Consider the following 92,543-nt stretch of genomic DNA (forward strand, 5'->3'; position numbering starts at 1 on the left):
GTCACTAGGCTTGATAAGGGCGATTCCCGTAGTTGAGGCACTACTTAGGGAGTTGCTCAGGCGTGAGGTCATAATCAAAGGCCACTCAGCACCGCGCTGCGTGGGCGCTGGCATGTGTAGGGATTTTGATTAGGCGTAAACCTACCGAGCACATCTTTATTAATTACTATCGAGCGCATTTAGTTGGTCATGATTGAGAAGCCACTGGTTAGGGTTGGTGATGAGTACGTAATGGCTAGGCTCTACGAGGCCGTGGTTGACTGCGTACTGGCGGTTGAGTTATTCGAAATGGGGATTACCAGGAATGCCGCTGGTAAGGCGTTTAGTGCCGTTAAGGCGTTAATGAGTGCATTAATCATTAAGTACGGCGATAAACTAAGCCAATTAGCTAGGGATGATAAGGAGAGGGCTTGGCTCGTGAAGAAGGCCCACGTGGTACCAACACACTCAATGAAGACCCTGGCTCTCTACCTCAAGAGTGTTGGCGTGGACCTTGGCAATACCGTTGACAAGGCCCTGAATCTACACGCATATCAATACAACGGGTTCGAACCTGGCTTCAGCCATATGATAGGATTGAGCCTGTCATTGAGGATATTAATGAGGTGGTCACGGCAATACCAAGGCTAATAGAGCAGTACTTCCCTGAGAAGTACGGCGAATTAACGAGTCTGATTAAGCAGGTTAGGGATATAGAGGTGCGAAGGGGGTGATTGAGGAATTTGATACCACTACTTGGTAAGTATAAGTAATGAACGCCATACCCACAACGAAACTATGCCCAGGCGCTGATCGTGAGGGCGCTTCGTGGGGAATATTTAAGTAATGATTAATGTTAGGTAGTTATGTGTCTTCGTTTAGGTATTCCGAGGTCTACAAAATAGTCTACCCAAGGAGGCATGAGGGTATTTATAAGAATCGTGGTGATAATCCCTGGGTATCAATAAGGATTAGGCAGGGTGTTGGGCGTGACCCAAGTAAGTGGTTCTCGAACCAGCTGAGGGTTATTGCCGAGGTGAGTAGTAGGTACGGTGATGGTAGGGCAATGCTCGGGACTAGGGGCGACATTGAGATTTTCAAGGTTGACTTCAGGTTGTTCGATGAGGTCGTGGCTAGGCTCAGGGAGGTCGGTCTGGACCCGAGGGATTCCTGCGGTAACTCTGTTAGGAACCCAATACCATGCACATCCCAATTCTGCCCATATGCTCACATCAACGCTGAGGCACTATCGACCTTCATAGGCGATTACTTCAGGTATAGGAGTGAGTATGAGTACCCATCGCTACCGCATAGGATTAAGATATCAATATCGGCCTGCGAGAGAGCCTGCGCAGCGCCCGTGGCCCAGGACATAGGCATTGTGGCTAAACCCAACGGTAAGTTCGACGTATACCTTGGCGGTGGGATTGGTGAACACGCCTTCAGTGCTAAGCTCGCATTCACGGACGTGAATGCCGAGGACCTACTGCCAATATGCATTGGCGTTGCCGAGGTCTTCAGGAGGTCGGGCGAGAGGAGGGGGTTTAAGTGGGTTGTTAAGTTGCGTGGGCTTGATAAGGTTAAGGAGGAGGTAATGGCGATAGCCAGGGAAGTCAAGCCAAAACTACCGAAGCCGCCTGACCTAAGCCCTAAGCTCATTAAATCGAGGATTGCCGTAATTAAATACCCAACAGGCTGGGTAAGTGCCGATGAGCTGGTTCAACTGGCGGACGTGGCTGAGAAGTATGGATTCGGCTACGTACTACTATTCAATAACCAGAGCGTCTATATACCGATTCGTGAAAACGTTGATAGGATCGCCGAATTGGGTAATTACGAGATTAGAGATCCAGGGCCTATCTATCCCGAGGGCCCAATAACCGTCGCGTGCCTTGGGAATGAACTATGCCCACCAGGCTCATAGACACGACAGGGCTTGGCCGTAAGATACACGTACACTTAAGCAAGCTTAATGAGCCGATCATAGTCAGCGTCAGCGGATGTACACATAACTGTGCAATAACGTGGGTCTCAGACATCGGTCTTGAGCCATTTGGTTCCAGGACTAGGATATTAATAACCGTGGGTGGTTCATCAACGGCATTAGGCTTAGTCATAGGCACTGTTGACCCAGGTGATGCGGAGCTTGCGGTGCAGGTGCTTCTTGATATGTATAGGAAGTCGGGTATTCATGGTGTTAGGGATTTCGTAACTAGGGTTGGTCTTGATGCCGTTAGGAATGAGTTGGCCAAATACGTACCGTCATTTAAGCCGCCTGATAAGGACATTAGCATTGTCTTCGGCCCTGACTGAGCCTGGAGGAATATGCTTTAAAGGCATAGGCCTGCCTAGTTATCACTGGTTTATGATTCTTGAGGACTTACCTGCCTGTCCACCGCCATTATCTGGGCGTGGGCTTCAATAATGTATGGCGACTTCATGAGGAGGATGAACCACTCACGGTTAACTTCCTAAGGATGTTCTACGCATCAATAATACTACTAATCCGGCGTTAGTCCTAGGTTAACTATGGCGCCGTGTGGGGCTCCCTGAGCGGCTTGCTCTCGCTTGTCGTTGGTGACTCACTGTACCTATTCTCAATAAATTACTCGGGGGTCTCGATAGCGGCCCCAGTCTCTTACACCTACATACCGCTGACTGTGTTATTCGCGGTATTCCTCGGCGAACCACTAACGACACCTAAGATACTCGCGAGCATACTACTGATACCGGGCGTCTACCTACTATCCCGTGGCGGTAGCTCCAGGAGGGAGCTCAAGGGCCTATTCCTTGGGCTCGGCGCAGCCATCGCCTGGGCCGTTGGCCAAACAATGATTAAGGTCGCCGACATGGCCGGGCTCAACCCAATATCCATAGCCTTCACTAGGGTTATCACAGCCGGCGTTGCGCTATTCATTATTAATCGTCTCATGGGAAACGATATAACCAGGGCCATTAGGGTAACCATGCGCAGTTACCTACCGGTAGTCGCCGTGCTCGACCTGGGACTCGGCGTCGCATTATTCGCCTTCTCAATGGACTTAATAGGCCTTGGCCTAACCGTCATAATCACGGGCACTATGCCCCTAATCGCCCAGGTAATGTCAAGCCTAATGGGTAAGGAGAGGTTCAGCGTCATTAAGTTCATAGGCGCATTAATAATCGTGACGGCCATAGTAACAGCATTCATTTAATTTAATAGAACTATGAATAATTTATTAAATTAATTCACCGATGTTCATTGTTATATTTGGAAACTTTTTTTATTAGTTCCTTATCGTCAGTTACTAATTTAGTATTAAGTTTCATCGCTGAGTATACGTATGCTGCGTCATAATACGTAATATTCATTTTTCTAGCTAAGTTAACTACGTCGTTGTTTAAACCTATTGATACGATATTCATTAAGCTAAGGGCTCCATTAAATGCCTTAATTAGCGGCTCTATGTTTATTATTGATGATTTACTAATTTTCCACAGATAATTACCAATCTCGTAGTATACCAAGTCAATGGTGTATTGTCCCCTTAAGATATCAAATGCCTTATTAGGTTCTAATTCAATTAGCCTTATAATGGCGCTTGCATCAAATACGAGGCTCATCTCGATTCACGATCCTCACGTATACTTCTCGCGGCAAAATCCTCGCCATATATCTTACTAACTTTTCTAAGTTCCTTGGATGCTTCATTAAATAATGCTATCAATTCCTCCTTCTCTCTACGCATGACCTCCTCCTCAAGGCATTACGTAAAAACTCGGATACGTTAATCCCATACGCTCTAGCCTTCTCAAGCACCTCCCTCCTGACCTTAGTCGATACTGTAACCCAACCACCCATCATTACAATGTTATAGGTGCCTACTTATAAACATTACTCCATTATAATGGTAGTAATTAATTGAATGGCGCCTTAAATGAAGTAAGGTAACGAGTAATTAAGCTACGCATTTACAATAAACATAGCCTATTGTTTCGGAAATAAGTACTCCGCAAACATCGTAAATATGTGCTAAGTTATCTTAATTTTCTTCTTAACGATATAGTACTAAATAAGAGTATGGTTAATCAATTACCCTGGAGGGATGCAGAGGAGTATAGGAGGGACAGACTCCTCGAGGCTAAGTATGAGTCTGAGTTGGCGCTTAGGTTCCTCGAGGCTGGGCTCTACAGGAATGCCGCGGGCAAGGCATTCCAGGCTTGGAAGGCCCTGTTGGCAGCCCTCGCCGTTAATTACAGCGAGGAGTTGGCGAAGAGGTTCAGGGGCATCAGGAGGACTAGGGATGGTAGGAGGGTTAGCCTTGCGGATTTCATAATCGCCTTCATGCCCACGGGCTACATGCTTGCCGTGGCCAAGGTCCTCGAGCAATTAACCAGGAAACCCCTCACTGACCTAACGAACACCGCAATAAACCTACACGAGTTCCAGTACAACGGACTTGACGAGACCGGCGTATACAGTAGGTACCCGGACCTGGACTTCGTGATTGATGACATTAAGAGACTCATTAACTCAATTCAACAATTCCTAACATCAACCTGAGGTTTACCTATTCCCGGCCCTGTTAATGGGATTGAAGGGGAAAATAGGTAATTTTAACGCGGGATACCCATGATTATCCTTGTTACGACGTTTTGGCAGGCTTGCCCGTTATCCCGTACTTCTGCGCCCACTCCTCAAACACCTTCTGCTCCTCAGGCGTCAACTCATGGCTGAACCTAAACCACCCATCTTTTTTACGGGCTGTCTCTGGGGATTCGGGGGTCTTCCATATGCAGTTCACTGGGCATACAGGTATGCAGGAGAAGTCATCATAACACAGGTCCCATATTAACCTAGCCTTACCATTCTCATCAAGCTCCCAGGCCTGGTATGGGCACACGCTAACGCAGGCACCACAGCCAATGCAGATGTCCTGGTCATCAATGACCCTTATGTACTTCCTTAATTCCTCAACAGGCTTTCTCTGCGCCATACAGGTCTTAGTGGGATTAATTCCTCATGTTAATACACCTTCCCATTGAGACCGCCTACATAAAATTGCATGTGGCAGTCTCAATAATTTATTCGGCACCTCTGCGAGGAGTTGCATTTCTATTGTATATGGCTTATTAATTCCGGGTTTTTGACAGTGTCAGTGTTTTAATAATTACGTTATATAGTTTAGGGTTGGTCTTATGGATGGGCTTACGAGTAAGGATTTGGCTGTCCTCATGCACCTGAAGAGGGCTAATGTGGATTATGGGAAGTCCATAGCAATAAACACGGGGATACCACTTGAGGAGGTTCTTCAAATACTCGATAAGCTAGAGGCCATGGGACTCATTGAGAGGGTTAGGAGTGGTAAGACGCTTAAGAGGAGTGTCGCCCGCTTCAAGCTTAGTAATGAGGTTCGTAAGCACCACGTTTATTACAAGCTATCCAGGCGCGGTGAGTTACTGGTCAGGAGCTCAGGAGGAGTGGCAGGGCCCAGGGAGCCTAAGCGGTACGTTGGGTATTGGCTAGTGATGATATTATCCTCCTACCACCCTCGATCAACGCCGCAATGTCCTGCCTAACCATGTCAAGGTCAATGTAGCGGCTCAGTAAGCCCTCCCTGTCAAGCCCATTGTACTGGAATTCATGCAGGTCTAGTGCCAACTCCGTCAGCAGCACCACGTCACTGCCGTATTTACGGCTTAGGAGCGTGGCCACCTTCTTCATGCGTGTCGTGGGCATAATGGCTATTACGTAATCAACAGCCTCAACCCTAACCCTCTCCCTAAGCCTAACAAGGCCCCTGAACTCGCTCACCAATTCACTGCGTGAGTTGGCCGCCAAGACTGCTAGGACGGCCTTCCAACCCTGGAATGCCCTGCCAGCGGCGTTCCTGTACAGTCCGTTCTTTAGGAATTCCTCTGCCAGTTCGAATTCATAGAGTGCCTCCTTAGTCCTAGCCTCAACGTACTTATCAATGTCCCTCCAGGGATGTACAATGGGCTCCTCCATCTACGGCCTAAAAACGCTTTACGGCTATAAATGCTTTATCCATGGTTACTGGCAAGGGTTTATCTAATCCCGAGCCTCACTCAGTCGATGGTTGAGTACGCACTTAAGCCCATTGGTTATGTCGAGGTTGGCTTCCCAAGGCCCGGCGAGCCGGAGAGGGATAGGTACGCCACTAGGTATGACTTCATCGGCGTTGTCAGGGTCTATGATGAGTACGTGGATGGATTAATGGGCCTTGAGGAGTACTCCCACGTAATACTCATCTACGTATTCCACGAGCAGAGGGAGGTCAGGCTTAGGGTTAGGTTGAAGGGAACGGATAAGGAAGTTGGTATTTTCGCTACGAGATATCCACTGAGGCCCAACCCAATTGGTTTATCAGTGCTGGAGCTCGTTAAGGTTGAACCGCCAAGGCTGTGGTTGAGGGGTCTCGATGCCTGGACAGGGACTCCCGTACTAGATATCAAGCCCTATGACTACTACGACGTAGTTAAGAGGCCAAGGGTCCCGAGGGAGTTTGAGGAGGAGTGGCTCAAAAACTACGTGGAGAAGGGATATAATCAAAGAGCCCCCTGGATGTCCGTGCCCGTGATACCCTAAGGATTATTAATCCTTATATCGATTATTTTTTTCAGGATGGGTCACGTTTGGGTTAGTGCGAGGATTGGTAATGTTGACCTTAGTAGGGTTGTTGAGGTTAGGGCGCTGGTCGATACTGGGGCTACTTTGACGGTTATACCGCGGTCGCTGGCTAATGAGCTTGGTCTAGCGGTCACGGGTAAGTCCAGGGTTGAGACTGGGGCTGGGATTATTGAGGTTGATAGGTCCAGGGCCTGGGTTGAGATTGAGGGTAGGGGTGAGGTCGTCCCAGTGCTTGTCTCTGACATAATTGATAAGGTCTTGATTGGCGTAACCACGCTTGAGGTCCTCGGGCTCGAGGTTGACCCAGTGACTGGTAGGTTAAGGGAGATGAGGTTACTACTTTATTGAGAGAACCTGCCTTTGTCGTGGGTCGTAATAAGGCTTTATTAACTAGTATTGACTTTAATTCTTAGGTAATATGCTCTCTGAGCAGGTTGGTAAGCCCTGGAGGGATCTTAAGGCGTATGTTGAGGCTAGGAGGGCTGAGGCCTTGGCTGAGGCTAGGTTGGCGATTAGGCTGTTGGTTGAGGGTTATACGAGGAATGCCGCTGGTAAGGCCTTTCAATCATTCAAATCCCTATTGGCTGCATTGGCTGGTGAGAGGAGGGAGGAATTACGTGATAAGATTCAGAATATTGATAGGGTGATAGCCTATATGCCGACATCCATGATTCGTGAAGTAGGTAAATTGCTTGGCCTTGAGAGGGAGGCGGCAATTGCCCTGGCGCTTCATCAGTATCAATATAATGGTGCCGACCCTGAGGGTGTCATGAGTATCTACACATCAAGCTGAGGCTGTGAAGGACATATGCGCCTTACTTAATAGTGTAGCTGAGGTATTGAGTGATGAATCGCTTAAGCAGGAGCTTAATAATACGTGTGGGTCTGTGTAGTTTTTGAATTTTTGAAAATTAAGTATTTTTATTTAAGGTGCATTATCATGCTTAGCTGACCATTGGCACCTCCTCCGGCGCAACCTCATCAGGCATGAACCTGTTAGTCAATACGTGGCCCTTCCTCAGGTGCTCGAGGGCTTCATTTAAGTCAAATATTGGCTGCTTACAGTCTATGCAGTATACCCAGCCGAAGGTTGAGAGAGTCTCCCTTAACCGATCCTCAGAATTCTTAGTAAAATGCTATATCTGGCGCCCTCCTCCTTCGTGACTACACGACCCTTAAGATAGCCAAACCACATGTGAATTCCATGCGGTATGAATTCCTCCTCACCCTCATTCATCAGTTATATTAATAATTCTGTGGTGTTTAAGTTTTTATTAAGATAGTTTTCAATGCTTATAGATCTATTTCATAAATTATTAATAAGTAATTGCTTAATATATGGTTATTATTCAGTGATTAATGGTGAGTTCTCAGTAAGATATTCTAAATTATTTATGTCAATTTAAAATAATTAATAGTTTACAATCCTATTCTAACTGGTGCCTAAGGGATGCTTTTTATACAAGTCCCTGATTAACTCCGTGATAGGTATGGTGCATGTAATGGGTGATTCGTATGAATGAGTTGAGGTACATAATTGGCGGTCCTCAGGGTGGTGGTTTAGAGACTACGTCCGAGATCCTCTCATGGGCCTTTGCGAGGTCTGGCTATGGTATTATTTCTGATAGGGAGTACTTCTCGAATATTAAGGGTAGGCATAGTTATGTTCACGCCACTGTGTCGGCTACGGAGTTGCTAAGCACCTCAATTATCCAGTTGACATTGTGGCTGCGATGGACGCGGAGACTGTGTTCACGCACTTCAATGATCTTAGGATGGTGGCTACCTAATCTATAATAGTGATGATGACTCGGTTAATTACGCCAGTATACCAAGCATGGAGAGGGAGTTGAGGGAGAGGTTGAGTGAGCAGTTTAAGCAGCTTGGGCTCGATGGTACGGTTAAGTCCATGGTTAAGTACCTGCAGGGTAGTAGGAATGTGCGTGTTGTTGCCCTAAGCTTTAAGGAATTGCTCATGGAGATTCAGAAGCGCGAGGGCGTAGTACCATCGCAGGCATCGAGGTACATAAGCACGATACTCGTGGGCGCGTTGCCGCAATAACGGGGATTAGCGAGGATAGCCTCGACTATAGTCTCAGGAGGAGGTTTACCAGGGAGGATGTTTACAGGCATAATAGGGCAATGGCGAATATAGTCATTGACCTGGTCAGAAGCCAATTCGGTACCGAACTAAAGCTGGATCCGCCGAGGATCGGCGTTAAGAGCGTGCTCGTGGCCAGCGGTAATGACGCGATAGCCATGGCCAAGGTCGTGGCTGGGGTTAGGTTCCAGGCCTACTACCCAATAACGCCGGCCGCCGACGAGAGCTTCACGCTTGAGGAGTACGAGACAATAGGCGGTGAGGGTTCGATAATAGTCTTCCAGACGGAGGATGAGCTTGCCGCGATAAACGCTGCAATAGGCGCTGCCTTGACCGGGGTCAGGAGTTCCGTAGCAACTAGTGGGCCAGGCTTTGACCTAATGGTTGAGGGCCTTGGCTGGGCTGGGCATAATGAGGTGCCCGTGGTCGTAACCTACTACCAGAGAGGCGGCCCAAGCACTGGTCAACCAACCAGGGGCGGCCAGAGCGACTTATTATCATCAGTCTTTGCATCCCACGGTGAGTACCCAAGGATTGTATTGGCATCTGGTGACCATGAGGAGGCGTTCTACGATGCCATTGACGCGTTTAATTATGCCGAGACCTACCAGGTACCGGTGATACACCTAGTCGATAAGTTCCTAGCCAACACAATAGCCACAATACCACTGCCAAACCTGGACAACGTAAGGATAACCAGGGGCGTGCTGGCGTCCAAGGGTCTCAGGGAGTATAAGAGGTTTGACCTGTCAAGCCCCATATCCCCAAGGGCATTCCTTGGTGATTACGTGATGTGGTACACGGGCGATGAGCATGATGAGTACGGACACATAAATGAGGATCCAATAAACAGGGTTAGATGATGGATAAGAGGATGAGGAAATTGGACATAATAGATAGGGAAATACCCGAGGAGAGGAGGTATTCATACTTCGGTCCAGAGAGACCTGACGTGTTATTGGTTGGCTGGGGCTTCGTGAAGGGCGTGGCGGTTAAGGCAGTTGAGGAGCTGAATGAGGAGGGCACAAGGGCTGGTTATTACCACATTAGGATGTTCATACCATTCCCAAGAAACTCACTGACTAAGATCGCCAATGAGGTTGGTGCCGATAAGCTCGTCGCCGTGGAGCACAACTACATGGCCCAGGCCTCGAAGCTCGCGGCCATGAACACGGGGATCATGATTGGGAAGTCGATTGTTAAGTACACGGGGAGGCCCATGTACGTGCACGAGCTCGTTAATGCCGTTAAGAATGTGTTGAAGGGTAGTACGAGGGAGGTGGTGAGCTATGGAGCGTAAGATAAAGCTAACAATAAATGATTACAAGACCAATGTCTGGGTTGATTGGTGCCCTGGATGCGGTAACTACGGAATACTCTCAGCCATGTACCAGGCCTTCGCAGAGTTGCAGCTGGAGCCCGAGAAGACGGTGGTGGTCTCTGGAATAGGGTGTTCAGGGAAGACCCCGCACTTCATAAACGTGACGGGAGTACACACGTTACACGGCAGGGCACTACCCTACGCCGAGGGCATTAAGCTGGCTAACCCAGATTTAACCGTGGTCGTTAATGTGGGTGATGGTGACCTACTGGGTATTGGGGCTGCCCACTTCGTGGCCCTGGGCAGGAGGAATGTGGATTTAGTGGTAATAATGCATGACAACACGGTCTACGGCTTAACCAAGGGCCAGGCAAGCCCAACACTGGCTAGGAACCTGCAGTCTAAGGCCCTGCCCAAGCCCAACATACAGGACGCGGTTAACCCAATAGGCTCGCAATAGCCGCCGGTTACACGTTCATAGCCAGGGGCTACGCGGCCAGGGTCCAGCACCTAAAGGAGTTGATTAAGAAGGCTATTCAGCACAAGGCTCGGCCTTCATTGACGTGCTACAGCCCTGCGTCACTTATGACAACATACACACCTACGACTACTACAATAAGAGGGTTTACGACCTGCAGGAGGAAGGTTGGGACCCAGTGGTTAAGAGTCCTGAGGAGTTGCCGCAGAAGGCTGCTCAGGCATTGGCTAAGTCTTACGAGGGTGATGGTAGGATACCAATAGGCATATTCTTAATCAACCCGTACGTGCCGACCTTCGAGGATAGGTATGCACAGAGGTTACCTAGTTATCTTAAGGTGCCGCCGGCGAGGGAGTCCATTGAGGTTGGTGGAAGGCCCGTGATAACTACGGATAAGTTTAAGGAGATCTTTAGGAAGTACGTGATGGAGTTTTAGGCAGTTGCCGTTTTAATTTCTTAAATTCAAAATGGTGTCCGCAATCTTTATATTTAACTGGCTATGTTAATGATTCAATGTCATTATACTACGATTTAGTACCCACTGGGATTCCAGGGCTTGACGAGACACTTGGCGGTGGACTGATTAGGGGTAGGACATACCTGATCAGTGGTGAGACGGGTACTGGCAAGACGCTACTCTCGCTATCATTCCTGATAAATGGAATTTACAAATATGGTGAGCCTGGCATTTACGTCTCGGTTGATGAGACTTATGACCAATTAATGAATGGCATTAGGAGGTTTGGCTGGGACCTTGAGGCGCTTAGGGAGCAGGGTTACCTGGAGGTCCTCATACCTGAGATGGACATTATTGAGAAGATTAGGGAGAAGGACCCAATATCCATAGCCAAGTCCCTGGTCTACACAATAGCCGACTACGCAAAATCCCTGGAAGCCCAGAGGCTGGTGATTGACCCAATAGCGCCACTGGTCACGCTTGAGAAGGATGTCCAGGTTCTTAGGGAGTACATAAGGGCGTTGGTCATGGGTATTGAGAGGGAGGTTGGTGTAACTACAATAATAACCACGGAAATACCCACAGGGGCCAGGGTGATTTCGAGGTACGGAGTTGAGGAGTTCCTGGCAGCCGGCGTTTTTATCATGGGGCTAGCCCAGACAACGGAGGGTGACTTTAAGAGGTACCTATTCATTAGGAAGATGAGGTGGCAGGCGGTACAACCGACAATACTCGAGGTCGAGATACAGCCAAAGGTCGGCATTGTAGTCAAAGGGCCTCTTAAGGATGTCCACATACCATTCTACGCATTGATGATATAAGGATATTTATTTTCACCAAAGATTTTTGGAAATATTGCTTTTTAATTGGCTACGTTTATTCTTCGATGATTTCATATGCAACATGTAAGCATTCATATTTAATTTATTGCTTTTCGATTTTTAATGCAATGAAAGCACTAGTGTGGACAGCTATTAAACGAGTGGAAATTAGAGAGGTTGAAAAGCCAAGGCCTGGCCCTGGTTGGGTCCTTCTTAAAGTGAGGTATAGCGGTATATGTGGCTCTGATGTATCTGGTTTCCTAGGGCTGAATGAGTTACGTAAGCCACCACTAATAATGGGTCATGAATTTACTGGCGTTGTTGAGGATGTGGGTCCCAACGTTCCTAAGGATATTGTTGGTAAATTATTTGCCGTGAACCCAATAGTTGGTTGTGGCCACTGTAGATATTGTAAGATGGGCCTTAAGAACCTGTGCATTGAGAGGAAGATAATCGGCATTGATTACCCAGGTGCCTATGCGGAGTACGTGTTGGCGCCATATGATAATTTATATCCAGTTAGCGATCCAGCGAGGGGCGCATTAGCAGAGCCATTGGCGACTTCGCTAAGGGCAGTTCGATTATCAGGTGCTTCCCTCGGTGATTCAGTGCTAGTTCTTGGGGCGGGTCCTGTTGGTGCCTTTGCAATAAAGCTTCTGTCAGCCAGTGGTATTAGGGATTTAGCCGTTGTTGAGATAAATAGAAATAGGCTTGAGTGGGCCCGTAAATTCGGAGCAACAAGACTCATTGAGAGGAGTAGTGATGAGGTATTGAAAGAAATTAAGGAGTTATACCCAGAGGGTGTTGATGTTGTAATTGATGCCGTAGGGTCTGAAGCCACGAGACGATTAGCCATAAACGCTGTACGTAGAGGTGGTAGGGTAGTATTCGTCGGCTTACATGACAATGAGGTTAAAATACCAGGTAATGTCATTGTTAGGAATGAGATTGAGATAAAGGGCTCCTTCTCATATACCGATGAAGACTTTAGAAGGGCTGTGAACTTACTGGAGCAGGGGCTTCTCGATCCACGTGAGGTTGGGTCGATGTTAGGCCGCTCGAGCGCGGTCAGGAGTCCTTTGAGGAATTAGCAGGAACATCCACGAAATACATCAAAATAATGCTCACACCAGGTGAATAAGTATGGGTGAGACTGAGATTTTTAAGATTAAGGATGTCAGGGCCTACGTTGTTAAGGGTGGCGGTGCTGATTATCACGACCAATCAGCCAATCACTGGATACTTGGCTACATAGCAACGCCGATATCCATATATCCAGAGCACAGCTAGTAGGGCATCATGGGGCTTAAACGTACTTGGATCGCTTATTGTCGAGGTTGAGGATTCGAGAGGCGAGGTTGGTTTTGGCGTAAGCACCGGTGGTTACCCCGCGGCTTGGATAGTGGAGAATCACCTAAAGAGATTCGTCGTTGGTAAGTACGTCGGTGAGATAGAGAAGACCTGGGATCAGATGTTTAGGGCCACGATATTCTACGGCAGGAGAGGGCTTGTTATGAATGCGATATCTGCTGTTGACCTTGCCTCTGGGATTTGACGGGTAAAGCTAGGGGCCTACCGGTATATGACTTGCTTGGTGGCCCTGTTAGGGATGAGATCGTGTTCTACGCAACGGGTCCTAGACCTGATGTGGCAAAGAAGAAGGGGTTTATTGGTGGTAAATTACCGCTTAAACATGGGCCTGGTGATGGTATTGAGGGATTGAAGGAGAATGTAAGGATATTTAAGGAGTGGAGGGAACAGCTTGGCGATGATTTCTTATTAATGTACGATTGCTGGATGAGCCTTGACTTGCCATACGCGATGAGGCTCGTAAGTGAGTTGAAGCCCTATGGTCTCTATTGGATTGAAGAACCGTTTATGCCAGACGACTACTGGTCTTACGGTGCCCTCGCCCAGCTATTGCCACCAACATTACTAGCCAGCGGTGAGCATGAATCAACACTTCACGGATTTAGAATGCTCCTTGAGGTTGGTAAGGTCAATGTTATCCAACCAGACATAACCTGGGTTGGTGGTATAACGCCCATGATAAAGATATCCGCCCTTGCTGAGGCATATGGCGCCTACGTGATACCCCATGGCTCAAGCGTGTATGGTTATCACTTCATAATAACTAGGGTCAATAGCCCATTTGCTGAGTATCTCGTTGTATCTCCAGACGCCACGGAGATAGTCCCTCAATTCAGCCCATTATTACTCGATGAGCCAGTGCCGGAGAATGGAAAGATAAGGCTTAGCAGAAAGCCTGGTTTTGGTGTTGAACTTAATAGAAAACTTGAATTAGTTAGGATTAGATAATCCACTGTCTATACCTATTCAGGTTTTCTGGATCATAGGCAGGTATTACGTATTTACTAATGCTTCTTAAGTACTCATAGGCGTTCAGGCACTCATAAATGTCCTCAGCAATGCCTATGGGCACATTCTCGGTTATATTCCTCATCGTGAATGCCGCATCTGTGTAGCTAATGATTCCATCCTTAGTCTCAAGTATGATGGCCATGGAACTCCTGTGGTGGCAGCCCGTCCACTTAACCCTGACCCCGGGAACTACGGTGTCCTCATCATTTAGAAGGGCAATCCTATTCCAAGCCTCCTCAAATAAGTACTCCCTGACATATCTGTAGGTAAATATCTCTGTTTAGGAAGGGTGATGGTCTTGGATTAACCACATCCTCAAACCAACCCCTCCTTGAGAAATAGATCTTAGCCCTCTTAAATAGGTCTATGTTGCCCACGGTATAGTCCTGCACAGGCGTTATCACAACGTGAGAAATATCGTCAGGCTTCAAACCAAGTCTCTTAAGAACATTCTCCATTTTCTCATCCTCATTAACCGTGAAACGGCATCTATCACTACCAGCCCACTCCCTAAGGAATTTATTCCTAAGCGTTAAATCCCTAACAAGGCCTGTACCAACGAGTACGTACCCATCATCCGTATCTATAATTAATGAGTAAAATGAAAGCCTAACCCACTTGTCAAACCATTGCATCCAATAAACCTCAGGCCCAGGAACTTCACCGTGATCCCCCACTTTGGCAAGCCAAAAGTGTCTAATGCCCATGCATCATCACCTAGGGTGTTATTACGAACCTACCTAATACCTTACCCTCAGCCAACTTATTTAAGGCATTATTGACAGCGTTCTCGTCAAGGGATACCTTCTCTATATAGGATTTAATCCCATGTTCCTTAACAAACTTCACCATCTCCTCCATCTCACTTATAGAGCCATAGTTGCTACCAATGACCACGTATTGCCAGACCGTGGTCTCAAACACGGGTATTGGGTATGACTTACCCTCCATGCCGACAAGTACGACCGCACCACTAGGCTCTAATAAAGGTATCATCTTGGCTGACTCCTCATTACCCACGAAATCGAGCATTACCGAAGCCCCATCAGGACTTAGATCTTTAATTATCTTATTAACCTCGCTTGGGTGTACAGCATAATGCGCGCCTAACTCCACGGCCCACTTAAGCTTATTATCACTTCTAGAAACAGCTATTATCTTTACGTAAGGCGCTAAATGCCTTAAGAATTGTATAGCGTAAGACGCCAATCCACCAACGCCATACACTATCACTGATGAGTCAGGCCTCAGGTAAGGCAGTGCCTTCTTCACGGCAGAGTATGAAGTCAACCCTGCATCAGCTAATGGCGCCGCCTCTACAGGGTCAATATCAATCTTAACTAAGTACCTATAATTAGGCACGTATAAGTACTCGGCATACCCACCGTAATAATACGATTGACCCGGAATAGCATGCCCTCTACACTGCATGCACTTGTCTATACGGCAATACTTACAGTTTAAGTCAGCCCATATGGCATATACGAGGACTTTATCACCAGGGTTCAACCCCTTAACCCTCTTACCAACAGCTTCGACAACACCTGCATTCTCATGCCCAAGAACAAAAGGAGTCCTAAATCCCTCTCTAGGTTCTTCACCCTTCCACAGCCTTATATCTGTCTTACACATGCCAGCACCAACTATCCTTATAAGCACGGCCTCATCATCACCAGGTTCGGGCACGTCGATATAACCCAGCCTTAATGGCTTACCGAACTCCCGAAGTATTAATGCCCTACTCCTCACAGTTGAGGGATTAAAAATAAATTTATAAGCCATGATTACAACATGTTGAATATAAATTATTAAAGAAACATAAGTGGATAAGTAAAAAGAATATTTAATTTTTAATAATGATTTTAATATTATGGATTAATCATGGAACTTTACCTCCATAGAAGTCTTTCAAAACTTCCTCTAACGACTTACCCTGCGATTTGGGTCCAAATAAGTAGCCTATTATTATGTTCAGTATGAAGAATGCCGTAGCAACCGCAGCAATAGCCTTATACCCAATTATTGCTATCAGGTCGGTACTACCAAGCTCCATACACCCAGGGCAAACCTCATCCAGGACCACGCAAAGCCCTGAGCGCTATTCCTAACCTCGGTTGGGAACAACTCTGTGGACCAAACCCTGGTTTGGGGCCAAAGCCACATACCATGCCCGAACCCAAAGCCTATTACATTAAATAATGCAACCCATAATATACTGAATGGCAGGAATATCGGTACCGCAAACGATGCTGCACATATAGCGGCAGCTACAGCATACATTACGTTCCTATTAAGCCTATCAGATAATGGCATATAAACAGCGACTACGCCTATTATTGCTGTGATGAACCACAATATTTGGCCTACGTAAGCCATGGTGGTGGTTGTAAATCCAATATCCTTAAAGAAGTAAGGCAGGAAGAAACCAAATGTTCCTGCAGGTACACCCCAGAATATGTAGATCGGTATTATAAAGGCCAATCCCTTCTTATACTTAAAGATATCACTCCATTTATACTTGTATTGAGGTTGTGTACTCTGAGAAGCATTTGCTTGAGGTGCTGCCTGTTCACCAGCAAGTTGTTTTAACGCCTCCTGAACTACGGTAGCTTTGCCAGCTACTAATGCCCACCTTGGCGACTCTGTTAAGCCTCTTCTAAGGAACCAGGTTATGATAGCCACAGCAGCTAATACGCCAAACACTACTCTGAAGGTTAACGCACCATAGGGTTCAAAGGCTATACCCAGTAAGAGCATGACTATAGGTCCTATATACCAAAAGACGTTAGTGAAGGCCATTAAAAATCCTCTCTTATACTTCGGCGCATACTCCGCTATTAATGACCATGATGTGGGCACATCAAGGCCAACAGTAATACCAACAATGATATACCCTATTAGGAGCATTATATAATTAACGGCGGCCGCATTATTACTGTGCCCACGAAATATGCAAGTAAGTCATACATGTAGATCGTTTTCCTACCATATTTATCACCTAATGGACCAGCTATTATAGCTCCAACAAATGCTGCGAATGCGTTAGGACTAAACGCGGCTATAATGCCTAATAGAAGAGATGTTAAGTGGAACGTTGAAACCCAGTATATCGTTGATACGGCACCAGCGACTATTGCACCTGCATCTAGGAAATCACCCATTGCGGCTAAGACAGTCCATCTATAGTGAGCCAGGGTTACTCTCGCCTCATCGAAACGCCTTATTACATCCCACGAGCTCATACGGCATTCAATAAGATTATTTACAATATAAAATATCTATGCAATAAGTTGCATAGTGATTCAATAACTGTAATAATTATGTAAAATGAAAGGAAAACTTAATAATTAGGATCATGGACTATAAGTGACTGTGAAGGTAATTAATTATTTCGGAGTAAGAAATCTTACATTATTAGACTTGGTTTATGTCCATGAGGTTGATTGGACGGCAAATATTACGGATTTTGACTGGTCCTATAGGGTTACTCAGACTGGTTTTGATTATTCTAAGGGTGAGGTTATTGAGATTGCAACGTTACGTATTGGTCGTAAGGATAATTTAAGGCATGTGCTTAATTCATTACGTAGGCATAACATTGATATTATATATTCCATGAGTATAAATCCTGGTTATCCTAAGTATGTTAAGGTTATTGTTAAAGGTAGTATTGATTTATCTACGCGCTTCCTGGCTCAGGAACTTGGTCTTCTTGAGATTTATGCTTATTACATCAATGGTGTTGAGCATTGGGGTTTCCTTGCCTTTGATCGTGAATCTATTGATCAATTCCTGAAGCAAATAGCTAATTACGGTAAAGTCATTAATGCAAGTCTTAAGGCCTTAAGGGTTGAGGATTTAATAACGGCTAATGCTCGAGACTTGATGTTTTTCTAAACCCAAGTGAGCATAAAATACTTAGGTATGCCTTTGAACGTGGATTCTTTAATATACCACGATCAGTCAGTATGGAAGAACTATCAAGAGAGCTTGGACTTTCGAAGTCTACGGTAGATCGTTATTTACGATCATCACTAAGCAAAATACTTAGAACCATAATAAGGAAGGATAGTATGAACCAGAACTGACCAAAATTATTTATCTATTTCTTTTACCCTCAATGAATTCCACGAGCCATTGATAAGCCACGTCTGGTGGTGCATGGACTGGCGGGTTCTTAAAAGCCCATGCCGATAGGCTAATTAGTGGCCCGCCAATCTCCCTATCCATTGCCAGCTTCACGGTCCTGACGATGTCAATCATCATACCTGCATTGTTGAACGGATCGTAGACCTCCAGGTCAACCCTTATCCTGATTGGCACGTTTGCGAACCCCCTCGCCTCAATTAGCATGTGCGCTATCTTCCTACTGCCGAGGAACTTAATGTAGCTACTGGCGATATGTAGGCATCGAAGTCCTCGCCCTCAGCCATCCTCTTCACAGCCTCCGTCTTAGTCCTCTCCTTCTGCCCCTTCCTGTACATTAGGTTTAGGAAGTCCGGTGTACCACCAACGTTTAGTTGGTACGTACCCTCGATCCTAACACCCCTCAGTGCCAGTAGCCTAATTATCGTCTTATGGAGTACAGTGGCCCCAAGCTGGTTCTGAACATCATCCCCAGCAAGCGGTAGTTTAGCCCTCTCGAACCTTTCCTGCCACTCCTTCGAGGTAGCTATTACCGAAGGCATTGCATTGACAAATGCGGTGCCACTCCTCAGGGCTGCCTCGGCATATGCCTCACTGGCCCTTTGGGCTCCTGTTGGTAGGTAGTTAATGAGTATGTGTGCATTAGTGCTCTCCAACTCCCTAACAACATCCTCGACGGAGCCTTCCACGACCGGTATGAAGGTATTCCTCAACTGCTCAGCGACACCATCAAGTAGTGGTCCAGCCCTAACGATTACGCCCAACTTACCAACATCAACAACCCTAAGTGCGTTATTCGGCTCAGTGAATATCGCCTCACCAAGGTCCTTACCAACCTTGCGTGAGTCAACGTCGAAGGCTGCGACGACCCTTATATCTCTTGGCTCGTACGGCCCAACATGCTGGAAGGCAAGGCCCACGCTCTGGCTCGACCTCGCAGTACTTGAGCCCCTGGATGAAGGCCGACGCTGTATTGCCCACGCCGGCTATTGCCACGTTAATGCTCGACTTCATTGCCACCTAATATTAACAGCTATTAATAAAGGTTTCCTTCAATCAATTTACCTACCCCTCAACACCGCGCCCAATATCAGGAGTATTATACCGACTATTACGAGGCCAATACTAACGAGTGTGGATAACACTAAGGGGAGTAATGAGCCTACGTTAATGGTTCCATACGTGTAATAAACAACCACATTCTCACTATAATTATTCATTAGCAATAATTTACTAGGACCCGTTTCGTATGTAAACCACAACGTACTGCTCCTCAATACCCTTAGTCTTCAGTTGACCTGGGCTGGATACCACCTGCAGGGGCTTTCCCAAGGTATCATTATAAATCACCATCACGGCAACACTTGTATTGGGTATACTTACCATTATTGATGAGCCTGGTGCGATCATTGATTCATTACGCACCCCAGTCACTAGTGACGCCACGCTACTGGTAATGCTTGAGCTTAAGTATATACCTATGAGAAATATTGCAATCCCGAGAACTATCAGTACGCCACCTACTATCAATAATCCCCTCCTCATTGATTTCAATGCTTGAATGAATTATTTAAGTAATTCTCACTCTAATGGTTTAGGGTTCATTATGTTCGTGGCTATCGAGGGCATAGATGGCGTTGGTAAGTCGACGGTAATATCCATGCTGAGGAGGAGACTGGAGGATAGTGGGTATAAGGTGCACGTCACCGCAGAGCCCAGTCAATCACCAATTGGCAGGTTAATTAGGGATTGGCTCCTCAAGCCTGGCTCAAACGTGCTCATCCATCCATTTACGCCCTGCTCTTCGTGGCTGATAGGGTTCAGCATTATTATGGCGAGGTGAAGCCCATGCTTGATATTGGTTACGTGGTAATTACTGAGCGTTACATGGAGTCCACGCTGGCTTACCAGGGCGCGATGAGTTTGCCCCAGGAATGGTTGATGGAGCTTCACAAGTTCGTGCCCATGCCCGACCTAACCATAATCCTCGATGCGCCGGTTGATACTGTGATTAATAGGTTAAGTAGTAGGCGTGTGCTTGAGGTCTTTGAGGTTGATAGGGAGTTCCTCGTTAGGTTAGGGAGATACTCCTAAGGCGTGCGTCAATGTATAATTACCCGGTTGTTAATGCCGATAGGGATTTGGAGCTCGTCGTTGGTGATGTTTATGGATTAATAATTAATGCATTGAGGAGGGTAGCTTAAATAGGCGTAAATTATTCTAATCCCGTTATGTCTGTTAAGATGATTGACATAACGACTAAGGAGCCAGTCTATAGGGAGGCTGTGGCGACGGGCTTTTTAAAGGTCGATGAGGACACAATGAGTGAGTTGATGAAAGTTGGGGTTAGTGGTCTTGGTAATGCCGCAGCCATAGCCAAGGTAACTGCCATCAACGCCACAAAGACCGCCTGGAAGTACATACCACTACTCCATCCGGTCCCAATAACCTATATAGAGGCCAGGGTGCGCTATGAGAAGGATGGAATTAGGATGGCGGTGCTGGCTAGGACAAAGGCGCAGACCGGGGTCGAGATGGACGCCCTCTTCGGTCTATTCACTGGATTGCTAGCGGCGTGGAATACGATTAAGGGCTGTAGTAGGACGTGCACGCCTGAGTGGGTTACGAACTTCATGGGTAAGCAGGTACAGACCTGCGGCTCTAGCCGTGTCGATGGTATGCTCGACATTAGGGTTGTTAGTAAGGTTAAGTCTGAGGATGGGGTGAGTCTGTCGTTGAGCGATTTCGAGGATAACACGGGCGGTGCTCCGGTGGTTACCATGTTTGACGTGACCACGGAACCCACGTACTACGGCGAGGCATCGGCTAAGGGCTTCATAAGGCTTAGGGAGGGCACTATTGAGCTGATTAGGCAGGGTAAGGTTGAGAAGGGCGACGTAATCACCGTCGCCAAGGCAGCCTCCATAATGGCAACCAAGAAGACCTGGGAGGTGCTACCCCTCGTACACCTCAACTACATAACCTACGTCAATGCTGATGTCAAGGTTGTTGAGGATGGAGTCGAGATCTCCGTGGATACACGCAACGTGTCAAACACGGGCTCGGCGATGGAGACTGTGTTCGCAGTCGGTGTTGGCTTATTGACTGTTTGGGATATGGTTAAGAAGTATGAAAAGGATGAGAGAGGTCAATACCCATACACCATGATTAGGGAGATTAAGGTATTGAAGGCACTTAAGACACCTGCGGTTTAGGCATAGACCTCGGCGATCACCTTCTCAACCTCCTCAACATCCTTAACCGTATCCACGGACTTCCAATAAACATCCCTATAAATAACGCCCCTAATCCTCCTCTCATTCGCTAACTTGGGGAATGCAGTTACCTCAATATCGCCCTTATCGCAGGTACTTGAAGATGTCCCTTGTGAAGGCGTAGACACCTGCGTTAATTAGGTAATCAAGTAGTGGCTTCTCCCTGAACTCCGTTATGAAGCCTCATGGTCAACATGGACAATTCCATACGGGCTCCTCATGGGGACTAGGGCTATTGTTGAGATAACGTTACCACCCAACTGCTCTATTAGCGGCTTGATAGATAGGTTCGTTATTATATCGCCATTGAGCACTATGAAGACCTCATCCTCGAGGAACTTCATCGCATTCTTAATGGCACCGCCCGTGCCCAGGGGCTCCTCCTCAACGCTGTAAAACAGCCTAACTCCGAACTTAGACCCATCACCCATTACCTCGAAGACCTTGGTCCTCAGGTAACCAACGGCTAGGACTATGTCCTTAATACCCTGCTTACTAAGCCACTCAACCTGCCACTGTAGTATTGGTTTACCACCAACCTCAATGAGTGGTTTTGGTCTGTCCGATGTTAGTGGTTGGAGTCTCTTACCGAAGCCTCCAGCCAGGATTAATGCCCTAACCATTAATTGGGAGATTAAGTAAGCCTATTAATGTATTAACATCATAAACCTGAATTTAAAGTTAAATTTATTAACTTAAACTCTGGGTTTAAGGGGCATATGATCGAGAAGGCATTGGAATTGCTTAGACAGGGTAGGGTAATATTCATACATGACTCGGAGGATAGGGAGAATGAGGTTGATGCCGTGATAAGGCTGACTTCGTGACCCCATCAACAATTGCCTGGATGAGGAAGAATGCCGGCGGCTTAATATGCTTCGTAACCGAGGACTCAGTAGGTAAACAGCTAGGCCTTGACTTCATGAGCGATTTACTACGTAAGGTGGGCTTTAACGGACTCGTTAAGAGGCCTGGCTATGGTGATGACCCCGCATTCTCAATATACGTTAATCACGTGAAGACAGCAACGGGTATTAGGGATAGGGATAGAGCATTAACGATTACGAGGCTTGCGGATGTCGTTAAGATGGTTAATGAGGGTAGAGCGTTGGACGCCCGCAAAATCTTTTATGATGAGTTTTACGCGCCGGGTCACGTACCAATACTATTGGGCAGGGTCGGGCGTAGGTTTGGGCATACTGAGTTATCATTAATTCTTTCAAGGATGGCAGGAATACCGCCGGCGCTTGTGATTGTTGAGATGCTTAGTGATGATGGTGGGGCATTAAGCAAGGATACTGTTAACAAAATAGCCAGTGAATTAGGCACGGCGCTTATTAGTGGTAGTGAGATAGTTAGTGAGGCTAGGAGGCGTGGTATTATTTAAGTGAATATAAATAAATAGTATTCTATGTAATTGAATAATCGTATTAACTCACGTATTATTAATATACATCCTGCCTTGATATTGTTTAACCAGGACTTGTCATAATTATCATAAAATTTTATATTAGTAAAGGATTTATGTGAGATTTAGCGTATTGAGACCGATATATTCGTCCGTTGCATTTCCAAGCGATGTTTTTAAATACTCCCGAATCAACGAATTTATTGACCGGTATGGTCTCGCTTGAGGATCTGGCTAAGAGGGAGTATGAGGTTGAGGGTAGGAAGTTGAGGCCTACGAAGGTTTGGAAGGTTCAGCCTAAGGGTAGGAAGGGCTTCGTAATGGCACTCTTCAAAACACCAGACGGAAAAACCGTGAGAAAAGTAATCGCCAAAGTAGACGAACAAGGAAACATAATAACCTAAGCACTTAGCGCCATTAAATCAAACTCGTAAAATCAAATTACCTTTTTCTCTTTATTTCTCTTGAATTTCTTAATAAGGACTATGAATTGCTGGTTAGTATTTGTTGAGGATTGCTCAAGACCATGCAATTGCTTAAGTGAGCACCCATTGATATTAAGTTCAAATCCTGGCATTGCGAGGGTGATTACGTTATCATCGTGGATAAAGAGATGAGGACTCCCTGCTGCATCGCGGTGATTAATAATGTTAAGTCTTCCAAGATTAATGGGGAGTTAAGAGTGTATGCCTATCTAAAGGATTGCGATATTCCAATTGGGGATCTTATGAATAGGATTATGAAGGTTATAAGGTCTGTAGGTTACGTTAAGATAATGAATGTTAATCAATATCTATGCGCGAAATAAGTACAAAAATAACCTAGGCAGTGTAATGCTAGATAATAGAAATGACCGCGGCTCCATAATTAATATTCTCAATTGATTTGGTTAGATAAGGTTAATAGTAATTTTGGCGGCCCCGGTGGGATTTGAACCCACGACCTACGGCTCCGAAGGCCGCCGCTCTTCCTGGCTGAGCTACGGGGCCGGTATTTTTACCCTATATTTCCCTTTTATTTTTTTAGGTGGATCTTAGGATTCACGGTATTACCTCAGTCGAGTCAAGGGTTGGGTCGTACATTAACTCCTCACTGTTAATGGCACCTTCATTGATGAGTTCCTTAATTCTGGGCGCTATTACTAGTATGGTCCTTATGGTTTCCCTCGTCACGTAATCCACAGCCTCGACGCCGTCCTTACCCCAGTAATTCTCGCCCTCCATTAATGCGTATAGGCACCTACCGCCGCAGTATGGGCGAAATTCGCACTTCATGCACCGTTCAGGTAGTTCTATCTTCATTAATTTGAAGCCGCTATTTACGTTACCGAGTACGGCCCACCTCTCCCTAACGGCTATTGGGCATGCTAATACCCTGCCGTCCGTGGATATGGCGACGGATCTATAGCCGGCACCGCAGGGTGGGCCCTCGTATGGCTTAAATAGGTATGCACTTAATACGCCGAGTATTGGCACTATGCCCAATACCCTGCCCTCCTCGGCATTCCTCAGGAATAAATTCACCAACTTCCTAATCCCTGGTAGGTAATTACTATCTGCCCAGGTCTTAACGTCCCATTTATCGGTCCATACAACGTTTAATTGCCAATGAACATAGTTAAAGCCTAGGCCGAGTAGGTGGGTTACGTCTTCATAGATATCCGTTAGTTTGGTAACGGTCATCCTAGCTATGATCCTCTTAACGCCTATGCTCCTCAGGTAATTAAGCGCATTAACAACGGCCTTATAGACGCCCCTACCCCTATTGGCGTCGGTCACCCACTCCCTGCCGTCAATGGATAGCAGGACCACGTCCATCCTCCTCCAGTAATCCCTGGGCAGTAAGTTAACGAGTGTGCCGTTGGTCTGAATTCCAAACCTCCTCGCCCTAATGTTATCCATGACCCACATTATGAAGCGCGGATTAAGTAGTGGTTCACCGCCGTAGAAAATAACCGTGGCATCCCCATCCCTCTCAATTAATTGCTTCAGTTTATTAACATCGTAGTTCACTCTCCAGGGTACAACACGTGGTTCAAAGGATCCTCCGCAATAGGCACACCTCAGGTTGCAAGCACCTGTCGTGAATACCAGCCACAGCATCCCTAACACCCATTACTATTTTTAGTCGCCCATACTCAGAATGTTTTAAAACCAGTACTTATCATTGTTAATTGATGAACATACTCCTGATACTACTGCAGGTATTAATGCAGGCTGGGAGCAATCAGAGTAGTAATTCCTTTTTATGGGCATTAATGTGGACCCTTTGGGTTGCGTTATTTGTATTATCGCTAACACCCTACGGCAGCTATATACAGATAATGTGGTACCAATACAGTGTTGGCAACTTCCTAGCCAGTCTGAGTAGGTTGATAACGAATAATGTTAACCTAGTGATTAATCATATCAATCAATTACTCAAATCAAATGGCTCATCCCAATCAGCAAATAAGAGCGTTGTTGAGAAGACCATACAGGACCTCATGGAGTTTGTGGTCATAGAGCCCATAAGCACAGAGCCCACTGGACTCATGAGAACCCTTAAGCTCCTCGTGACATCGTATAACGAGAGGCTTGAAGACTCAATAAAGGCCTTACTACCGAACATTGATAGGCCCCTGATCCAGAACGTGGTTGATGCCGTTGATGGTTTAAGGGAATTGAACTTCATATACAAGGTAATAATGCACTATTACAAACTAAGTAATAAGTATAAGAATCCATACCTAGTAATGCAGATATACATGCTATTACCAATAATTAAGGAGTACGTGGACGCACTCAACGGCGCAATAACCACATTCCTAAAGGGCCAACCAGTTGGTGATGCCGCGGGTCCATTAACGGCGTATAGATTCATGAGAGGCTGCACAAACATAACTGAGCTAACCCACAACGTTAAGGACACATACATAGGCCTATGTGACTTTGAGGGTAGGAGGATATACGTGGTTAAAGCAAAGGGTCCTGGGGGCACCGTCGGTAATCTAGATGATGGCATAACATACCTAGTGGAGAGGGTTGGTGTTAGGCCTAGGATTATAATAACCGTGGATGCAGCCCTGAAGCTTGAGGGTGAGAAGACCGGCTCAATAGCCGAGGGCGTTGGCGTTGCGATGGGTGGCATTGGTGTTGAGAGGTTTAACATCGAGAGGACAGCGAGTAAGTATGGAATACCACTCTACGCAATACTGATCAAGATGAGTATGCCGGAGGCCTTATCTGCGATGAATAAGGACGTAGAGGGCGCGGTCAATGAGACTGTGGAGAGGGTTAAGAGGGTTATTAGGGAGTACGTTAGGGAGGGTGAGGAGGCAATACTAATTGGTGTTGGTAACACGGGCGGCGTTGCTCAGTAAGTTAGTAAATTATTTAAATCCTCAGCCAATACCTACGTGGTGAGTTTCGAGAATTATTATGCAACTGTGGTGAGTTTGGTAATTTTCGTAGTGGCGCTACTAATTGGGTTATTAATGAATGAGAGGTATTATAGGGTGATTAAGGAATTATTTACGCAGACCAGGGAGGCGGAGTCGAAGGGGCCATTGTCGGTCAGTAGCGGTGAGGTTGAGGTTTTAATGTGCCCCCGCTGTGGTTATTCAAAGACAATACCATATAGGCTTGGTGACTACGTTGGTAAGGTCGTTGACGATACATGCCCTAATGATGGCGAGAAATTAGTGGTCCACGCAATATACGTGTCGAGACCCAGTACTCAATCCTCATGAAGTTAATAAAAGATAAGCTTTATAACTGGTGGCGCATTCACATGTTTCGTGACCTATTTTAATAGGGAATAGGGTTACGAGTATAAAAGATGTCTTTAGCCTAAACGAGGGTGCCGAGGTCACGATAAGGGGTTGGTTTATAGGAAGAGGGAGTTGAAGGATAAGATATTCCTAATTGTTAGGGATGGTAGCGGTATAATTCAGGCGGTAATTAATAAGTCCGAGCCCAACATAGCCGATATAGTGTCCAAGTTGAATATTGAATCGTCACTTATACTAACGGGGGTTGTTAAGAAGGAGCCAAGGGCACCCGGTGGTTCTGAAATCCATGTTAAGAGGATTGATTGGTATTACGTGGGTGACCCATTCCCAATAAATGAGGACGCTGCCAAGGCTGACAGTGAGTACCTGCTCGATGTTAGACATTTATGGGTTAGGAGTAGGAGGATGTGGGCGGTGCTTAGGATTAGGCACACTGTATTTGGCGCAATCCATGAGTTCTTCAGGTCTAGGGGTTATTATGAGGTTCAGGGGCCAATGTTCGTATCCGCGGCGGTTGAGGGTGGCGCCACGTTATTCCCTGTTAAGTATTTCGATAGGGAGGATGTATACCTAACACAATCATCGCAGTTCTACCTCGAGGTTTTGATATACACCTTGGAGAAGGTGTATACGGTGGCGCCAAGCTTTAGGGCTGAGCCGTCAAGGACTAGGAGACACTTGACTGAGTTCTGGCATGCGGAGGCTGAGGAGGCTTGGCTTCAATTTGATGGTTTGCTCAAACTGCTCGAGGATTTAATCACGTACATCGTTAATAAGGTGCTTGAGGAGAGGCAGGATGAGCTTAAGTTGTTGGGTAGGGATATGAAGATTCTCGAGGATGTTAAGCCGCCATTTTATAGGGTTAGTTATGACGAGGCCATTGAGATCCTGCAGTCTAAGGGGTTGAAGATCAAGTGGGGTGATGACATAGGTGCTGATGAGGAGAGGGTATTGACGTTGCAATTCGATAAGCCAGTCCTTCTACATCACTTCCCTGAGCAGGTTAAGGCATTCTACCATAGGAATGACCCTAGTAGGCCGGAGACTACGCTAAGTGTTGATGTTTTGGCGCCTGAGGGCTATGGCGAGATCGTGGGTGGTGGTGAGCGTATTTATGATTATGAGGAGTTGCTCGGTAAGATTAAGAAGTTTGGGCTTAAGCCCGAGGATTATGATTGGTACCTGGACTTGAGGAGGTATGGCTCGGTCCCACATGCTGGGTTTGGACTTGGCATTGATAGACTCGTGATGTGGGTTTGCGGGCTTGACCACATTAGAGATGCAATACCGTTCCCAAGGGATATAAGGCGCGTTAAGCCATGAGACGTCAGATGATTTAAAATGGTTCGGTTACTAATAACCGGTTCACCCGGCGTGGGGAAGACCACGGTGGCAATGGAACTTTCAAAAGCCCTTAATGCCACATTAATAAACATAAACGAGGTAATAAGGCCCCTCCTTAAATGGGACCCTGGTTTATCCACGAATTACGTAATTGATGAGAAGAGGGCACGTGAGTTAATTAAGGGTAGATTAAGTGGGTTGGATTCGTACATTATTGATACGGTGGCCATAAACCTAATCGATAGGGAGTTAATTGATTGGTGCATCGTGCTTAGGCTTAACCCTGTCGAGTTAATGCGTAGGTTATTGTTAAGGAATTGGCCTAGGTGTAAGGTTGTTGAGAATGTGCTTGCCGAGGTTGTTGGTTCATCATTGAGTATGGCCATTGACTTATTCGGTAAGGATAGGGTGATTGAGGTTGATACGACAAATAAGGGCGTTCAGGACATCGTCAAGTACATAATCAGTCATGTATCAAGTGGTAATAGCGTGATTGGCGTCGTTGATTGGCTTGACGTGCTTGACACGGATTTCCTAATAAGTCTTAGTAGGGAGTTGGATGGGTGCCAAGCTTAGTGATCCGTGTACTTCACACTCCTCATTACCCTCTTAATCTCAAACATGAATAGCCTACTCCAGCCAATGTTCTCAAGTCTCTTAACAATACTCCTCAGCGTACCAGCCCTAAGGCTCACGAGTAATACCTTACCAACGCGCTTACCCTGCATGAAGAACCTAATAAGTACGAGTCTCTCATTCTCATACTCAAAGATGTAGTCCTTAATGGTTCTGTACTTACCGAGCGTATCGCCAAACTCCTCCTCAGCCATGTCAAGGTAAGTGGCTAGGTCTGGGTCGATCTCCATGTACTCAAGCCTATGTAGACCGACGTTCTCAAGGTCGAGGATGGTCACGTCAAGGTCCTTATTGACCTCAAATATGGCAATGCCATAAATACGCATTTCAATCCCCATGCCAATGAAACTATTATGCTTTAAAAACATTTTGTCCAATAACTACTGAAAAAAATAGAGTCAGAATGTTATGTGGACACAACTTAACCATGCATAGTAGATTAGGGTGTTCACGATGGTTACGGGAACACCATACTTCATAAACTCAAGAAAGCCAAAGCCCTCACCACCCCTCTTCTCACTGGCCTCACTAATTATCACATTGCTTGCCGCACCAATTAAGGTCAGGTTACCAGCTATGGTACTCGATGCCGCCAAACCCACCCAAATAATGTAATTATCTGGCGAAACCCCCAACTCCCTCATTAATGGTATGTATAGTGCGACCATAGGCACATTACTAATTACCTGACTAAGGAGTAAGCCCGATATGAAGACCCCAATCAATGTTGTTGGCAGTGGTAAATAATGGGCCAGTGCGTTGAGCACCCCTGATTCGAGGGCTCCCTCACTAACGATGAATAGCCCTATGAAGAATAGTATCGTCGTCCAATCAACGTTATGAGCCACACTCCTCCTATCACCACCGCTGAGTAGGTAAATTATTGAGGCTCCCATGAACGTAAGCGTCACTGGGGTTAGGTACGGACTTACGTTAAAGATATCCGTTATGAAGTATAGGGGTATTAATATTAGTAGTATTGCAATTGCAGTGTAGGCAAGTCTCCTATTGGTGAGTAATTCCTCGGGTCTCCGGGTCTCCAGTATTACCACATCGTCATTATTTCCATGGAATAGTAATAGTAGTGGGTATGTAATTAGTACGTTAATTATGGTTGGTGGTAACAGGTAGAGCGCAAATACCAAAAATGGCCTTGGCATACCCGATTCGAGGGCTATAAGCAGGTTTTGTGGATTACCAACCGGCAGCGCCACACTGCCTATGGTTACGCCAAAGGCTAGTGCGTAAAGTAATGGTTTAACATTGATCCTAGCCTGTCTCCTCATTGACACTATGACGGGCGTGAATGAGCCGGCAATTCCATCATTTGATAGGGCAAGTGATAATAGGGCTGATAGCCCAAATATCCTTAGTATTAATTTATCCATGCTACGACTACTTATTAATAGCCTATACGCCAGGTAACTAAAGAATCCACTGACCTCGAGCGCTGATGATATTGTGAACAATGAGATTAGGAATAGAATAACATTAAGGTTTATAGAGGACAGGGCCTGGCTTGGCGTGAGTATGCCGAGGACTATGGTGAGCGACGCACCGAATAGCATTGCTACCCAGGGCTGTACATTGATCCTACCAACCCCCTCAGGCTATCAGGCCGTACGTGACCGCTAATATGATGCTATCTTCTACGAATTTTATGGGTATCATAGTTTATTTATTCGTCCTTCTACAGCGGTATAAAGTTAAAAAGCTTTCGTCTTCGACGTTATTTAAAGTAAAGGGAGGTTGAATGAATAAACTTAATTAGGAGGATAGGCACTGGGATTATTGGTGATGATGCTCGAGAGGTTTGACTCGATGATAATAACGCAGGCCTTGCTGAATATGCTTAAAGGAGCCGCCATTACAATGGGTCGGTGACACTAAATGGGGGCTAGGGATGCTATTGATGATTTAAGGGCTGTGATTACGTTCTTCACAATAATACCGATTGGTGGTTCTCACGATGTTTCGAGGGCCTTAAGAAATGCCTGGCTCGCCATATTAATAGTGCCAGTAATAACGGGGTTATTACCTGGTCTCCTTGGTTATTACCTGAGCCTGTACGTACGCAATAGTTTGGCAATAGCATCTATTACGTACTTACTATTACTTATCTTAACGGGGCTTAATCACATCGATGGTTTTGCTGATGTGGTTGACGCATTGATGGTTAGGGGCTCAGTTGAGGATAGGGTTAGGGTTCTGAAGGATCCACATAGGGGCTCTGCCTCTATAGCCATGGTCGTTTTATTAATAATATTGGCTGTTTCATCACTGCCTAATTTGATGAGGGTGTTGTGGCAGTCATTATTCATGGCCGAGATTGTGTCTAAATCGGTGTGCTGTCTCTCGGGTGTATTTGGTAAGGAGCCTGGCCATAGGGGGTTGGGTTGGCAATTAACTAGGTATAGTAAGGAGAGGGTTCACTTAGTTATTACTGCATTGATCGTGGGCTTAGTAATGACTTACCTATTATTGAGATTTATTGGCGTAATCATTGCCTTAATATCCATGTCCCTTGGCGTGTTATTATTCATGGCTCTGCAGGGTAGCCTTGGGGGTGCTGTTGGTGATCTTTATGGTTTCATACTCGAGGTTTCGAGGGTTATAACGCTGGTGCTATTGTCAATAGTAATATCAACTATTTAATGCTCCTCAGTATTGCTTTAATACACTGCCTTAATTGCATCATTTGTATGAGCAGTGAGTCAAATGCGATAATAAGTATAACGCCGGACCTGGCATTAGACATGGGGTATACATACGCTGGTGGGCTTGGGGTTCTCGAGGGCGATAAGTTCTATGGCGCGGCAGCGCTCGGGCTTAATTACTACGTGATAACGCTCCTCTACAGGAATGGTTATGTTGATTATGACTTTGACGAGAATGATAACCCAGTACCAAAGCCACAGCCGCAGCCCAAGTCCTTCCTGGAATCCCTGAGGCTTGCTGATACGTACGTGGTGAGGCTGAGGAATGAGAACGTGGAAGTCAATGCATGGGAGTATCGCCTAGGCACGGCGCACGCCATATTCCTAGAGCCCAGGGGGCCTGAGTGGGCGTTGAAGTTGACGGATAGGATATACATAGAGGGTAGTGTTGAGGAGAAGTTCTTGAAGTACATTTTCCTCGCCAGGGGTGCTGTGGAGTTTATCAGGAGGAACATTGGGCTTGAGAATGTTAGGTATATTGATCTTCAGGAGGCCTACGCGGCCATGGTACCGATAATACTCAGGATACCTGGTAGGTATAGCTCATAATACATACGCCAGGCCCCTGGGGACACCCATCATTCCCAAACAAGCTCTTTGATGAGGAAACGGGTTATAGGTTTATCGAGGATCCAGTGGTCCTAACGAGCATTGGGGCTGCAATGGCTTGGGAGGTCATAATGGTCTCGTCAAAGCACTACGACATAATGAGGAAGGTGATACCTCAATTCATTAATAAGGCAAGGTTCATAACCAACGGCATAGACCTAAATCGCTGGATGGACGTAGAAATAAAGGTGCTCTATGAGAAGGGCTCACTAACCAGGGAGAGTCTCGCTCTCATTAAGTCTCGATTAAAGAATGAGTTACAGGGCTTGATTAGGTCGTACAAACCCGTCGAGTTAAGTAATGATTCATTCGTTGTTGCGTGGGTCAGGAGGATGACACTATACAAGAGACCCCACTTCGTGGCCAGGTTGATCGAGGAGGGTGAGTTCAATGACGTGATCTTCGTCCTAGGCGGTAAGTCGCACCCAATGGATAAGGATGGCTTAGTATACATGAGGAAGTTCAGGGAGTTGCACAGGAAGTATAGGAATGTCGTGTACGTGCATGATTACGACGTTAATAAGGCTAAGACAATACTCAAGGGTGTTGATGCGTTACTCTTCACGCCATTCCCAGGTTGGGAGGCGAGTGGTACAAGCTTCATGAAGGCCGCAGTAAATGGCGTGCCGAGTATTGCCTCGCGTGACGGCGCCGCAGTTGAGTTAATAACTGATGGCGTGAATGGTTGGTTGTTTGGTAGCGATGTTAGGGAGCTTATTGACTTCGCAAATGACCCAAGGGGTAAGGAGATTGATGAGAGGGAGTACGTGGAGTTCAGGGCGAAGTTTGCCCAGGTGTATGACCTGTATAACTCAGACAGGGAGCGCTTCTATTTAATTAGCCTAAGTGCAATACTTAGTTTTGCGCCTAGGGTTGATATTAGGAGGGTGCTTCGTGAGTACTACCCGGACCTCGTTAAGGGATGAGGTTAAAGTTTTTAATTACCCGGTAACCTTGATCGTCAATGCCAACCTGTAAACTCTGTGGGAGGTCATTTGATACGATGTCGGAGCTCTACGCGCATTTACGTAGTGAGTGTACGAAGATTCCCAGATCAAGGAGGTGCCCAGTGTGTGGTAGTAAGTACAGGTCAATTAGGTTCATGAAGCTTCACCTAATTAATGAGGCGTTTGTCGAGAGTAAACATATGGCTTATCTAGTTAGCATTTAGGAGATAACGTTATTTAATTAAGCATGCTGTTTCTGCCGTGGAGGTAACCAGGATTGTTAAGGTACAATCCAACTGCCAGGAATGCTTTGACCTTGTGATTAAGGCATTATCAATGCTTGACGGAATACTGCTCATGAAGTTCTTCAATAATGACCTAGTCATAACCTACAACACGGACAACGTTACCTTCGGCGAAATAGCCCAATCAATACTATCACTGGGTGTTGGCTTAACGCTTAGGAAGGTGATAATGAATGTGTATATTCGGGGTAACGTAAATTTAGACGAATTAGAACTAGTGTTAAGCAGGGCTGTTGATGGCGTCGTTAGCGTACTCTATGACCAGGCAACATTCAGGTTATCAATAATAATGCACCCCGATACGGACGTAAACGCCATCATTAATAATCTAACGAGTATTGGCATGGTCATTAATGAGGTAACTGCTGATGAGATAACCCAGGTACTTATGGCCCGTACCTGAGTTATGGCGGTGTTGGCCTGACTAAATCGGTGGGTAGGTTCAATTGCTTAGCCACCTTGGCAAGGTGCTTTAGGTACACGGTTAATCCTCTATCCCTCTTGGCGGCATCAATTACTGCCTGCACTATGTCAATAACCGCATCATAAACCTCCCTATTGACCGGGTATGGAGAGCCATCCTTACCACCGAGTGCAAATGCGTACTTCCTCGGGTCAATGTTGGCTGGGTCCTCCCAATCAACAGGGTTCCTATACACAAGCTCCGCTATTAATGCCAGTGCCAGCATTGTACTGGGCCCGAGACCCCTGACGAGGAGTAATTCCCTAAAGTCATTGACATACCTAGCCCTCTTAATGGCATCCTCATTTATCGATGCGGTGTACGGCCTAAAGGCACCACTCATGTATGGGTTGTAGTACTTAGGTGGTTCCCTGCTAGGTACGTTAATATTGATGAGTCGCCCCTCATCATGGCCCTAACCAACGCCCAATCCCTCAACACCTTATTAACGTCCTGATGGACCAAGTCGAGTATCATCCCCCTAGCATCGCCACTTACCCTACTAACCATGTTGAGTGCGTAATTACCCTTAACACCAACGATGCCTGTGTGAGGTTCGTTTAATAGGTCATTCCCCATCCAAATGTGGTACCTCCTGGCATACCTAGTCTTCTCATTCATGCCCTGTTGAATTATTGTCCACGTACCGTCAGAGCCAATCATCATTGCGTGGTGATAAAGCTTATAGCCATCCTGGAGCGCCGTATTATCTATCTTCGCAGAAAGCCTAGACATGAGTTTAAGCCCATCAACATCGATATCCCAAACCCTACCCAACTCCTCAATCTCTACAGGCGTATTAATCGCGTAAACCCCCTTACCACCAACGACCCTAATACCCACATCCCTCTTCGAAAGCGCCTCCTTTAGTGCTGCAGTCGTTATTGTGGTGCTACCCGAGGAGTCCCAATCCATGCCGATTATGTTATTGAAGGCTTGGAAGAATATTGGGTTCGAGAATAGCCTTATGGTTTCCCTAATGCCGTGCTCATCAACCATAAGCTCGACGATAAGCCCGCTAAGCTTAACCATCCTACTGTAGAGCCACGGCGGCACATGTCCGGTGTGTAGCGGTAAGTCCGCAAAACCTGAAATGCTCACATTCTCTGTTTCAATGAATCTAATATATAGTTCTTTCGTTTTAGTGGGCAAGTTAATTTCGAGATGGACCTAAGAGACCCTGGAGGTTCTAGCTTAATGGAGGTATTATTCTTCACGATGGTTTAGTAAAACAATAAGGTTATGCTTTTATGTGTTCTCAATCATTAATGGTTAATGGACTTCGACCTGTCTAGGGAGGAGGCTCTGTTTAGGGATTCGGTTAGGGAGTTTGGTGAGCGGTACATAAAACCGCATTGGGTAGACCTTGATGAGGCAGGTACTCGCTCCTAGACCTAATACCCAGGCTCGCAGAGCAGGGCTTGGTAGGCCTAACCCTGAGCTCAAGGTATGGCGGTTCGGAGGCCTCCTTCCTAATGGCGGCCATAGCCGCTGAGGAGTTGGCCTACGCAGACCCAAGCCTCGCCGTCCCAGTCTACTTCCTGCTTGAGACAGCCTGGCCATTCATAGTGCAGAGGTATGCCAAGGACAGTGTTAAGGAGGAGGTCCTGCCGAGACTAACCAAGGGTGAAGCTTGGATTGGCATTGCGTCGACGGAGCCCCAGGGCGGTAGTGACGTGGCTGGCGAGAGGACTGAGGCCAGGTTCGTTGATGGTAGGTGGTTGTTGACTGGCGAGAAGAACATGGTGACTGGCGTCTCGTTAGCGCTTAGGCTACCCTATGGTGGCGGCTTTGTGACAATAACCAGGACTGGGCCTTTGGAGGCCAAGCACAGGGCAATAACGACGATGCTATTCATGGTTAAAAGGAATGGCGTGGTTAACACGGGCTTCGAGACCAGGGACTACGAGGAGTGGGGTAGGAGGGGGATACCGACTGGTTACCTAAGGCTTAATGGTGCGCCCGTGGATCCTGACTTCGTGCTTGGTGAGGTTAATAATGGGTTTAAGATAGCCATGGAGGGCTTTGACGTGGCTAGGACGCTGATCGGTGCGGCAGCCCTTGGGACTGCACGCTGGATGCTTGAGCAGGGTAAGGATTGGATTAAGTCCAGGAATGTGTTCGGTAGGCCAATAGCCTCTTACCAAGCGTTAGCTTCAGGTACGCCGAACTGGCCACTAGGCTTGAGACTGCCAGGCTCATGGTATATAGAGCCGCATGGCTAGCGGATAAGTTCTATAGGGGTGATTCGGCTGTTTCGATACTGGATGTGGCCAATGCAGGTGCCATGCTAAGATGCTCGCGGTGGAGCTTGCCATAGACGTTGGGCTGGAGGTCATGAAGTGGTTCGGCGGCGTTAGTTACTTTAAGGAGACGCCAATAGCGAGGGCGTTCCTAGGGGCCTGAGCTACTACGTGGGCGCAGAGGGAACGCAGAACATAATGAGGTTGATAGTGGCGAGGGGATTAATAGGTAGGGAGGTGGAGTAACCGTGGTCATTGCCTACCTCTCAAATTCATGCTGTTAATAGGGATAGTGCATACATAATCCTCGTGTCGATGAAGGCCTCAATCAACGCCGCAACCACAATGATCAATGCCGTGATCACCACGTACCTAACGGTGGTAGTTCCAGCGGCCATGTTAACTACCCTACTCATTACATACAATTCCAGGGTGCCATGGGGAATCATCGAGATGAAACCAGCGACTCCATAGGACGCTGCCAGTAACCCGGCCAGGACGCCATATATGTATATGAAGACGATTGCGTAGCCCTTGGAGTATTGGCTTATTAGGTAAAGTGCCGTGAAGGCCGCGGAGTTAGTCGCCAAAACCCAAAGGAAGAGCCTAACCTCAAACCTCAAATCAAGCAATACTGCGGATACCCTAGCGACGTCAAAGACCCTGAAGGCAAAGGCGCCAATTAACATACCCGTCACTACGCCCAATACGAAGGAAGCAACTATGTTCCTAAACATGATAAAACACCAGTAACGTCCCGAGGACGACGATAGACACTATTACCAAGGTTATGTAAGTAGCCACGGAAAGCAGCAGGGATTGCTTCAAGGACCTTAAGAATGGCATTAGGAATAGGGTGAGGGATATAAAGGCTACTGGCGTTGGTACAGCCATGACTAATAGTAAATACTTAGTGCCGAGGAATAGCATGAGCAGCCCAAGGGCTATTGAGTAAGCCATGACGTAGAAAGCGATAGACCAAGCAGTCATTGAGTAAACACCATCATCACTAACCGGCCTAATAAGGACCTTAACAATGGGCTTACCAACAACGGCGAAGAGCATTAAGGTACCAAATGAAGAAACAAAAGTAAGGAAATAAACAACCGTGGCCGAATAAACAGGGTCTGACGAGTAGGGGAGTAGGGAGATGAACCTAGGGCCAAGGACCTGAACCGCCAGTGATAGAGAAACCGCACTCGATATTGCCGAGGCAGGTAATGCCAGAGCCACGGCGGCAGTAGGGAGAATGGGTTACGGGAAGCGACAAACCTCCTGAAGTCAGGGTGAACACCGCTTATTAACGAGAGACCTAGGTAAGCAAGTGGGTAAGCCAGGGTAAGCAGCGCCATGGCGAGCTTACCATGACGAGCCCTCACACGCTGCATTAATTCCTTAAATCTCTCAGAAAACCTGCTCACGTCCATGACAGCCTTTCTTCTCAGCAATACTGATGGGGCGCGACCAACACTGTAGTAGGCGGCAAGGTCTGCAAGTGTTTCTCTAAGCATGGGTGTTATAATGCCTATAGAAAAGAATGCGACAAAACTGGCATAAAGTAAAAACATAATTACGTATTTATTTATCACATTAATGACGTGATGATAGAAATTTAATAGCGCAACCGCATAATTGAAGGGTGCCATAAAAGCCGCACCGGCAATCGCAATAATTAACACATCGATGAATGACCATTTAATATGATGTTCTTCATGGGCTAAGACAGCCTTATAATCCGTAGGATCATTAAATATATCTTCCGATACAAATATTACTCTAGGTATCCTAAGCACCGCACCGATGATTGCCTGCCCTAAATTTGAAGTACCGTTCACGACATATACGGCATCCTTACAGGGGCCTGGTAAGATGCGGCATATTCTTAAACGATAAAGATCGTAGGCTACTTCTATGATCAAGAAAAATAGCGCATTAACGACATAGGTTACAAGTAGTATATGGATTAATCCCTATTTTAGTGAGGATTAATGAGACAATGTAAATCCATGCCATCCAACTTATAATCCCAATAATGCCTATACCCATAAACCTAGATGTAATATTACTAAGATTAACCCTATTATAGACATATAAATCAATTTTAAATACCCTATACATAGTCATAATTAGATATTACGCAAGTGCTATACCAAGGCCAACCCCGGTCGCGGCAACTAACCCAAGAGCCACTATCGCTGCTGTATCTAATAGATTCATTTCTGCTAAAACGGCTATTGTAACAGCTAAATCCCCACTATAGCTAAAGAATTGGTAACTTGCAAATGCAGCGGCTGCACCACCAAATGCTAAAGCCCCATTACCTGTATTAACAGCTTGCGACATTAGCCATATTGCCATTATATGCGGCACTGGCGTCGTTGCCAGTGCTATTAACGTTAATGCTGCGATAGCTCTTATTGCGTCCTTCCTGAGCCCTGGAATGCTGCTTCTCATCATTGTAAGGTTATTTTAACTAATATATATATTGCGCTATTATGGGAGGATGTTGTTTACATTATCTAGTACTGTTTTTGTAAATTATTGATCATTGTAGATATACATGCTAAGCCCGTAATACTTATCCTGTATTGGCAGTGAGAATAATTTTTAAGGCCACTGCATAATCCTTGAATTAATATGAGTCAACAACCAGGGACACAGGTGCAACACCGCATACTGCCTACATCCTCTCGTTAATAGGGAGTATACTGATGCTAATAAGTGCGATATTCGTCCTGGCCTTTGCGGCGGTGGTGGCGTCCATGCCACACCTCTTCATACATAGGTTTAGTTATTACCCAATGACGTTCATGCCTATCTTCGTGCCAGCCTTCCTCATCGTTATAGGCGTTGTTGGTCTTATAATTAGTGTGCTCGCCCTATACTTCTCCCTTAGGCTTCGTGGACTTAGTGATGTGGGTGCTGTGCATAGTACGGGTGTCATACTCCTCATACTTGCCATAATAGGGCTCTTCGTAGCAAATGGCTTCTTCATAGGCTTCATACTGCTCCTTATTGGCTCGATACTTGCCCTTACGTGGAAGCCATAAATAGGCTTGGCTTATTCCTAGGTTAAAATGGTTGACAGGGCTGTCCTCCGTTACATTAGGGAGTTGTTGGATCCCTACTCGATTTATTACTCGGATGGCGTGCTTAATAGTGAGGGTATGACGTTGCTGAGGATTATAGCCAGGGAGGTCCTTAAGGAGTACCCAAGCCTAAGGCCTAGGTTCGCCAAGGCTAGGCGTAGGAGGGATTATGAGTATGTCTCGAGTCTCCTCAACGACGTAATTTCCTACCTTTCACAGCAGTCTCAATGAACTTCAGTGACTTTTTATAGATCCTACTCACTTGGAAGTTGTTGCCCTTAATAATTATTAGGGTGATTAGTATCATCAGCAGCACCGTGGATGCTGCGCGTCTATAAAGCATTGTAATCCTCCTCATTAGGCTATTCACATTGTCCTCTATTAATTACGCTATACTTATATTTATCTCTGCATTAATTGGAACGTGCATGAACAAACAACGGCGATTAGCATTGCTAGGAAGTGCTCGTCATACATAGACCTGATAGGTGGATCTATGGCTGAGTATGACTTCATAGAATGGCTCCTAAATCAAGTGGACAATCCATTATTCTCCTATGAATTACAGCCAGTGAGCGTCCTAGTTTGGAGGGATAGATTCTCACGAATTATACATGGTAATAATGAGTTTAGGGCTTTGAGCATGCCATTAACCCTAGGCGGCTCCGGTAGGGGTAAACTCACGATGGACATCAACGACTCAGAGGGTAAGATATTACTCACGGACTTCCCAGAGGACATGGATGACGCCAAATACATATACATAAAGGCTATGGAGAAGGGCGCCTTAGCATCATCTTCAGGGATAGGCACCCCGGTGTTGTTAGGAGGATTGTGGTCACGGCAACGCCTGACTATTCCTGGGATAGGGCACCGCCGCCCGTCATGCCTGCGCTCACCGTGTCAAAGGAGGTCGGCGATGAGTTAAGTAAGCACGTTGGTGAGGAGGTGGAATTCGTGAGTGATGTAGAGACGAGACTAAGCACTGGCTATAACCTAATCATTAACCTTGAGGGTGATAAGGAGGAGACAGTGGTCCTAGCCGTGCATCACGATCATTGGTTAACTGGGTACGCAGATAATTGCCTAGGCGTTGGTTTAGGCGCATCCATGCTGCTTAATGTGATTAAGGAGAGGGCATCCATGAAGAGGGGTTTATCCTTCATATCATTCACCGCTGAGGAGGTCGGAAACCCTGGGTTTGCAAGCCTATACTGGGCCTATGGGTCTACCAGGTATGTGGAGTATCTAGAGAGGAGGAACCTGCTCAATAATATTTATGCCGTGCTTAACCTAGACGTCGTTGGTAGGCAATACGTAGTACACACCAGTGAGGACCTATCAATGCAGCTCAGCCAATTGGTTAGTACGCAGTGGGAGTTACCCAAGCCCTACTTCGACTCACTCAACTTTGAAATGAATGGCATACCATCAATGACTCTCTCAAGCCTTGACTATTACTGGGATGTATATCACACGGATAAGGACGTTGAGGATAGGGCGAGTCAGCAGGACATTGACTCGGCATTCAAGGTCGCGAGTCAATTACTCAATTATCTATTAACTAGTGATTTAACGCCGTCACCCTACATATCCGTGCTAAACAGGGACATAATAAGCGTGGGGCTTGGCATAGAGCTCAGGGAGGACTGGGAAACCTATAGGCTTGTTAAGTACTTACTGTCTAAGTATTTAATTGAATATAGGCGTGATGGGTCGGTTAAGACCATATACACAAACTCAATACTATCCTACGTCAGGAGGTTCATAAACATTAACGACATAAGCCAGGTACCGCTTAGGGTTGAGGAGATGGGGAGTGGCAAGGTGATAATGGACACAAGCACCATCAGAGACGTGAGGCAATTAAGCCAGTACATATCGCAGGTAATAGAGTCGCTGGCTGAGGACATGAACATAAACCTAGTCACTTAGCTCCCTGGTGCCCGTCCTATCCCTTATCAAGGTACTGGATATCTTATTGCCAAAGCCATCCTTAATTATTGGAACAGCAATAATGTACAGGGGTCGCAATCCCCTCTCCCTTCTAAGGTTATTAATCTCAATAGCCCTCGGTAAGGTCTCCAGGCTAACTACTATGGCGTCGATCGTCGGGTCAACGATTGTTGGGCCGTATGGATCATTAATTACGTCAATTATCACATCACGGTCATTACCACCCAACTCCTTAATCAAACTCTTTAGGTTAAGGAACCTAATCTTCAGCGGCTTCACCTTATACGTCTTATAGGCCTGGGCAAACTCGTCACTCGTAACCCCAACGAGCACCTTACGCCCATAGTTGAGTGCCATGAAGAGTAATGCCGTGTGCCCCGCGTGAAGTGTGTCGAATGTTCCGCCAACAGCAACCTTCCTAAACCTAAGTCTCTGCATATATGGGTAATAATGCAATTGGTAGTACTTAATAAACCTTGAGATTATTGAGGACTTAGTGCCCAGTTAATTGTCAACTATATAATTGATGGGTATTAATATATATGGGGTGAAGAAATAACACCTTGAGACTTAGGTTTTTATACCCAGTTATACCCTATGCGCGTGTCATCCATATATAGGAGGGTTATTAGGATTGGCGAGAAGAGCATAGGCATAACACTGCCTAAGCGGTGGCTTGATGTGTTGAGTGTTGGTGTTGGTGATGTCGTTGAGATTAGCCTGGTCGGTAAGGTGATCGTTGTTAAGCCAGTCACGCAGGTCGGTGGTGAGACTAATGAGGTCACAATATCACTTGGCGGCTCTATTGATGAGACGACGAGGGTCATCATTGCCAGCTACATTGAGGGTTACGATAATGTGGAGGTTATTGGGCAGAAGGACGTGATTAGGAAGGCCTTCTCAAGCGTTGAGAAGAAGCTACCTGGCTCGTTAATGCTTGAGGGTGATGGTAGCGTGTTAATTAAGGTGGCTACAAGCGAGACTAACGTGGACCTTAACGAGGTCATTAATAGTATGGCTAATATACTAAACTCCATGTTTAGTAAATTCATTGATTACCTGGAAACGAACAAGGAGGACTTGCTTAAGGAGGTCCTTGAGCTTGACGATCAGATGGATAAGCTATATTTCCTAGCCCTGAGAACCATTAAGAAGTTGTCCTTCAGGGACCCGAAGAGGGCCATTGATGATACGATAGTGGTGAAGAACCTGGAGCATGCAGCTGATGCCCTTGATAGGTTATCCAACGCCTTCATGAGGGTACAGGCGACTCAGTGTAGGCATGAGATTAGTGAGAAGCTTAGGGATGTGTGGACTTATATAATGAAGGCCGTGTATTCATATCTGGACAACAGCATAAACAACGCATTGAAGGTCCTGCTCGATAGGGAACGCATGCTGAATAATATGCTCGAACTAGCCAACATGGGGTGTACAGGGCTAAGTGGTTTATTGACGGCTTCAATACATGAGGGGCAATTAATGGTTGCCCTGGCTGCTGACATAGCCGAGGCAGCCTTCAGTAGGCATGTTAGAAGTATTGCAAAGCCCGCGAGGATCGTCACAGGCGAGGAGTTAAATAGCGAGGAGTGAGTTTGATTAGCGGTGATGAGCACGTCGGTAGCTGATTAAATGAGGATGGTCAGAGGTGCTGAGATTCGCAGGCTTAGAGATCTTGAGTTGATAATCCAGGGCATACCAGGCTATAAATCGCCGAAGCTAAACCTCGAGCAGTACATAACCGACGCCAACATAGTTGCCGTAGCCGTGTGGGACGCATACATGAGGAACTACCTAACAGACGCCAGGGTGCTAGACCTTGGCTGCGGAACCGGCAGGTTCGCAATAGCCGCTGCACTAATGGGCGCTAGGCAGGTGGTGTGTATTGACATAGATGGGGAAGCCCTGGACATAGCCAGGGAGTCAGCTAGTAAATATGGATTGAGTAATATAGACTTTATCGTAAACGACATCAGGAGCATCACCATCACTGGTAAGTTCAATGTAGTCTTCCAAAACCCACCCTTTGGAATACAGTCCGAGAGAGGTCTTGACATGAGGTTCCTAAGCGTTGCAATAAGCCATAGTGATGTCGTATATACGATACATAAACTAACAACTCTAGACTACGTAAGTAACAAGGTCAACTCATGGGGATGCATCATGAACGTGCTAGACAGGGCAACAATAACAATACCACTCACATATAAGCACCATAGAAGGAGAATTTACAAAACCGAGGTATTCCTAGCACGAGTAGAGTGTGAGTCTTTACGGGGAATTAGTCCATGTAATCATTAAGACCGTCCTCGATGAAGATGCGCAGAAATAGGCAAACTAGTACCCTGATGCGGTAACAACTCGGCCACGTACATCATTGTTTTGCTTAGCGTTATTTTCCTCTCGCCGATTTCATCGCCACGTACGTACTTAACCCCGACTGTTTTTTTAGCTCTTAACTCGTGATTACGTAGGTCACGTTGTATTTGGGCTTGATTACGTCACTGCTCAAGGCCCTAACCTGCTTGATGACCTTGACGTCCTTATCTAAGTCCTCGGTGTGGTGGTCTCGATTGATGTTAAGGCGTGTGTAGTGCCTTATTAATCCAGTTAAGAATTTTGCATTGATATGCCCAGTGCTCTGGACGAGTTTGGTGGGTTTGATATGGGGCTTTTGTGGAGGAACAAGTTCTGCACTGGTGTTAAGCGTGGTAGTGAGTATCGATGTGGTGGTGAGGCTGATGAAAACGCCGTAAATAAGGCCGTCGAATTATTAATTGAGGCAGTCAATCGAATACAACGTTGGAGGGTTTGGGACCATGGTGAGTTGAGGAAATAATGGACGAGTGGCTAATGACTAGGGACAGGCTTGAGGTCCAATAGGTATAAATCAATCAAGGGCAAGATCCTTAGTGACGTCACTAGGCTCAGCGAGGAGGGGCTCCTAGCTTCATGCTAACCGCGGTATTGGGCGATGGTAGTGCGGATGTTAAGAAACAACTTAAAAACAATGGTCGTGTTTACAGTATGGCGGTAATCAAGATTACAATGTCGGGTGAGGAGTTTGAGAGGTGGGAATCGTTGTTTGAAAAACTAAAGAAAATAGGCTTTAGGAGCAGTAAACCCTATACGGAGGGTAATGTGGTTGAGGTGCCGTTCTACGGAGGAAACGCCATCAATTTAGCAAGGGCTATGATTAGTGTCCTGCCGCCCATACTGCATGATGTTTTGGATGCCTTAGCCTTCGATAAGTGGGTCAATCTAAGGAGGATTGCAGAGATGGAGATGAAGTACAGGAGAGGTGAGATGCAGGTAAACGTGGCCGGTTACGGATTCACGGTGCAAGTTAAAGTGGGTACTATTGTGCTGGAACATAGGGCTAGGGATGATGATGTCGACGAGGTCATTAACGCGTTGAGGGCTAGGTACGGCAATGAGTTCACCGTTAGTACTCACAAAGGTAGTAGGTATAGGGTTGTGGTGATTCCCGCACGTATGATTGAGAGGTACGAGGACATTAAGGAGCAGGTAATCCGAATACTGTGCAGAAAGCTCAAGAAAGCAAAGGACGAGGAAAAGAGACGAATGATCACAAAGCACCTCAAGCGATTAACACCCACAAAGGAGACCGCCACGGCGGATTATCCCGAGGACCCCACCCAAGACCGAGCCCAGGCAATTAAACAAACGTATTAAATAAACAACGAACCCCGGTAGTATAACGGTTAAGTACGCAAGCCCCTCGAACCCAAAAACTTAAATCGCTGTTAATGAACTGTTGAGCTGGCGGGGGTGCCCGAGCCAGGTCAAAGGGGACGGGTTCAGGTCCCGTTGGCGAAGGCCTGCGTGGGTTCAAATCCCACCCCCCGCACCAGAAATTGAATTATTACGTAAAAATCCTAACTAAATTTGAAGTCGTAAAATACCTAGAGACCTTTATCCAGGATTGGGTCTATGGGTTTGGTCATTGTTGAGCACTTAGGGCTTTATTGACGTGGACTTAAGGCCAGGGTTTATCTTCGTACTTTATTAATGAGGTTAATAATTACTTTTCCATAGGTTGGCGGGCATGGTGAGATTTCAATTACATTTGACTATGTCTGACCTATACCTGTACGTGATTATTTCCTTTGATCACGTCCTAGTTACTGATTAGTCCCTGAGAGTTGCGGTTAAGCTGCTAAGGTTAAATCATGAATTCCATTAGAAGAGTATTTACCATGGTTTAAAGCCCGGCCTTGGTATTGATGATGCATTATTTGCTGGGCTTGGCCACGTCATCACCGCCTCGTTACCCACTACGTAGATCCACGCATGTACGACGGACTCGCCCGTGAATCCACCCGGCTTTATCGGTGCTGGTTGCCAATCCGTGCCGTTCCAGTACCATAGGGCCAGTATAATGTGGGTCGTGGTGAAGTTTACGGCAGCAAGGTTTCCTGGTCCGGCGATTACGATGTTCGTGAATGTGCTCGGCACTATTACGGCATTGCCCACTGGGTAGCTCGCATACCAGGTAATGTTAATGCCATTACCTGAGTAGCCAAAGTAGGTCTTGCCGTTGTGGATTGTTATGATGAGCCAGCCGCACCGTGTACCTATGGGTCCTAGGTTGTATGATAGTAGTTTTGCGTCGATGTTCCAAACCTCATCCCCTACCTGGACTGCGCCAAGTATTGCCTGCCCCCATGTATTCTGCACCCAGTAATTCGTGCTTAGTAGTGCGTTTAATTGTACTGTGTACCCCGGTGGGCTGTAGGCTCTCGGGTTTGGTTCATAGTCGCAGTTCCTTACTAAGTCGTTATATGCTGTTACGTTGATTTCGTTCATACAGTTTGTTAACCAGCCAGCGCTTGCCACCTTTGCATCATAGATGCAGTAATAACCTGCTATTGCCGTTGTGTTTGGGCCATCATAGTAAATACCGGCTGGTTGATAATTAACAAGTACCACTTTCGCACTGCCCTGGGGTGTGATTAATTGTGGCAATGTGTCATTAATGACCTGTGGCGGTTTTAAGAGCCATGGGTCCGTGATGGTGAGCCCAATAACCAATGTAATAACCGTGCTAATTATCCCCATCATTAATGCCAGGATTACGGATCTCGCAATCCCTGGTTTAATAGGCTTCATTCAATTTCTTCTTTCTAGCAACTTTAAATTCCCTTACTTTCAACTTCAGCTAAAGTAAACATAAAAATTCGATAACAAAACCATGACCTACAAACTAAGATTAAATAATAAGCATTCATGCATCCTACATTACTTAGGCTACCTCAACACTAAAACTATGAAGCTTTGCTCGAACTGAAGAGCTAGGACTAAGCTTGAAGCGCATCAAGTGCTTCCCATTCTTTATTTTAATGAGCATCCATGACGTTTTTAATCACGGACCTGGCTTCCAGCCCTTAAATGCCACGTAGTCACCCCTATCATAACCATCGACTGGATACTCAATAGACTCATTGGAGTACTTCGGGTGCCTAGTCAGTGTTTGGGCTACCTTAACAATCACGAAGCCAGCACCCTCGAGTAGTCTCCTAATCTCATCAACCGTATGCCACCTAGCCTGCCTCACATACTCAATTGGGTACGGACTCGGCGGCCTAACCCTCGCAATGTATGGGTCATCCCAGGAACCAAGCAACTCAGCCAACTTATAAAGTAAGCCGTACGAACCCTCGGCAACCACGTCAGCAACGACAATGTGACCGCCAGGCCTAAGGACCCTATAAGCCTCCCTAACCGCCTTAACATCATCACTCACGTAATCCAGGACCCCATTAAGGATCACAGTGTCAAACGTGGAATCCTCAAAGGGAGGTTCTCGGCATAGCCAATCCTTACGTTTAAGCCCCTAGCCCTAGCCACCTCAGCCATAGCTGGGCTCGGTTCAACACAGTCGCTAATGATAACGCCATACCTAGTCCTGAGAATGAACTCGAAGAGCCCAGAACCGCAACCAACACTCAAGGACCTGCCCGGATTTGGCTCAAGCATATACTTAAGGAGTAGGGCCTCTGACTCGAGAACGTACTGATTTCTCAGGAACCACGAATCATACTTACTGGCTTCAAACATAATAACCAACTTATCAATAAATAATAAGCCGGTTTTTAAGAATTACCACAGTGATACCTTAACCAATGCTATAATGAAAACTAGTATACCCATTTGGGTAGTCGGTCAATTAATTATCACATATCCATGCATAAAGTGTGTATTGTATTTTTAACTAGGTTTAGTTCCATGAATAATTATTTTAGTTTAACCTATCTAAATTAATTCTAGGACTAATTAAAGGTGATGAAGAACCGTAATGGAGAAAACTTAAACATAGTGTGATTACGAACTTTTACACTAATGAAAAATGAAATAACCATTGGGTATTATTTAAGATTTAATTCAAAACTAATAATACATTACAATTAGATATTGAGTAATATTTACGAGTAGGAACTTTTAAATATCCTAGTCTTCTATCTCGTTATTGACTATGGCGAAGGCCAAGATCTTGATAATAGCTGGTGACGCTGTAGAAGCCCTTGAAATCTTCTACCCATACTATAGGCTTAAGGAGGAGGGGTGGGATGTCGATGTTGCAGCTCCAAGTAAGAAGGATTTGAGGACGGTGGTTCACGATTTCGAGCCAGGGTGGGAAACATACAGTGAAAAGCCTGGCTATCTCTTCAAGTGGGTTACGAAGACACTTTCGGAGGTTAGGCCTGAGGAGTATGATGGACTAGTCATACCTGGAGGTAGGATGCCTGAGTATGTTAGGGTTGTTGCACTGGAGGATATTAAGCGCATAGTAAGGCACTTCTTCGAGACTGGAAAGCCAGTGGCGGCTATATGCCATGCTCCCCAGATACTAGCGGCTGCCGGAGTAATCAAGGGCAGGAAGATGACTAGTTATATAGCGGTGAGACCTGAGGTTGAGAATAACGGTGGTATATGGGTTGATGAAGAGGTTGTGGTTGATGGGAACCTGGTCACGTCCAGGGCATGGCCCGATAACCCAGCCTGGATGAGGGAATTCATAAAGCTTGTAAAGGCTAGAATAGGCAATAAGTAATGCATTAATGTTAAGTAGCATAAGAAGATTATATTTTAAAATATTAAATTCTACTCTACTTTTTAATATAATTATCACCTATCATTTACGTATGCCACTGTGAAGCTCGAGCCATCACTCGTTAATGAGCTTGGCTGCGCCAGCACCTTCCCGTTGTTTGCAGTCATCACTATCTCTACGGTTGCGTAGCACGTGCCCATTACGTCAGTGTAGTCCTGCCCGAAGTATGCAGTGCCGAAGTTAGCCAGCGCAGTTAATTGTCCATTGACTGTTGGTCTCTCGAGTATGCACTCGGCTGATGAGAGTAGGGCATTGCTTACATTACCCGTCACGGTATACGCCTCATTCTCTGTCACGTCCTTTATGATTACCTGGAACTCGCCATTACCTAGATATGTCACGTTCACATAAATAACATCGCCAGGCTTAACCGTGAAGCCCTTAATCTCGACAGACGGTGATGGGTAAAACTCATACCAAGCCCAGTAAATGGGCTTACCACCACTGCACTCAACGGCTATCCCAGCCTGTTCAACAGTGCTGTCATTATACCCATCAAGCCCAGCCCATAGCGCGACGTACGTCGTCTGCCTGGTACAGGTTACGGAGGGCACAATGAAGGAGCCAGCCACGCTAGTCATAGTACCCTCCTGAGCAGGCACTGCATAGCCTGCCCAGTTCAGGCTGTATACCGTTGATGCGTAGCCCGTACCGTGCTTAATCATTGGGTGCATCATTAGCGTTGGCATTACTAGTGCATGAATTGTGATTGCCATTGCAACTCCTGTTAACGTGAGCATTACAAGTATTGGTGGTAGTCTATCCCTAATCATTAATTGTTCATGCATGTTTTAATCTTTAAAATATTACCTTTGTTTACTTTTGATTCATTGAATAAATATTACAGTACTGTCCCTATTTTACGCACTTTGTTTTAGGAATTCCAGGGCCCTGACAGGGTGCTCCTCAGGCTTAACCCTCCTAATGACCTTAGCGACCTTACCCTCTGGATTTATGATAAACGTAACCCTCTCCGCAGTACCCGTGGGCCTAAGCACGCCATAGGCCTGCGAGACCATCCCCTCACTATCACTCAGCAGCTTGAACTTAACGCCATACTTCTCGGCGAACTTTTTCTGCGTACTTACTGAGTCCGTACTTATCCCAAAGACCACGACGCCAAGCTTCTCAAATTCATTCCAAAGCCTAACGAATTCCTGGGTCTCTCTGGTGCAACCACTCGTGAATGCCTTAGGGAAGAAGTATAGCACAACCCACCTGCCCCTATAATTCGAGAGCTTAATGGTTTCCCCATCGTGGCTTTGAAGCTCAAAGTCCGGCGCCTCCTCTCCCTCCGCAACCATTGGCTAGTCAATCACGGCTGGTCTTTTCTATGTTTAGTTTGAAGTAACTTAATATAACTGGGTTAGGGTTGCTGAATCTCATGAGCTCGCTGAGGAGTTACCTCGTGGAAATCATCAATGAGTACGGCAGGGTACTGAGCATGTATGGAGCATTAACTAACCTAAACAATGCATGCAGTTCAGGTGAGTATGAAGGCGTGGTTAGGGAGGCCCTCATTGAGTCGATTCTGGTGCATTCCCGCAATCTGGTTCAATTCTTCAGGATTGTTAGGGGTAGGAGGTATAAGGACGTCATTTACTACCTGCCGTACCTAAGACGCAGCACCGCTAGGGAGTTCAGGAAGAGGGTCTCGGCATGCCCTGGCTACGGCGATGCCCAGGGAATTATCAGGAGCGTTAATAAGTACGTAGCTCACCTTACGAGGGATTTCGCGGAGTCCGGCGGTAGGGTTATTATGGACGTGAACAGCGTCACCGTCATTGTCAAGCTTCTTTGCTGCGTATTCTCCGTGTTCGCTGATTACGTTGACTCCAGGATTGTTGGTGATGATGTGGTTAATGCCCTTAGGTCTATTGTTGGTGATTGCGTTAAGTAATTAAAGTACCTGGTTGGTTATTCCCGTGATGAGCCTCGTTGAGATTGATGGTTCGGTGCTTGAGGGTGGTGGGCAGATACTGAGGACAGCCCTTGCCCTATCTGCAATAACTGGAAGACCAATTAGGGTATTCAACATAAGGGCCAGGAGGAGTAACCCAGGGCTTCAACAACAGCACTTGACAGGTGTCATTGCGGCGGTCAAAATAGCCAATGCCCAGGTAATGGGAGCAGTTAAGGGTTCCACGGAGTTGGTGTTCAGGCCGGGCAGGATTGGTTGTGGTGAGTTTAGGTTTGACATCGGCACGGCTGGCGCGGTTACCCTGGTCATACAGACTATACTGCCTATCCTGGTCTTCGCGCCTTGTAGGAGCACGGTGACGATAACCGGAGGCACTGACGTACCCTGGTCACCACCGATTGATTACGTGAGGTTTGTAATGCTGCCAATGTTAGGCCTATTCGGTGTTAAGGCTGAGGTTAGGTTAGTGAGGCGTGGTCATTACCCGAGGGGTGGTGGTGAGGTTGTGCTGAGTGTTGAGCCGAGTAAGCTTAGGCCCGTTGAGGCTGTTGAGTTTGGTGATTTGAGGGAGGTCAGGGGTATTTCACATGCTGTTAGGCTTCCTGTCCACGTGGCCCATAGGCAGGCTAATTCGGCTAGGGAAGCGCTCATTAAGGCTGGTGTTAAGGTGCCTATAGACATTGCCGTGGAGACCTACGAGCAAGGTAAGGATCCACACCTAGGCCCTGGTAGTGGTATCGTCCTATGGGCCGTATCGAGCAGGGGCTTTGTTAAGGGTGGTGATGCTCTTGGTGAGAGGGGTAAGCCTGCTGAGGTTGTTGGTGAGGAGGCTGCGAAGAAGCTTCTTGATAACCTTAGGAGTGGTATGGCTCTTGATGAGCACATGGGCGACATGGTCATTCCATACATGGCCTTGGCTGGCAGCGGCGTGGTTGGCGTCTCAAGGATAACCCTGCACACCCTGACAAACATATACATTGTTGAGAGGATATTGGGCGTTAAGTTCGAGGTTAGTGGCAGGGAGGGCGAACCCGGCGTTATTAGAGTTGTTAAGGCTTAATGGCGTTGGTTATTTTTAATTAGGCGCATTATTGCTATGGCTTGTTGATGGACGTGGGCACTGGGCGTAGGGGTGGTATTCCGCTGGCTATTCTAATTGGCTTGGGTACATTCCTCGATGGGTATGACCTGCTAAACATAAGTATTGTATTGCCATTCCTTGTCCACTTCATGCACCTATCCCCTGAAATGCAGGGCTTGCTTGGTACATTCACATATATAGGCGGTGTATTTGGTGCCTTGGTCTTTGGCGTGTTTAGCGATTTAAGGGGTAGGAGGGCGGCATTGCTTAGTGATATTGCCTTTTTCCTGGTCAGTTCCTTACTATCGGCCTTCGTCACATCCCCTGAACAACTCCTGGTACTTAGGTTCCTAATTGGCTTTGGCATTGGTGCTGACATAGTGTCTGGCCCCGCCCTGCTCTCTGAGGAATCACCAACACTAAGAAGGGGCTTCCTACTTGGCATTTCATTAATAATGATGCCACTTGGTGGCTTAGTTAGTGCCCTATTGGCCTACGTATTTTTCGCAATGGGCTTGTCTCCCAACATTTCATGGAGAATTATTCTAGGCGCCGGTGCGGTGCCTGCGGCAATAGTAATTTTACTGAGGAGTAGGTTGCCTGAATCCACGATGTGGTTACTCAGGGGCGCCTCGGGACATAGGAGAATGCCATTTAGTGAGGTGTGGAGGGGTTATTGGAGGATGCTTATTTACTCATCGGCTGCCTGGGTTGGTGCAGGCACGACCTCGATATTCACGATATTCACACCAATGCTCGTTTCCCTAAGAGGTGGTGGCTATGGCATCATGCTAAGCACTGTATTACTTCTCTGGATCTTCGCGACATTGGGTGCCGTGCTTGGTTCATTAATGCTTGATAGAGCCGGTAGGAGAATCGTATTAATGGCTTCCTTGGCCGGCCTAGGGTTTGCCTTCTGGTATGTGGCGATTACATATAGAACCCCAGGGCTTATATACTTACTGTCAATATCAATGCTTTTAACGTTCCTAGTAGTTAGTGGTGCATATACCGTGCAGACCGAGGTCTTCCCAGTGGAGGTTAAGTCCTTTGCTGATGGAATAGCCTTCTCCCTAAACAGAATCGCGAATTTCATGTTCGGCGCATTAACGCCGATTTTCCTCTACACGGGATCAATAGCACGGTACCTTGATTTGGTTGGGGTCTTTGTACTGCTGATGGCCATGACCGTATTACTCACCGGAATAGAAACTGCAAGGAGAGACCTTGAAGAAATAGAAAGAATGGCCAGAAAATGATCTACATATAAAACACCTTAAATTAATCCTTAATTCCTAGACACTGCATAGGTTGAGTAATGATATTCGTAGAAACCCTAGTTTACGTGGTTAAGGACGGTAGGGTCTTGTTAATAAGGAAGAAGCGAGGCCTAGGCGCCGGTTACTATAACGGAGTCGGCGGCAAGATCGAGAGCGGCGAGGACGTAGTCTCGGCGGCAATTAGGGAGTGTAGGGAGGAAGTTGGAATAGAACCCAGGGACTTGGAGTGGATGGGCCTATTGGAATTTTGGAATTATGAGGATGGTAAGGTCGAGTCCGTTCACTTCGTCCACGTATTCATAGCCCACGACTTCAGCGGCGTGCCCAGGGAGTCCGAAGAGGCCGAGCCAATCTGGTTTGGCATTAATGAGGTTCCGTACAGTAACATGTGGAGTGATGACGTACTATGGCTGCCCAAGGTATTGAGTGGTAAGAAGGTCTATGCCAGGTTCGACTTCGATCGCTGGAGGTTGATTGGTGGTCAGGTCTTTGAGTTGGTTAGGGGTTGATCAGTCACGCCCTCGATCCTCACTACTCAGTCGTGTCACTAATCATCACTGAACAACTTAATAGGGCGCCCCTTAATAATCCTTGGTGCTGAGTCCTTCCAGGACTGAGCAGTGAGGAGAAAACCGACCACTGAGCAAAACCACTACCTCATGCCAATCCTGGCGTGCTCGCTCAACACATTACGTATATCTATGCTCAAGTCCTTCATCGCTTGTTAAGTTGGTTTGTGCAGTAATTATGTTAATGATGCCTATGACGCAATTGATTAATTGAAAATTAACATTAATAATCCATGGACCCATTAACTAGAGTATTAGTGCCAGCATCAACGAGAGAGCCATCAAGTACCTCCTCTCATCACCATCGTATTCTTTGCGTAACCCACCATCTGTTGACTAGGTAAATGGCTAGTGCCGGATGAACGCTTGGGTCCCACTCAATGTAAAATTACCGTCCCTAATGATCCGTATCAAGTCTTAACAAACCAAAGAAGTGAGCCAAGGTCATAGTACCTCCTCTCGGCAGCAATGTTGACTTTGGTGAAGGGTCTCTTCCTTGGTGAGTTGTCGTTATATGGGTGGTAAATGACTACGGTGTATCTTGGTGCGAATGCTGCTTGGGATGATATCTTTATTTACCTTTCTATTCCACAATATAAAAACTTACTACCTCTGTTGAATAAGACATTATTTTTATTTTTAATAAAAATACTTGCAATTATTCACTTTATTATTACGCCAAGGATATTGCGCCATCAACAACGACAATAGCGCCATTCATATAGGACGAATCATCGGATGCAAGGAATAGTACTACCCTGGCTATCTCGGTTGGATCAGCAAATCTGCCAGGGGGTATCCTTTGAAGGAACATTTTTGTGAAGTCCTCATACGTTGCCCCATAGGCAGACGCGGCCCTAACAGCCATTGGCGTACTAACCATCCAGGTGCCACAGCATTAACCCTAATACCCCTATTACCATACTCTACCGCCATGCTCTTCGTAAGCATGATCAAGCCAGCCTTGGACACTGAGTAAGGCATTGCAAGTGGTAATGGCCTTATACCAGCCACTGAGATTATATTTACAATAACACCTTTACCACGCCTTAACATTTCAGGTATTGCGTACTTACTCATTAACCAAGCACCCTTCAAATTCACATTAACAACCCTATCAAACTCCTCCTCGGTAAAGTCAGCAGATGGCTTAGCTTTTGGTAAGTCAATACCTGCATTATTTATTAAAATTATCTAATTGACCTAATGTCTCACAGTCTCCCTAACCACATTCTCACAATCACCGGCCTTAGAAACATCGGCATGTATGAACATTGCATCACCACCATTATTTCTAATCATGCTGACGGTCTCCTTACCACCATTATCATTAACATCCACAACGACCACCCTAGAACCCTCACTAGCAAACAGCAACGCAATAGCCCTGCCAATACCACTACCAGCCCCAGTTACAATTGAAACTCTACCATCCAGTTTACCTATCAATAGAAACTAAGGAAGATTCAAAATAAACATTTCTTATCTTAACCATATAATTATATACATGGTAATTTAATGCTATATAACGTTAATGTACTAAGTAGGAAGTGATTTAGCGGCCCCGGTGGGATTCGAACCCACGACCTACGGCTTAGGAGGCCGCCGCTCTATCCTGGCTGAGCTACGGGGCCGAGTTTGATTAGTTTACTTGGTTTTTAGGCTTTTCTCAGGCTGTTTTCCATGATTATTAATCATTATTTTCCTGTGAAGAGCTTCTTGGGTTATCTATGAGTATTTTATCTATTTGCTCCTGGGTTACACCATCACTCCTCAACCTCGGTATTACCTTCTCAAATATTAACATCATTGACCAATCCGGCACTGTGCTCTTTACAACCTCAGGTGGATACCAGTCAATTGTTGGGCAGTAATCATGGGACAGTAGTATCTGGTCAACCCAACCCCTTCTTATTAACTCGATTGTGGTCCTGGTCCTCCTCTCAAGTGGTAGGTATAGGTCTAAGCCGAATCTGTCGAGACCTACGAATACGCCCTCCCTCAGTATTTGCTCTATGAATGATATGTCGTCAGAATCACCGACATGCCCTATGACAGTCCTCGACAAGTCGACACCCTCCTCCTTGAAAATCCTGACCAGCTCAAGGCTTGACTTATTACCAACGAATGAGTGCGTGATTATTGGTACGCCGGTCTTAACGTGAGCCCTTGCGGCCGCCCTAATGGCCATCTCCACGTCCTTTGTTAGCCCAGGTGAGTCAATAACGGCTTTAACAAATGCCGCCTTTGTATTGGTTCCCTGGATGCCAACGGTTATGTCATGCACAAAGGCGTCAACGAGCGACTCAACACCCCTATTCCTGAAGTAGAACGGTAGTTCGGTGTATGTATAGAAGCCAGCGCCCATTATTATGTTAACGCCCGTTGCCTTAACCACCCTCTCGTCAAACCTAACATCCCTGCCTATCCCCGCTACTGTGAGGTCTATGATCGTTTTGGCACCAAACCTCTTAGCCGCATTGACGGCCTCAACTGCTCTTCTAAATTCTTCCTCATCATTATATAGGTGGGGCCAATTCCATCGAACAACCTCAGTAATAAGTCTAAGGTGTTCATGAAATAGCGTTAAACCCATACCGCCTGGGTCTATTTCACCTCCACCAACTATGGGTATTTTATTCATGCCGCGGCTCATTACTTACCACCCACCCTCTTCTTCTCCTGCTCCTGCAATAACCTCCAGTCTATCTTACCTGTCGCGGTCTTTGGTAGTGAATCCACAAATTCCACAACCCTTGGATACTCATAGGCTGACATCCTCTCCTTAGCCCACTGTATTATGTACTCAGGCTTAAGAACCACGTATGCCTTAACCTCCTCACCAACCCTCGGGTCTGGCGTCGCCACTACTGCGACCTCAAGAATAGCTGGGTGCATGTATAGTATGTTCTCAACCCTATACGGCCAAACCTTATAACCAGCCCTATTGATCATTCTCTTGATCCTATCAACATAGAAGAAGTAGCCCTCATCATCCATATAGACAACATCGCCAGTCCTGAAGTAAAGCTTACCGTCAACCTCAATGAACGCCTCCCTAGTCTCCTCGGGTTTCTTCCAATAACCCTTAAACACATTTGGTCCCTAACCACGAGCTCCCCTGTCTTGTCTACCGGTAGTATCTCCTTCGTGTCAGGGTCTATCACCAGGGCATCGGTACAGGGCTTGAGGGATGCCGAGGTCACTACCAATTTTAACCCTGTGCGGTGGGTTAACGTGGGTTTGCGAGAAGGTTTCTGTGAGTCCGTAACCCGCTAAATAATCAAGCCCAGTTAGTTCCTTAAACCTCTTAGCGACTGCCTCAGGCATTGGTGCGCCGCCTCCACCGGCTAGTATTAGTGAGGATAGGTTTCTCTTCTCAATACCCGGCATAGCCAGTAGATCGACGATCATCGTTGATATGCTCGTCCAATGAGTTATTCCATACTTCTCGATTGCATCGACTGCAGTCTCCCTATCCCAGGTTGTCATCAGTACCATCGTTGAACCTGCATAGAGGGGTACGAGGACTGAGTGCACTAAACCGGTGACGTGGAATATGGGCAATACCGTTAGTACAATACCGCTAGGCGCAATGTTGTATCAGATGCTTGCATTCAATGTTGACGCCCACATTATGCCGTGACTGTGCATGACGCCCTTGGGAGTGCCTGTCGTGCCCGATGTATACGGTATTGCGGCAAGGTCCTCATACGTGACCTTCACGGTGGGTGGATTACCATTAAATGACACGGCATCTCTCCAATTAATAACTCCCTGGGGAACCTCAGGGTCCATGAGCATTAATTGAGGAAGCTTGAGCTTGGGCTTTTCAGGTAGGTAATCCCTGTATCTACCAACAATTACGTTCTTAAGTGATGGGATCTTATCTCTAACGCTGAGTAACCTGGGTAATAACTGCGTCAGTGTTACAATTAGCCCCTGTTTCCCTCAATATGTATTCAAGTACGTCCGGCGCAACCAGCGGGTTTATTGGTACAGCAATGGCATTAGCCTTAAAATGCCGAAGAACGATATTATCCAATGAGGCGTGTTCGGCATGTAGATGGCAACCCTATCACCCTTATCGATGCCAAGGTCTTGTAAAAATCCTGAAAATCTAAGTATTGAATCCCAAAGCTCTGATACGTAATCCTAAAGCCATAGTAAATAATCACATCCTTATCTGGGTACCTCATGGCAGAAACCTCAACAGCATTAAATAGAGGAACCCTTGGGTAATCCATTCTCCTCGGCACCCTAGGAGGCCAGTACTTAAACCAGGGTCTATCGTCACGAACCTCACATACATAATCCCTCTCGGGTATAACCTGAACTTCAGTATCACCGACCTGCTTTGTTATTAATTCCATATATTTTATATTTATTAAATGTTGATAAAGATTGATATTATAAATATTATATAATCTTTACAACCTTCTATGATTATAAATGTCGATAACTATATATTTACCATAATAGGTAAATTAATTAACGAAAAATCATTAAGTGTTTTTCTGTATGGTTAGGTCTCCTGAGGATTATGTTAATAGTCTGCGTGATGGTAGGGTTATATATTATAGGGGTAAGCCTGTGGATGATGTCACTAGGCATGAGGTTTTGAGGGTTGCCATTAATCATGCACTCGAGCTTTATAAGTGGCAAGCGGATCCTGAGTTGAGGAAGTACTTATTATATGACGATCCTCAGTATGGGACGATAAGTAGGTTCTATAAGGTGCCCAGGGGTCCCAGTGATTTGATTGAGAGGTTTAAGTTAATTTACAACACGACACTGCTTGGTAAGGGCATGTTCAATATCATGAAGACCATAGGCTCAGATGCGTTGTTCGGCCTTATGATAGCATCTAAGCAATTGGATAGGGCTCGAGGTACTAACTACTATGATAGGGTCATGAGGTATTACGATTATGTCGTTAGGAATGATATCACGATTGCCGTTGCTCAGACTGACGTTAAGGGTGATAGGATGCTTAGGCCTCATCAGCAGGAGGACCCGGATCTATACGTGCATATTGTTGGTAGGGAGTCTGATGGCATCATTGTTAGGGGTGCTAAGGTTCACACGACTCAATCAATCGCAGCCAATGAACTCATCGTCCTGCCCTACAGGAACATGGTTAAGGAGGATGCGGACTACGCGGTTGCATTTGCAACGCCGGTTAATGCCAAGGGCATTGTATTAATACCGAGACCACTGAGGGAGGTTGAGATTAACATGCTTGGTGATGAATTCCCAATGGGTAAGAGTAATGTGGAGGTTGAGACGCTCACAATATTTGATAATGTCAAGGTGCCTAACGACAGGGTTTTCCTGGCCGGCGAGTACGAGTTCGCGGCGCCTTACGGATTAACCTTCGCGCTATATCATAGGTTTACGGCAATTTCCTACAGAGCCGCCTTAGCCGATGTATTGCTTGGTTATGCAAAGCTCTTTGCTGAGTATAACGATGTTGAGACGGCATCCCACATTAGGAGGGATATTGTCGACATAATAACGTATAAGGAATACCTAATATCTAGCGCGATTGCTGCCGCCGAGAGGTGCATTAAGGACCCCAATACCGGCATCTGCATACCGAACCCAATATATACAAACGTTGGTAAGCTCACGGCAAATGCCAAGTACCTGGATGCCATTAAGGACATGATAGACGTGGCCGGCGGACTGCTCGCAGACATACCATCAACAAGCGAGTTAAGTAACCCAATCGAGGAGAAGTACATGGTCAAGTACCTAGTGGGTAAGAGGGGCGCGGACCCGAGGGTTAGGATTAGGCTCTTCCAGATAGCCCGTGAATTCCTATCAGCCCTCGGTGCCCTACTATCCGTTGGCATGATACATGCTGAGGGGTCAATAGAGGCAAGCGTAATAGAACTGTACAGGTCATATAACTACGACATAAGCAGGACAGCCGCGCTATACAACGCAGACCTGGCGAAGACCGATGATGTAAAGAGACTACTGGAGTGGTGGTGACTTGAAAAGATGGGGGCTCCTCCCTAATATTAAAAATAAGTAAGGCATACACCTATAATAACAAGGCCCTAGTTATAGGGATATGCAGTCAGTGGAGGACTTGAGGAGGATTGGTCGAGAACTAAGGGGCGAATTAGGACTACGTACCTATCCAGTAGGTATTAGGTTCTGCCTTGAGCCCTGTGACCTAACTGGTTTTAGGAGGCCCAGGGATTTCGGTATTCACATGACTGCTTGTCAAGTCATAAATGCAGCTAGGTATGGATGGTCCATGGCATTTACCCTGGAGGACATGTTCTGCATTGGCGGTGCGTACCTGTTTGGTTGGTGCCCGAGTACCCAGGGTTCCTTGAAACGCCAATTAGCAGGCATACATCCAGTGATGATGCGAAGAAGCGCATTAACTCAAGGTTCCTGGAGAACGCATTGCCAGAGGGTAGTGTTAGGGCGGTCCTGGTGGCGCCACTGGAGCGCATTAATTTCATACCAGACGTAATCGATGTGTACGGTACACCAACACAGATAAATATGATTGCCAAGTCCCTAATATGGCACGGAATATTCCCAGAGGTTGAACTCCTTGGCTTAATATCGTGTTCCATGGTCACCAGGGCCTACAAGACGAAGAAGCCCCAGGTAAAGATACCAGGCTCAGGTGAAATTGCGTGGGGTAGGACCGAGGAGGATGAAGTGAGTATTGTAATACCACCGGAGTACATCGACAAGGTACCAAGCGGATTAGAAAATATTAAGAGGTTAAACCCATACCCACCACCTAGGTTCTGGTGGTACGAACCAATCGCACCCAGGGGATACACAATAACCTATAGGGATTACGAGGAATGGAAAAAGAGGAAAAACCCACAGGCCTAACGGCAATTACCCACCATGGGTGACACGCGTCAAATCGTGTAGAGGATTACTAATGATATTAGGGGCCCTAATGCAAGGCTTAAAATACCGAGTATTGGGCTTATGCTTATTGCGAGGCCTACGAATATTGGGGCCACCATGGAGCCCACCTGGGATACCGCATTTGCGTAACCCATGGATGTGCCGGCGTTTTCATTGCCCATGATCCTTATTATTAATACGTCAGTCGGTGGCCTATACAGGAATGAGCTTATTCCAAATACGAGGAAGACTGGGAAGAGGAGTAATGTCTCCTTAAGGAGGATCGCCGCCAAGAGATCGCAGGCTATGAAAGCCACCAGTGAGAACTCAATCACCCTCTTCTCACCTATTGACTTGGGCAATACCGATGCCAGGAAGATGGAGACCAACTGTCCCAGGGAGTAAGTGAAGAAGAGTAGCACGGGTAGTACTCCCTTGATCCCATCATAGAGGACCAAGAATGGTAGGAGCCAACTTGATGTTCCCCAGGATCCCCATAATTCCCCTGCCCTCATTACCACGGCCTTCGCCACCCTCGAATTCATCAACACGCTTTTAGGCCTGGCATTCCTGCTGCCACCTATTTTAAGGCCTACAGAGGATAACGATGCAATGAGTAGTGCCAGGAATATCACCAAGTAAAAGATTCTCCAGTGGGCGATTATTAATGGGGATGCCGCGCTCAATGCAATTAGGACTATCGGTGCCGCGCTCTCAAGCAACGCAACTCTCCCATGCACTCTATCCTGGGTTGAGTGACTCGCTATCTTCATCGCAGATGGGAATAAACCAGCGGTTAGGAAACCAGCCATTAGGTAGAGGAGTAGGATTTGCACGAAGTTGCTTGCCAGGAACAACATTAGGATCACGGCACTGGATAGAGTTCCAGAAATGAGTATTGACTTACTTGGTCCAATCCTATCAATGAGTACTCCCCAGGGTATTGAGGAAGCCACATAACCAATATAGAACAGTGTCAAAACAAGGCCGATCTGTACGGAGTTAAGTCTCAGCAATTCAGCCACGGCCACACTAACGACCCCCCAACTCAGTCTCACGGACAGTTGCAGAAAGGTCACACTCCACGCAATAACGAACCCTCTATCCACCTAACCGCCTATGAACAAACCACTTATTAAGTTAGTCCCTAATTACGCCTCGGCATGAACATCTAACAGGTATCATTAATAGCAAATAATTATCACAAGCCCTACTAAACGCTTGGTATTAGTAATGGTGACCATGAATGGTGTATCCACGACCCCTAATCAACCGCCTCACCCACTATTCTTGCCAATGCATTGCCTGCGCCGCTCATGAAGTGCCTCTTTATCCAGGGCTTTATTATTAGGAAGAATGGTGTTATCCTAACGTTCCATTGGCTTATTAGTACGTTATTACTTATGTAGTTCTTTACGTAACCCTTTATTGGGCCTTCCACGTAATTAATCACCACAGCCTTCTCCTTCCCATGAACCTCAATCTTCGCGACACCTCTATTATTTAAACCTGGAAATGCAAACCTAATTCTCACAATGTATGCATCATCATCCCTGCTAAGTATCTCCACTTCCCTATGCCCTCTCCAATACCTAGGCATATTACTAATATCACTAAGTACCTGCCATACCTTCTCAAGATCACCTGGGTTTACCTCCCTTCTCGCTGTAAATTCTATCCCCAATATTGACATTGTGATAACTTGTATTACTGCATTAAATAAAATAATTCTTGCATTAATTGTTTAAGAGAACTACTGAATTTCAATTGCTCATCTCTATACGACCAATGTACTCAGGTATATAATTATGCCCCGTTGCCTTTGAGCTAATTCCCCTGCTAAGGGCTCTGTATAGTTCGACAGATGTATCGGTACCAAATGCCTTGCCCTGGATTCATGAAATACCCTCATAACATCGCTATATGTTGAGTGCTTCCAAAACCTTGCCTCTGCATCTTTATCATCGGTATAAGTCATTTCATGTATTAAGTAATCCACATCCTCGGCTGCTTTAACAACGCTCTTTGAATATGCCGTATCACCGCTATAGAATAGTAACGTATCGCCATATTCTATTCTATATCCATTATCCGGTATTATGTGCTCGGCCCTAAATGGCTCTATTAATAATTTCCTACCATTCACTACGGTCTCAAAAGAATCATCCTCCACGTATTCAGCACTTACATTAAATGCTGGTGGAGTGTTTAATAATTCAAGAAGCATTAAGGTATTCTCCCTTATTTTTCCTGGTCCTAATATCACCAATGGTCTCTGTGCTCCATATATTGCACGAAACCACAATAATTCTGGTAATCCAGCAAAGTGATCAAGGTGCATGTGAGTTATGGCGACTACGGATATGCCTAAGGGATTTATGTCGTGGTCAAGTAAGGACTCGAGGATACCAGGTCCGAAATCAAAAACTATCGAGTTATCGATTATAAAGGACGTATATCGCTTTCCCTTTACTATGTTTGAGCTCCAATTACCTAGGAATGTAATTCTCATGATTATTACCTTATTACCTTGCTATTTCCTCTAATGATTTCTGTTTTGTTTCGACACCGAGTACTACGGTTATTATGAAGCCTATGAACCCACTATTGCAAAGAATATAAGTGATAGGCTTGTTCCCCATGTTGCTAATAATGTTGGGAAGAAGAAAATGCTTATTACAGCACCTACCCTGCTTATTGCAGTAGAACTCGCCTGCCCAGTAGCCCTTACCCTAGTTGGGAATAACTCCGCTGAATATACGAAGTCCGTCGTACCCGGCCCAAAGGTCAGGAAAAATGCATATAGTGGGAATAACGTTAATAACATTAAAGTACTTGGTGGATACATAAGACCAAGGGCAAGTAGTAAAGCACTGGCTACAAGGAAGCCTATTGCCGTTATTGGTTTCCTACCAAGTCTATCCATTAATACTATAGACACGGCACTACCTGCCATTTCCATTGCAGCCACAAAAACAGAGGCCTGCACAGCAGCAGTCATGCCCTTAAGACCAAGGGCTATTAAAAGTGTTGGGGTGAATATGCTTATTCCGTAAAATACGAAGTCAAATGCGAACCAGAATCCCCATACAAAAGCCGTGTACCTCACTATATCCCTTGAGAATAATTCACTTATTGGAACACGTGGTAATGGCTTATAAGCGGCTTCCACATCGGATGGTTTTACAGGCACACCAAGGGCCTTCTCTAAAATTTTCGCCGCCTTTTCCGCTTGACCATGAACAACAAGCCATCTTGGTGATTCAGGCAGCCAATTTCTACTTATTATCACTGCTATCGCTGGTATTATGCCTATAGCCAACATGTACCTCCATGATATTGGCCCAAGCGGAAGTAACGCCAAGCCAATGAGATATGCCGCTAACGCACCTACCCACCACCCAAATACGTTAGCTGCCATTAATTTTCCTCGCCAGGACTTAGGCGAAAATTCCGCCACTATGGTTGTACTTAATGCGTAATCTGCTCCAAGCCCTATGCCTAATAATGCCCTGAATATTATTAACTGGATAGTGTTTTGAGCCATCGCTGTTAATGCAGTAAATATTACAAAGAAAATTAAATCCCATATAAACATTAATCTTCTACCAAACCTGTCAGCCAAGTATCCAAATAATAAGGCGCCTATGAGCATACCTATACTTGTTGCTGCGCCTATAAGCCCTAATTCATACGAAGTAGGATGAAACTCAGGCTTAATATATAGGAGCGCTACGGATATTATGGAAATGTCATAGCCATCTAAAAATACACCCAATGCCGAGAGAAGAGTTATTATAGCTTGAAACCTTGACATTCTTGCCGTGTCTAAAGCCTTAATTATCGAGTCTATACCTCCCCCTTCATTACTTGAATTACTCATGCGCATTCACTTTTATTTAATATGGTTAATAAAGCCTGCGCAGGTGAAGTACTAACTATAACTATATATGATACAACATAATAATTTATGTAGTAATAATGATAAAAATGAAATTAGGTCAATAGTACATAATTACCAAAGAGTTACCAAAGAGGTGAGGTTATACATAATTCTAAAGCTCCGGGTTTGTTGATACTAACCTTAATAAAACGTTAATGCTGCAAGTTGATTGATGTCGCATGTCACATAATAGTTGGTATTCCTGTATAGCGTTAGGTCCTCCAAGGTATTAATTATAATTACATTAATATATTAATTAAGATATAATCATAGTTCATAAAAATGGCATCGTTTCCTCAATGACCATCCTAACAAGGTAACTCCCGCCTTGAACTAGCCTTACCAATAATGAGTATAAATCAGTTTTGTGGTTAATACGTTAACCAATCTATTCGGATAATCATTGCTTTACCTCGGTCTCCTTCGGTCTCCTCCTTGCGCGCTTCTCCTCAATTCTTTTCCTGAGTAGGTTTATGTGAAATAATAACTCATTAATACCTAGCTTATTGCCGACGTCCTCACCGTACTTAAGCAGTTCCTCAGTCTCATCAAGGTTCCTAGACCTACCTCTGGCGATTAATTCCTGAGCCGTATACACAATGCACTCTACGAGCTTCTCCCTGAACTCCAGGGCCTTCTCCTTATTGCCCTCCCTCTCTGCCTTCTCAACCAGTTTCTCCCACTTTGAGCAGGTTATCGTCATACTACCACCAAGCTGTGGTGTGGTGATTGCAGATTAATTTAAAAATTATGCCTTATCCTCCCCAGCCTTTGTCTCCGGCTTGGCCGTGCTCCTGGCTTGTCTCGCCATCGTCTCATTAATTAGTCTTCTGGCCTTCCTAATGATGGCTATGTAATTATCAAATAACTTCGCATCCTTAGCCTCCTTAGTGGCTTCCTTGAATAACTTAATACCATCATCCAACTTACCACTCCTTATCAGGTCCTCAGCGGTCCTCAACTTAATGACTAATTCCCTCGCCTTATTGATTAATTCCTCGCTCGACATCGAGACAGCGTTGGACAACCCCTTAATAAGGTTTATTAGTTGGTAATCACCCTATCTGTCGTATGATTCAATGATTAGGGTCTGGAGCACTGATCGTTGATGAGTGGTGAGCCCGAATCCTAATACTCATTAATCGTCTTATTCTTCGACCTATACTCCCTAATCAATTGATCAGCCACATCAGGTGGGACCCTAATCGTGTATAGGTAGTGCTTTAACCTAGCTTTCAACTTCACGTAATCTGGGTACCTCTTAACCCTAATCTCCTCAGCCGCATCGGCATACCTACGCCAAAGCTCCACTAGGAATACCTCCCTGGGCACGGCATTGACTGTGCAGGGGATTTTTTTAAGGATTTCTACAGAAGAAGTAAAAATAGGCCCTGACCGCATTATCTACGTGGTTGTTAATACGGACGTGTTAATAATTGGCGGTGGACCTGCCGGTTCATACCTAGCCCGTTACCTAGTCAAAAATGGCTTTAACGGTGATGTCATGCTCATTGATAAGAAGTCCATAATATACGCGCCAATTATATGCGGGGAACTGCTCCCGAGTGAGAACCTGCTAAAGCCCTGGATAGGTAAAGATCTCTACAATGTTTTACTAACAACACTTAGGGAGACGTTGCGCAGGGAATTCATTGTTAACGAGATTAAGTGGCTGAGGCTTGTGATTAATGATCATGACATAGGCAAAATGCCGTTCAGGACATACCTAATTGATAAGGCTGGCATGATTAGGAACGTGATTGAGGATGCAATCAATGGCGGTGCTAAGGTTCATTTTGGGGTTACGGCTGTTAAGTGCGTGGGTAAGGGCGATGGTTATGAATGCTTGGTTCACGATAGGGGTGGTGGTGAGTACGTGATAAGCACGAGGGTGCTCATTGGTGCCGATGCATACCCATCAATTGTGGACCTAGGCCTAGGCATAACCAGCGGCTTCAGGCTGAGGACTTGATAATAGCGACCAGCGCAAGGGCCAGGGGTAAGTATGCTGATGATGAGGCTGTAATAGTAATGGACCCGGGCATAGCGCCAGGAGGCTTCGCCTGGATATTCCCCAGGGGGATGGTGTCCACAATATCGGTGTTGGTGTTAGAAATAACATTGCATGGCGTGGAAGCAACCCACTTAATCATCACATGCTCTTCGTTAATAAGTACGGGCTTAAAAGCACGCAGAGGTCTGTTCTCATGAAGACGCTCCCTGTTGGTGGATTATTAAATAAGTATGGCGTTGGTAACGCCTACTTAATCGGTGATGCCGTTGGCTCGGTAATACCGACTAATGGCGCCGGTATAAACCCGGCCATGATGACGGCTCACTTACTTGGTGAATCACTGATTCACGGTAGTGATTATGCCCTATCCATGAATAGGCTGTTTAGGCCTTTGATGGATAGGATGGTCATGTTTAGGAGGATTGGTGACCCATTACTAATGAGTAGGGATGCCATGGAATTGGCATTGAGGGTTTCGAAGAGCTACATGGCTGGTTCTATTTATGAGGCTACGTTGTCCTCGATGAGGTTGGGCACATTAATTAAGTTCTTAATTGGTAATTTACTGATTAGGTTGATTTCAAGCCTGGCTTAACGTGCATGTAGTATTTATTAAGGCATAAATTTAGGGGTTTATGAAATAAATGGTCGTATTAAACCCGAGTAAGTACATGGAGTTACTGCCTACCGAAGTAAGGTCAGCCATTAATAAGGTTATTCACGTCCTCGAGGAATCATTCACCGGCCTATGGATGCCCAATAGCCTATTAAACGCCACATACCACTACATTAGGAATAGGGGAAAACTCATCAGGCCAACCCTAGTACTGCTCATGGCGTACGCGCTGGGTAATGGTAACGGCCTTGAGAGGGCAATACTGCCTGCGGCATCCGTCGAATTAATACACACAGCATCCCTGCTCCAGGACGACATAATGGATCAACAAAGGATTAGGAGGGGTGTGGAGACTCCATACAGCATTTACGGGCCGTATACTGCGATGCTTGCCAGCGACCTAATAATTGCTAAGGCCGTGGAGTATGCGATAAGGAGTGGCGATAATGACATAGTGTTCGAGCTCCTAAATTCATCCATTAAGTTGGCGATTGGGCAGAGCTTTGAGTCGGAACTGGGTAGTAAGGCTGATGTAACCATTGATGATTATTTAAGACTCATTTATTATAAGACGGCCTCACTCATTGAGTCCTCAATGGTTGTTGGCGCGTACGCAGTAAATGTCAAAGATAGCGAAGTAATAAGTAGGATTAGGGATGTGGGTAGGTTCGTGGGCATTGCATTCCAGGTTAGGGATGACGTCATTGACTACTTAAACATGGACAGTAGGAATCCGGGGGTTAACATTGACGAGATTAATATCGTGAGGATAATGAGTAGGGTGGATGGTGATGTGAGGGCGGCTATTGATAGGGCCAGGGGTATGTTGAATGAGATGCTTGATAATGCCGTTAAGTTGGTTAGGGAGGTTGTGAATAATGAAACCTTAATTAATTACATAAACCTGCTGAGGATTTAAGAGTTGATTAGTTAAGAAAGGGCTATAATAAGTCGTATAATACATTGCAAAATAAGTCATCCCTAAATTTAAATCGCAAATTACAATCAACTGATGAGTGAGGTCTTCATAATAGATGACGTACCAATCAGGTATGAGGATCTATTCAGGGCACCTGAGAAGGACGGCGCAGTGGTCTCGGTCAGGGTCCATAAATCAGTCAAGGAATTACTAACCAAGTTGGCTGAGAAGGAGGGACTTGATGGCGTCTCGGAATTACTTAGATACTTAGTGGCTGGCTACATAATGGGTAAGTACAAGCTAATCAAGCCAGAGCCTCACGTGATCACACAGCCCATATTCCTAAACGTAAACATAAACAAAAAGGCCATTGAGGAGCACACGGACATGGCACAAATAGGCCTTAAGATGGAGATTGACGAATTAATAAAGGAATCCATGGACGTAATAAGTAAGGTGAAGAAGGGTGTGATAAACCCAAGAGGTAATGAGTACATAAGGAGGTTGAGGAATAAGGCGGTTAAGTATATGGTGAAGGCCTGAAGTACGGGATGGAGGAGGAGTACGAGAAGTTGAAGACAATACAAGTAACACTAACGACACTACTCGAGGAGGAGTAATAACAAAAGCTTTAAATCGGTGCTAATGACTTATTGCCTTGCCGGGGTGGCCGAGCTAGGTCCAAGGCGCGGGCCTGGAGATTCCGAGAGGAACCTTAAAGTCCGTCCCCGCAAGGGGGCCCGGGTTCAAATCCCGGCCCCGGCACCAAGAATAATCATTGGTTATTGTGTGCCCATTCATTACACCTTAATATTTAATAATGCATAAGCGTCAATATCACGTGTCGCTTAATATTAATGTTGAGCTGTACGTGGTTGACTTGAGGTTTAGGTTTAGGGACTTGGCTTATGAGGGTGTTGTTGAGGTTCACGTAGATTCAACTGGTGACCTTCAGCTTAATGCCGTGGATCTTAGGGTTAGATCTGTGGAGGTTGATGGTAGGTCCATTGACTATGTGTATGATGGTAGGGTTATTAGGGTTAGGGGTCCCGTGAGGGGTGTTGTTAGGGTTCCTTTTGAGGGTAGGGTTCCCGATAGGTTGTTGGGTATTTACAGGGCTCCTTATGGTGGTGGTTACATAATAACGACGCAGTTCGAGCCGACTGGGGCTAGGTACTTCATACCGTGTATTGACCATCCTGCGGTTAAGGCTAGGTTTAGGGTTAGGGTTTCTGTTGATGGGGATTATGACGTGATTTTTAACACGCCGCCTGTGAGGGTTTATTGGGATGGTCGGTGGAAGGTCTTTGAGTTTGCTGAGACGCTAAAATGTCGACTTACCTCCTCTACCTGGGCATTGGTAGGTTCTTTGAGTTGAGGGATAGGGTTGGTAATGTTGATGTCATTTTTGCAACGCCGGTTAGGGATAGGGTTGAGGATGGTAGGTTTGCCATTGACGTGGCCAAGGGCGTCCTTGACTTCTACAGTAATTACTTCGGCATACCATACCCACTGCCTAAGCTCCACTTGATTCACGTTCCTGAGTTTGCGGCTGGGGCTATGGAGAATTGGGGCGCTATTACGTTTAGGGAGACGGCGTTATTGGTGGGTAGGGGTAGTACTGAGCTTACTAGGAGGAGGGTTGCGGAGGTCGTGGCTCATGAGATTGCCCATCAGTGGTTTGGTGATTTGGTTACCATGCGTTGGTGGGATGATCTTTGGCTTAATGAGTCCTTCGCAACATTCATGAGTTATAAGGCCGTGGACAAATTATTCCCCGAGTGGAGTGTTTGGCATAGGTTCCTCGTCGATGAGACTGCGGGCTCGCTGCTTAGGGATTCGTTAATGAGTACCCACTGTCCATGTGCCTATTAGTAGTGAGGAGGAGGCCTTCGAGATATTTGACGACATTAGTTATGGTAAGGGTGCGTCGCTGCTTAGGATGCTTGAGAATTACGTTGGTGAGGAGGACTTTAGGAGGGGCCTTAGTAACTACCTTAGGAAGTACTCCTATTCAAACGCCAGTGAGGATGACCTGTGGGGCAGTATTGAGGAGGTTAGTGGTAAGCCTGTGACTAGGGTGATGAAGGTTTGGGTCGACAAGCCTGGCCACCCAGTCATTATGGTTGAGGACGTGGGCGGTGGCGTCGTGCTTAGGCAGTCAAGGTTCGTGCTCAGTGGGAATACTGCTGACACATGGCCAATACCCATCGTGTACAGGCTCAATGGTGCCGTGAACACAGTACTCATGGATAGGGAGTCCATAACCATCAGCGGTTCCTCGGCGTCCTTGTTCCTGAATGTTAATGGTAGTGGTTATTACAGGGTTAGGTACAGTGATTGGTCTAGGGCGTTAAACAACGCCGCCAATGATTTTGAGAGGTGGAGTGTAATCAATGACGCCTATGCCCACCTGCTCCAGGGCTCCATTGGCTTGGGTGAGTACCTCGGCCTGGTTAGGTCCCTGGGTGGTGTGGTTAATTACCTATTGACGACCACGGTAATCATGCAGTTGGGTACGTTGTACTCGATAAAGCCATCATCGGTTAAGGACGTGTTCATTGATTACCTCAGGTCGCAGAGTAAGTTGCTTGAGGGTGTCTCAGGCATGGGTGATGTTAGGGAGTTGGTTCTCTCACGCCGTGCATTGGTTGATGAGGACTATGCCAAGTCCATTGCGGGCTTGGTTGGGGATTACCAGGGCCTGGACCCTGTCATGAGACAGGCCGTTGTTAATGCCTATGCCGTGGTTGGTGAGAGGCCCTTCGAGACCCTTAGGGACCTGTATAGGTCCCTGGGTACTGATGAGGATAGGGTCAGGGTTTTATCAGCCATGCTCAGTATACCAAGTAGGGATGAGTACCAAAAGGCCCTGGACTTCCTGGTGTCTGGTGAGGTTAAGAGGCAGGACCTCCAGTACTTCACGGTTGGTTCGAGGAACCCGTATGTGCGTGACCTGAACCTCAAGTGGTTAATGAGTAATTATAGGCGCTTCATAGAGGCTTATGGAGACCCTGGTGTACTCTCTAGGTTGCTCACCTACTCAATACCGCTTATTGGCATTGGTCAGGAGGATGAGGTTGAGAGGTTCTTAAACAGCCTTAACCTGCCGGGTATTGAGATGGGGGTTAGGGCTGGTCTCGAGCTTATGAGGGTCTATTCACGCCTGTTTCATAACATTTAAACGCGTTATTTTCTAGTCATTATTTAAACAATTCTTTAAATAAATATTGGGTATTACGCCGGATATTGGGGGCAATGTTTTAAAGAGGTGTAATAACGTTGCATTAAATGTGTCGCTCATTGATTGGTTAACACCGCCAACTGTTACCACGGTTAATCCCAGGAGGGAGGTACTGGCTGGTATTACAACATTCTTAACAATGGCATACATACTATTTGTGAACCCGGCAATCGTTGGTGGTGGGTTTGAGTTGGCCCTCATGCATGCGTTGGACACCAATACATTGAGTCCGCAGTACCAGGCGTTGGTTTACACCGTGAAGTTGGGTATTGCCGCCGGTACGGCGGTTGCGGCTGCCTTTGGGACTCTACTCATGGCGTTCTTCGCTAGGTTACCCTTCGCAATGGCGCCTGGCATGGGTGAGAACTCCTTCATTGCGTACTCGGTAATCCCCGCATTCACCACGGTACTCCTCAACATGGGTGTTGCCGGGCCTGAGGCTGCGGAGGTAGCCTCATGGTGGCGATAACGGCCGTGTTCATTGACGGCTTGATATTCATATTCACTACGTGGTCAGGCATCAGGGAGAGGATCCTTAAGTCGATCTCGCCCAACCTAGCCATTGGCATTAGTGTTGGGATTGGCTTATTCATAACATTCATAGGCCTCTCACTTGGGGGGTTCGTGCTACCTGGCAGTGGTACGCCAGTCACCTTTAACACAAGGGCCTTTGTAACGCCAACGTCAATACTTGCGTTTGTTGGTCTTATACTCGCGATATTCCTGTACATCAGGAATGTGCCGGGTGCTTTTTTTTAATAACGATAGTCACGATAACGCTGATAAGCATTGGGCTTGGTCTTGTTAAGCCGCCTGAGGTTCCTGTTCAATTGCCCGTATTTTCCACGTCGATAGTGCCGAACTTCATTGATAACATCACGTGGTGGTTTAGGCTTGTGAGCCTGGCGTTTCCCGTCGCGTTTTCGTTGTGGATGATTGAGTTCTTTGATGGTATAGGCACGATAATGGGCCTGTCCAATAGGGCTGGCCTCGTGGATAGGGATGGAAGACCCATTAATATAGAGAGGGCTCTGTATGCTGACGCTATCGGCACAACGATTGGCGCGTTGGCTGGTACCACGACCACGGTAATCTACGTGGAGTCTGCATCCGGCATAGAGAGTGGTGGTAGGACTGGGTTGACGTCGTTAGTGACTGGGTTGTTGTTCCTCGCATTCCTGCCCCTGGGCCCGATAGTGGTTATGATCCCTGACTGCGCGACAGCGCCGGTACTGATATTGGTGGGTTTGATGTTCGTATCGTTAATACCAAAGATAAACTTCAATGACCTGACCGAGGCGATACCGGCTTTCGTCGCCATGATAAGCATACCACTTACCTACAGCATAGCCACGGGCATTGGTCTAGCCTTCATAACGTACACGCTCACGAAGCTAGTTACCGGCAGGTTCCGCGAGATCTCGGTGACTACGTTGATAATAACGTTGGTTTTCGTCCTATACTTCGTTGCCATGGTCCCAATGCTCAACCCATAACCGCATCCTATGGCTTAATGCATCAAAATCCCTAGTTCATAAAACATTATTGAGGATACACTTTAAAGATTAGCATGAAGTCTACATAACCAATGAGCACGCAGGAATTCATAGACCTACTCAGGAGGTTGAGTGAGGCCTTCGGGCCCTCTGGCTTTGAGGATGAGGTTAGGGACTTGGTTATTAAGGAGTTAGAGCCCTACGTCGATGAGTTGATGGTTGATAAGTGGGGTAATGTGATTGGTGTTAGGTATGGTAGGCGGAGGGACTTGAGGGCCATGGTTGCTGCCCACATTGATGAGATTGGCTTATTAATCGATAGTATTGATAAGAATGGCTTCCTGCGGTTCAGGGCTATTGGTGGTTGGAATGAGGTTACCCTGGTTGGTCAGAGGGTTGTTATTAAGGCTGTTGATGGCAGGAAGATTAAGGGCGTAATTGGTAGTAGGCCGCCACACGTTACACCGCCTGGTAAGGAGAGGGAGGCCCCTGAGCTTAAGGACTTGTTCATAGACATTGGCGCGTCGAGTGATGAGGAGGTTAGGAAGTTGGGTGTTAGGGTTGGTTCTGTGGCCGTGCTGGACAGGGGTTTTGAGGTCCTTAATGAGGGTGTTGTCACTGGTAAGGCGTTTGATGATAGGGTTGGTGTTGCCGTGATGCTTTGGTCCGCTAGGCAGTTGAGGGAGAGTGAGGTGACCACGTACTTCGTCGCCACGGTCCAAGAGGAGGTGGGCCTGCGCGGGGCTCAGGTTGCGGCTGACAGGGTTTACCCGGACTTCGCCATTGCGCTCGATACGACCATAGCTGCTGACGTGCTTGGTGTTAATGAGCGTGAGTTTGTGACCAGGGTTGGTAGGGGTCCTGCGATTAAGGTTATGGATGGTGGTAGGGGGAGCGTGTTCATTGCACATCCAACACTCACTAATTTCTTAATATCCGTTGCCGAGGATTTGAGAATACCCTACCAACTGGAGGTGCTGATTGGCGGCACGACTGATGCCCTGGGTATTGCCTTTAGGAGGGATGGCATACCGGCGACCACGATATCAATACCCACGAGGTATGTTCATAGCCCCGTCGAGTTATTGAACATCAATGACGCGTTGAATGCGGCTAGGCTGCTGACCGAGGCGTTGGCGAGGACTGATGAGAAGCTTGTCCAGAGCCTTAGGGAGAAGACCATTAAGGCTAGGTCTGCATGAATTTGATGATTAATTGCTCCTTAATTTATTAATAATGTTTATTGCATTATTTATCAATTCCTCAACCCTACCCGGGTTAAGGGCCTCGCTGTAGATTCTGAGCTTTGGCTCGGTTCCGCTACCCCTGATTAGGATCCAGGAATTATCGCTGAAGATCACCTTAATGCCGTCAATGGTTATGGGCCTTGGATTTGTACCTAGGGAACTAAGCATCTTGAGTAATACTTCCTTATTATCATTTACAAACTTCTTTGAATTCCTCATGTCTAGGTCGACCCTCTTGAAGTATGCCCTGCCATACTTACCCCTGACGTCGCTTATTAGGTTCGTTAGGCTTCCGTACTCCGATGCCATGGCTATTATTAGTGATGCCGTGTATATGCCGTCCTTGTCGGGTATGTGCCATGAGTACACGAGACCGCCACTCTCCTCACCACCCATGTCCGCCTCGCCGCTCATTATTGCCCTTGCCACGTACTTAACGCCAACTGGGACCTCAATGACCTTAAATCCGTACTTAGCGGCTATGCTGTCGAGGATGTGCGTCGTGGATACTGTCCTAACGATACCCCTCCTAATCATTGATGCCGAGGCAAGCCTCTCGACAACAATCGGTAGAATATCATTGGCGCTTAGGTAGCCATGTACCTTATCGACCAGGGCTATCCTGTCCGAGTCTCCGTCATGCGATATCCCAATGTCGTACTTACCAGACGTAACCTCCTGGATAAGCTCCGGTATATTCTGCGGCTCTGGGTTGGGGTCCCTGCCCCCAAAGCTTGAGTCGTAGTTGTTGTGGATCTCCGTAACGTCCATGCCAAGCCTCCTCATGACCTCACTCGTATACCCTATCGAAGTGGCGTAGATCGGGTCAATAATGACCCTGAACCTAGTCCTCGGCTTAAACATCCTTGTTACACTCTCATAGACATAGTTAATGTACTCAGGGGCTGGGTTCACCGTGGGTACTGGCCTTAGCTCAAGGGTTTCAACGGACTTATGAATATCCTCATACTCATTATTATACAACCTCTCTATCTCGTCTGTATCCTCCTCCTGGCTGGTGATCCCTTGCTTGTTATTACCTTGAAGCCGTTGTAGATTGGTGGGTTGTGGCTCGCCGTTATCTGTATTGTGAGGTCGAAGCCGAATTTAGAACCGTACCAAGCCGCTGTTGGTGTTGGCGTTGGCTTGCTTACCATGATCACGTCCAGCCCGTGGTTCACGGCTACGCTAGCACGATAGTTGCGAAGTCCCTGGACTTCCTCCTCGCATCAAAGCTAACGAAGACCTTGTGGAGACCGTACCTACGTGACCAGTAGCGGAACGTGGATTCGGCGAGTACTGCGACGAGGAATTCATTGAATTCCTCATCAATAACGCCCCTGACGCCATCAGTCCCGAAATGGAAGGATAAAGCCCGTCTCTCCACGATTCATAATGTGATGGGGTCCTTATAAATGTTATTGCATGGTCATAACCATGCCTAACCAAGTAGGGTCGAGAAAGGATAATAAGGATTAGGCAACTCCACCAGTGCGGTGAGGAGGGTTAGGCTGGGCTTCGCTGGTAGGGAGGTTGAGTTTGTTGATAGGGAGCAGGCCCTTAGGCAGGTTGAGGATTGGGTTAACAGGGGAATGGCGCTCCCGCGGGTTGTTTATGGTCGCGAGGGCTGCGGAAAGACGGCATGGCTTAGGCAGGGAGCCGAGCTGCTTAGGGAGCTTGGCTTTGACGTTATTTACGTGAATCCAATCGAGTTGGCATTCACGGTAGAGTTGGGGGTTGAGGACGTAAGGAACAAGTTGTTGAGCTTAATACGTGAGGCCATTTCGCAGATTGCCTGGGGTAGGGTTGTTTGGTCCATCATAGGCATAGCCAGGTCAGCCATTGAAGCCGGGACACGCAAGCTCGCGATTATCGTTGACGACGCATTCCAAGTAATCGGCATTGATAAAGTCGCAATATACGTGAAGGGCTTGCTCGGAATACTCGAGCATCCACCCGCCAGTTACGACAAGGTCATCGCAATAACAGCCACAAGCGAGGGTGTTTCGAGGAGGGAGATTGGTAGGCATCTTTGGGCTAGGTTAATACCCATGTGGAATATGATAAGGGAAGGCTTCGAGCAACTCTACGAACAACTACCAGGTAATAAGCCGGACTTCGAGGATGTTTGGAGGTTGACGGGTGGGAACCCTAGAATCTTAGGGGAGCTTTATGAAGTGAATTGGGTAGCCGATAAGGTAATTAGTGAACTTATTAACGATAAGGAAATCACGCCGGACCTCATCAGGAAGTGGGCGAACCACCTCAGGGAGGCCGTGGGTGACCCGGATTACCTATGGTATAACGCACCTGGGGAATTGGTTGATGAATTGGTCAGGAGAAACCTCATACTATTTCCCCTGCCAAGTAGAGACCCGGACCCAGTGGATTGATGAACCACCACCAGAGAGGGATCCCGAGTTGGGCATTGGTAGGTACGTTGCCTGGCAAACGCCGCTGCATAGGGAAGCCGTGAGGAAAGCCCTGGAACCAGCGAGTAAATGAGACTTGCCTAGCCCTGGATTTAAACACGTCGTGGAATTTGGTTGCGTAGGTAATCGTCTCATTCGTGGTTCACGGCCATTCTTAGTGCGGCATCCTCATTAATTTTATCCCTTAATCAAACCACTCACTGTGTTAACCCACTCATTGATTACCCTTGGCACGCTGAAGGCCGTGGCCCTCTCCCTGGCCCTAACCCTCATGGACTCGTCATAACCACCCTCCCAAAGCCTAACCGCCATCTTAACAAGCTCGTCGGGATTACTTACTAGCCAGCCCGTCTCGTTGTTTATCACGGTCTCTCCAGGGCCCTGCTTATTATACGTGAGTACCGGCGTCCCGCAAGCCATGGACTCAACGGGCACGTAACCGAAGGGTTCATGCGTGAATGGGAATACCGTGAACCTGGCGTTGGCGTATAGCTTGACTAACTCCTCATCGCTGACCCTACCTCTATAATCAATGTTCCTATGCCTAGTGAACCAGCGCGGCAGCCAGGGAACCTTTGAACCAAAGGCGACTAGTTTAACGCCGGCATCCGCAATTGCCCTTAGGACGCTGAATTGGGTTTCCTTGCCCACGTAGGTCAGTACGTAGTCCTGGCTTGGGTTTGGTGTGGGCTTGAAGAATTCCGTGTCTATTGGTGGGTTTATTACGGCGTGTACCCTCACGCCCCTGGACTCCACGGACTCGGCTGAGTACCTTGAATTAGCTATTACATATTTAGAGAGCGAGAGGGCCCTGTGGTACGTGGAATCCGCAGCACTAATCAGTGGTAGTGCCACGTAGTAGCCAAGCCTATAGTGCATGGGGAATTCCCTGCTTAAGTCCCTCAGTAGGTCGCCTACGTAGCCTGGGCGTAGAATATTGTTGATGGTATTGGTAATTCGAAGGATAGGTTTATTGATACGCAGTCATCGCTATAATTAATTAATCCCCTTAAACCATTCATAAGCCATATTAATAAATGACCCAACTGCCCAGGTAGCCATGGCTTAATACCCAGCTCCACCACCTTAATGCCTACCTGCCCAAACTCCCTCCTAACCTCATCCCCCACGTATGGGGAAACCACGTTAACGCCAATGCCCATCCTAATAAATGCGCTACCGAGTAAGTATGCAACCCTTATTGGACCTACGATGCCGTCAATCCCATCTGTTACTAATGTTATGCAGGGCATGGCTATAAATTAACACCATTATCCATGTACATCCTCGCCAACCTTAGGTAGGCCAGGTAATTATTCCTAATGTACTCCCTATCCGCATCCGTGGCCTGCCTAATGACCTTGGCTGGCACGCCAACGACTATGCTGTTTGGCGGCACCTTAGTGCCCTGGGTAACGACAGCCCCAGCACCAACAATGCTACCACTGCCGATCACCGCGCCGTTGAGTACTATGGCGCCCATCCCGATTATCACCTCATCCTCCACAGTAGCCCCATGAATGATCGCCCTATGGCCAATCGTAACCCCACGCCCAATCCTTGCCGGGAAGCCCACGTCGGTGTGTATAACCGCGCCATCCTGCACGTTTGAGTTATCCCCAATAACGATGCTGTCCTCATCACCCCTAATCACGCGTGGGGCCAAATACTCACGTTATCTCCAATAGTCACATCCCCAATCACGTAGGCAGTACTCGCTATGAATACGTTCCTGCCAATCTTGGGTACCTTATCGCCAACCCTAATGATCGGCATAGTGTAATCGTCGTGGGGCATTATTAAAGCATTAAGGCATGTACCATATTAAGTGGCACCGCCTTAAATACTTAAAAGAGGATTGAGGAGGTCAATGCCGTATGCCGAGGATTGACGTATTAAACGCATTACTTGGTAAGGGTGGGTTCCTCTATGATTACCCATACAAGCAGGTACGGCGTATTTGTCAGGAGCCCCTACCCGCACGCCAGGATATTGGGCATAGACGTGAGCAAAGCCGTCAATGAGGGAGCACTTGTTCTCACTGGTAAGGACTTCATGGCTAGGACGGTGGGTTCAACGGAGAGGGAGGGTGCGGGACTTGAGACGCTGCCTATTGCCGTGGATAAGGTGCGTTACCAGGGAGAGCCCGTGGCGTTGGTGATAGCTGACAACCCGTATAAGGCGATGGATTTGGCTGAATTAATTGATGTTCAGTATGAACCCCTTAAGCCAGTTCGTAACATAGATGATGCCCTGAGGAATGAGTCCCTGGTCTTTGAGGAGTTGGGTACGAACATTATTCAATCGCAGGTGATTGAGTACGGCCAAATGCCCGGTGGACCAAGGGAATTGGAACTCAACCTCTACTGGTCAAGGAGCTCGGGAAACCCAATAGAGACATTCGCAGCCATCGTATACCCAGAGGGCGGTGGGGTCACGATAATATCGAACCTACAGGGCGGTAAGTCGATAGTGGCTGAGATAGAGAGGTCCCTGGGTATACCCATTAAGCACGTCCCAGTTAGGCACGGCGGTAGCTTCGGCTCCAAATTCTCCCTGATCAGGTACCTAATAATCCTGGCCTACGCAGCTACAGGCTCAAGACGCCCATCAAGTGGGTCGAGACCAGGACAGAGCATTTGATGGCATCAAACTCGAGTGGCCCCGAGAGGAAGTTCAGGATTAAGGCTTACTTCGACGGTGAGGGTGTTGTTAAGGGCCTCGACATAAGCATTTGGGAAGATGCAGGAGCCAGTAAGAGCAGTGGACAGGCCTTTAAGCCCCTGGGCATACTGGCTGGGCCGTATAAAATAAGGAACCTTAGGTACAATGCCACGGTGGTCGCCACTAATAAGAACCCAGCAGGTGCATTCAGGGGTGCTGGCACACCACCACATACGTGGGCCCTGGAAAGGGTTATGGATGCGATAGCTGATGAGTTGGGCCTTGACAGGGCTGAGGTTAGGAGGAGGAATTTAATCGATTCATTCCCTTACGAGGCGCCCTACGCCTACTATGATTCGGGGAATCCCAAGGGCCTTCTTGAGCTTGCTTTATCACGTAGTGACCTCTTCGCTTTGAGGGATGAGAATACTGGCGTGGGTATTGCCGTGTCCACGGACCGTCAACGCCCCAGGGCACTGAGGGTATTAAGTTGAGGATTAGTAATGAGAAGATAATAGTGGGCCTTGGGTTTGGCGGTGAGGGTCAGGGCAATGAGCATGCGGCAGTTAAGTTAGTGGCTCAGCTCCTTGATGTACCGATGGATTGGGTCACGTATGAGTACTTACCAAGTAATGAGAGCCCTGAGGCCTTTGGGCCTGGTGGTAGCCGTATGGCCGTCTTCACGGCTGGCGCCGTGCTTGGTGCCGTTGAGGAGTTGAGGGCTAGGTTATTTAATAAGGCGGTTAAGGTCCTTGGGAACAACGTGACTTATGAGAAGGGTTACTTCCGCTCGAGCATGGTAGGAGGGTTAGTATTCTTGAGCTTGGTGATGAGGAGGTCACCTTCACATATACAGCTGAGGCGAGGATAGTAGGTACATTGCATACCCATTTGCCTGTGACGTAGCGGTGGTTAAGTATGAGGATGGCAGGCTCAAGCCCATTAAGCACGTCGTGTATTTGGACCCTGGTAACGTAATTGATGAGGAGCTGGTTAAGGAGCAGGTGATGGGCGGCACGGCGATAGGGATTTCACTGGCGCTCTATGAGGCGTATAGGTATGATGAGGATGGCAACCTACTAACGCTTAGCCTCGGTGATTATGGTCTTCCAACGGCCATGGACATACCCGAGATTGAGGTTCACCTGGTACCATCACCATCACCAGTGACGCCACTGGGCGTTAAGGGTATTGGCGAGGTGCCCGTGGGTGTGGCCGCTGCGGCGGTGACCAGCGCCGTGGAGGATATACTCAGGAGGAGGGGTATTAAGGCTAGGATCGATAGGGTGCCGATTGACCCATCCTTACTTGCATAAGGTATTTAAATCAATGATATTGAGTAAGCCCCGGTATGTCCACGGCCGCTGCCTTTGATATTAAGATTAAGTCAATACCCAGGGACCCGCGTAACACGCTCATTATGGCGTGTCCAGAGCCCTCGCTAGCATCCATAGTCGCTATCGAGTACCTGGTGGAGACACTTAAGATGGAGGAAATTGGGTCGATAAAGCCGAGGGGTCACATACCCATTGTTACGGTCATCGATGGCGCGGCTAAGTTACCCTATAGATTATTCTTTGATAGGGAGCACGCAATTGTGGTTATTAGGCAGCACGTGCCAATACCACCAACACTCTATAGGCAGTTTGTGGATAAGATCCTTGATTGGGCCGAGGATAACTCGGTGAGTAGGGTTGTGTGTCTAACATCAACGTCACTCCTTGGCGAGCAGGAGAGTGATAATGTGTATTTCGTGAGTGAGGAGGGGCATGTTGATGAATATAAGCAGCTGGGTCTAATACCACTTCATGAGGCCACGATAACGGGCATTGAGGCCATATTCCTAGACTCAGTACTATCCAGGAACATAAACGGGGTACTACTGCTCGCTGAGTCGAAGGTGCTTACGGCAATTAATAGATTAATTGAGAGCGGGAAATTATCCAGTCATAGAGACGTATTAACAATACTTAACCAGACAATCGGTAGGTATGGGCCTGACGTCACAGCAGCCCTCAAGTTAATAAAGGCCCTGAGCAAGATCGTTGGCTTCGAAATACCCATTGACAAGCTTGCTGATCATGCGAGTAAATACGCATTTTTAATTGATAAGAACTTAGAGATGTATATGAAACCGCCGAAGGAGGAGTTACCCGTATATTATTAATCGTGAAATATAAAACGAAGTAAAAAGGTAAATATATTAACAATCAATTTGTTTTAAACATACCCCCTTAACACCACTTACGTTAGAACACACATCTAACGTAACCACCATCAATCAATATCATTGAACCATTTATGTAGCTGCCTTATCACTGGCTAGGAAGGCCACCAGGTAGCCAATTTCCTCGGGTTTTCCATACCTACCGGCCGGTATCTCCTTACTCCACGCCTTAATGACCTCATCAACACTGACGCCCCTTGCCCTGGACTCCTCCTGGGCCAGTTGGTTTATTCTCTCGGTCATTATGTAGCCCTGCATAATACCGTTAGCCGTTACTCCATACGGCCCATACTCAATGGCCAATGACTTAACTAGGCCGGCTAGGCTTAGCCTGACTGTGTTTGATAGGACCAGGTTTGGTATTGGTTGCCTTAGGGTTAGTGATGTTACGTAGATCAACCTGCCCCAGCCCCTACTAATCATGTTATTCACGACACGCCTAGTTAGCCACACCGCGCTGAGGAGTAGTAGCCTTGTTGCGTATTCCCAATCATCCTCACTCAGTTGCGAGAATGTGCCTGGCTTGGGTGGTCCTGCGTTGAAGACTAGAATGTCTACATTACCGAAGGTGCTCATTGCCTCCCTGACTAGTCGATCCACGTCATCCTTAACCGTTAAATCAGCCTTAACTGCAAGGACCTCGGCACCGCTCTCCTTAATTATGGTCTCCCTGGCCTTGGCTAGTTCGTCCTCACGCCTGGCATTAATGACGACCTTAACGCCCTCCTGGGCGAGCACCCTGCTATTCCGAGGCCAATACCCCTGCTTGATGCCGTTACGATCGCAACCTTTCCCTTTAGTCCCAGGTCCATACGGGTTAGTATTAAGTAATCCCTTATTCAATGTGACCCTCTAATCCAATAATAACGCATGTAATGCCAAGATTTATATTCTGGCGCCTTCACGTCTATGGCAATGAGTTCTCTTGAAATTGATTTGAGAAGGAGGGATCGGTATGAGGATATTGTGAGGGTAATTAATGAATATGGCTCATCAGTGAAGGAGTCCATATTTGAGAACCTGCCAGATGAATTAACGGTTCCATATCAAAGAATACGTGAATTATACATGCAGGAAACAACGAGGGGTAGGGGTAGGATTGATGTTAATTCCCTCATTCAATTGTACATGAACGTACCCAAGGCGGAGGAACTCCTGAGGTATTTGTTACTCGCCACGGTATTGTTCATGGGGTTCCGAAACCTGAGAAATGAAGTAATATATAAGGTGATGCATAGGAATTATGATAGGATAAACCACCTACTCTCAAACCCCGAGTACTCATTGATTAACGATATTAGCATGAAATTGCTAAGCGATTATGAGAATGAGGGTGTTAAGGGCGAGGATGTTCAGGAGGTTAGCAATGCCGTGCATAGCTTCGTTTATGGCCTAAGGAAGTTGACGAAGGCCTACGGAGCAACACTACTCAGGTGGGTGCCCAAGTTCCGTTATGTTGCCGACTTCGAGAAGGCACTACCAATGTTTTACCCACCGAGGGCTAATGAGAGGAGGAAGAGGGCCATTAGGACATTCATTAGGTGGGTGTCTCATGAGGCCAACCTGCCGGTGGCGCTCGGCATTATTTCGAGGGGTGAGTATAGGCGTTATACAATGGTTGCCGATGTCTATAGTACCATGGTCACGATAAGGAGTGGCGCATTCCTGGTCCTGGGGAATGACCATGCAATGAAGGTACTAAATAGGATATTGGTTAATAGGGATGGTGGGGTCACAATAAAGGTTGATGAGGTTAAGGGGCTTGTCAGGGCAACGGGTAGGCTGAGTAACGACCCAATAGTCTATGAGAGAGGCGCGTTTAAGATAGGCCATGAGTATTGCTCACGGCTTAGGTGCAATGAGTGCCCCTTAAATAAGGTCTGCATGAAGTTTACCTGGGTGAACATTAAATGAGCATAAACATACCGGAGGACTTGAGGAGACTCATTGAGGAAATAACAATAAACAAACTAGGCAGTGTCAAGGGTAAGACCGAGACCCTGAGCTTCGTCGACTCAGTGATCGAGGAACTAAGGAAAAGGGGCGTTAATTTAAATGATGACCTGGAGGCCATGGCTAGGCCATACGTCGTAGACATACTGTGGTCGTTGAGGAAGAAGGGCGTGATAACCATGGATGACGACCTACTTCACTTCTCCGTGACAAGGCAGGAATCTTAACCAATACTAATAAATTAATTCACTCATTAATGAGTAATGCCCCCTGCATGCACCCACGCCAGGCCCGCCCAGGCCATGGCCTGGGCGGGTCATAACTTATTCAACTCGGCATTAACCGTGCCATCATCACTAACGCTTACTATTGCGTAATAACCACTGGCTAAAGGGCCGGGATTTACAATGACAGTGCTGCCCAGTTTATCAATACCTCGGGACTCATGAACATGGCCGCACAGCACAACCAATGGCTTAATATCCTCAATTAATTTCCTCACGGATTTACTACCGATGTGTTCGCCATTCCATGCTTTATCAACATTAGTACCATAGGGTGGATAATGGGAGACAAGTATTAACCTAGGACCAGCCCTCCAACACTCTCCGTATTAACTGGATAACCAGCCAGGTAAAATGATTCAATGGATATTACGCGCCCCTCAATTAAGTACTTTTGAACCCTTGGCCTAACGCACGAGGATCCATATTACCCATGACAACATACACAGGCCTACCATAATTGCTCAATACGTCTAATACTTCTGGATCCTCAAAATCACCGCTTACAATTACCGCATCGACATTTCTCACCACATCACTTATCGAGCGTATATAATACTTATCACCATGAATATCGGATATATGCAGCATTCTAATACCCATGCTCATTATTTAGATATTCACTTTATCGGGACATTAATTAAATTTTATGTTAATGGGCGTGTTAATTCATGAGGCCGTGAAATCGTTAATTAATGCAAGGGTTTTAAACCCTTCAAATCACTTCGGATTTGTGAATGAGCTTAGATATTTCCTGTCTGAAAAGGGGTTAATCATTATTTGTGGTAAGGGTGGTGTTGGTAAAACAACCTTTTCAGCTTTATGCCTTATTCTCATCATCACTTGGCATTAAGACCTTTGTTACGTCAATAGATCCAGCGCATCATTTAGGCAATGTTTTAGGCGTTAGGTTGGGTCACGAACCCACGTTAGTCATGGATAATTTATACGCCAATGAGGTTGATATTGATCTGTTAATTAAAGAATATATAGATAGAACGGTTAAAGCAATAAGGAACGTTTATACCGAGATTCAGGTATTTAACTTTGATAGATACATAGAGATGCTTAAGGAGTCCCCTGGCGTTGAGGAGGATGCATTATTCAGTTATCTAATGGAATTAAGGAAAAATGATTACCCTGTGACAATAGTTGATACACCAGCAACGAGCATAACCACGAGGTTCTTAAGCTCCCCTGGCTTCAGTCATTGTGGCTTGATAAGCTGATCGATTTGAGGAGTAAAATTATTGGTTATAAGGAGGTTATTGAGTCGATTAGTCAGGGTAGGAAGATAAAGATTAGGGATGCCATGCTTGAAGAATTAATAAGAATGCACGGTGAGGTTGAGGAATATAAGTCATTAATGATGGATCCCAATAAGACAAAGCTAATATTCGTAGTTACGGCAGAAGAGCTGCCAATATTAGAGCTGAAGCGCTTTGTAAATGCCATGGGCAGAGTTAACGTTAAGATACAGGGTATAGTGCTTAACAAGTATGTCGATAATGAAAGTAATAATAAACGGCTGAATCAATTAAGGGGAGAGTACCGAGAAATACCAATAATCATAGTTCCGTATAGTGAAAACGTGATAGGCGTTGAAAACCTAATGAAACTGCTTAATAAAATTAGGGTGGTATGGTAATGGATTTATACACAATAGCATTCATAGTAATTGTAATACTAGCCATAGCCATGCCCATCGTGTTCTTCAAAGGCCATAACGAGAACGTTAGGAGGATGAAGATTATATCTAAAAGGCTTGAAGATTACTTAAAGCCAGCGAATAAGGAGTACGTACTTCTAGGGACCAGTGTTGGCTTTAGGGCTCTCTTCACAGTTAATAGAGACAATATTAACAAGGTTGAAGCCGTGCTAATATTACTACCAAGACAAAGCTTAATCTATTACCCAATATCGAGATTAACAACAAAGCATGATAAGTTCATAGTCAAGGTTGAGTTCACGAAAGACCTGGGGTTAGGCAGATTCACATTTACCAAGAGTATTAAGAGGTGCTCCAGCGACGTAAAATCAATAAATTACAATAGAAGGAAGTATTACCTATGTGGTAATCCCAGGTGGGATATCATTAAAGTTCTTAGTAGCATTAGGAATTGGAAGTACTTGTATGAGGTATCTTATGAAAAACGTACATTATTTATAGAATTCTTAACGAGTAAAGATACCGTGGTTGACGATATAATAGATATAATAAATAATATTAAGTCATTATTTAGTATTAAATAAAATAATAAAAATTGAATATTTACATTAGTACCGGCGGAAGGTTTATAAAGAATTAAAATTAAAATATTTAACGTATGACGGTTAGAAAGTACGTAGGTGCTGCCTTAACATCACTGGGCATAATCCTTATGGCATATGCGTTGGGTGTAGGTATTGTATCCATACCCCATGCAATCACATCTAATGACGCACTTATGTTCGTTTTTGGAACCTACTTCATAATAGTTGGTGGAGCTTTGGGTCGGGGAGGTTCCTAAAGAGGTATTGAGTAGGGTTAGGAGAGAGGCCCTTGGCGCTAGGGGTGGTAAATCATGATGCCCGCATGGGCCATACTGGCGATAGCGGCTGTATGGTATGTGGGCTTTTACTTCACGTATGGCAAGTTCCTCGAAAGAAGAGTTACACAAGCGAGTGATAAGAACCTGACCCCTGCCCATACGAAATTCGACGGTATTGACTATGTCCCAGCTAATAAGGCCATACTTTACGGTCACCATGTTGGTGCCATAGCGGGTACAGGGCCTATAGTCGGCCCTACAATGGCTATGGCCTGGGGCTGGTTACCAGCCTTATTGTGGATACTCATTGCTAATGCCATAATTGGCGCGGTTCATGATTACTTGGCATTAATGCGTCGGTGAGGTATGAGGGTAGGTCAATAGCCGTGGTATCCGAGAGGGTCATTTCAAGTAGAATGAGGTACGTCTTTAGTTGGTATATATTCTTCGCATTAATACTAATACTTGCAGCATTCACTATATTTGACGCCCAATTATTCCTCACAAGACCTCAGGTAGCCACTGCAATACTATTTTTCATGCCTATAGCAATATTTGTTGGGGTACTGATATATAAGTTCTTAGTACCGCTTAAGTGGGCATTGCTTATTGGTCTTTCCTTCATAGTTGTGGCTATATTCCTTGGTTACAACGTGCCGCTCGTAATAAAGAATTACTACGTATGGGTTACATTACTCCTAATATACGGCTGGTTAGCTGGTTGGCTACCCCTTTGGTATTTACTCCAGCCTAGAGACTTCATGAACATTTACATATTATGGGCTGGCGTCATAATCGGCGCAGTGGCTCTCATAGCCTCATTTGCCACAATTAAGATACCGCCTGTGACATCATTCACGCAAATCCTCGTTGGTTACAAACCATCACCCATATGGCCAGTAATAGTACTAGTAATCGCATGTGGAGCACTATCCGGCTTCCATAGTCTGGTGGCTTCAGGAACATCAGCGAGACAATTAAACTCGGAGCTAGATGCATTATTCATAGGGTACGGCGGTATGTTTACTGAGGGTATTGTTGCACTAACTGTGGCATTAACTGTGGCAACAACATTACCTCAGTCCTTCTCAATGCTTTCCTCAATCACTTCGTGGCCTACTGGAGTTCCTAAAAACATGTATACATTCGTAGTAGCAAACACTTTAGGTGCCTTCACCCAGGGATATGGCATATTACTTCACAACGCATTTGGCATTGATATTATTTATGGCGCAATATTCGCGGGCTTATGGTTCGCAACATTTGACTTCGCGGTCCTGGATACCGCAAATAGACTCGCAAGGTGGACATGGACTGACATACTCGAACCCCTAAGAACTAGGGCACCTAAGCTCTTTGAAGCATTAAATAATAGGTATTTTGCATCGTTGATACCGTTAATAATAGCTGGTAGTCTTGCGTACACAGGAACAATAGCCTACGTATGGCCAGCATTCTCGGGCGCTAACCAGCTTCTTGCCGCCTTAGCATTGTTAACAACATCATCGTGGGTAATGTTCGTACTTAAGAGACCACGTAAGGCATCCCTTGCAATACTAATACCAGCATTATTCCTATGGGTTACTGTGACAACGGCATTATTCTGGTACGTAATCGTTGTTTCATACCCAACATTTATCGCTGGTCTTCAGAAACATATATTCACCACTATGTACTCAGGCCTTGCCCTCACAATAATAGCTTCGATCTTAATAATACTCGACCTATACATGATGGCCGAATTCATAAACTACGCAATTAAGAGGAGGGGTGAGGTCGTTGCAGCAAAGAAATAATGCGCTTAGTAAAGTATCTAATGCCATAAAGTCTCTGTTTAAGTACCATGAAGACTTCATGAGATATGAATCCACAAGAAGCATGTACAATGAATACGCAGAACTACTGAACATATTTTTAATACTAATTTTCGGAAACTTAATAGGTGTACCGTCACCACCACTTTCAATAACGCTAAGATTATTACCTTATGCGGTTGATGAGCTAAGGTATTTTGTGAATAAGGCAGGGAGGACTGAGGACTTGATATCTGACCTAGTTGATGCGTTTAACCTTGAAATATAGCCTTTCTTTTAATTATTTTAAAATATTTTATTTTATTTTTAATAATTTCATAATTTTTAGAAATAAAACCATAGATTATTATTCAGAACTATTATATTACATTCTTATAATGTCATTAGCATTTAATTTAATTTCTCTACCAGGTATTACTTAAAAAAATAATAATATTGATCATCGTTTGTTATGACCGTAAAATCAACTAAAAATGTACCTACATGGCGTAAGGTTGTTGCTGGCATACTCTTTATAATACCATGGATATACTACACGTTGCTACCGTTATATAATACCGTTCAGCCCGAACTTGGTGGTGTGCCATACTTCTACTGGTCCCAAACATTATGGCTCTTAATATCCTCAATACTCTTCGTAGTGGGTGTAATCCTACTTTACCCAAGTAAGAGGTGAAGGAGCATGGTAAGCCCATTGATAGGCCCACTGGGTTGGGTATATTCCTCGGCTTCTACTGAGCAAGGTGGAGGCGCGGCGACTTAAGTCAGTTGCATGAGTGAGCTTGGCTGGTCGCAGGTTAGGTACATTCCTTATATGGTTCCTCGTTGGTGCCGACTTATATACGGCTTATACCTTTGTTGCAGTGCCATCAGGCATATTCGCCAGCGGCGCCCTCTATTTCTATGCTGTCCCTTACGTGGCCACGGTATTCGCATTAGCCACCGTCACCATGCCGGCACTCTGGAGGTGGAGTAGGTTGAGGAATTACGTCACTGCCGCCGACTTCGCTCAAGACAGGTTCAACAGTAGATTACTCGCCGGTTTCATAGCCGCCACGGGAATAGTCGCCGAGTTTCCATACATAGCCCTGCAAATAGTTGGTATGCAGGCCGTACTAACAATAATGCTCCTCGGTGTCGTCAATAACGTGAAGTTTGTCAGCGATGTTGCATCAACAATCTCCTTCGTAATACTTGCCGCATTTACGTATACCAGTGGACTTAGGGGTGCTACGCTAACGGCCGTGTTTAAGGATGCCCTCGTATTTTTAGGCGTCATTGCAATACTTGTAGCCGTGCCATTTGCAATACATGGTGGCTTTGCAGCCGCATTTAAAGCCGCAACGCTAAAGGCATTGCCGACGGGAGTCTCCACGTTGAAGGATCCATACTTCATAACATACACGACACTTTGGGTAGGTAGTAGCCTAGCCCTGTATCTATATCCTCATTCCGTTAACGGTGCGTTGAGTGCTGAGAGTGATAAAAAGCTCGCCATGAGCACAGCCCTACTGCCCATATATGGCATTGCATTGGCACTGCTCGCAATGTACGGTATATTGATATATGGCAGTCCAGAAGCCATGAAGATACTAAACCTGTTCCCTGCGTCGACCAGGGGTATTTTGGTAATACCGACACTGGCAGTGACAACATTACCCGAGTGGCTAGCCGCCTTAGCCCTACTTGGCGTTTTCGTTGGTGGGCTCGTGCCTGCCGCAATAATGGCCATGGCGCAGGCTAACCTGTTGGTTAGGAATGTAATCAAGCCACTTTACCCAAGGATAACGCCTCAGGGCGAGACTAGGGCTGCTAAGTGGGCCTCGGTGATCTTCAAGTTCCTGGCGCTGGGCTTCGTATTCATTGTCCCAGCGACCTACGCAATATGGCTTCAATTACTTGGTGGTATAATAATTACGCAAACCCTACCTGCGGTGTTCCTAGCCTTATTACGGACAAGTTTGATAAGTATTCATTAATGACTGGTTGGGCCGTGGGGCTTGGGCTTGGTGTTTACTTATTCGTAACGCCGCATAAGCCCTCTGCAATGTTACCACTTTACCCAATAGCTGGGCATTTCGTATACATAGCCGTCATAGCCCTAGCCATTAACCTACTAATAGTCCTTGTGGGCACTGGCATAGCCATGGCTGTCAGGGGAGGAAGGAGTCGATGAGGTAAGGATAGGAATAAGAAATGTTTATTTACTCAAAATCGCAATCAATCAATTCGTGGTCTTGGTAAGGGTTATTGAGAAGTCGGACATGTACCTGAGGGCTGTGGTGGATGGTGTAACGCCACCACTCGTTAATTCATTACGTAGGGTACTCATCTCTGACGTGCCCGTGCTCGCAATTGACGAGGTAATAATACTGGACAACACCTCAGTGCTTTACGACGAGGTGCTTGCTCATAGGCTATCCATGATACCGATAAAGACCGACCTAAAGAAGCTGCCTAAGATTGAGGAGTGCGAGCAGGAGTTAGTCGACCCAAGCCTATGCCAGGTTAGGTTTGAGCTTAATGTTGAGGCTAAGGAGCCCATGGTTGTCTATAGCAGGGACTTGAAATCTGATGATCCTGAGGTTAGGCCTGTGTATGAGGACATACCAATCGTCAAACTAGTGCCAGGGCAGAAGATAGTGCTCGAGCCTACGCAAGGCTCGGCAGGGCTAGGAATCACGCCAAGTGGCAAGCAGGTTTAGCGTCGTATTACTACTACCCCAAGGTCACCGTGGTCGGTAAGGCTGACGATAGGTGTAAGGTATGCCTAGAGATATGCAATGGCGCCCTTGATATTAAGGATGACGGTTCGATAATGATCAATGACGCACTCAAGTGTACCTTTAATAAGTGGAAGACCTGTGAGCAGGTCTGCCCGGCGCTAAGGGTTGATTGGGATGAGAATAAGTACGTGTTTTGGGTTGAGAGCTTCGGCAATATGCCGGTTGAGGATATGGTTAGGGAGGGGTTCAGGATACTCAAGGGTAAGTTCCAGGAGTTTATAAGTGAATTAGAGCTTGAGTTATCGAGGGGAGTAGCACCACCCAGCGAGGCAACGGCTGAAAAGGCTCCTGAGGAGACTACTCCAACGGGTGAGGAGGTTGGTGAGGAATTCGGTACTGAGGAGGGACCGACCGAGGAGTGATACCATTAACGTCTACGGCTGCGAATTATTTAAAAAGGGTTGCGTTGCCGTTAGACAGGCATGCCGCCAAACCCAACGGGCCCTACTAACGCGGAGCTTCGTATGTTGATTAGATTCCTTAGGCGTGCGGCTAATGAGTATAAGGCTGCGATTTGGGACTACGTAGCCGACCTGCTTGAGAAGCCCACTAGGCGTAGGGTCGAGGTTAATGTTGGTAAGATAAACAGGCTCGCTAATGATGGAGACATCGTTATCGTGCCTGGTAAGGTGCTTGGTTATGGAGTGTTGAGTAAGAAGGTCACAATAGCTGCGTGGTCCTTCTCGAAGGGCGCTCTTGAGGCCATTAAGAGGGCTGGCGCTGAGGCGATCACAATACCTGAGCTTGTTAGGAGGAATAATAAGGGTAGTAATGTTAAGATAATAATCTAGGGTGGTGGGCATGAGTAGTAGGGTTATCGTTGTTGATAGGAATCCCCCGGAATTAAACGAGGTGGTTATTGACGCCACAAACCACGTTGTTGGTAGGCTGGCCTCAATAGTGGCGAAGTGGGCGTTGGAGGGTAGGAGAGTGGTCATTGTTAATGCCGAGAAAGCCGTTGTCACTGGGGACTTCAACATGGTACTTAATTGGTATAAGACGAGGATTAGCGAGTGGTTAACGCACTACAACCCTGAGAAGGCTGGCCCGAAGATACCGAGGAAGCCCGACAGGATTTTGAGGAGGGTTATTAGGGGTATGCTGCCTAGGAAGGAGTTCAGGGGTAGGCAGGCATACAAGAGGATTAGGGTCTTCATGGGCGTTCCACCGCAGTACATGAATGTTGATAAGGTGATGATCAAGGGCGCATTACTAACGGTTAGGCCAGGCGCTAAGTATGTGACTCTTGAGGAGCTTTGGAGCCACATAGAGCCTAAGCAGTACGAGGCCTGGAGAAAGGCTAAGGAGGCTTGGGAGGCTAAAATGGCGAAGCTTAAAAAGGCTGAGAGTAAGGGTGGTAACGCATGAGCGAGCAGGGCAGTGAATCAACGGCATTACCAAGGCCAGTACCAAATGCCACGGTTCAGGAGGTAGCTGGGGCTAGGGTGGTTATCGCTGTTGGTAAGAAGAAGACGGCGATTGCCAAGGCAATTGTTAGACCTGGTATTGGTAGGGTTAGGGTTAATGGCGTGCCAATTGAGATTTGGCCCATTGAGATGGCTAGGATGAGGATGATGGAGCCACTACTGCTCGCTGGTAAGGAGTTAATGAGTAAGGTGGATATCGAAGTAACGGTTAGGGGCGGTGGTTTCATGGGGCAGGCAACTGCCGTTAGGATGGCCATCGCAAGGGGCCTGGTTGAGTACTTCCAGAATTCTAAATTGCTTGATCTTTACATGGCCTATGACCCATCAATGATCAAGGGAGACCCAAGGAGGACGGAGCCTAAGAAGCCAGGGCTTAAGCACGCAAGGAGTAAGAGACAGAAAGCATACAGGTAATCCCAGACATTACAACAATTATGGGGTACTGGTGAAGCTGAACTAAGCGTGTATTTATATTAATAAATACGAGACCCAACTCATGAAGTAATATTAAGGTATAAAAAGGACAAATTCATGTCTCTTCTTTATAACTTAATGCATATCGTACATATATAAAAGAAAAAGAGGGAATTTTTAAATTAAGTTATAAACATGAATCTTGCTGTTATGCTATGTTTGGAAGTCTTGGTACATGTTGCATGTTGTTCCTTGGTTGTACATCTGGGTGTATATCACGTTGGAGCCTTCAAGCGTGTTATTGGCTAACGGGCCTTGGTATAGGTTCACGTTGGAGCAGAATTGGAATTCGCCAGAACCACCTGGGTTAAAGTTTACAAAGCCTCGTACTAAAGTCTCATTCGGGTACAAAAGACTTACTCCCGCCCAGACCACGTTGGATCTGTACCAACGATTCGTGTATTGGGATGGAATGCTTATGCACGTGTAGAGGGTATCGTAGACTTCGTATGCGATTGGTATCTCCACCTCCTCACAAACCTCACTAATCAAGCCATTACTCACCTCATAGG

The 92,543-nt window shown here is 46.4% G+C and carries 113 protein-coding genes, 4 tRNA genes and 17 pseudogenes; 81 read left to right on the forward strand and 53 right to left on the reverse strand.

Annotated features, from left to right (window positions below):
• Positions 1-189: 189 nt before the first annotated feature.
• From JCM14467_RS10235 to JCM14467_RS10245, 5 genes are all read left to right on the forward strand, one after another.
• A complete protein-coding gene (locus tag JCM14467_RS10235; protein ID WP_252901347.1) occupies positions 190-630 on the forward strand; it encodes a PaREP1 family protein in 441 nt (146 codons plus the stop codon).
• 217 nt (positions 631-847) lie between these two features.
• Positions 848-1,903: a nitrite/sulfite reductase gene (locus JCM14467_RS10240; protein WP_252901348.1), complete on the forward strand. Its 1,056-nt coding sequence runs from the start codon at positions 848-850 to the stop codon at positions 1,901-1,903.
• The gene (locus JCM14467_RS17840) at positions 1,885-2,292 is read left to right on the forward strand and encodes a hypothetical protein (protein ID WP_252901349.1); all 408 of its coding nucleotides are present in this window, start codon (positions 1,885-1,887) and stop codon (positions 2,290-2,292) included. The genes JCM14467_RS10240 and JCM14467_RS17840 overlap by 19 nt, the downstream gene beginning before the upstream one ends.
• A 59-nt stretch (positions 2,293-2,351) precedes the next feature.
• Entirely contained in the window at positions 2,352-2,495 is a 144-nt protein-coding gene (locus JCM14467_RS17845; protein ID WP_252901350.1) for a hypothetical protein, read from the forward strand.
• Between the two features lie 21 nt (positions 2,496-2,516).
• Positions 2,517-3,173 carry a DMT family transporter gene (locus JCM14467_RS10245; RefSeq protein ID WP_252901351.1) on the forward strand — a complete coding sequence of 219 codons (657 nt, stop codon included), beginning with the start codon at positions 2,517-2,519 and terminating at the stop codon, positions 3,171-3,173.
• A gap of 34 nt (positions 3,174-3,207) precedes the next feature.
• Here the strand turns inward: JCM14467_RS10245 and JCM14467_RS10250 are convergent, their stop codons facing one another.
• Together JCM14467_RS10250 and JCM14467_RS20105 are read right to left on the reverse strand one after the other, a co-directional pair.
• Positions 3,208-3,582, reverse strand: a complete 375-nt coding sequence (locus JCM14467_RS10250; RefSeq protein ID WP_054850058.1) for a type II toxin-antitoxin system VapC family toxin — start codon at positions 3,580-3,582, stop codon at positions 3,208-3,210.
• A pseudogene (locus JCM14467_RS20105) lies at positions 3,579-3,820 on the reverse strand (type II toxin-antitoxin system CcdA family antitoxin). The gene JCM14467_RS10250 and the pseudogene JCM14467_RS20105 overlap by 4 nt, the downstream one beginning before the upstream one ends.
• Before the next feature lie 219 nt (positions 3,821-4,039).
• Between JCM14467_RS20105 and JCM14467_RS10260 the strand changes: the two are divergent.
• Positions 4,040-4,522, forward strand: coding sequence for a PaREP1 family protein (locus JCM14467_RS10260; protein WP_054850059.1), 483 nt, complete (start codon positions 4,040-4,042; stop codon positions 4,520-4,522).
• Positions 4,523-4,604: 82 nt separating this feature from the next.
• Here the strand turns inward: JCM14467_RS10260 and JCM14467_RS10265 are convergent, their stop codons facing one another.
• Positions 4,605-4,955, reverse strand: a complete 351-nt coding sequence (locus JCM14467_RS10265; RefSeq protein ID WP_054850060.1) for an indolepyruvate ferredoxin oxidoreductase subunit alpha — start codon at positions 4,953-4,955, stop codon at positions 4,605-4,607.
• Positions 4,956-5,157: 202 nt separating this feature from the next.
• Between JCM14467_RS10265 and JCM14467_RS10270 the strand changes: the two genes are divergently transcribed.
• Entirely contained in the window at positions 5,158-5,538 is a 381-nt protein-coding gene (locus JCM14467_RS10270) for a DUF2250 domain-containing protein (RefSeq protein WP_054850061.1), read from the forward strand.
• Here the strand turns inward: JCM14467_RS10270 and JCM14467_RS10275 are convergent.
• Positions 5,459-5,968, reverse strand: coding sequence for a PaREP1 family protein (locus JCM14467_RS10275; protein ID WP_054850062.1), 510 nt, complete (start codon positions 5,966-5,968; stop codon positions 5,459-5,461). The genes JCM14467_RS10270 and JCM14467_RS10275 overlap by 80 nt on opposite strands.
• An 87-nt stretch (positions 5,969-6,055) precedes the next feature.
• Here JCM14467_RS10275 and tsaA point away from each other — a divergent pair, with 87 nt between their 5' ends.
• The 3 genes from tsaA to JCM14467_RS10290 all read left to right on the forward strand — a co-directional run bounded on the left by tsaA (position 6,056) and on the right by JCM14467_RS10290 (position 7,403).
• Positions 6,056-6,568 (forward strand): tRNA (N6-threonylcarbamoyladenosine(37)-N6)-methyltransferase TrmO, encoded by a 513-nt coding sequence (gene tsaA / locus JCM14467_RS10280; RefSeq protein ID WP_054850063.1) that lies wholly within the window; start codon positions 6,056-6,058, stop codon positions 6,566-6,568.
• A gap of 36 nt (positions 6,569-6,604) precedes the next feature.
• Positions 6,605-6,958 (forward strand): aspartyl protease family protein, encoded by a 354-nt coding sequence (locus JCM14467_RS10285; protein WP_054850064.1) that lies wholly within the window; start codon positions 6,605-6,607, stop codon positions 6,956-6,958.
• Positions 6,959-7,028: 70 nt separating this feature from the next.
• Positions 7,029-7,403, forward strand: coding sequence for a PaREP1 family protein (locus JCM14467_RS10290; RefSeq protein ID WP_252901353.1), 375 nt, complete (start codon positions 7,029-7,031; stop codon positions 7,401-7,403).
• Between the two features lie 312 nt (positions 7,404-7,715).
• Here JCM14467_RS10290 and JCM14467_RS19525 read toward each other — a convergent pair whose 3' ends face one another.
• Entirely contained in the window at positions 7,716-7,847 is a 132-nt protein-coding gene (locus JCM14467_RS19525) for a hypothetical protein (RefSeq protein WP_256359248.1), read from the reverse strand.
• 278 nt (positions 7,848-8,125) lie between these two features.
• Here JCM14467_RS19525 and JCM14467_RS20495 point away from each other — a divergent pair, with 278 nt between their 5' ends.
• From JCM14467_RS20495 to rhmD, 8 genes and pseudogenes are all read left to right on the forward strand, one after another.
• Positions 8,126-8,407, forward strand: coding sequence for a 2-oxoacid:acceptor oxidoreductase family protein (locus JCM14467_RS20495; RefSeq protein ID WP_252901354.1), 282 nt, complete (start codon positions 8,126-8,128; stop codon positions 8,405-8,407).
• 40 nt (positions 8,408-8,447) lie between these two features.
• On the forward strand, positions 8,448-8,672 hold the full coding sequence (locus JCM14467_RS20500) for a hypothetical protein (RefSeq protein ID WP_252901355.1): 225 nt from the start codon (positions 8,448-8,450) through the stop codon (positions 8,670-8,672).
• 80 nt (positions 8,673-8,752) lie between these two features.
• Complete coding sequence (locus tag JCM14467_RS20505; RefSeq protein ID WP_252901356.1) at positions 8,753-9,574, forward strand: hypothetical protein; 822 nt, start codon at positions 8,753-8,755, stop codon at positions 9,572-9,574.
• Positions 9,571-10,011, forward strand: coding sequence for a transketolase C-terminal domain-containing protein (locus JCM14467_RS20510; RefSeq protein ID WP_252901357.1), 441 nt, complete (start codon positions 9,571-9,573; stop codon positions 10,009-10,011). Before JCM14467_RS20505 ends, JCM14467_RS20510 begins: the two co-directional genes overlap by 4 nt.
• A pseudogene (locus JCM14467_RS10300) lies at positions 10,001-10,946 on the forward strand (2-oxoacid:ferredoxin oxidoreductase subunit beta). Before JCM14467_RS20510 ends, JCM14467_RS10300 begins: the two are co-directional and overlap by 11 nt.
• Positions 10,947-11,023: 77 nt before the next feature.
• Complete coding sequence (locus JCM14467_RS10305) at positions 11,024-11,788, forward strand: ATPase domain-containing protein (protein ID WP_054850065.1); 765 nt, start codon at positions 11,024-11,026, stop codon at positions 11,786-11,788.
• Between the two features lie 161 nt (positions 11,789-11,949).
• Positions 11,950-12,879 (forward strand): zinc-dependent alcohol dehydrogenase, encoded by a 930-nt coding sequence (locus tag JCM14467_RS10310; RefSeq protein WP_252901358.1) that lies wholly within the window; start codon positions 11,950-11,952, stop codon positions 12,877-12,879.
• Between the two features lie 52 nt (positions 12,880-12,931).
• Positions 12,932-14,107: pseudogene (rhmD, locus tag JCM14467_RS10315) on the forward strand (L-rhamnonate dehydratase).
• Here rhmD and JCM14467_RS17885 read toward each other — a convergent pair.
• The 6 genes from JCM14467_RS17885 to JCM14467_RS17905 all read right to left on the reverse strand — a co-directional run bounded on the left by JCM14467_RS17885 (position 14,100) and on the right by JCM14467_RS17905 (position 17,412).
• Entirely contained in the window at positions 14,100-14,312 is a 213-nt protein-coding gene (locus tag JCM14467_RS17885) for a hypothetical protein (protein WP_252901362.1), read from the reverse strand. The pseudogene rhmD and the gene JCM14467_RS17885 sit on opposite strands and share 8 nt — an antisense overlap.
• 94 nt (positions 14,313-14,406) lie before the next feature.
• On the reverse strand, positions 14,407-14,877 hold the full coding sequence (locus JCM14467_RS17890; RefSeq protein ID WP_252901363.1) for a hypothetical protein: 471 nt from the start codon (positions 14,875-14,877) through the stop codon (positions 14,407-14,409).
• 10 nt (positions 14,878-14,887) lie between these two features.
• The gene (locus JCM14467_RS10325; protein ID WP_054850128.1) at positions 14,888-15,919 is read right to left on the reverse strand and encodes an NAD(P)-dependent alcohol dehydrogenase; all 1,032 of its coding nucleotides are present in this window, start codon (positions 15,917-15,919) and stop codon (positions 14,888-14,890) included.
• A gap of 130 nt (positions 15,920-16,049) precedes the next feature.
• Complete coding sequence (locus JCM14467_RS17895) at positions 16,050-16,223, reverse strand: hypothetical protein (protein WP_252901364.1); 174 nt, start codon at positions 16,221-16,223, stop codon at positions 16,050-16,052.
• Positions 16,199-17,077: an MFS transporter gene (locus tag JCM14467_RS17900; RefSeq protein ID WP_252901365.1), complete on the reverse strand. Its 879-nt coding sequence runs from the start codon at positions 17,075-17,077 to the stop codon at positions 16,199-16,201. The genes JCM14467_RS17895 and JCM14467_RS17900 overlap by 25 nt, the downstream gene beginning before the upstream one ends.
• Positions 17,077-17,412, reverse strand: coding sequence for an MFS transporter (locus JCM14467_RS17905; protein WP_252901366.1), 336 nt, complete (start codon positions 17,410-17,412; stop codon positions 17,077-17,079). The genes JCM14467_RS17900 and JCM14467_RS17905 overlap by 1 nt, the downstream gene beginning before the upstream one ends.
• A 130-nt stretch (positions 17,413-17,542) precedes the next feature.
• Between JCM14467_RS17905 and JCM14467_RS10335 the strand changes: the two genes are divergently transcribed.
• Both JCM14467_RS10335 and JCM14467_RS20515 read left to right on the forward strand, forming a co-directional pair.
• A complete protein-coding gene (locus JCM14467_RS10335) occupies positions 17,543-18,067 on the forward strand; it encodes a hypothetical protein (protein ID WP_054850066.1) in 525 nt (174 codons plus the stop codon).
• A 14-nt stretch (positions 18,068-18,081) separates the two neighbouring features.
• A pseudogene (locus JCM14467_RS20515) lies at positions 18,082-18,258 on the forward strand (helix-turn-helix domain-containing protein); the annotation flags it as partial.
• A 10-nt stretch (positions 18,259-18,268) separates the two neighbouring features.
• Here JCM14467_RS20515 and JCM14467_RS10340 read toward each other — a convergent pair.
• The 3 genes and pseudogenes from JCM14467_RS10340 to JCM14467_RS17915 form a co-directional block, all read right to left on the reverse strand.
• Positions 18,269-19,330 (reverse strand): annotated as a pseudogene (locus JCM14467_RS10340) (inositol-3-phosphate synthase).
• Between the two features lie 47 nt (positions 19,331-19,377).
• A complete protein-coding gene (locus JCM14467_RS17910; protein ID WP_252901367.1) occupies positions 19,378-19,536 on the reverse strand; it encodes a hypothetical protein in 159 nt (52 codons plus the stop codon).
• A 13-nt stretch (positions 19,537-19,549) separates the two neighbouring features.
• Positions 19,550-19,861 carry a DUF3185 family protein gene (locus JCM14467_RS17915; RefSeq protein WP_252901368.1) on the reverse strand — a complete coding sequence of 104 codons (312 nt, stop codon included), beginning with the start codon at positions 19,859-19,861 and terminating at the stop codon, positions 19,550-19,552.
• 67 nt (positions 19,862-19,928) lie between these two features.
• Here JCM14467_RS17915 and JCM14467_RS17920 point away from each other — a divergent pair, with 67 nt between their 5' ends.
• From JCM14467_RS17920 to JCM14467_RS10355, 3 genes are all read left to right on the forward strand, one after another.
• On the forward strand, positions 19,929-20,159 hold the full coding sequence (locus JCM14467_RS17920) for a dTMP kinase (RefSeq protein WP_252901369.1): 231 nt from the start codon (positions 19,929-19,931) through the stop codon (positions 20,157-20,159).
• The gene (locus JCM14467_RS17925; protein WP_252901370.1) at positions 20,123-20,410 is read left to right on the forward strand and encodes a dTMP kinase; all 288 of its coding nucleotides are present in this window, start codon (positions 20,123-20,125) and stop codon (positions 20,408-20,410) included. Before JCM14467_RS17920 ends, JCM14467_RS17925 begins: the two co-directional genes overlap by 37 nt.
• Positions 20,411-20,547: 137 nt before the next feature.
• Positions 20,548-21,531, forward strand: a complete 984-nt coding sequence (locus JCM14467_RS10355; RefSeq protein ID WP_054850067.1) for a cyclic pyranopterin monophosphate synthase MoaC — start codon at positions 20,548-20,550, stop codon at positions 21,529-21,531.
• Here the strand turns inward: JCM14467_RS10355 and JCM14467_RS10360 are convergent.
• Positions 21,528-22,214, reverse strand: a pseudogene (locus JCM14467_RS10360) (nucleotidyltransferase family protein). The gene JCM14467_RS10355 and the pseudogene JCM14467_RS10360 overlap by 4 nt on opposite strands.
• A gap of 200 nt (positions 22,215-22,414) precedes the next feature.
• Between JCM14467_RS10360 and JCM14467_RS10365 the strand changes: the two are divergent.
• Together JCM14467_RS10365 and JCM14467_RS10370 are read left to right on the forward strand one after the other, a co-directional pair.
• A complete protein-coding gene (locus JCM14467_RS10365; protein ID WP_342765526.1) occupies positions 22,415-22,978 on the forward strand; it encodes a 3,4-dihydroxy-2-butanone-4-phosphate synthase in 564 nt (187 codons plus the stop codon).
• Positions 22,979-23,211: 233 nt separating this feature from the next.
• Positions 23,212-23,403: a chromatin protein Cren7 gene (locus JCM14467_RS10370; protein WP_054850068.1), complete on the forward strand. Its 192-nt coding sequence runs from the start codon at positions 23,212-23,214 to the stop codon at positions 23,401-23,403.
• 508 nt (positions 23,404-23,911) lie between these two features.
• On the opposite strand, the gene JCM14467_RS10380 is transcribed toward JCM14467_RS10370, so the two are convergent.
• Both JCM14467_RS10380 and JCM14467_RS10385 read right to left on the reverse strand, forming a co-directional pair.
• Positions 23,912-23,988: transfer RNA gene (locus JCM14467_RS10380), tRNA-Arg, on the reverse strand.
• 51 nt (positions 23,989-24,039) lie between these two features.
• Complete coding sequence (locus JCM14467_RS10385; RefSeq protein WP_054850070.1) at positions 24,040-25,101, reverse strand: TIGR04084 family radical SAM/SPASM domain-containing protein; 1,062 nt, start codon at positions 25,099-25,101, stop codon at positions 24,040-24,042.
• A gap of 74 nt (positions 25,102-25,175) precedes the next feature.
• Here JCM14467_RS10385 and JCM14467_RS10390 point away from each other — a divergent pair, with 74 nt between their 5' ends.
• From JCM14467_RS10390 to JCM14467_RS10405, 4 genes and pseudogenes are all read left to right on the forward strand, one after another.
• A complete protein-coding gene (locus JCM14467_RS10390) occupies positions 25,176-26,360 on the forward strand; it encodes a DUF1512 domain-containing protein (RefSeq protein ID WP_054850071.1) in 1,185 nt (394 codons plus the stop codon).
• 39 nt (positions 26,361-26,399) lie between these two features.
• The gene (locus JCM14467_RS10395; protein ID WP_054850072.1) at positions 26,400-26,729 is read left to right on the forward strand and encodes a hypothetical protein; all 330 of its coding nucleotides are present in this window, start codon (positions 26,400-26,402) and stop codon (positions 26,727-26,729) included.
• A gap of 61 nt (positions 26,730-26,790) precedes the next feature.
• Positions 26,791-28,094 (forward strand): annotated as a pseudogene (gene asnS / locus JCM14467_RS10400) (asparagine--tRNA ligase).
• An 18-nt stretch (positions 28,095-28,112) separates the two neighbouring features.
• Positions 28,113-28,691, forward strand: a complete 579-nt coding sequence (locus JCM14467_RS10405) for an adenylate kinase family protein (RefSeq protein WP_054850073.1) — start codon at positions 28,113-28,115, stop codon at positions 28,689-28,691.
• Here the strand turns inward: JCM14467_RS10405 and JCM14467_RS10410 are convergent.
• The gene (locus JCM14467_RS10410) at positions 28,688-29,089 is read right to left on the reverse strand and encodes a hypothetical protein (RefSeq protein ID WP_252901371.1); all 402 of its coding nucleotides are present in this window, start codon (positions 29,087-29,089) and stop codon (positions 28,688-28,690) included. The genes JCM14467_RS10405 and JCM14467_RS10410 overlap by 4 nt on opposite strands.
• Before the next feature lie 60 nt (positions 29,090-29,149).
• Positions 29,150-30,319: an SLC13 family permease gene (locus tag JCM14467_RS10415; protein ID WP_252901372.1), complete on the reverse strand. Its 1,170-nt coding sequence runs from the start codon at positions 30,317-30,319 to the stop codon at positions 29,150-29,152.
• A 322-nt stretch (positions 30,320-30,641) separates the two neighbouring features.
• Between JCM14467_RS10415 and JCM14467_RS10420 the strand changes: the two genes are divergently transcribed.
• The 5 genes from JCM14467_RS10420 to JCM14467_RS10435 all read left to right on the forward strand — a co-directional run bounded on the left by JCM14467_RS10420 (position 30,642) and on the right by JCM14467_RS10435 (position 33,732).
• Positions 30,642-31,406 carry an adenosylcobinamide-GDP ribazoletransferase gene (locus JCM14467_RS10420; RefSeq protein ID WP_054850075.1) on the forward strand — a complete coding sequence of 255 codons (765 nt, stop codon included), beginning with the start codon at positions 30,642-30,644 and terminating at the stop codon, positions 31,404-31,406.
• 47 nt (positions 31,407-31,453) lie between these two features.
• Entirely contained in the window at positions 31,454-32,017 is a 564-nt protein-coding gene (locus JCM14467_RS17930) for a hypothetical protein (RefSeq protein ID WP_252901373.1), read from the forward strand.
• An 86-nt stretch (positions 32,018-32,103) separates the two neighbouring features.
• A complete protein-coding gene (locus tag JCM14467_RS17935) occupies positions 32,104-33,003 on the forward strand; it encodes a glycogen/starch/alpha-glucan phosphorylase (RefSeq protein WP_252901374.1) in 900 nt (299 codons plus the stop codon).
• A gap of 38 nt (positions 33,004-33,041) precedes the next feature.
• The gene (locus JCM14467_RS10430; RefSeq protein WP_054850076.1) at positions 33,042-33,248 is read left to right on the forward strand and encodes a C2H2-type zinc finger protein; all 207 of its coding nucleotides are present in this window, start codon (positions 33,042-33,044) and stop codon (positions 33,246-33,248) included.
• Between the two features lie 37 nt (positions 33,249-33,285).
• Positions 33,286-33,732, forward strand: a complete 447-nt coding sequence (locus tag JCM14467_RS10435; protein WP_054850077.1) for a hypothetical protein — start codon at positions 33,286-33,288, stop codon at positions 33,730-33,732.
• A 1-nt stretch (position 33,733) separates the two neighbouring features.
• On the opposite strand, the gene JCM14467_RS17940 is transcribed toward JCM14467_RS10435, so the two are convergent.
• Entirely contained in the window at positions 33,734-34,135 is a 402-nt protein-coding gene (locus tag JCM14467_RS17940; RefSeq protein ID WP_252901375.1) for a DUF763 domain-containing protein, read from the reverse strand.
• Positions 34,132-34,893, reverse strand: a complete 762-nt coding sequence (locus tag JCM14467_RS10440) for a DUF763 domain-containing protein (protein ID WP_252901376.1) — start codon at positions 34,891-34,893, stop codon at positions 34,132-34,134. Before JCM14467_RS10440 ends, JCM14467_RS17940 begins: the two co-directional genes overlap by 4 nt.
• 174 nt (positions 34,894-35,067) lie before the next feature.
• Here JCM14467_RS10440 and JCM14467_RS10445 point away from each other — a divergent pair.
• Positions 35,068-36,281, forward strand: a pseudogene (locus tag JCM14467_RS10445) (acyl-CoA dehydrogenase family protein).
• 26 nt (positions 36,282-36,307) lie between these two features.
• Here JCM14467_RS10445 and JCM14467_RS10450 read toward each other — a convergent pair.
• From JCM14467_RS10450 to JCM14467_RS10465, 4 genes are all read right to left on the reverse strand, one after another.
• Positions 36,308-36,772 carry a hypothetical protein gene (locus JCM14467_RS10450; RefSeq protein WP_054850078.1) on the reverse strand — a complete coding sequence of 155 codons (465 nt, stop codon included), beginning with the start codon at positions 36,770-36,772 and terminating at the stop codon, positions 36,308-36,310.
• A complete protein-coding gene (locus JCM14467_RS10455; RefSeq protein ID WP_054850079.1) occupies positions 36,765-37,100 on the reverse strand; it encodes a hypothetical protein in 336 nt (111 codons plus the stop codon). Before JCM14467_RS10455 ends, JCM14467_RS10450 begins: the two co-directional genes overlap by 8 nt.
• Positions 37,100-37,870 carry a hypothetical protein gene (locus JCM14467_RS10460; RefSeq protein WP_252901377.1) on the reverse strand — a complete coding sequence of 257 codons (771 nt, stop codon included), beginning with the start codon at positions 37,868-37,870 and terminating at the stop codon, positions 37,100-37,102. Before JCM14467_RS10460 ends, JCM14467_RS10455 begins: the two co-directional genes overlap by 1 nt.
• A 298-nt stretch (positions 37,871-38,168) precedes the next feature.
• Positions 38,169-38,489, reverse strand: coding sequence for a hypothetical protein (locus JCM14467_RS10465; protein WP_252901378.1), 321 nt, complete (start codon positions 38,487-38,489; stop codon positions 38,169-38,171).
• Positions 38,490-38,746: 257 nt separating this feature from the next.
• Here JCM14467_RS10465 and JCM14467_RS10470 point away from each other — a divergent pair, with 257 nt between their 5' ends.
• The 4 genes from JCM14467_RS10470 (at position 38,747) to JCM14467_RS10480 (ending at position 41,059) form a co-directional block, all read left to right on the forward strand.
• Positions 38,747-39,085 carry a hypothetical protein gene (locus JCM14467_RS10470; RefSeq protein ID WP_054850082.1) on the forward strand — a complete coding sequence of 113 codons (339 nt, stop codon included), beginning with the start codon at positions 38,747-38,749 and terminating at the stop codon, positions 39,083-39,085.
• Between the two features lie 27 nt (positions 39,086-39,112).
• The gene (locus JCM14467_RS10475) at positions 39,113-39,355 is read left to right on the forward strand and encodes a hypothetical protein (RefSeq protein ID WP_054850083.1); all 243 of its coding nucleotides are present in this window, start codon (positions 39,113-39,115) and stop codon (positions 39,353-39,355) included.
• 193 nt (positions 39,356-39,548) lie between these two features.
• Positions 39,549-40,052, forward strand: a complete 504-nt coding sequence (locus JCM14467_RS17945) for a hypothetical protein (protein WP_252901379.1) — start codon at positions 39,549-39,551, stop codon at positions 40,050-40,052.
• Entirely contained in the window at positions 39,959-41,059 is a 1,101-nt protein-coding gene (locus JCM14467_RS10480) for a M28 family peptidase (protein WP_252901380.1), read from the forward strand. Before JCM14467_RS17945 ends, JCM14467_RS10480 begins: the two co-directional genes overlap by 94 nt.
• Here JCM14467_RS10480 and JCM14467_RS10485 read toward each other — a convergent pair.
• A complete protein-coding gene (locus JCM14467_RS10485; protein ID WP_054850084.1) occupies positions 41,048-41,518 on the reverse strand; it encodes a phosphopantetheine adenylyltransferase in 471 nt (156 codons plus the stop codon). The two genes, JCM14467_RS10480 and JCM14467_RS10485, sit on opposite strands and share 12 nt — an antisense overlap.
• 159 nt (positions 41,519-41,677) lie before the next feature.
• Between JCM14467_RS10485 and JCM14467_RS10490 the strand changes: the two genes are divergently transcribed.
• From JCM14467_RS10490 to JCM14467_RS10510, 5 genes are all read left to right on the forward strand, one after another.
• The gene (locus JCM14467_RS10490) at positions 41,678-42,673 is read left to right on the forward strand and encodes a phosphate signaling complex PhoU family protein (protein ID WP_252901381.1); all 996 of its coding nucleotides are present in this window, start codon (positions 41,678-41,680) and stop codon (positions 42,671-42,673) included.
• A 39-nt stretch (positions 42,674-42,712) separates the two neighbouring features.
• Positions 42,713-43,381 carry an METTL5 family protein gene (locus tag JCM14467_RS10495; RefSeq protein WP_054850086.1) on the forward strand — a complete coding sequence of 223 codons (669 nt, stop codon included), beginning with the start codon at positions 42,713-42,715 and terminating at the stop codon, positions 43,379-43,381.
• Positions 43,382-43,709: 328 nt separating this feature from the next.
• A complete protein-coding gene (locus JCM14467_RS10500) occupies positions 43,710-43,919 on the forward strand; it encodes a hypothetical protein (protein ID WP_054850087.1) in 210 nt (69 codons plus the stop codon).
• 113 nt (positions 43,920-44,032) lie between these two features.
• Positions 44,033-44,776, forward strand: a complete 744-nt coding sequence (locus JCM14467_RS10505; RefSeq protein ID WP_252901382.1) for a hypothetical protein — start codon at positions 44,033-44,035, stop codon at positions 44,774-44,776.
• Positions 44,777-44,866: 90 nt separating this feature from the next.
• Positions 44,867-44,954, forward strand: a tRNA-Leu gene (locus JCM14467_RS10510).
• A gap of 341 nt (positions 44,955-45,295) precedes the next feature.
• Here JCM14467_RS10510 and JCM14467_RS10515 read toward each other — a convergent pair.
• The 3 genes from JCM14467_RS10515 to JCM14467_RS10525 form a co-directional block, all read right to left on the reverse strand.
• Entirely contained in the window at positions 45,296-46,213 is a 918-nt protein-coding gene (locus JCM14467_RS10515) for a hypothetical protein (RefSeq protein WP_054850089.1), read from the reverse strand.
• A gap of 253 nt (positions 46,214-46,466) precedes the next feature.
• On the reverse strand, positions 46,467-46,874 hold the full coding sequence (locus tag JCM14467_RS10520) for a methyltransferase domain-containing protein (RefSeq protein WP_054850090.1): 408 nt from the start codon (positions 46,872-46,874) through the stop codon (positions 46,467-46,469).
• Positions 46,871-47,161, reverse strand: coding sequence for a class I SAM-dependent methyltransferase (locus JCM14467_RS10525; protein ID WP_054850091.1), 291 nt, complete (start codon positions 47,159-47,161; stop codon positions 46,871-46,873). The genes JCM14467_RS10520 and JCM14467_RS10525 overlap by 4 nt, the downstream gene beginning before the upstream one ends.
• 415 nt (positions 47,162-47,576) lie before the next feature.
• On the opposite strand from JCM14467_RS10525, the gene JCM14467_RS10530 reads away from it, so the two are divergent.
• On the forward strand, positions 47,577-48,155 hold the full coding sequence (locus JCM14467_RS10530) for a DJ-1/PfpI family protein (RefSeq protein WP_054850092.1): 579 nt from the start codon (positions 47,577-47,579) through the stop codon (positions 48,153-48,155).
• Between the two features lie 74 nt (positions 48,156-48,229).
• Here the strand turns inward: JCM14467_RS10530 and JCM14467_RS10535 are convergent, their stop codons facing one another.
• Together JCM14467_RS10535 and JCM14467_RS10540 are read right to left on the reverse strand one after the other, a co-directional pair.
• Positions 48,230-48,988, reverse strand: a complete 759-nt coding sequence (locus JCM14467_RS10535) for a G1 family glutamic endopeptidase (protein WP_054850093.1) — start codon at positions 48,986-48,988, stop codon at positions 48,230-48,232.
• Positions 48,989-49,075: 87 nt separating this feature from the next.
• Entirely contained in the window at positions 49,076-49,519 is a 444-nt protein-coding gene (locus JCM14467_RS10540) for a peroxiredoxin (RefSeq protein WP_054850094.1), read from the reverse strand.
• An 80-nt stretch (positions 49,520-49,599) separates the two neighbouring features.
• Here JCM14467_RS10540 and JCM14467_RS10545 point away from each other — a divergent pair, with 80 nt between their 5' ends.
• Genes JCM14467_RS10545 through JCM14467_RS10560 form a run of 4 tightly spaced genes read left to right on the forward strand, consistent with a single transcriptional unit; the run spans position 49,600 to position 53,006 of the window.
• On the forward strand, positions 49,600-50,115 hold the full coding sequence (locus JCM14467_RS10545) for a hypothetical protein (protein WP_054850095.1): 516 nt from the start codon (positions 49,600-49,602) through the stop codon (positions 50,113-50,115).
• Between the two features lie 28 nt (positions 50,116-50,143).
• Entirely contained in the window at positions 50,144-51,196 is a 1,053-nt protein-coding gene (gene rtcA, locus JCM14467_RS10550) for an RNA 3'-terminal phosphate cyclase (protein ID WP_054850096.1), read from the forward strand.
• Between the two features lie 47 nt (positions 51,197-51,243).
• Entirely contained in the window at positions 51,244-52,476 is a 1,233-nt protein-coding gene (locus JCM14467_RS10555) for an MFS transporter (RefSeq protein ID WP_252901411.1), read from the forward strand.
• A gap of 59 nt (positions 52,477-52,535) precedes the next feature.
• Positions 52,536-53,006, forward strand: coding sequence for an 8-oxo-dGTP diphosphatase (locus JCM14467_RS10560; RefSeq protein ID WP_054850097.1), 471 nt, complete (start codon positions 52,536-52,538; stop codon positions 53,004-53,006).
• Positions 53,007-53,739: 733 nt separating this feature from the next.
• On the opposite strand, the gene JCM14467_RS10565 is transcribed toward JCM14467_RS10560, so the two are convergent.
• The 5 genes and pseudogenes from JCM14467_RS10565 to JCM14467_RS10585 form a co-directional block, all read right to left on the reverse strand.
• Positions 53,740-53,949, reverse strand: a complete 210-nt coding sequence (locus JCM14467_RS10565; protein ID WP_054850098.1) for an SDR family oxidoreductase — start codon at positions 53,947-53,949, stop codon at positions 53,740-53,742.
• 53 nt (positions 53,950-54,002) lie between these two features.
• Positions 54,003-54,515: pseudogene (locus JCM14467_RS17950) on the reverse strand (SDR family NAD(P)-dependent oxidoreductase); the annotation flags it as partial.
• Positions 54,516-54,625: 110 nt separating this feature from the next.
• Positions 54,626-54,700: transfer RNA gene (locus tag JCM14467_RS10575), tRNA-Arg, on the reverse strand.
• A 56-nt stretch (positions 54,701-54,756) separates the two neighbouring features.
• Positions 54,757-55,722, reverse strand: a complete 966-nt coding sequence (locus JCM14467_RS10580; protein WP_252901384.1) for a phosphotriesterase family protein — start codon at positions 55,720-55,722, stop codon at positions 54,757-54,759.
• Positions 55,722-57,313: pseudogene (locus tag JCM14467_RS10585) on the reverse strand (long-chain-fatty-acid--CoA ligase). The gene JCM14467_RS10580 and the pseudogene JCM14467_RS10585 overlap by 1 nt, the downstream one beginning before the upstream one ends.
• A 274-nt stretch (positions 57,314-57,587) precedes the next feature.
• On the opposite strand from JCM14467_RS10585, the gene JCM14467_RS10590 reads away from it, so the two are divergent.
• The 3 genes from JCM14467_RS10590 (at position 57,588) to JCM14467_RS10595 (ending at position 59,939) form a co-directional block, all read left to right on the forward strand.
• Complete coding sequence (locus JCM14467_RS10590) at positions 57,588-59,066, forward strand: 4-hydroxyphenylacetate 3-hydroxylase N-terminal domain-containing protein (protein ID WP_054850101.1); 1,479 nt, start codon at positions 57,588-57,590, stop codon at positions 59,064-59,066.
• Between the two features lie 82 nt (positions 59,067-59,148).
• Positions 59,149-59,562, forward strand: coding sequence for a DUF169 domain-containing protein (locus tag JCM14467_RS17965; protein WP_252901386.1), 414 nt, complete (start codon positions 59,149-59,151; stop codon positions 59,560-59,562).
• Positions 59,493-59,939 (forward strand): DUF169 domain-containing protein, encoded by a 447-nt coding sequence (locus JCM14467_RS10595; protein ID WP_342765527.1) that lies wholly within the window; start codon positions 59,493-59,495, stop codon positions 59,937-59,939. Before JCM14467_RS17965 ends, JCM14467_RS10595 begins: the two co-directional genes overlap by 70 nt.
• Positions 59,940-59,968: 29 nt before the next feature.
• Here the strand turns inward: JCM14467_RS10595 and JCM14467_RS10600 are convergent, their stop codons facing one another.
• The 7 genes from JCM14467_RS10600 to JCM14467_RS10630 form a co-directional block, all read right to left on the reverse strand.
• Positions 59,969-61,069 (reverse strand): MFS transporter, encoded by a 1,101-nt coding sequence (locus JCM14467_RS10600; protein ID WP_054850103.1) that lies wholly within the window; start codon positions 61,067-61,069, stop codon positions 59,969-59,971.
• A 155-nt stretch (positions 61,070-61,224) separates the two neighbouring features.
• The gene (locus JCM14467_RS10605) at positions 61,225-61,653 is read right to left on the reverse strand and encodes an SRPBCC family protein (protein WP_054850104.1); all 429 of its coding nucleotides are present in this window, start codon (positions 61,651-61,653) and stop codon (positions 61,225-61,227) included.
• Positions 61,654-61,737: 84 nt separating this feature from the next.
• Positions 61,738-62,472: an MBL fold metallo-hydrolase gene (locus tag JCM14467_RS10610; protein ID WP_054850105.1), complete on the reverse strand. Its 735-nt coding sequence runs from the start codon at positions 62,470-62,472 to the stop codon at positions 61,738-61,740.
• Between the two features lie 81 nt (positions 62,473-62,553).
• The gene (locus JCM14467_RS10615; RefSeq protein ID WP_054850106.1) at positions 62,554-63,843 is read right to left on the reverse strand and encodes an MFS transporter; all 1,290 of its coding nucleotides are present in this window, start codon (positions 63,841-63,843) and stop codon (positions 62,554-62,556) included.
• A gap of 460 nt (positions 63,844-64,303) precedes the next feature.
• Positions 64,304-64,606 (reverse strand): hypothetical protein, encoded by a 303-nt coding sequence (locus JCM14467_RS10620; protein WP_054850107.1) that lies wholly within the window; start codon positions 64,604-64,606, stop codon positions 64,304-64,306.
• A 45-nt stretch (positions 64,607-64,651) separates the two neighbouring features.
• A complete protein-coding gene (locus JCM14467_RS10625) occupies positions 64,652-64,912 on the reverse strand; it encodes a hypothetical protein (protein WP_054850108.1) in 261 nt (86 codons plus the stop codon).
• A gap of 119 nt (positions 64,913-65,031) precedes the next feature.
• Positions 65,032-65,235 carry a 50S ribosomal protein L38e gene (locus tag JCM14467_RS10630; RefSeq protein WP_054850109.1) on the reverse strand — a complete coding sequence of 68 codons (204 nt, stop codon included), beginning with the start codon at positions 65,233-65,235 and terminating at the stop codon, positions 65,032-65,034.
• A gap of 76 nt (positions 65,236-65,311) precedes the next feature.
• Here JCM14467_RS10630 and JCM14467_RS10635 point away from each other — a divergent pair, with 76 nt between their 5' ends.
• The 13 genes from JCM14467_RS10635 to JCM14467_RS10675 all read left to right on the forward strand — a co-directional run bounded on the left by JCM14467_RS10635 (position 65,312) and on the right by JCM14467_RS10675 (position 73,394).
• Complete coding sequence (locus JCM14467_RS10635; protein WP_054850110.1) at positions 65,312-65,875, forward strand: NAD(P)/FAD-dependent oxidoreductase; 564 nt, start codon at positions 65,312-65,314, stop codon at positions 65,873-65,875.
• Entirely contained in the window at positions 65,872-66,114 is a 243-nt protein-coding gene (locus JCM14467_RS10640; protein WP_054850111.1) for a hypothetical protein, read from the forward strand. Before JCM14467_RS10635 ends, JCM14467_RS10640 begins: the two co-directional genes overlap by 4 nt.
• Positions 66,111-66,512, forward strand: a complete 402-nt coding sequence (locus JCM14467_RS10645; RefSeq protein ID WP_054850112.1) for an NAD(P)/FAD-dependent oxidoreductase — start codon at positions 66,111-66,113, stop codon at positions 66,510-66,512. Before JCM14467_RS10640 ends, JCM14467_RS10645 begins: the two co-directional genes overlap by 4 nt.
• 49 nt (positions 66,513-66,561) lie before the next feature.
• Entirely contained in the window at positions 66,562-67,452 is an 891-nt protein-coding gene (locus tag JCM14467_RS10650) for a polyprenyl synthetase family protein (protein WP_054850113.1), read from the forward strand.
• 93 nt (positions 67,453-67,545) lie between these two features.
• The gene (locus tag JCM14467_RS10655; protein WP_252901388.1) at positions 67,546-67,995 is read left to right on the forward strand and encodes a ribbon-helix-helix protein, CopG family; all 450 of its coding nucleotides are present in this window, start codon (positions 67,546-67,548) and stop codon (positions 67,993-67,995) included.
• A gap of 117 nt (positions 67,996-68,112) precedes the next feature.
• Positions 68,113-68,220 (forward strand) — tRNA-Ser (locus tag JCM14467_RS10660).
• Positions 68,221-68,293: 73 nt separating this feature from the next.
• Positions 68,294-68,830 (forward strand): hypothetical protein, encoded by a 537-nt coding sequence (locus tag JCM14467_RS17970; protein WP_252901389.1) that lies wholly within the window; start codon positions 68,294-68,296, stop codon positions 68,828-68,830.
• Positions 68,782-69,327 (forward strand): M1 family aminopeptidase, encoded by a 546-nt coding sequence (locus JCM14467_RS17975; protein ID WP_252901390.1) that lies wholly within the window; start codon positions 68,782-68,784, stop codon positions 69,325-69,327. The genes JCM14467_RS17970 and JCM14467_RS17975 overlap by 49 nt, the downstream gene beginning before the upstream one ends.
• Positions 69,317-70,636: an ERAP1-like C-terminal domain-containing protein gene (locus tag JCM14467_RS17980; RefSeq protein ID WP_252901391.1), complete on the forward strand. Its 1,320-nt coding sequence runs from the start codon at positions 69,317-69,319 to the stop codon at positions 70,634-70,636. The genes JCM14467_RS17975 and JCM14467_RS17980 overlap by 11 nt, the downstream gene beginning before the upstream one ends.
• 109 nt (positions 70,637-70,745) lie before the next feature.
• Positions 70,746-71,165, forward strand: a complete 420-nt coding sequence (locus JCM14467_RS17985) for a hypothetical protein (RefSeq protein WP_252901392.1) — start codon at positions 70,746-70,748, stop codon at positions 71,163-71,165.
• On the forward strand, positions 71,153-71,455 hold the full coding sequence (locus JCM14467_RS17990) for a hypothetical protein (protein WP_252901393.1): 303 nt from the start codon (positions 71,153-71,155) through the stop codon (positions 71,453-71,455). Before JCM14467_RS17985 ends, JCM14467_RS17990 begins: the two co-directional genes overlap by 13 nt.
• A gap of 29 nt (positions 71,456-71,484) precedes the next feature.
• Positions 71,485-72,192 (forward strand): NCS2 family permease, encoded by a 708-nt coding sequence (locus tag JCM14467_RS17995; RefSeq protein WP_252901413.1) that lies wholly within the window; start codon positions 71,485-71,487, stop codon positions 72,190-72,192.
• A gap of 92 nt (positions 72,193-72,284) precedes the next feature.
• Positions 72,285-73,394: a M42 family metallopeptidase gene (locus JCM14467_RS10675; protein ID WP_054850114.1), complete on the forward strand. Its 1,110-nt coding sequence runs from the start codon at positions 72,285-72,287 to the stop codon at positions 73,392-73,394.
• Positions 73,395-73,403: 9 nt separating this feature from the next.
• On the opposite strand, the gene JCM14467_RS10680 is transcribed toward JCM14467_RS10675, so the two are convergent.
• Both JCM14467_RS10680 and JCM14467_RS20520 read right to left on the reverse strand, forming a co-directional pair.
• Positions 73,404-74,423 carry a phosphoglucomutase/phosphomannomutase family protein gene (locus tag JCM14467_RS10680; protein WP_252901394.1) on the reverse strand — a complete coding sequence of 340 codons (1,020 nt, stop codon included), beginning with the start codon at positions 74,421-74,423 and terminating at the stop codon, positions 73,404-73,406.
• 5 nt (positions 74,424-74,428) lie between these two features.
• Positions 74,429-74,826, reverse strand: a pseudogene (locus JCM14467_RS20520) (hypothetical protein).
• A gap of 109 nt (positions 74,827-74,935) precedes the next feature.
• On the opposite strand from JCM14467_RS20520, the gene JCM14467_RS10685 reads away from it, so the two are divergent.
• A complete protein-coding gene (locus JCM14467_RS10685; RefSeq protein WP_342765528.1) occupies positions 74,936-75,832 on the forward strand; it encodes an ATP-binding protein in 897 nt (298 codons plus the stop codon).
• 216 nt (positions 75,833-76,048) lie between these two features.
• On the opposite strand, the gene JCM14467_RS10690 is transcribed toward JCM14467_RS10685, so the two are convergent.
• Genes JCM14467_RS10690 through JCM14467_RS18015 form a run of 4 tightly spaced genes read right to left on the reverse strand, consistent with a single transcriptional unit; the run spans position 76,049 to position 77,647 of the window.
• Positions 76,049-76,750 carry a glycosyltransferase gene (locus tag JCM14467_RS10690; RefSeq protein ID WP_252901397.1) on the reverse strand — a complete coding sequence of 234 codons (702 nt, stop codon included), beginning with the start codon at positions 76,748-76,750 and terminating at the stop codon, positions 76,049-76,051.
• Between the two features lie 35 nt (positions 76,751-76,785).
• Entirely contained in the window at positions 76,786-77,124 is a 339-nt protein-coding gene (locus tag JCM14467_RS18010) for a hypothetical protein (protein WP_252901398.1), read from the reverse strand.
• A gap of 2 nt (positions 77,125-77,126) precedes the next feature.
• Complete coding sequence (locus tag JCM14467_RS10695; RefSeq protein WP_252901399.1) at positions 77,127-77,525, reverse strand: gamma carbonic anhydrase family protein; 399 nt, start codon at positions 77,523-77,525, stop codon at positions 77,127-77,129.
• Positions 77,522-77,647, reverse strand: a complete 126-nt coding sequence (locus tag JCM14467_RS18015; protein ID WP_252901400.1) for a hypothetical protein — start codon at positions 77,645-77,647, stop codon at positions 77,522-77,524. Before JCM14467_RS18015 ends, JCM14467_RS10695 begins: the two co-directional genes overlap by 4 nt.
• A 101-nt stretch (positions 77,648-77,748) precedes the next feature.
• On the opposite strand from JCM14467_RS18015, the pseudogene JCM14467_RS20115 reads away from it, so the two are divergent.
• Positions 77,749-79,851, forward strand: a pseudogene (locus tag JCM14467_RS20115) (xanthine dehydrogenase family protein molybdopterin-binding subunit).
• 35 nt (positions 79,852-79,886) lie between these two features.
• Positions 79,887-80,702: a proteasome assembly chaperone family protein gene (locus JCM14467_RS10705; protein ID WP_054850115.1), complete on the forward strand. Its 816-nt coding sequence runs from the start codon at positions 79,887-79,889 to the stop codon at positions 80,700-80,702.
• A gap of 82 nt (positions 80,703-80,784) precedes the next feature.
• On the opposite strand, the pseudogene JCM14467_RS10710 reads toward JCM14467_RS10705, so the two are convergent.
• Positions 80,785-81,574 (reverse strand): annotated as a pseudogene (locus JCM14467_RS10710) (SDR family oxidoreductase).
• A gap of 103 nt (positions 81,575-81,677) precedes the next feature.
• Between JCM14467_RS10710 and JCM14467_RS10715 the strand changes: the two are divergent.
• Together JCM14467_RS10715 and JCM14467_RS10720 are read left to right on the forward strand one after the other, a co-directional pair.
• Entirely contained in the window at positions 81,678-82,676 is a 999-nt protein-coding gene (locus JCM14467_RS10715; protein ID WP_252901404.1) for a hypothetical protein, read from the forward strand.
• Positions 82,673-82,942 carry a hypothetical protein gene (locus JCM14467_RS10720; RefSeq protein WP_054850117.1) on the forward strand — a complete coding sequence of 90 codons (270 nt, stop codon included), beginning with the start codon at positions 82,673-82,675 and terminating at the stop codon, positions 82,940-82,942. The genes JCM14467_RS10715 and JCM14467_RS10720 overlap by 4 nt, the downstream gene beginning before the upstream one ends.
• An 89-nt stretch (positions 82,943-83,031) precedes the next feature.
• Here JCM14467_RS10720 and JCM14467_RS10725 read toward each other — a convergent pair whose 3' ends face one another.
• Positions 83,032-83,295 carry a metallophosphoesterase family protein gene (locus tag JCM14467_RS10725; protein ID WP_252901414.1) on the reverse strand — a complete coding sequence of 88 codons (264 nt, stop codon included), beginning with the start codon at positions 83,293-83,295 and terminating at the stop codon, positions 83,032-83,034.
• A gap of 88 nt (positions 83,296-83,383) precedes the next feature.
• Positions 83,384-83,608 (reverse strand): metallophosphoesterase family protein, encoded by a 225-nt coding sequence (locus JCM14467_RS10730; protein ID WP_054850119.1) that lies wholly within the window; start codon positions 83,606-83,608, stop codon positions 83,384-83,386.
• A gap of 185 nt (positions 83,609-83,793) precedes the next feature.
• On the opposite strand from JCM14467_RS10730, the pseudogene JCM14467_RS18040 reads away from it, so the two are divergent.
• The 11 genes and pseudogenes from JCM14467_RS18040 (at position 83,794) to JCM14467_RS10790 (ending at position 91,971) form a co-directional block, all read left to right on the forward strand.
• Positions 83,794-84,647: pseudogene (locus tag JCM14467_RS18040) on the forward strand (ArsA family ATPase).
• Positions 84,641-85,252, forward strand: a complete 612-nt coding sequence (locus JCM14467_RS10745) for a hypothetical protein (RefSeq protein ID WP_054850122.1) — start codon at positions 84,641-84,643, stop codon at positions 85,250-85,252. Before JCM14467_RS18040 ends, JCM14467_RS10745 begins: the two are co-directional and overlap by 7 nt.
• A gap of 74 nt (positions 85,253-85,326) precedes the next feature.
• A complete protein-coding gene (locus tag JCM14467_RS18045) occupies positions 85,327-85,509 on the forward strand; it encodes a hypothetical protein (protein ID WP_252901405.1) in 183 nt (60 codons plus the stop codon).
• A gap of 57 nt (positions 85,510-85,566) precedes the next feature.
• Positions 85,567-87,326: pseudogene (locus tag JCM14467_RS20525) on the forward strand (carbon starvation CstA family protein).
• A gap of 58 nt (positions 87,327-87,384) precedes the next feature.
• The gene (locus tag JCM14467_RS10760) at positions 87,385-87,612 is read left to right on the forward strand and encodes a hypothetical protein (RefSeq protein WP_054850125.1); all 228 of its coding nucleotides are present in this window, start codon (positions 87,385-87,387) and stop codon (positions 87,610-87,612) included.
• Between the two features lie 183 nt (positions 87,613-87,795).
• Positions 87,796-88,020, forward strand: a complete 225-nt coding sequence (locus JCM14467_RS10765; RefSeq protein WP_054850126.1) for a DUF3311 domain-containing protein — start codon at positions 87,796-87,798, stop codon at positions 88,018-88,020.
• A 6-nt stretch (positions 88,021-88,026) separates the two neighbouring features.
• Positions 88,027-89,520, forward strand: a pseudogene (locus JCM14467_RS10770) (sodium:solute symporter family protein).
• A 55-nt stretch (positions 89,521-89,575) separates the two neighbouring features.
• Positions 89,576-90,492 (forward strand): annotated as a pseudogene (locus JCM14467_RS10775) (DNA-directed RNA polymerase subunit D).
• Positions 90,493-90,552: 60 nt separating this feature from the next.
• Positions 90,553-90,921: a 50S ribosomal protein L18e gene (locus tag JCM14467_RS10780; RefSeq protein ID WP_054850127.1), complete on the forward strand. Its 369-nt coding sequence runs from the start codon at positions 90,553-90,555 to the stop codon at positions 90,919-90,921.
• A 10-nt stretch (positions 90,922-90,931) separates the two neighbouring features.
• A complete protein-coding gene (locus tag JCM14467_RS10785) occupies positions 90,932-91,498 on the forward strand; it encodes a 50S ribosomal protein L13 (RefSeq protein ID WP_054850130.1) in 567 nt (188 codons plus the stop codon).
• Positions 91,495-91,971 carry a 30S ribosomal protein S9 gene (locus JCM14467_RS10790; protein ID WP_252901408.1) on the forward strand — a complete coding sequence of 159 codons (477 nt, stop codon included), beginning with the start codon at positions 91,495-91,497 and terminating at the stop codon, positions 91,969-91,971. Before JCM14467_RS10785 ends, JCM14467_RS10790 begins: the two co-directional genes overlap by 4 nt.
• A gap of 213 nt (positions 91,972-92,184) precedes the next feature.
• Here the strand turns inward: JCM14467_RS10790 and JCM14467_RS18065 are convergent.
• Positions 92,185-92,543 (reverse strand): hypothetical protein (locus tag JCM14467_RS18065; protein ID WP_252901409.1); only part of this gene is annotated, 359 nt, incomplete at its 5' end.

The organism is Vulcanisaeta sp. JCM 14467 (genome assembly GCF_001316245.1).
Taxonomy (GTDB): domain Archaea; phylum Thermoproteota; class Thermoprotei; order Thermoproteales; family Thermocladiaceae; genus Vulcanisaeta.

Coding starts and splice junctions, on each gene's coding strand:
- JCM14467_RS10495 (WP_054850086.1), top strand. CDS start 42,713: ATGAGGATGGTCAGAGGTGCTGAGATTCGCAGGCTTAGAGATCTTGAG.
- JCM14467_RS10760 (WP_054850125.1), top strand. CDS start 87,385: ATGAGATATGAATCCACAAGAAGCATGTACAATGAATACGCAGAACTA.
- JCM14467_RS10475 (WP_054850083.1), top strand. CDS start 39,113: ATGGTTGACAGGGCTGTCCTCCGTTACATTAGGGAGTTGTTGGATCCC.
- JCM14467_RS10455 (WP_054850079.1), bottom strand. CDS start 37,100: ATGCTCTTCGCCGTTGTTGGTAAGCCCATTGTTAAGGTCCTTATTAGG.
- JCM14467_RS17895 (WP_252901364.1), bottom strand. CDS start 16,223: ATGGAGCTTGGTAGTACCGACCTGATAGCAATAATTGGGTATAAGGCT.
- JCM14467_RS20495 (WP_252901354.1), top strand. CDS start 8,126: ATGAATGAGTTGAGGTACATAATTGGCGGTCCTCAGGGTGGTGGTTTA.
- JCM14467_RS10650 (WP_054850113.1), top strand. CDS start 66,562: ATGGTCGTATTAAACCCGAGTAAGTACATGGAGTTACTGCCTACCGAA.
- JCM14467_RS10720 (WP_054850117.1), top strand. CDS start 82,673: ATGAGCATAAACATACCGGAGGACTTGAGGAGACTCATTGAGGAAATA.
- JCM14467_RS10370 (WP_054850068.1), top strand. CDS start 23,212: ATGGTCTCGCTTGAGGATCTGGCTAAGAGGGAGTATGAGGTTGAGGGT.
- JCM14467_RS17990 (WP_252901393.1), top strand. CDS start 71,153: ATGGTGGCGATAACGGCCGTGTTCATTGACGGCTTGATATTCATATTC.
- JCM14467_RS10285 (WP_054850064.1), top strand. CDS start 6,605: ATGGGTCACGTTTGGGTTAGTGCGAGGATTGGTAATGTTGACCTTAGT.
- JCM14467_RS10530 (WP_054850092.1), top strand. CDS start 47,577: ATGGCGAAGGCCAAGATCTTGATAATAGCTGGTGACGCTGTAGAAGCC.
- JCM14467_RS10645 (WP_054850112.1), top strand. CDS start 66,111: ATGAAGACGCTCCCTGTTGGTGGATTATTAAATAAGTATGGCGTTGGT.
- JCM14467_RS10560 (WP_054850097.1), top strand. CDS start 52,536: ATGATATTCGTAGAAACCCTAGTTTACGTGGTTAAGGACGGTAGGGTC.
- JCM14467_RS10470 (WP_054850082.1), top strand. CDS start 38,747: ATGCTAATAAGTGCGATATTCGTCCTGGCCTTTGCGGCGGTGGTGGCG.
- JCM14467_RS17890 (WP_252901363.1), bottom strand. CDS start 14,877: ATGGGCATTAGACACTTTTGGCTTGCCAAAGTGGGGGATCACGGTGAA.
- JCM14467_RS10785 (WP_054850130.1), top strand. CDS start 90,932: ATGAGTAGTAGGGTTATCGTTGTTGATAGGAATCCCCCGGAATTAAAC.
- JCM14467_RS10675 (WP_054850114.1), top strand. CDS start 72,285: ATGAGCACGCAGGAATTCATAGACCTACTCAGGAGGTTGAGTGAGGCC.
- JCM14467_RS10705 (WP_054850115.1), top strand. CDS start 79,887: ATGTCCACGGCCGCTGCCTTTGATATTAAGATTAAGTCAATACCCAGG.
- JCM14467_RS10610 (WP_054850105.1), bottom strand. CDS start 62,472: ATGAGAATTACATTCCTAGGTAATTGGAGCTCAAACATAGTAAAGGGA.
- JCM14467_RS10485 (WP_054850084.1), bottom strand. CDS start 41,518: ATGCAGAGACTTAGGTTTAGGAAGGTTGCTGTTGGCGGAACATTCGAC.
- JCM14467_RS10655 (WP_252901388.1), top strand. CDS start 67,546: ATGAGTGAGGTCTTCATAATAGATGACGTACCAATCAGGTATGAGGAT.
- JCM14467_RS10580 (WP_252901384.1), bottom strand. CDS start 55,722: ATGAGCCGCGGCATGAATAAAATACCCATAGTTGGTGGAGGTGAAATA.
- JCM14467_RS17915 (WP_252901368.1), bottom strand. CDS start 19,861: ATGAGGAGGGGATTATTGATAGTAGGTGGCGTACTGATAGTTCTCGGG.
- JCM14467_RS10780 (WP_054850127.1), top strand. CDS start 90,553: ATGCCGCCAAACCCAACGGGCCCTACTAACGCGGAGCTTCGTATGTTG.
- tsaA (WP_054850063.1), top strand. CDS start 6,056: ATGGTTGAGTACGCACTTAAGCCCATTGGTTATGTCGAGGTTGGCTTC.
- JCM14467_RS10430 (WP_054850076.1), top strand. CDS start 33,042: ATGCCAACCTGTAAACTCTGTGGGAGGTCATTTGATACGATGTCGGAG.
- JCM14467_RS17905 (WP_252901366.1), bottom strand. CDS start 17,412: ATGAGCTCGTGGGATGTAATAAGGCGTTTCGATGAGGCGAGAGTAACC.
- JCM14467_RS10290 (WP_252901353.1), top strand. CDS start 7,029: ATGCTCTCTGAGCAGGTTGGTAAGCCCTGGAGGGATCTTAAGGCGTAT.
- JCM14467_RS10620 (WP_054850107.1), bottom strand. CDS start 64,606: ATGACGATAACCTGCTCAAAGTGGGAGAAACTGGTTGAGAAGGCAGAG.
- JCM14467_RS17975 (WP_252901390.1), top strand. CDS start 68,782: ATGTCGACTTACCTCCTCTACCTGGGCATTGGTAGGTTCTTTGAGTTG.
- JCM14467_RS20505 (WP_252901356.1), top strand. CDS start 8,753: ATGGCGAATATAGTCATTGACCTGGTCAGAAGCCAATTCGGTACCGAA.
- JCM14467_RS17965 (WP_252901386.1), top strand. CDS start 59,149: ATGCAGTCAGTGGAGGACTTGAGGAGGATTGGTCGAGAACTAAGGGGC.
- JCM14467_RS18010 (WP_252901398.1), bottom strand. CDS start 77,124: ATGCCCTGCATAACATTAGTAACAGATGGGATTGACGGCATCGTAGGT.
- JCM14467_RS18045 (WP_252901405.1), top strand. CDS start 85,327: ATGACGGTTAGAAAGTACGTAGGTGCTGCCTTAACATCACTGGGCATA.
- JCM14467_RS10270 (WP_054850061.1), top strand. CDS start 5,158: ATGGATGGGCTTACGAGTAAGGATTTGGCTGTCCTCATGCACCTGAAG.
- JCM14467_RS10535 (WP_054850093.1), bottom strand. CDS start 48,988: ATGATTAGGGATAGACTACCACCAATACTTGTAATGCTCACGTTAACA.
- JCM14467_RS10490 (WP_252901381.1), top strand. CDS start 41,678: ATGCGCGTGTCATCCATATATAGGAGGGTTATTAGGATTGGCGAGAAG.
- JCM14467_RS10275 (WP_054850062.1), bottom strand. CDS start 5,968: ATGGAGGAGCCCATTGTACATCCCTGGAGGGACATTGATAAGTACGTT.
- JCM14467_RS10515 (WP_054850089.1), bottom strand. CDS start 46,213: ATGAAGCCTATTAAACCAGGGATTGCGAGATCCGTAATCCTGGCATTA.
- JCM14467_RS10500 (WP_054850087.1), top strand. CDS start 43,710: ATGCCCAGTGCTCTGGACGAGTTTGGTGGGTTTGATATGGGGCTTTTG.
- JCM14467_RS10540 (WP_054850094.1), bottom strand. CDS start 49,519: ATGGTTGCGGAGGGAGAGGAGGCGCCGGACTTTGAGCTTCAAAGCCAC.
- JCM14467_RS10745 (WP_054850122.1), top strand. CDS start 84,641: ATGGTAATGGATTTATACACAATAGCATTCATAGTAATTGTAATACTA.
- JCM14467_RS10730 (WP_054850119.1), bottom strand. CDS start 83,608: ATGAGCATGGGTATTAGAATGCTGCATATATCCGATATTCATGGTGAT.
- JCM14467_RS17885 (WP_252901362.1), bottom strand. CDS start 14,312: ATGGCCATCATACTTGAGACTAAGGATGGAATCATTAGCTACACAGAT.
- JCM14467_RS17930 (WP_252901373.1), top strand. CDS start 31,454: ATGAGCAGTGAGTCAAATGCGATAATAAGTATAACGCCGGACCTGGCA.
- JCM14467_RS10615 (WP_054850106.1), bottom strand. CDS start 63,843: ATGAGTAATTCAAGTAATGAAGGGGGAGGTATAGACTCGATAATTAAG.
- JCM14467_RS10420 (WP_054850075.1), top strand. CDS start 30,642: ATGGGGGCTAGGGATGCTATTGATGATTTAAGGGCTGTGATTACGTTC.
- JCM14467_RS10390 (WP_054850071.1), top strand. CDS start 25,176: ATGAACATACTCCTGATACTACTGCAGGTATTAATGCAGGCTGGGAGC.
- JCM14467_RS10625 (WP_054850108.1), bottom strand. CDS start 64,912: ATGTCGAGCGAGGAATTAATCAATAAGGCGAGGGAATTAGTCATTAAG.
- JCM14467_RS10605 (WP_054850104.1), bottom strand. CDS start 61,653: ATGTCAATATTGGGGATAGAATTTACAGCGAGAAGGGAGGTAAACCCA.
- JCM14467_RS17900 (WP_252901365.1), bottom strand. CDS start 17,077: ATGCTCCTAATAGGGTATATCATTGTTGGTATTACTGTTGGCCTTGAT.
- JCM14467_RS10250 (WP_054850058.1), bottom strand. CDS start 3,582: ATGAGCCTCGTATTTGATGCAAGCGCCATTATAAGGCTAATTGAATTA.
- JCM14467_RS10590 (WP_054850101.1), top strand. CDS start 57,588: ATGGTTAGGTCTCCTGAGGATTATGTTAATAGTCTGCGTGATGGTAGG.
- JCM14467_RS10715 (WP_252901404.1), top strand. CDS start 81,678: ATGAGTTCTCTTGAAATTGATTTGAGAAGGAGGGATCGGTATGAGGAT.
- JCM14467_RS10555 (WP_252901411.1), top strand. CDS start 51,244: ATGGACGTGGGCACTGGGCGTAGGGGTGGTATTCCGCTGGCTATTCTA.
- JCM14467_RS10410 (WP_252901371.1), bottom strand. CDS start 29,089: ATGGGGATTGAAATGCGTATTTATGGCATTGCCATATTTGAGGTCAAT.
- JCM14467_RS10415 (WP_252901372.1), bottom strand. CDS start 30,319: ATGCTATTCGGTGCGTCGCTCACCATAGTCCTCGGCATACTCACGCCA.
- JCM14467_RS17840 (WP_252901349.1), top strand. CDS start 1,885: ATGCCCACCAGGCTCATAGACACGACAGGGCTTGGCCGTAAGATACAC.
- JCM14467_RS17940 (WP_252901375.1), bottom strand. CDS start 34,135: ATGAGTGGTGCCTTTAGGCCGTACACCGCATCGATAAATGAGGATGCC.
- JCM14467_RS20510 (WP_252901357.1), top strand. CDS start 9,571: ATGATGGATAAGAGGATGAGGAAATTGGACATAATAGATAGGGAAATA.
- JCM14467_RS10765 (WP_054850126.1), top strand. CDS start 87,796: ATGACCGTAAAATCAACTAAAAATGTACCTACATGGCGTAAGGTTGTT.
- JCM14467_RS10565 (WP_054850098.1), bottom strand. CDS start 53,949: ATGGTTAGTACGCCAATGGCTGTTAGGGCCGCGTCTGCCTATGGGGCA.
- JCM14467_RS10235 (WP_252901347.1), top strand. CDS start 190: ATGATTGAGAAGCCACTGGTTAGGGTTGGTGATGAGTACGTAATGGCT.
- JCM14467_RS10545 (WP_054850095.1), top strand. CDS start 49,600: ATGAGCTCGCTGAGGAGTTACCTCGTGGAAATCATCAATGAGTACGGC.
- JCM14467_RS10355 (WP_054850067.1), top strand. CDS start 20,548: ATGTCTGTTAAGATGATTGACATAACGACTAAGGAGCCAGTCTATAGG.
- JCM14467_RS18015 (WP_252901400.1), bottom strand. CDS start 77,647: ATGCCGATCATTAGGGTTGGCGATAAGGTACCCAAGATTGGCAGGAAC.
- JCM14467_RS20500 (WP_252901355.1), top strand. CDS start 8,448: ATGGAGAGGGAGTTGAGGGAGAGGTTGAGTGAGCAGTTTAAGCAGCTT.
- JCM14467_RS10790 (WP_252901408.1), top strand. CDS start 91,495: ATGAGCGAGCAGGGCAGTGAATCAACGGCATTACCAAGGCCAGTACCA.
- JCM14467_RS10260 (WP_054850059.1), top strand. CDS start 4,040: ATGGTTAATCAATTACCCTGGAGGGATGCAGAGGAGTATAGGAGGGAC.
- JCM14467_RS10405 (WP_054850073.1), top strand. CDS start 28,113: ATGGTTCGGTTACTAATAACCGGTTCACCCGGCGTGGGGAAGACCACG.
- JCM14467_RS10465 (WP_252901378.1), bottom strand. CDS start 38,489: ATGAGAAGCAGCATTCCAGGGCTCAGGAAGGACGCAATAAGAGCTATC.
- JCM14467_RS10385 (WP_054850070.1), bottom strand. CDS start 25,101: ATGCTGTGGCTGGTATTCACGACAGGTGCTTGCAACCTGAGGTGTGCC.
- JCM14467_RS10525 (WP_054850091.1), bottom strand. CDS start 47,161: ATGTTTGAAGCCAGTAAGTATGATTCGTGGTTCCTGAGAAATCAGTAC.
- JCM14467_RS10305 (WP_054850065.1), top strand. CDS start 11,024: ATGTCATTATACTACGATTTAGTACCCACTGGGATTCCAGGGCTTGAC.
- JCM14467_RS10690 (WP_252901397.1), bottom strand. CDS start 76,750: ATGCACTATAGGCTTGGCTACTACGTGGCACTACCACTGATTAGTGCT.
- JCM14467_RS19525 (WP_256359248.1), bottom strand. CDS start 7,847: ATGAATGAGGGTGAGGAGGAATTCATACCGCATGGAATTCACATGTGG.
- JCM14467_RS10505 (WP_252901382.1), top strand. CDS start 44,033: ATGCTAACCGCGGTATTGGGCGATGGTAGTGCGGATGTTAAGAAACAA.
- JCM14467_RS10450 (WP_054850078.1), bottom strand. CDS start 36,772: ATGTTTAGGAACATAGTTGCTTCCTTCGTATTGGGCGTAGTGACGGGT.
- rtcA (WP_054850096.1), top strand. CDS start 50,144: ATGAGCCTCGTTGAGATTGATGGTTCGGTGCTTGAGGGTGGTGGGCAG.
- JCM14467_RS10265 (WP_054850060.1), bottom strand. CDS start 4,955: ATGGCGCAGAGAAAGCCTGTTGAGGAATTAAGGAAGTACATAAGGGTC.
- JCM14467_RS17910 (WP_252901367.1), bottom strand. CDS start 19,536: ATGAATAATTATAGTGAGAATGTGGTTGTTTATTACACGTATGGAACC.